This window comes from Rhodococcus sp. 15-725-2-2b (assembly GCF_002259075.1).
GTDB lineage: Bacteria > Actinomycetota > Actinomycetes > Mycobacteriales > Mycobacteriaceae > Rhodococcoides.
The window spans coordinates 343,956-459,298 of the sequence record NZ_NPFL01000017.1 but is presented as its reverse complement, the minus strand read 5'-3'; the positions used below and the strand labels follow the sequence as shown (position 1 = coordinate 459,298).

Sequence of the window (115,343 nt, the reverse complement as noted above, 5' to 3'; positions counted from 1 at the left end):
ACAACACATTCGGTTTCCTCGCCCCGCACGCGGAGTACTCCTCGCTGCAGTCCCCCGGTGCCGCGGTCACCGAGTTCAAGGCCATGGTCCGTTCGTTCCACGCCGCCGGCATCGAGGTGATCCTCGACGTGGTCTACAACCACACCGCCGAGGGCAACCACATGGGCCCGACCATCAGCTTCCGCGGCATCGACAATGCCGCGTACTACCGGCTCGTCGACGGCGACCTCGAGCATTACATGGACTACACCGGTACCGGCAACAGCCTCAACGCGCGACACCCGCACACGCTGCAGCTCATCATGGACTCGCTGCGCTACTGGGTCACCGAGATGCACGTGGACGGATTCCGATTCGACCTCGCGTCGACGCTGGCGCGCGAACTGCACGACGTCGATCGTCTGAGCGCGTTCTTCGATCTGGTGCAACAGGATCCGGTCGTCAGCCAGGTGAAGCTGATCGCCGAGCCCTGGGACGTGGGCGAGGGCGGCTACCAGGTCGGCAACTTCCCCGGCCTGTGGACGGAGTGGAACGGCAAGTACCGCGACACCGTGCGCGACTACTGGCGGGGCGAGCCGGCCACACTGGGTGAGTTCGCATCGAGACTGACCGGATCCTCGGATCTGTACGAGGCCACCGGCCGTCGCCCCGGTGCCAGCATCAACTTCGTCATCGCGCACGACGGGTTCACGCTCAACGATCTGGTGTCGTACAACGACAAGCACAACGACGCCAACGGCGAGGACAACAACGACGGCGAGAGTCACAACCGCTCGTGGAACTGCGGCGTGGAGGGCCCGACGGACGATCCGGAGATCCTGGACCTGCGTGCCCGCCAGATCCGCAACATCATGGCGACGTTGCTACTGAGCCAGGGCACGCCGATGATCGCGCACGGCGACGAGATGGCGCGCACCCAGCAGGGCAACAACAACGTCTACTGCCAGGACTCCGAACTGGCCTGGATGGACTGGTCGTTGGCCGAGAAGAACGCCGAACTGATCGAGTTCACCCGCAACGCGATCGCGCTGCGCGCCGAGCATCCGGTGTTCCGACGCCGACGGTTCTTCGAGGGCCGCCCCATTCGAACCGGCGAGCAGGCTCGAGACATCGCCTGGCTCACCCCCGCGGGCGAGGAGATGACCCCGGAGGACTGGGACAGCGGATTCGGCAAGTCGCTCACGGTGTTCCTCAACGGCGAGGGAATCCCGGAGCCGAACCAACGCGGTGAGCGCGTGGTGGACGACTCGTTCCTGTTGTGCTTCAACGCACATCACGAGACCATCGAGTTCGTGACCCCCGACGGAAACTACGCCAAGGAGTGGACGGTGGCGCTGAACACCGCGTCGCGAACCGGGACAAGTGAGAAATCGATCGAAGCGGGTACACCGGTGGAAGTCACCGCTCGTTCCTTGCTCGTTCTACGAAAGACTGCCTGACACATGCCGCTGCCCACCAGTACATACCGGTTACAACTGCGGGGCGATGCCTTCACCCTTGCCGACGCCTCGGACGTGGTCGATTACCTGCACGACCTCGGGGTCACCCACCTCTACCTCTCGCCGATCCTGACGGCGACGGACGGGTCGACACACGGTTACGACGTCACCGACACCTCGACGGTCTCGGCCGCACTGGGAGGCCGAGAAGCATTGACGCAGTTGCATTCTCGTGCCGCCGAAGTGGGCATGGGGATCATCGTCGACATCGTGCCCAACCACGTAGGAGTGGAGGACCCGCGGCAGAACGCATGGTGGTGGGACGTACTTCGTCGCGGTCGTGACTCCGAGTACGCGACGTACTTCGACATCGACTTCGGAGCCGACAACGGAGTCGACGGCAAGATCGCCATCCCCGTTCTCGGGAGCGCGAGCGACGTCGGCGAGTTGACCGTCGACCGCTCCGAGGACCCCCCTCTGCTCGCGTTCTACGAGCACCGCTTCCCCATCGCCGACGGCACCGACAGCGGCGATGCGCAGGCCGTACACGATCGCCAGTCGTACCGACTGGTGAGCTGGTCCGACGGGCTGATCGGGTACCGACGTTTCTTCTCGGTGAACGGTCTGGCGGGAATCCGGCAGGAAGACCTCGACGTCTTCACCGACTCCCATCGACAGGTGGCAAGTTGGATCGAGGACGGTCTGATCGACGGACTTCGCGTCGACCATCCCGACGGCCTGGCCGACCCCGCCGGCTACCTCACCGAGCTCCGCGGACTTCTCGGCCCCGACCGGTGGTTGGTCATCGAGAAGATCCTGGCCGACGGCGAACCGTTGGACGAATCGCTCCCCGTCGACGGGACGACCGGATACGACGCCTTGTCCGCGGTCGGCGGAGTGTTCGTCGACCCCGAGGGCGTGCATGCACTCACCGCGTTGTCCCAGGTGCGTTCGGGCATCGCCTACGACAGCGAGACGCTGCACGAGACCGAACTGGACCTCAAGACCGGGGTCGCCCGCGGCGATCTGTCCCCGGAGGTGCGACGCCTCGCGCGGGCCGTCGTGCGCGAATCCGGCACCACCGTCGATCTCGAGTCCGTCATCGACGCGATCGTCGCCGTCGTCGCGGCCGTCCCCGTCTACCGGACCGACTACGCGCCGCTCGCTCGCGTGCTGCCCGGCGTGATCGCGGAGATCGGCGAGGAGCAGCCCGAATTGGCAACCGGCCTCGGCGCGTTGACGACGGCTCTGATCAGCGGTGCCGAATCGCCGGTGCGCTTCGATCAGGTGTGCGGTGCCGTCACGGCCAAGGGTGTCGAGGACTGCCTGTTCTATCGTGCGAACCGGCTCATCTCGTTGCAGGAGGTCGGCGGTGATCCCAGCCGATTCGGTTGCAGCACCGAGTTCTTCCATCTCACCAATGCGGACCGCGCGAAGCGTTGGCCGGCGGCGATGACCACGCTGTCGACCCACGACACCAAGCGCGGCGAGGACGTGCGGGCACGCATCGGCGTGCTGTCGCAGACTCCCGAACTGTGGGCCCGCTGTATCACCGACTGGGAAGAACTGACCCCGAGTCCCGATGGCACCACCGGAATGTTCTTGTGGCAGAACCTGTTCGGAGTCTGGCCGACCGACGGGGTGGTCACGTCCTCGTTGCGTGACCGCGTCCACGCCTATGCGGAGAAGGCGATCCGCGAGGCCGCCCTTCGCACGACGTGGACCGACCCGGACGAGGAGTTCGAGTCCGCAGTACACAGCTGGCTCGACGCGATCTTCGACGGTGCCGTCGCGCGCTCGATGTCGATGCTCGTCGAGAAGCTCGCTCCACACGGCCATTCCGACGCACTGGGTCAGAAACTGCTCAACCTGGCCGGGCCAGGCATCCCCGATGTGTACCAGGGCACCGAGTTGTGGGAGGACTCGCTCGTCGACCCCGACAACCGAAGGCCCGTCGACTACTCGGTGCGTCGATCGATGCTCGCCGCGTCGAACACCGCTGCGCTCTCGATCGACACGGGTGCGGCCAAGCTCGCCGTCGTTCGCGCCGCACTGCACGTGCGACGCGAGCGGCCGAAGAGTTTCGTCGGCGGGACCTACACGCCCATCGTCGCGGACGGATCCGCAGCCGAGCACCTCGTCGGGTTCTCGCGTGGACCGGTTCCCGGAAACGCCGACGTGATCGCACTCGCCACGAGATTCTCCCTCGGCCTGTCCGAGCAGGGTTGGGGTGAGACATCCGTGGCCCTGCCCGACGGCCGTTGGCGCGACCGCATCACCGACGTCGAACACACCGGCACGGTGTCGGTGGCCGAGGTGTTCGCCTCACTCCCAGTCGCACTTCTGGTGCGCGACAACGAAGAAGCGGTGACACAGTGACATCGACAGCAGCGACATCGACAGCAGCGACCTCTTCGGCGACGACACGACGATTCCAGGTCTGGGCACCGACCCCCGAGACGGTCCGCCTCCAACTCGACGACACCGTGCACCCGATGCAGCGGTCCTCGAACGGATGGTGGCACGCCGACGTCGACGCCGCACCGAACTCTCGATACGGCTTCCTGCTCGACGACGCGGACAAGGCGCTCCCTGACCCGCGTTCGCCCCGGCAGCCCGACGGCGTACACGAGCTGTCGCAGGTCTTCGAAGTCGATCCGACGCTGTGGACCGACGCGGCCTGGACCGGACGGCAACTGCCCGGCTCGTCGATCTACGAGCTGCACATCGGCACGTTCACCGATGAGGGCACGTTCGACGCGGCCGTCGGCAAGCTCGATCATCTCGTCGATCTGGGCGTGACGTTCATCGAGATCATGCCGGTCAACGGGTTCAACGGCGTGCACAACTGGGGCTACGACGGCGTTCTCTGGTACACCGTGCACGAAGAGTACGGCGGCCCGGAAGGCTTGCAGCGCTTGGTCGATGCCTGCCATGGTCGCGGTATCGGTGTCGTTCTGGACGTGGTCTACAACCACCTCGGCCCGTCCGGAAACTACCTGGACCGCTTCGGCCCGTACATGACCGAGGGGGCCAACAGCTGGGGCCAGGCGATCAATTACGCCGAGGCCGATTCGGGCGAGGTGCGGCGCTATGCCCTCGACAACGCACTGCGTTGGTTCTCCGAGTTTCACATCGACGCACTGCGGCTCGACGCGGTGCACGCGATCGTCGACCACACTGCGGTGCACCTGCTCGAGCAGCTGTCGATCGAAACCCGAAGTCTCTCGGCACATCTGGGTCGGCCACTGACCCTGATAGCCGAGAGCGACCTCAACGATCCGATGCTGATCACAGCTCGGTCGGGCGGCGGGTACGGACTCGACGCCCAATGGGACGACGACATCCACCATGCCATCCACGCCGCGGTCTCCGGTGAGCGGCAGGGCTACTACGGCGATTTCGGTTCGCTGCAGGGGCTGGCGAACACGTTGCGGCAGGGGTTCTTCCACGCCGGAACGTACTCGAGTTTCCGTGGTCGCATCCACGGTCGACCACTGGACACCCGGCGCATCCCGGCCAGCTCCCTGGTGACCTACACGACCACACACGACCAGGTGGGCAACCGCGCGATCGGCGACCGTCCGGGCTTCTACCTCTCCCCCGGTCAGCTTGCGATCAAGGCCGCGCTCGTGCTGACCTCGCCCTACACCCCGATGCTGTTCATGGGCGAGGAATGGGGAGCGTCGACACCGTTCCAGTTCTTCACCTCGCACCCCGAGCCCGAGCTGGGCAAGGCCACGGCAGAGGGACGCAAGGCGGAGTTCGCCGAGCACGGGTGGGACAAGAGCGATATCCCGGATCCGCAGGATCCCGAGACGTTCACGCGGTCGAAGCTGAACTGGTCGGAGCTGGGCGACGGCGATCATGCGCGACTGTTGGGCGTCTATCGCGACTTGTTGCGGCTGCGGCGCGACCGGACAGAACTGACCGACCCGTGGCTCGACCACGTGAAGGTGGACTACGACGAGGCTGCGCAGTGGATCGTCGTTCGTCGCGGCCGCATCAGCGTGGTGTGCAACCTGGCCGAATCCGCTGCGACGGTGCCGGTCGGCGGCTCCGCACTACTCGAGTGGGAGCCGACTACCTCGAACGAGACCGGCTCTGCCACCACGGTTCCCGGTCACTCCGTCGTCGTACTGGAGTCCTGACGCCTGCGTAGGTTGACCAGGACGAACACGGCGGTGACGGCGAGAACAACCGCGGTGGCGACGGCCGCGACATGCATGCCCGCTACGAAGGCAGCATGTGCGGAATCGAGCAGAACCGTCGCCACCGAGTCCGGCAATTCACGAGCCACGGCATCCGCGCCGCCGAGTGTTTCGCCTGCCTTGGCTCCGAGCTCGGGGGTCAGCTGGGTGACGTCGATTCCACGACGGAAGATGGCCATGACCACCGTGCCGAGTACGGCGACACCCAACGCGATGCCCAGCTCGTATGCGGTCTCCGACACTGCCGAGGCAGCTCCCGCTCGTTCGGGTTCGACGGAGCTGACGACCAACTCGGAGGTCAGTGTGAGCGCAACACCGACGCCTGCGCCCACGAGCACGAATCCGGCGATGAAGAGTGTCGGACCACTGTCCGTGGCCAAGCCGACCAGGATGCCTGCGCCCGCAGCCGCGACGAACATCGCGACACCGAGAACCGTTCCCGCGCTGAAGTACCGAACCAGGACCGCGACCAGCAACGACGTGACGATACTGGCGGCGGTGCCGGGCAGCAGCAACAGTCCCGCCTCGAGCGGACTGTTGCCGAGGACGAGCTGCAGGTACTGCGAACCGAAGAACAGCACCCCGGCGAGGGCGAAGACCGACAGGAAATTCGTGGCCACACCCGTCGAGAACGCTCGGTTGGCGAACAGCCGCAGGTCGATCATCGGGGCCGCGAGAGTTCGCTGCCGCCGCACGAACACGAACCCGGCGATGATGCCGATCACTGCGGAGAGCAGGTAGACCACGTCGAATCCGTGTGCCGCGGTCTCTTTCACCGCGAACACCACGGGCACGATGGCGAGCATCGACAGTGCCGAGCTCGTCAGGTCGAAGCGCCCCGGGTTCGGATCCTTGGACTCGGGGATGACCAGCGGTCCGAGAGCGATCAGCACGATCATCACGGGGATGTTGATGAGGAACACCGATCCCCACCAGTAGTGTTCGAGCAGCCAGCCTCCGACGAGCGGTCCCGCGGCGGCACCGCCACCGGCCATCGCGCCCCACACTCCGATGGCGGCGACACGCTGACGCGGGTTCAGAAAGATGGTCCTGATCAAGCCGAGGGTCGCAGGCATCAGAGTTGCGCCGGAGATGCCCTGAAGCACCCGGGCCGCGATGAGCATCTCGGCGCTGGTCGACACGGCCGCTACGAGCGAGGCGATGCCGAAGCCCGCGGCACCGATCAGCAGCAATCGGCGACGGCCGATGCGATCGCCGAGTGTGCCCATGGTGATGAGCAGGCCGGCCAGGACGAACGAGTAGACGTCGATGATCCACAGCAGCTGGTTGCTGGTCGGTGCCAGGTCGGAGCTGATGAAGGGCAGAGCCAGATCGAGGACCGTGCCGTCGACGGCGATGAGCAACACGGCGAATGCCAGAACCACCAGACCCAGCCAGTCCTTCGGGGTGGCTCGGTGCTCGGATGCTCCGGTCGCCTCGTGCACCGAACCGGTGCGCATGTCACTCACTGCTGCTCCTACGTTCTGCGCTCGGTGACCGGAACTGGTCCCGAAGCGACGACGAGTACCGACCGTCCAGCCGGTACAGTGATCGAGCGTACCTCCAACCGTCCAGCCGGTAAAGTGACATTCATGTCATCGGACACTCGCGACCGGATACTCGACGCACTCGAAGCGATGCTGATCGAACACGGCTTGACCAAAGTGACCCTCGACAGCGTCGCCGCCGCCGCAGGCGTCTCCAAGGGCGGGCTGCTCTATCACTTCAAGACCAAGGACGCGCTGATTGCCGCTATGGTGCGACGACTCGGTGCCCAGGCCGATCAGCAGCGCGCCGACGCCGCAGCAGGCGGCACCTCGGTGGCCGAGTGGTATCTGCAACCACCCGACTCCATCTCCGAGAAGGAGATCGCCCTGTATCGATCGACCCTGGCCGCGTTGCGCAGCGTCGACGGCAATTCCGGCGAGGTGCAAGATGCCGTCACCGAGATGATGCGGTTGTGGGACGAGGGTCTTCGCACCGAAATCGACGATCCGGTTCAGGCCGAGATCATCCGACTCGTCGGTGACGGCATCTACCTCGGAGCCCTTCTCGATCTCCCGGGCGTCGACCCCGACCTGCACCGACAGGTGGTCGATCGCCTTCTCGGCCGGTGACTGCGCGCCGACAGGCCCGGCGCGCCGGATCAGGTCAGGTAGCGGTAGACCGGTGAACCCGGCTCCAACTGCTCGACGTGCAGGTGAGAATCCCGCATACGTTCGAGCAGCGGGCTCAATCCGCTCGCGAACCCGAGTTCGATGCCGACCAGAGCAGCACCGGTCTCGCGGTTGTTGCGCTTGACGTACTCGAACAGCGTGATGTCGTCCTCGGGGCCGAGCACCTCGTCGAGGAATCGGCGAAGCGCACCGGGTTCCTGGGGGAAGTCCACCAGGAAGTAGTGCTTGAGCCCCAGGTGAACCAGAGAACGCTCGAGGATCTCGCCGTAACGGGACACGTCGTTGTTGCCACCGGACACCAGGCAGACGACGGTACTTCCGGGGGCGATGTCGAGGTGCTCGAGCGCAGCAACCGCGAGTGCGCCCGCGGGCTCGGCGATGACACCCTCGTTCTGGTACAGAGCCAGCATCGCGGTGCAGATCGCACCCTCGTCGATCTGCGTGACCAAGAACGCACCGGGACCCGCACTGTCGAACACGGGCGCAGTGAGCAATGGCAACGACGCGTGCGAGACGACGGTGGCACCCAACGACCGGAGCGCCGCATACGGCACGTCCCCGATGCGGCGGACGGCGGCACCGTCGACGAACGGATCGATGTCGGCGAGCGTGACCGGACCACCGGCGATCAGTGCGGCGGTCATCGATGCGGCACCGGACGGCTCGACGCCCACCAGCGAGGTCTGCGGTGCGCGCTCGCGCAGGTAGCTCGAGATGCCCGCGATGCATCCGCCGCCGCCGACGGGCATGACGACGACGTCCGGCGCGCCACCGAGCTGGTCGACTATTTCGGCAGCGATGGTGCCCTGGCCGGCGACGGTACGGGGGTCGTCGAACGGAGGCACCATGGTGGCACCGGTACGAGCGACATCCTCGGCAGCAGCGGCAGCCGCGGCATCGAACGTGTCGCCGATGACGATGAGGTCGACGAACTCGCCGCCGTGCACCCGGATGCGGTCACGCTTCTGCTTGGGAGTGTTGGCCGGAACGTAGATGCGACCGCGGACCTGCATCGTGCGGCACGCGAATGCGACGCCCTGCGCGTGGTTACCCGCGCTCGCCGTCACCACGCCCACCGCACGCTCGGCCTCGGTCAGCTGGTCCATCAGGTTGTATGCGCCGCGAATCTTGTACGACCGCACGATCTGCAGGTCCTCGCGCTTGAGGTAGACCTTCGCGCCCGTCTCCGCGGACAGCCGTTCGCACAGCTGCAGGGGTGTCGCTGCAACCACCGAAGAAATACGCACCGCAGCGGCATCGATGTCGGCAGCGGTGACGGCTACCGAGGGTGAATGCTGGGAGGCGAGTTCAGGGGATGAAGACACCAGCACATGCTGCCACCAGCGTGGAACGGTTGCCCATCCGGGACCGCTCCACGACCGGACCGATGGCGTTTCAGACGCGGGAGAGTACGAGCACAGGTATCTCGCGGTCGGTCTTCTTTTGGTACTCCGCGTAGTCGGGGTACGCGGCAACCGAGCGTTCCCACCACACTGCCTTCTCGTCGCCGGTCACCTCGCGGGCGATGTAGTCGTGCTTGTCCGGACCGTCCTGAAGCTCGACGAGCGGCTCGGCCTTGACGTTGTGGTACCAGACCGGGTGCTTCGGGGCACCGCCGAGGGAGGCGACGATGGCGTACTCACCATCGTGTTCGACTTTCATAAGCGGTGACTTGCGCAGCTTTCCGCTCTTGTTGCCCTTCGTGGTCAGCAGCACCACCGGCATCCCGTTCATCGTCGTGCCTTCGGTTCCGCCGGAGTTCTCGTACAGCTCGGCCTGCTTGCGGGCCCAGTCGGATGAACTCGGTTCGTATTCTCCTGTCAATGGCATGGCTTTCAGTCAACACCTCGAGGCGTCGGCACGCCACGAGATCGTCGACATTGCCAGGTCCGGACCCCAAGTTCGGCCCACCGAATCTTTTGCGGGTATAGTCTGAACTTCCTGCAGCGGAGACCCGAACCTGCCGGTGGCACCAGAGGAGAACGCGATGACCTACACGAGCACCCAGGTGAGCCGTCGACCCGCTCCGGCCCTACGTACCGCGGACGTGGCGGGCATCGCGTGGCCCGTCTACAAGCTCGAGGCCCTCGCACTCGGGTTCATCGTGTTCACTGCGACGCTCGTCGTTGCCGGCTCCCTGCACGCAGCAGTGCTGGCCGGCGCAGCAGTCGCCGTACTCACCTGGTGGACGCTGCGCCTGACCGAGCTGGGTACGACCGGACCGGCGTCAGCCCGTCAGGCAGCCCGGGCCGAGTAGCGCTTTCAGGTCCCCCATCAACGCCGATGTCGGCGTGACGCGCAGACTGTCGTCCAGCTTCATCGTGGTGATCTTGTCGCCACTGACCAAGCGCAGGTGCACATCCGAGGTTCCCGGGTGGCTCGACAGCACCCGCTTGAGGGCACCGACCTTGTCCGCCGTGCACAACCGAGTCGGCAGACTCACCGCGAGGGGCTTGTCGATGCCGATCGCGGACAGATCGGGTACCGCAAGGTCGTTGGCGATCAACGAGATTCGATCGTCGCGCACCGACACGCGGCCCTTGACGAGTACCACCGAGTCCTCGGTGACATCGGCACCGAACACCGAGTACGCCTGCGGGAAGAACAGCACCTCGATACCGCCGGCGAGGTCCTCGAGCTGAGCCGACGCCCACGTCAGGCCGTTCTTGTTGATCCGACGATTCACCGAAGCCAGAATGCCGCCGACGGTGACCTGTGTGCCGTCCTTGATGTCACCCTCGAGGATGGTGGGGATGTTGCAGTCGGACTTCGCGGCGAGCATGTGCTCGACGCCCAGCAGCGGGTGTCCCGAGACGTACAGGCCGAGCATCTCGCGTTCGAGGGCGAGCCGATGCTTGGATTCCCACTCCTCGTCCGGCACCCGAACGTTGAACACGGCGGAGATGGACTCGTCGGCGTCCTCGCCGCCGAACAGGTCGAACTGACCGATCGCCTCGGCCTTCTTGGTGCCCATCACCGCGTCGATGGCGTCGGCGTGGATGAGCATCAGGCCCTTGCGGGGATGATCGAGTGAGTCGAAGGCACCTGCCTTGATGAGGGATTCGGTGACCTTCTTGCTGCACGCGATCGCATCGATCTTGCCGAGGTAGTCGGAGAAGTCGGTGTACTTGGACTTCTCCGATCGCGCCCTGATGATCGAGGCGACAACGTTGGTACCGACGTTGCGGACGGCACCGAGCCCGAACCGGATGTCCTTGCCCACCGACGCGAAGTTGAGTTCGGATTCGTTGACGTCCGGTGGCAGCACCGTGATGCCCAGCTTGCGGCAATCGGCGAGGTAGATCGCGGCCTTGTCCTTGTCGTCGCCGACGCTGGTGAGCAGTCCGGCCATGTACTCGGCCGGGTAGTTGGCCTTGAGATATGCCGTCCAGTACGACACCAGGCCGTAGCCCGCGGAGTGAGACTTGTTGAACGCGTAGCCCGCGAAGGGCAGCACGGTGTCCCACAGCGCCTTGATGGCCGCCTCGGAGAAGTCGTTGTCCAACATGCCCTGCCGGAACCCGGCGTAGGCCTTCTCCAGCTCGGAGAGCTTCTTCTTGCCCATGGCGCGACGCAGCAGGTCGGCCTGGCCGAGGGTGTAGCCGGCCACCTTCTGCGCCAGCTGCATGATCTGCTCCTGGTAGACCACCAGGCCGTACGTCTCGCCGAGAATCACCTTGAGCGGCTCTTCGAGCTCCGGGTGAATCGGCTTGACCTCTTGCCTACCGTTCTTGCGGTCGGCGTAATCGTTGTGCGAGTTCATGCCCATCGGACCCGGCCGATACAGGGCAAGGACGGCGACGATGTCCTCGAAGCCGGTGGGCTGCATCCGGCGGAGCAGATCGCGCATGGCGCTGCCGTCGAGCTGGAAGACGCCGAGAGTGTCTCCGCGAGAGAGCAAGTCGAAGGTCGCCGGATCGTCGAGCGGGAGCGCGTCGAGGTCGATGTCGATGCCGCGGTTGGCCTTGATGTTGTCGATGGCGTCACCGATGACGGTGAGGTTGCGCAGACCGAGGAAGTCCATCTTGAGCAGACCGATGGCCTCGCACGACGGGTAGTCCCAGCCGGTGATGATCGCGCCGTCCTGCGCGCGCTTCCACACCGGAATGGCATCGGTGAGCGGCTCGGACGACATGATGACCGCGCAGGCGTGCACGCCCGCGTTGCGGATCAGGCCCTCGAGCCCCTTGGCCGTCTTGTAGATGGTCGCGACGTCGGGGTTGGAGTCGATCAGGGCCCTGACCTCGACGGCTTCCTTGTAGCGCTCGTGCGCCGGGTCGGTGATGCCGGCCACGGAGATGTCCTTGGCCATGATGGGCGGCGGAAGTGCCTTGGTGATCTGATCGGCGATTCCGAAGCCGGGCTGGCCGAACTGCACGCGCGCGGAGTCCTTGATGGCGGCCTTGGTCTTGATGGTGCCGAACGTGATCACCTGGGCCACTCGATCGCTGCCCCACTTCTCGGTGGCGTAGCGGACCATCTCACCGCGGCGACGATCGTCGAAGTCGATATCGATATCGGGCATCGACACGCGCTCGGGGTTGAGGAATCGCTCGAACAGCAGACCGTGCGGCAATGGATCGATGTTGGTGATACCCATCGCGTACGCGACGAGAGAGCCCGCGGCCGAGCCTCGACCGGGCCCGACGCGGATGCCGACGGCCTTGGCGTGGTTGATCAGGTCGCCGACGACGAGGAAGTACGCCGGGAAGCCCATCTCGAGAATGACCTTGATCTCGTACTCCGCGCGCGCGAGGTAGTCCTCGCCCGGGCCGTCGGGGAACCGCCGCTCAAGCCCGGTCATGACCTCGTGGCGCAACCACGTTCCCTGCGTGTGTCCCTCGGGCACGGGGAAGATCGGCATCCGGTCGCGGTGCGCCCACACCTCGTCGTAGGGCTGCGCCCGCTCGGCGATGAGCAGGGTGCTGTCGCATGCACCGGGCACCTGATCGTCCCAGAGCTCGCGCATCTCGGCGGCGGACTTGAGGTAGTAGCCGTCACCGTCGAACTTGAAGCGAGTGGGGTCGCTGAGCGTCTTACCTGTCTGGATGCACAGCAGCGCCTCGTGGTTCTCGGCGGCGTCCTTGGTGACGTAGTGGCAGTCGTTGGTCGCCAGCGGCGGGATCGAGAGCTTCTTGCCGATGTCGAGCAGACCTTCGCGGACGCGTCGCTCGATGGACAGACCGTGATCCATCAGCTCCAGGAAGAAGTTGTCCGGCCCCCAGATCTCGCGCCACTTCGCGGCAGCCTCCAGCGCCTCACGATCCTGGCCCAGTCGCAGGCGAGTCTGCACCTCCCCCGACGGGCAGCCGGTGGTGGCGATGATGCCCTCGGCGTGCGAGGCGATGATCTCCTCGTCCATCCGGGCCCACTTGCCCAGCTGCCCTTCGATGGAGGCGAGGGAGGACAGCTTGAACAGGTTGCGAACTCCGGTGGCGTTCTCGGCGACCATCGTCATGTGCGTGTACGCACCGCTACCGGAGACGTCGTCGGACTTCTGGCTGCGGTCGCCCCACAGCACGCGCTTCTTGTTGAAGCGAGACTCCGGGGCGATGTAGGCCTCGATGCCGATGATCGGCTTGATTCCGGCCTTCTTGGCCTCGTTGTAGAACTCGCTGGCCCCGTACATGTTGCCGTGGTCGGTCATGCCGACTGCCGTCATCTCCAACCGCGCCGCCTCGGCGAACATCGCCCCGATCTTGGCGGCACCGTCGAGCATCGAATATTCGGTGTGGTTGTGCAGATGAACGAACGAATCGGCCACGAAGGTTCTCTCCTGAAGGTCGTGCGTTGTCGACAGTACGAGCCGCGAACGTACTCACTGTAAGCGGTCGAACCGACAGATTTTCCACGCTGCCGGTGTGTCCTGGGAGGACGTGACGGGTGTGACGGATGCGACGAGAAATCGCCTCATTCGGTCGGCACGAGACCGTCGTCGGGAAGCGGCCCGACGACGTCGACGTACTCCGGCAGAAGCGGCTCGACCGCGAACTTGCCGGACACCGCATCCGGCGGAAGAGCTTGCACCGCTCGCACATCGGGCCGGCCGGCCAGCTCGGTGAGCTCGGCAGGGGTCCCGCGCACCACCACTGTCACCACACAGGCGCACCCGTCGAGCAGACGTCGCTGCGACACTGCGGCGATCTGCGCCTGCCGGTCCCCCACACCGAACGACGCCGCCGCCAGGCTCGCTGCACGCGCGGTCGAATTCAGTACCGAGCGCTCACTGCCGGGTACACCCACGGTGAGTATCGGAGTCTGCACGCGGTCGAGCGGAACACGCACCAACACCTGCGAGATACGGACGCCGTCGGCGACAGTACGAACCTGTTCGGCGGTGAGTTCGCGATCGAACGACACCGAGCCCCATCGAGGTTCGGTGGTGTCGCTGCGCAGACTCTCCTCGGCGCGGGCCAGGTACTCGGCCACCTGCTCGCCACTGTCCGGGCCGAGGCGGTCGGTACTCACGATCGACTGTCGTACCGGATTCAGGTGCCCGATCACGGCGAGCGCCCCGATCACGAGTGCCGCGACAACGACGCCGCCGAGCACTCCGGAGACTCCCCTGCTGCGCATCACGCCTTCCGAAGCACCTCGAGTGCGTGCTCGAGGTCGGCCGGATACTTGCTCTCGATCTCGACCCAGCGGCCGTCGGACGGATGCGCGAAGCCGAGCGAGCGAGCGTGCAGCCACTGCCGTTCCAGGCCCAACCGTTCGGCCAGCCGTGGATCGGCTCCGTAGGTCAGATCGCCGCAGCACGGATGCCGCAGCGCCGAGAAGTGCACCCTGATCTGGTGCGTACGACCGGTTTCCAGGTGCACGTCCAGCAAGCTCGCGGCCTGGAACGCCTCGACCGTGTCGTAGTGGGTGACGCTGGGCTTGCCGTCGGCTCGGACGGCGAACTTCCAGTCGTTGCTGCCGTGTCGACCGATCGGGGCATCGATCGTTCCACTGCTCGGATCCGGGTGGCCCTGCACCAGTGCGTGGTAGCGCTTGTCGATGGTCCGCGCCTTGAACGCCCGCTTGAGCACGGTGTACGCCCGCTCGGACGTGGCGACCACCATGACCCCGGACGTGCCGACGTCGAGGCGATGGACGATGCCCTGCCGCTCGTGCGCACCGGAGGTCGAGATACGGAATCCGGCGGCCGCGAGACCACCGATGACGGTGGGGCCGGTCCAGCCGACACTGGCGTGTGCAGCGACCCCGACCGGCTTGTCCACGGCCACGATGTCGTCGTCGGCGTACAGGATTTCCATCCCCTCGACCGGCTCCGCCTCGATCGTCAACTCACGGGCGGGCTCGGGCAGCGTCACCTCGAGCCACGAACCGGCGGCCAGCCGGTCGGACTTGCCGACGGCACCGTGATCGACCAGAACCGAGCCCTCCTCGGCGAGGGTCGCGGCGACGGTACGCGAAAGCCCGAGCAGCCGAGCCAGACCGGCGTCCACCCGCATTCCGTCCAGGCCGTCGGGGACGGGCATCGAGCGCGATTCCCTCACTTGTCGGCCTCGCCTGCGGCGTCGGAACTCGACTTGCCGGCTCGTTCACCGTTCGGCTCGAACCCGAACAGGCTCAGGACGACGAGCAGGATGGCACCACAGACGATGGACGAGTCGGCCACGTTGAACACCGGCCACCAGCCCACCGACACGAAGTCGACGACGTGTCCCTGGAACGGGCCGGGTGCACGGAAGAAGCGGTCGATCAGGTTGCCGAGTGCGCCGCCGAGAACGAGACCCAATCCCAGTGCCCACCACGCCGATCGCAGCGTCCGACCGATCTTGATCACTCCGATGACGACCGCGACGGCCACGACCGTGAGCAACCAGGTCATTCCGGTGGCCATCGAGAACGCCGCACCGGGGTTGCGTACCAGCCGCAGCGTCACGACGTCTCCGACGATCTCGATCGGGTTGCCGGGCTCGACGTAGTGCACGACCAGAATCTTGGTCACGAGATCGAAGAGAAGAATCACGGCCGCGATCACGATCAGCAACCGCGTCTTGAGCGGCTTCGAAAGTCCAATCTCGGCGCTGTCGGCTTCGGTCACCTGCGAGTCCGCGGTCTCGTTCGGTGCCGGAACACTACTCGTCTCGGCTGGCGGATCGTCGGCGCGGTCTTCACTCACCTGTCCATCATGGCGTATGGACGGCGGTGGGTCCTCATCCGTGCCGCGCACCACCGGTCACCGCGGGCGGTGTCAGTAGCCTGGTGCGCGTGAAGACGACCGATCGAAACCGCACCGTCCGCTCCGGTTTTCTCGCTGCCTGCTGTGCAGTGGCACTCGTCGCCGGATGTTCGAGCACCGACGCCGACACCGATCCAGCTCCCGATCAGGCCGCGTCCTCGAACGAGGTGACGATCGCCGTGACACCGACGAACACGACGGTCGTCGACCCCGGTGCCGAGCCACGGCGCGTGCTGGCTTTCGACACCTCCGACTCCGACGAGCAGACCGTGGACCTGACCACCACATCCACCGTGTCGCAGCAGATCGACAACGGTGCTCCGCAGGACTTCTCGAGTCCCGATCTGACCGTGCCCCTGTCCGCGTCGACGTCCGAGACCGTGCCGGACGACGACGCTGCTACCGGCGCGACCAGATCCGTCGAGCTCACCATCGGAGCTGCGACGTCACCCGACGAGGGACTGACCGACGCACTCGCCGCCTCCGAGGGCTCGACGGCGCGGCTGGCGAGCACCGACTCCGGAGCGATCACCGCACTGCACATCACCCCCGCCGACGCCGCGCTCGATACCGCCCGCGCGGCGATCGAACGGTCGTTGAACGCCGCGGTGTACCGCTCCGTCGACTTCCCCGACGCAGAGGTGGGAGTGGGCGCGGTATGGACGGTCGATCAGCAGGTACTGAGCGGCATCACGTTGAACCAGCGCAGCACTGTCACGCTGCGGGCGCTCGACGGTGACCGAGCGACCCTGGACGTCGCGATCACCCAGACGCCCGAATCGTCGACATGGAACCTGCCGGACAACGCCGGCACGCTGAACATCGCGACGTACACCTTCACCGGCTCGGGAACGCTGGAGATCGATCTGACCCGTCCACTCCCCGTCGGCGGGTCGATCACTGCAGGTGGTGAGCAGATGTACACCGATCCCGACAGCACGACGGTGCTGCGCCAGACCGTCGGAGACTCCATCGGCTGGGCTGCCCGATGACGGCGCGGACCACGACGCAGCTGCTGGCGGCGCTGGCGCTGGTCGGCGTCGCCGCGGCCGGGTGCGGTGCAGACGAGCCTGCCCCGAGCCCTGCAGCCGCACCCAGCTCCGTCCCCGCGCCCGATCCTCTGCTCGGCACCCCCATCACCGACTCCGGCGTCCTGGCCGCGGCGATGTTGGGTCTCGGCGACCTCCCGGACGGGTTCTCCTCGATCCCCGACCCGGTCCAGGATCTGGGGCTCGACCCGGCTCCCGAGTACGACTCCCCCGACAGGTCCGGTACCGACCCGGCCGAATGCGCCGCTGTCCTGGCTCCGATCTCGGAGCAGCGGGGCGGGGCGACGTCTACCGCAGTCGCCCGCTTCTCGGGACCGAACTTCTCGTCGATCGACGAGGATGCGGCGAGCTACTCCGATACGGGCACGGCCGAGGCGTTCACGGCGATTCAGCAGGCGTGGGCAGGGTGCACGACGTTCAGTGGTACGGATGCGGACGGGGTGAGCGTCGACTACGTGCTGGCAGGCCGGGAGCAGTCGTCGGTCGGTGACGCATCGGCCTCGGTACGCCTGACCACCAGCAGTGAAGGGTTCACCTTGATCTCCGACGTGGTGGTGGCCGTGGTCGATTCGACGGTCGTCCAGATCGTCGTCTCCGATCGGAGTGGCCTGGAACCCGATACGGTCACCGCTGTCGCCGAGGCGGCCGTCGAGCGCATTCGATCGGTGACACCGAGCATGTGAACCGGGCGGTCGTCCCACGAAAAACTGCCGGTGACACATCCCCGAGGGGACATGTCACCGGCAGTTCTACTGTCGGTCAGAGACGATCGGCAGGACTCAGGGTGCGGGGCACGCCGGGCTGGTCAGCTGAGCGAGCGAGACGATGCCGCAGGCGTTCTCCTTGGAGAGCTTCCACACGCCGTCCTCGGGGACGAACTGGAAGGTGCCGGGGTTGGCCTGGCCGTTGAGCGTGATCGTGATGCCGGCATTGAGAACGCCGGTGCCGAGATCGTCGATGCTGGTGATCTCGATCTGGGCGTTGTTGGCCACTGCAGCGGCGGCGACCTGGTTGATCAGATCCGGATCGGCGGATGCACCCTGGATCAGGGCGGCCTTCTCCTCGACCGGAACGTTGGGATCGAGCCCGCGGGCGAGCTCGGCGTTCAGCTCTTCGACGGTCGGAACCGGGGGGTACGCACCGGCGTCGGGAGCGGCAACCGCAGAGGTGGTGACAGCCGTCGTGGTCGCGGTCGGCTCGTCACCGCCTTCCGAGCTGCAGGCGGTCATGGTGAGCGCTGCGGCGATGGCGATGCCGGCAACCATTGCCCGTCGGGTGTTGCGAAGCTTCAAGTGCTTGTCCTTTTCACTCTGAGTCACATCTCGATCGTTCTGTGACTCGTCGGTCGTCTGGAATGGGGTCGTCTCGGACCTGGTCCACTATGTCAGCTCGACACGCCCGAGTCACAACGCGATCGGCATACCTGTGAAACCTCACAGAGTTTCCTCAGCCAGGCCACAACTCACTCGAGGCTGTCGAGAACGTCGGCGACGACCAGGTTCTCGTCCGATTCCGCGAAGGTACGCGCGATTCCCGGCCCGGTGGTGCGAGTCTCGAATCTGACGGTCACCACCGAGTGACCGGCCCCCTGCACCCAGCCGTGGCCGAAGTCGGGATGCCGCACATCCATACCCGGCTGCCACCGAGGGCCTTCCGGGACGACGACATCGGCGGCGGCCTCGATCGGGGCGGGCGACTCTTCGGTCGCATCGGCGACCGGCTCGTACTCCAGTTCGGGAAACAGCGATCCCTGCCGAACGGCCGACAGCCCGGCCAATCCGACCCCGACCAGCCTGATCGGACCGACATCGACCGGATCGACGGCAAGTCGCTGCGCCGTTGCCACGATGGTCTGCTTGTCCACCGTGGCGTACGGCAACGTGGCCGATCGAGTGATGATGCTCATGTCGGACTTGCGTAGTTTGAGTACCACCGTCCTGGCACCCCGACCGTCCTTCAGCAATCGGCGATGCGTCGAGTCGACGATGGACTCGATGGCCGGGCGAAGCTGCGCGAGAGAGATCAGGTCCTGGGCGAACGTCGTCTCGGCGCTGACCTGTTTGGCCTCGGCACGCTCGGCCACGACTCGATTGTCGATTCCGCGTGCGAGCTGATGCAGGCTCGGTCCCATCGTCGCCCCGAGGATCGACGCCACCTCGGACTCGGGCGTGGCCACGAACTTGCCGATGGTGTCGATGCCCAAGCGCCGCAAACGCTCTCCCGCCACCGGTCCGATCCCCCACAGCTTCCGCACCGGAAGAGCCGCCATCAGCTCGGCCTGGATTCCCGGAGCGACGACGGTGATGCCGTCGGGCTTGGCCAGTCCCGACGCGATCTTGGCGATCTGTTTTCCGGATCCGGCACCGATCGAGGCGACCAGCCCGGTCTCGGCGAGAATCAGTGCGCGCAGGCCGGCGCAGAACTGCTCCACCTCGCGAACCGTCGCCCCGGCCAGTTCGAGCGGCTCACCGAACGCCTCGTCGATCGAGAGTTGCTCGAGGACGGGCATGGGTCCCCGCAGCGCCTCGAAGGCGCGTCGGCTCAGCTCCGAGTAGAGAACGAACCGCGGCGGCAACACCACGGCCCCGGCCCCCACCAGTCGGCGAGCCTGATGCATCGGCATGGCCGAGCGCGCTCCGAACGCGCGGGCCTGGTAGCTGCAACCGGCCACCACTCCCCGCCCGCCCGCGCCACCGACGAGAACCGGGCGGCCCCGCAACGTGGGTCGCGTCAACTGTTCGGCGGAGGCGAAGAACGCGTCCATGTCCAGATGCAGCACCCATCGACGACTCCGCAGGGTGTGGTCGGCGGTATCGGGCACGGTCGTCAACGACGGTCGTCGGTGGCGAATCCGAGAGCGTGCGCGGCGCGTTCGGGTGTGGGATCCGACCACAGTTCGCCGTACGTCTCGTTGGTGGTCAGCGATCGAGTGTGGGCGGTATCGAAGTACAGAGTGCCGTGGAGGTGATCGGTCTCGTGGGCCACGATCCTCGCCGGCCAGCCGCTGACCACCTCGTCGATCGCGCGCCCGGTCTCGTCGGTGCATTCGAGCCGGACTTCCGCCGCTCGGGTGACGACCGCCTGGTAGCCGGGAACACTGAGACATCCCTCGTAGAAGTCCGCCGTCCGCGGCCCGACCGGGGTGTACCGCGGATTGATCAGTACCCGGAACGGAAGCGGCGTGCGCTCTCGGACGCGGGCGACGTCCGCTCCCACCTCGTACAGATCCTCGATCACCGCGATCTGCAACGGAATACCGATCTGCGGGGCAGCCAGACCGACACCGGGCGCGTCGTGCATGGTTGCGCGCATCACCTCGATCAACTCCCCGAAAGTCTCGGAGTCGAGCTGCCCGGCGTACGGCACGGCCCTCGACCGCAGAACCGGGTGGCCCGCGGCGACGATGGCCACGACGCCGCCGTGAGCTTCGGCGAGAAGCTCACGAACGGCGTCGACCGAGACGTCGCCGTCGATCACGACGACTTGGTGATCGCTGCTCGCACTCCCTCGCCGAGATCGCTGCCATCGTCCCCCACGTGTCCGTCGACCAGCGAGAGCGCGAGCACCTCGCCCGCGATCAGATCACGATGAGTGTCGAGCCACGCCTGCCGATGTTCGGGGACGTCGATGACGATGTCGATTCGATCCGAGACGTCGAATCCGTGATTGCGACGGGCGTCCTGGAGTTCACGGATGCGGTCCTTGGCCCAGCCCTCCGCCTCGAGCTCCTCGGTGACGGCGGAATCGAGCACGACCAGTCCGGCGTTTCCTGGCAACGGTGCCGTCGATTCGGGCTCGGCGGCAACGAGTTTGCGCGTGTACTCCTCCGGTAGCAACGCGATGCCTGCCGCGCTGACGACTCCGTCGGCGTCCTCCGACCAATCACCTGCCTTGACGGCCTTGATGACCGTCTGGACGTCCTTGCCGATACGCGGGCCCGCGGCACGGGCATTGACAACGAGCTCGAACTTTCCGTGTACGGCGACGTCCTCGGTGAGATCGACCTTCTTCACGTTGACCTCGTCGGAGATGATGTCGACGAACGGACGCAGCCGCTCCGCATCGGCGGCTGCGACCGTCACCTCGGGCAGCGGCAACCGCACGCGCAGATTCTGGGCCTTGCGCAGACCCAGCACCGTGGAGCACACGGTGCGGACCTCGTCCATGCTCTCGACGAGTTCGGGATCCGACGGCAGTTCGCCTGCCTCGGGCCAGTCGGTCAGGTGCACCGAGCGGCCACCGGTCAGTCCACGCCACACCACCTCGCTGATCAGCGGCAACAGCGGGGCGGCGATGCGAGTGAGCACCTCGAGCACGGTGTGCAGGGTGTCGATGGCGTCGGCGTCCTCGCTCCAGAACCGCGAACGCGACCGGCGCACATACCAATTGGTCAGTGCATCGCAGAACGTGCGCAGCTCGTCGCAGGCACCGGCGATGTCGTTGCCCTCGAGCGCATCGGTGATCGCGTCGCGGGTGGCCGACAGCTTGGCCAACACGTAGCGATCGAGCACGTTCGGCGAATCGGTTCGCCACTGCCCGGGCTTCGACGCGTAGAGCTGCAGGAAGCTCCACGCATTCCAGATCGGCAGCAATGCCTGGCGAACGCCTTCGCGAATACCCTGCTCGGTGACGATGAGGTTGCCGCCACGCAGGATCGGTGAGGACATCAGGAACCACCGCATGGCGTCGGAGCCGTCGCGGTCGAAGACCTCCTTGACGTCGGGGTAGTTACCCTTGGACTTGCTCATCTTCAGTCCGTCGTCACCGAGCACGATGCCGTGTGCGGCAACGGTCTTGAACGCCGGGCGATCGAACAGCGCGGTCGCCAGTACGTGCAGGGTGTAGAACCAGCCTCGCGTCTGGCCGTTGTACTCGACGATGAAATCGCCCGGGTTGTGTGTGGAGAACCACTCCTCGTTCTCGAACGGGAAATGGACCTGCGCGTACGGCATCGAGCCCGACTCGAACCAGCAGTCCAACACCTCGGGGACGCGACGCATCGTCGACTTGCCGGTCGGATCGTCCGGGTTGGGCCGGGTCAACTCGTCGATGTACGGGCGGTGCAGATCGGTCGGTCGCACGCCGAAATCACGCTCGAGCTCGTCCAGGCTGCCGTACACGTCCAGACGCGGGTAGGCCGGGTCGTCGGAGGTCCACGCCGGGATCGGGCTGCCCCAGTAGCGGTTTCGGCTGATGTTCCAGTCGCGTGCACCTTCGAGCCACTTGCCGAACTGGCCGTCCTTGATGTGCTCGGGAACCCAGGTGATCTCCTGGTTCAGCTCGACCATCCGATCACGGAACTTGGTGACCGCGACGAACCACGACGGCACCGCCATGTAGATCAGGGGCTGACCACTGCGCCAGCTGTGCGGGTACGAGTGCTCGATGGTCTCGTGCCGCAGCAACCGACCCGAGGCCTTGAGATCCTTGATGATCACCGGGTTGGCGTCGAACACCATCAGACCCTCGTACGGCGGCACCAGCGAGGTGAACTTTCCGCCCGCGTCGAGCGGTTGCACCACCTCGATACCGTTCGCGGTGGCGACGTCCATGTCCTCCTCACCGAAAGCCGGTGCGAGGTGGACGATTCCGGTGCCCGAATCGGTGGTGACGTAGTCGGCCTCGAGCACACGGTGCGAGTTCTCGTGGCCGAGAAAGAAATCGTAGGGAGGTGTGTAGGACAGCCCGACCAACTCGGCACCGGTGTGCTCCGAGAGCACCTCCGGCTCCTCCCCCAGTTCCTTCGCGTAGTGCGAAAGACGTGCAGCGGCAAGCACGTAACGCTCACCGTCCGCGCCTCGCACCTGCAGGTACTGCACCTCCGGGTGCACCGCGATCGCCAAGTTCGACGGAAGGGTCCAGGGCGTGGTGGTCCAGATCAGCGCGTTCGCACCGTCCAGGGGCGAGCCGGGAGCCGTCAACGGCATCGTGACGGTGACCGCGGGATCCTGACGCATCTTGTAGGCGTCGTCCAGGCGGGTCTCCTGATTGGACAGCGGTGTCTGCTCGTACCAGCTGTACGGCAGCACCCGGTATCCCTGGTAGATCAGGCCCTTGTCGTGCAGCGTCTTGAACGCCCACATGACCGACTCCATGAAGTCGACGTCGAGGGTCTTGTAGTCGTTGTCGAAGTCGACCCATCGCGCCTGCCGGGTGACGTAGTCCCGCCACTCGTCGGTGTACTGGAGTACCGACTGCTTGCAGTAGGCGTTGAACTTCGCCAGGCCCATTTCGTCGATCTCGGACTTGTCCTTGATGCCGAGCTGCTTCTCCGCTTCGAGCTCTGCGGGCAGACCGTGGCAATCCCACCCGAAGCGACGCTCGACCTTCTTGCCCCGCATCGTCTGGAATCGCGGGACGAGGTCCTTGACGTAGCCGGTGAGCAGGTGACCGTAGTGCGGCAGGCCGTTCGCGAAGGGAGGGCCGTCGTAGAAGACGAACTCGTCCGCACCTGCTCGATTGTCGATGCTGGCACGAAAGGTGCCGTCCTCGGCCCACTCGTGCAGAACGATGCGCTCGAGATCCGGGAACGGGACGCTGCCCGAGCGGCCCTCGGCGAGGTCCACCAACGGGTAGGACCCCGAGTTCGGACGTTCGGTTGCATCTGTCATGTCAAGTCTCCTCCGTGCCGGCCACGTCTCAGACGCGACGCAAAGTTGGCACGGGGACGACATCCGGGCGATTCGTACGCCCGATACCGCGGTACCACCCCGCTTGCACGCTCTCGACGACCGTATCGTCGGAGTGCGCCACTCCAGACGAGCTGTGACGGGCTCACCCGTTCGGTTCTACTGAACACCGTTCCCAAGCACCTGGGTGCTTCGTACCGCCGTCGTTCTTCCGAAAGCTCCCCGGTGATGGCCGGATCGACGCCGTTGAATCTGACACCTGTGAATCTGACACCTGCGAATCGTGATGCTACCTGTCGAGCTCGGGGGGCGGTCGTCGGCCCGTGAGCGCGCCGACCAGAAGTAGAACAGCACCCACGATGCAGACGGCGATGCACGCCCAGGCCCAGACGACGGATCCCGTCATCAGGGCGAGAACCAGAAAGCCGAAACCGATCGCAGCCGCGCCGAGAGTCAGGACCAACACACCGATTCCTCGCTCACCACTCGACGCGACAACCTGATCCGACGCTGTCCACGATCGACAGCGTCGGAGGTCGGTGGTGCGTCAGTTGCCCTTGGCGTACGACTGGCTGTACCCCGAGGACTGATTGTCCTGGTTGAAATTGTCCTGCCCGTTGTCCACCGGCAGCGCCGAGGAACGGTTCTCGAGCTCTTCGAGCTGCGATTCGAGGTAGGACTTGAGCCGCACGCGGTACTCGCGCTCGAACGTCTTGAGCTGCTCGATTCGACCTTCCAGCACCGAACGCTGCTGGTTGATCGTCGCCATGATCTCGGTGTGCTTGCGCTCGGCGTCGGCCTGCAGTGCGTCGGCCTTCTCCTTGGCCTGACGCAGCTGGGTCTCGGACCGGGTCTGCGCGTCGGACAACAGCGACTCGGACTTCTGGCGAGCCTCGGCCATCATCGACTCGGAACGGGTCCGTGCATCCGACACCAGACGCTCGGCGTTGGTGCGCGCATTGCCGAGCAGCTGCTCGGACTCCGACTTGGCGTCACCGGTGAGACGATCGGCCATCTCCTGCGCGAGGCCGAGAATCTTGGCGGCCTGCATGTTGGAGTCGCCGCTCTGCTGCGGAGCTGCTGCAACGGGCGCGACCGGCGCGGGCTGCTGCACCACGGGCGGTGGCTTGGGGGGATCCACCGGGCGCTGCGGCTCGGCCTTCGGTGCCGCGGCCTGAGCCGGTTGCGGGCTCTGCCGCGCAGCGCTCTTGGCGTCCGCAAGCTCCTGATCGAGCTCACCGACCCGCTGGCGTAGGTCGGCGTTCTCTTCGATCAGTCGCGACAACTCTTGCTCGACGAGGTCGAGAAAAGCGTCGACCTCGTCTTCGTTGTAACCGCGCTTACCGATGGGCGGCTTGCTGAACGCGACATTGTGCACATCAGCTGGAGTCAGCGGCATGGAAGGATCCCTTCACGCGTCTTGGGGCGGTAGAGCAAGCATTCAGTTATATGCCATTCCGCGCGAGTGCAGAACAATCAAACTGTAACTGGCGTCCATTCTGTCACACAGGACACGCAGCATGCGCTGGGTCCCGCGTTCTAACATTTCATCTGCGGCCTCAGGCCGCGAGACCACTGGTCACATTCCACGCGATGAAGACCACGAACAGCAGGACCATGATGGACAGGTCCAGTCGCACTCCACCGAGGTTGAGCGGCGGAATTATCTTCCGGAGGAACTTCACCGGCGGGTCGGTGACGGTGAAGATCGCCTCGAGCACGATGACGACCAACCCGGTCGGTTGCCAATCTCTCGCGAAAGTCCTGATGAACTCGACGATGATTCGACCGATGAGAAGGAGCCAAAAAAGAAACAATACGATGTTGATCACCGTGAACACGATCACGGCTATACTCTGCCTGACTTCGCCGGGCTGAGCAAAGCGCGCTGGTCACAGCCCTGAACTACCGCTCCGAACAGCAAATGTCTCACTGCTGGCTGTAGAAACCGGTCTCGGCGATCCGCCTGCGCTCCTGCGGTGAGACGTCGACGTCGGCCGGCGAGAGCAGGAAGACCTTCGTCGCTACCTTGTCGAACGAACCGCGCAGAGCGAAGGCGAGCCCGGCAGCGAAATCGACCAGGCGCTTGGCGTCCGCGTTGCTCATCTCGACCAGGTCCATGATGACCGGAGTGCCGTCGCGGAAGCGCTCACCGATGGTGCGAGCCTCGCTGTAATCACGCGGTCGGAGCGTGGTGATCTTCGAGAGGGGGCCGCCGTCGTCGACGATCGGGCTGCGTCGGGTCTCCGCCCGCACATCCATCCGAGTGTCCATGGCGAGCGCTCCTCTGGTTGCCGCACCTCGCGTGGTCGGTGCCGCGCCACGGCCTCGTCCACCGATCGGTGCCAGCGTTGCCGCCGGACGGGGTGCCTCGTAATCGTCGTAGTCGTCCTCGACCTGCGCATGCCGCGATCCACCGAAGGACGGCTTCACGAACTCACGCTCGTCGATGTCGTCGTAGCTGTCGCGACCACCACGGGAGCTGCGTCGCGTGTCCGGATCGTCGAGGTAGTCGTCCTCGTAGTCGGCGAGCGGAACCATGCCGAAGTACGCCTTGAACTTGTGCAGGGTGCTCATCGTTCTGCCTTCCGTGGCGGTGTGTCTACTGTCCATCTCCAGGTTCGCAAGTGTCTGTTGTGACTGATGTGATCCATGGACTGTTATTGCGAGGCTATCGGCCGCGCGCCGAGTATTGCGGTACCGACACGCACGCACGTCGATCCGTGGCGCACAGCAGCTTCCAGGTCTCCGGTCATGCCCGCGGACAGCTCGAGCGCTCCGGGATGATCGGCCGACAGTCGACGATGCAGACTCTCGAGGTCGGCGAATGCGGCGTCCGGATCGGCGTCGAGCGGCGGCACCGCCATCAACCCCGCCAACCGCAACCCGGACGCGTCGGCCACCGCATCGGCGAGCGCGTGCAGTTCGTCGCGTTCGACGCCTCCGCGATGCACGTCCCCGTCGAGACTGACCTGGACGATCACGTCGAGTTCGGTCCGGCGCACACCCTCGTCCAGTGCCGCCGTTGTCGCCTTCGACAGCGCAGTCACCAACCGCGCACTGTCCACGGAATGGATGGAGTGCGCCCACGCGGCGACCGACTTGGCCTTGTTTCGCTGCAGGTGTCCGATCATGTGCCACCGCGGTGGATCGCCACTGAAGTCGTCGGCCGTCTCGGCGACCTTGGGAGACGCGTCCTGCTCCCGCGACTCTCCGAAATCGCGGCATCCGAGGTCGTACAGGATCCGCACATCCGACGCAGGGAAGAACTTCGTCACCGGGAGCAGAGCCACATCGGCAGGCGACCGGCCCGCGTCGACACACGCGCGATGCAACCGCTCGCGTACCGACGTCAACGCCGTCTCGATCTCCTGCGCCCTGCCAGTACCCGACGCAGTGCCGCTGAGTTCGCTCATGACAACCTTCCCTGCCCGTTCACCGATCGGCCGATTCGGGCCGATCACCTGGGGATGTGCTGTCCATCCAGACGACGCTGGCAATTCGGCCGGTCGATCCTTCGCGCCGGTGACTGAACAACGTCCGGTCCTCGATGGTGCAGCGCGGATCCTGGGCCACCGCGGACACGCCCGCGGCGAGCAGTTGAGCCCGGATACCGGCGGGAATGTCGAGCCCGGGCGTGTGGCGGACGGTTGTCGTCGCGCTGCCGGGCAGGTGCTTGTCGACGTCCGCTCGCATGGACGCGGGCACCTCGTACTGGCGACCGCTCGCGGCCGGACCCAGAAACGCGCCGATCCGCGCCGGAACCGCACCGAGCTCGACCATGGCGGCCAACACGCGCGGAACGATGCCGATGCGGGCTCCGACCCGTCCGGCATGCACGGCGGCGATCACTCCGGCCTCCTCGTCGGAGAGCAGCACCGGCACGCAGTCGGCAGTCAACACCACCAAGCCGAGATCGCGGTGCGTCGTCACCAACGCATCGGTCATCGGTAGCGGCTCGGTCACCGGACCGTCGACCACCGTGACGGTACGTCCGTGGACCTGCTCCATGAAGACGAGCCGTCCGAGCCCCATGCCCAATCGATCGCCGAGGCGTCGACGGTTGGCCTCCACCGCAGCGGGGTCGTCACCGACGTGGTCACCGAGGTTGAACGTGTCGAACGGCGGTGCCGAGACGCCACCCGCTCGCGTCGTCGAGACGCGTCGGACCCGAAACGGACCTGGGGATGAGGTGTCACTCACCGCCGCATGAAGGACGGCACATCGACGTCGTCTTCGCCCTCGTCCTCGGCGATGGGCACGCGACGGCCGGAACCGACGGACTCGCGGCCCTGGCCGGCCGAGTCACGGCCGTAACCGGCTGCGGATTCGCGGCTCGACGATTCACGATTGGACGAACTCGACGAGTTCAGTGGCGGCAGACTGCTACCGCTCGGAGCGCCGACCGGGTCGCGGAACACCGCACCGTCCGAACTGTCGCTCGACCGCGACGACACCTCGCCCGAGCGAGCCGATCCGATCGGACCGCGTGTGGAGGCGGCCGCTTCCACCGGACGCCGCGTCGGGGTTCCGCCGTCGAAGCCTGCGGCGATGACGGTCACGCGGACCTCGTCACCGAGCGAGTCGTCGATCACGGTGCCGAAGATGATGTTGGCGTCGATGTGCGCGGCTTCCTGCACCAGCGAGGCAGCCTCGTTGATCTCGAACAGACCCAGGTCGGATCCACCGGCGATCGAGAGCAGCACTCCGCGAGCGCCTTCCATCGAGGCTTCGAGCAGCGGCGAGTTGATCGCCGATTCGGCCGCCTTGATGGCTCGACCCTCGCCGCGTGAGGATCCGATGCCCATCAATGCACTGCCCGCGCCGGACATCACGCCCTTGACGTCCGCGAAGTCGACGTTGATCAGACCGGGAGTGGTGATCAGGTCGGTGATGCCCTGGACGCCGTTGAGCAGTACCTCGTCGGCGCTACGGAACGCGTCCATGAGGCTGACTGCGGCGTCGCCGAGCTGGAGCAGTCGATCGTTGGGGATGACGATGAGCGTGTCGCAGGACTCACGGAGCTGCTGGATGCCCGTGTCGGCCTGGCCACCGCGCCGCTTGCCCTCGAAGGAGAACGGCCGGGTGACGACACCGACGGTCAGCGCACCGAGCTTGCGAGCGATGTTGGCGACGACGGGAGCGCCACCGGTACCGGTTCCACCGCCCTCGCCTGCGGTGACGAACACCATGTCGGCACCCTTGAGCACCTCTTCGATCTCGTCCTTGTGGTCGTCCGCTGCGCGGCGGCCCACCTCGGGATCGGCACCAGCGCCGAGTCCGCGGGTCAGTTCGCGACCGACGTCGAGCTTGACGTCTGCGTCACTCATCAGCAAGGCCTGAGCGTCGGTGTTGACCGCGATGAACTCGACTCCCTTGAGTCCCTGTTCGATCATGCGGTTGACCGCGTTCACGCCGCCGCCGCCGATGCCGACGACCTTGATTACGGCGAGGTAGTTGTGCGGGGGCGTCATGGGCTCTCGCCTTCCGTGGATTGTTGCGTGAAATGTGGAAAACCCTCAACCTAAACCACAGGCTTAGAGTTATGTCAAGTACTGAACTGGTCGAAACGCTATTCATCGCCGACGACTATCGCCATTAGGCGCGCCGACGCCGCGCGAGAAAATCCCGTCGACGCGTCGAAACTATTTGGTGGTGGGCAGATCCGGACTCGACACGTCGAAGATCTGGCCGGGCTGGGACAGCAGGGCGATGGCCACCGCGGCCTTGCGTTCGGAGTCGTCCTTGCTGCCCCACACCACGGTGCGCCCGTCGAGCAGCAGGATGGAGATGTCGGACAACGTGCTCGCCCGCAGCTCTCCTGTCTGATCGCGCAGCAGCGGTGGCAACGTATCGAGAACCGCCAGTGCATCTTTCGTCACCGGATCACCGAACACCGGGTTGTCGGTCACCAGACGCACCACCCCGGGCGGTGGCGGCGCGATCGCGAAATCGACCCCGGCCGAATCGAGGAGATGGGTGCCGTCCGGAGAATCGAAGAACGCCACCGGAACCCGCTCCTCCACCGTCACCTGCACAGTGGACGGATACTTCCGTTGCACACGGACCGTGGCCAGCGCCGGAATCGTGGCCACCCGTTGCGCCGCAGCCGCCGTGTCCACCCGAACCAGCGGAAGGCCGACGGGTACGTCGAGCCGATCGAGGATCTCCTGCTCGGACACCGACGATGCTCCCGCGACCGCAATGGTGCGTACGGACAACAGCGGTGTGAAGTACACCAGCGCAGCCGATCCCACCACGACGACCACCAGTGCCAGGGCGATGGCCAAGGCCTTGCGCCGCGACCGCTTCACCCGTTCGCGCTCCTGCTCGCGCGCCAGCGCGCGTGCCTGCTTGTCGGTAACCGTGGCCGACGAATCACCTTCTCCCGCAGCTGTTCCCGACCTCGAAGAACGGACTCGATCGGAGCGACGACTCACGTCGACGGCCGATCCTTCGGTACCCCGCGGCCGGTCGCAGCACCGAAATCGGTCTTCGAGCGAAGCGCATCGAGAATCGGTCCGCCGAGCATGGTCACGTCACCCGCGCCCATCGTGATGACGACATCGCCGGGCAGACTCAGATGGGCGACCTGCTTGGCCACCAACGACAGATCCGGCTGATAGTTCACCGGCTTGGTCACCGAAGCGGCAACCAGTGCCCCCGTCACCCCCGGCAACGGTTCCTCACGTGCGCCGTAGACGTCGAGCACGACGATCTCGTCGGCCAGGGACAGCGCGGCACCGAATTCCTCGGCGAACGTCGCGGTCCGCGAGTACAGATGCGGCTGGAACACCACCACCACCCGTCCCTGCTCGTGACCCGAACGGTCCTGGCCTGCAACGAGAGCCTGCGCGGCCGTCAACACCGCGCGCACCTCGGTGGGGTGGTGCGCGTAATCGTCGAACACGCGCACGCCGTGCTCACGTCCGGTGAACTGGAAGCGCCGATGCACGCCGCCGAAACCGGTGAGTCCGGCCAGCAGTTCCTCGACTCCGGCACCGACCTGACGCGCCGCGACGAACGCCGCCAGCGCGTTGAGTGCGGTGTGCCGGCCGGGGACGCCGAGCCGTACGGTGCGGGCCGCGTCCTCGCCTGCGATCTGCAACTGCGCGACGCCGCCGATGTCCTCGGGCTCCCATGCCAGCAGTCGAACGGCCATCTCGACGGGACCGGCGTCGACATCCGAGGACCCGTAACCCAACACCTTCACGCCCGGAAGGTCGCGCTCGACCACACGTCGAGCGAGCGCCGCCGAACCCGGGTCGTCCATGCACGCCACGAGTACACCGCCGGGACCCAGGAGCGCAGCGAAGTCGTCGAACACCTGAACGTAGGCCTCGGTGGTGCCGAAGTGGTCCAGATGATCGGCCTCGATGTTGGTCACGATGATGACGTCGGCGCTGTACTGCAGCAGCGAGCCGTCGCTCTCGTCCGCCTCGGCCACGAACACGTCGCCGCTGCCGTGATGGGCGTTGGTGCCGGCCTCGTTCAGCTCTCCCCCGACGGCGAACGACGGATCGAACCCGCAGTGCTGGAGCGCGACCACCAGCATCGAGGTCGTCGACGTCTTTCCGTGCGTTCCCGAGACCAACAACGTGCGGTATCCCTGCATGAGCGAGGACAGCACGGCCGGCCGCAACACCACCGGGATTCCGCGTTCACGCGCTTCGACGAGTTCGGGATTGGTCTTGGGAATCGCGGCGTGGGTCGTCACCACCACGGTGGGTCCGCCCTCGATCATGTCAAGGGCACCGGCGTCGTGACCGATGCGGACCTGGGCACCGCGTGCGCGCAGTGCGAGCACGCCGCGCGATTCCTTGGCATCCGAACCCGACACCTGTCCCCCGCGCGCCAGCAGGATCCGCGCGATGCCGGACATTCCGGCACCACCGATGCCCACCATGTGTACTCGTTCGAGCTCTGTCGGCAGATTCGACATCGCACCCTCAGTTGTCACGCGGACGTCTCCCTCGTTCTCTTCTCATGCTCGCCGCCGCCGGGCTCAGCGCCGCGCCGCGTGCGCGGTATCGAGCACGATCTGCGCGACGGCAGCCGCTGCGCCCTTGTGCCCGGCACCGGCGGCGGCACGAGACATGGTGGCAATTCGTTCGGTGTCGGCCAGCAGCGAGACCACCGTCTCGCTCACGTACCGCTCGGTCAGTGTCGCATCGGATACCAGAATGCCACCTCCGGCGTCGACCACAGGACGGGCGTTGAGTTCCTGCTCGCCGTTGCCGTGCGGTAGGGGCACGTAGACGGCAGGCAGACCGGTCGCGGACACCTCGGCGACCGTCATGGCACCGGACCGGCAGATCGCCAGGTCCGCAGCCGCATACGCCAGATCCATCCGGTCGATGTACGGCACCGCGACGTACGGCGCGTCCGGATCACGTTGCTCGACGTCGAGCGAGTTCTTCGGACCGTGAGCATGCAGAACCGAAATGCCGGCTGCGGCCAGGGCCGCCGAGGCTCCGGACACCGCGTCGTTGAGCGATCGGGCCCCCTGCGAGCCGCCGAACACCAACAGCACCGGACCGCTGTCGGGCAGGCCGAAGTGGGCGCGAGCCTCCGCGCGGACGGCAGCCCGATCGAGGCCGGTGATGGTGGGACGCACGGGAATTCCGATCACATCGGCGTCGGCAGCACCGCGCGCGGCGATCCCCGAGCCCGCGACCGCGGCGAGCACCCGCTCGGCCGACCGGGCACCGACCTTGTTGGCGATGCCCGCTCGCGCGTTCGCCTCGTGGATGACCACAGGTATTCGGCCGCCACGGCCGAACAATCGACCACGGGCCGCGAGATAGGCCGGCAACGCGACATAGCCGCCGAATCCGACGAGCACGTCCGCCTCGACGGCCGCGAAGATCTCGCGGGTGCGTCGCACCGAGCGCACGACGCGAAGCGGCAACTTGAGCAGGTCGACGGTGGGTTTGCGGGGCAGCGGAACGGGCGGGATGAGTTCGAGTGCGTACCCGCGAGCCGGAACGAGAGTCGTCTCCAGACCACGGCTGCTACCGAGAGCGGTGACGGTGACGGTGGGGTCGAGGACGCGCAAGGCGTCGGCCACAGCGAGCGCGGGCTCGATGTGCCCGGCCGTTCCGCCCCCGGCGACCACGACGGAAATCGGTCGAGATGTCTGGTTCACCGTCGATATCCTCGCTCACCCGAGCGGACAGGCGGGCGGCCGGGTTGTGGTTCCGGCCGCGGACGGTATGCCGAACGCGATCCCGCGGCGGGTTCTCGCCGGACGGGCTCGCTCCGACGAGGGTTGCCGCGGGGTGACTCGCCCCGATGTGCGGTCGATCTGGGCGACATCGTGTCGGTCCGTGAACTGGAGACCCGCGTGCGAGCACGTCCGGGCTCGGCTGCTCTCGCTGCGCGCCCGTCCTTGCCCTGGCCCTTACGGGCCTCGATGCGTTTGCGATCCTGCGCCGCCAGCGTGGGGCGGGTGGACTTCGACCGCGCCATCGCGGCTCGCTTGGGCGAGAACACGGCGGGCAGCGGCAGCTTCAGAGCTCGCGCGATACGGCCCTCCTGCCCAGCGTGCAGGGCTGCGATCGCCTCCGGTTCGTGTCGGGCGGCGCTCGCGATGATGCCGAACATCAGCAGCGTGATCGCGGTCGAGGTACCACCGTAGGACACCAGCGGCAGCTGCAGGCCGGTCACAGGAAGCAGCCCGACGACGTAGCCGATGTTGATCATGGCCTGACCGAACACCCAGCACGTGGCACCTGCGGTCAGCAGACGCAGGAACGGATCCACCGAACGCATGGCGATGCGCAGGCCGGTGTAGACGAAGAGGCCGAACAAACCGATGACCGCCAGGCAGCCGATCATCCCGAGTTCCTCGCCGATGATGGCGAAGATGAAGTCGTTGTGCGCGTTGGGGAGGTAACTCCACTTCGCGCGGCTCTGTCCGAGCCCGCGACCGAACAGTCCGCCGTCGGCCAGCGAGTATTTCGCCTGGGTGGACTGATACGACAGGCCCTGGGTGTCCTCACCCGGATTCAGCCATGCCTTGACGCGATTGGAGCGGTAACCGGCGGTGAACGCGAGCACGGTTGCCAGCGCCAGACCGGTCATCAGCACCGCACCGAACAGCCGAGCGTTGAGGCCTGCGAACCACAGCAGAGCCACCAGGATGATGCCGAGGGCGATGGCGGTACTGAGGTTGGGCTGCAGCACGACGAGCAGACACATCAGCAGTCCGGCGGGCAGCAACGGCACCAACAGTGACTTGATGTTGCCGTGTTCGCTGCGGCGCGAGGCCAACAGGTGGGCACCCCACAGAACAAGTGCCACCTTGGCGAGCTCGGACGGCTGGAAGGACACGACGCCGAAGTCGAACCAGCGGCGTGCACCCTGGCGTTCGGCACCGATACCGGGAATGAGCACCAGCATCAGCATGGTGATCGAGACCAGGAACAGTGGAAACGACAGCTTTCTGAGGTACCGAACCGGCAGCCGGAGAGCGACGTAGAACGCGACGACTCCCAGCGCGACACCGATCAGCTGCTGGGTGAAGAGGGCGTACCCGGACTCGTCTGCTGCGAAGGATTCGGCGGACGACGCCGACAGGACCATGACCAGGCCCAGCACCGTGAGCAGCACTGCGATCGTGACGATGAGGTGGAAGGACGCGAGCGGCCTGCCGAACCACAGGCCGATTCGGGTACGTGGAGCGGCGGCGCGTCGAGCCGGACGAGGCGGTTGGCCTGCGGCGGTCACGATCGCGGCGATCCGATGTCGGTGGCTTCGAGGAGCTGGACCGACTCGGCGAAGCTACGGCCGCGGTGGCCGTAGTCGGCGAACATGTCCAGTGACGCGGCAGCCGGGGCCAGCAGGACCGTGTCCCCCGGAGCAGCGAGTTCGGCCGCGTGGGCCACGACCGCCCGCATTACCGCATCAGCATCTTCAGCACCATGAGTCACACCAGCATCGTCTCCCGAAGGGAGCCTGACGACCGGAACATCGGGCGCGTGTCGCGCCAAAGCATCTGCGATCTGCATCCCATCGCGTCCGAGAACGACCGCAGCCACGAGCCGATCGGCGATCTCGATCACCAGATCGTCGATCACCGCTCCCTTCAACAGCCCACCCGCGATCCACACGACGCGATCGTGCGCCGAGATGGAGGAGCGAGCGGCATGCGGGTTCGTCGCCTTCGAATCGTCGATGAACGTCACCCCACCCAGCTCGCGCACCACCGCTGCACGATGCGGTCCCACTCGATAGGTCTGCAGCCCCAGCCGAACAGCGCCTGCCTCAACCCCGATCGACCGTGCGAGCGCGCCTGCCGCGAGCGCATCGAGGACACCGGACGGACCGCTCGGCTCCACGTCGTCCGCAGCGAGAAGATCGACGTTCTCACCGAACGCGTTGTCGACGAGCACCCCGTCACGCACACCCAGCTCACCCGAGGCCGGCTCACCCAACCGGAAACCGACGACGGTCGACGCGGCAGACCCGGCCGACAGCCCCGCCGCCCGGGAGTCGTCCAGACCGACCACCGCGACGTCGCCGTTCAACGCACGAGCCTTGGCCTGAACGTAACCGTCCATACCGCCGTGCCAATCCAGATGATCCTCGGCGATGTTGAGCACCACCCCCGCAGCCGGACGCACCGAGGGAGCCCAGAACAGCTGGAACGACGACAACTCCACCGCGAGCACACTCGGATGCGGGGAACCGCGCAACGCGTCGGCGATGGGGAGTCCGATGTTGCCGCAGGCAACCGACTCGATGCCTGCGGCGTCGAGTATCGAGGCCAGCATCGAGGTGGTGGTCGTCTTTCCGTTGGTGCCGGTCACCACCAGCCACCGAGTTCGGGGTCCGTACAGCTCGACCCGGTCCACGTGCCAGGACAACTCGACATCGCCCCATACCGGAATGCCCAGCTTCGCGGCCGCTGCCAACACCGGAGAGTCGGGTCGAAACCCCGGGCTGGTGACGACGAGCGAGAACGCCGCGAGCGCCGCGGGATCGGCGAGCAGGTCGTCCTGCAGCACCACCGCAGCACCGGAGTTCGACGCCTCGTCCAGCGCGGCGCGATTCGAGTCGGTGACCGTGACGACGGCACCGAGATCGAGCAGTGGTCGCACGACGGCGAGTCCCGAGATGCGGGCTCCGGTCACCAGCACCGAACTGCCGCGCAACCAGGTCGGATCGGTCCGAGAGTCGGGCACAGATTCGTCCATGCCCTATCCGCCGACAGCAGCGAGATACTCGCTGTAGAACAGAGCGAGTCCGACGGCCGACGCGATGGCGGCCAACAACCAGAATCGGATGATCACCGTCGTCTCGGCCCATCCGGCCAACTCGAAGTGATGGTGGAACGGTGCCATGCGGAACACTCGTCGGCGACTGGATCGGAACACCGCGACCTGGATGACGACCGATGCGGCCTCGGCGACGAACAGTGCACCGATGACCACCATGACCAGCTCGGTCTTGGTCACCACCGACAGGCCTGCGATCAGACCGCCGAGGGCAAGGGATCCGGTGTCGCCCATGAAGATCTTGGCCGGCGCGGCGTTCCACCACAGGAAGCCGATGCAGGCACCGGCGGCCGAGGCGCAGACCAGGGCCAGGTCGAGGGGATCTCGAACGTCGTAACAGCCGGGGGCAGGCCCGGCGGGTCCTGCGCACGCCTGGCGGTACTGCCAGAACGTGATGACGGTGTAGGCGCCGAGTACCAACGTCATCGATCCGGCGGCGAGGCCATCGAGTCCGTCGGTGAGGTTGACCGAGTTGGACCACGCGATCACGAGCAGGCAGACGAAGAACACGAAGACCACCGCGGACATCGACCAGGTGGCGATGTCGCGCACGTACGACAGTTGAGTGCTGCCGGGAGTGAGCCCGCTCTCGCTCCGGAACTGCAACACCAGAATCGCGAACAGCACGGCCGCCGTTATCTGACCGACGTACTTGCCGGTGGCGTTCAGGCCCAGGTTGCGCTGTTTGCGGATCTTGATGAAGTCGTCGAGAAAGCCGACCAGACCGAGCACTGTGGTCAGGCCGAGAACGAGCAGGGCCGACGCCGACGGACCGTCCGCGTCGTAACCGATGCCGATCAGGTGCGAGCCCCAGTAGCCGGCCCAGATGCCGACCAGAATTGCGACGCCGCCCATTGTCGGTGTGCCCCGCTTGGACTGGTGACTCGCCGGGCCCTCCACTCGAATCTCCTGGCCGAAGCCCTGTTTCGAGAAGGTCTTGATCAGCACCGGGGTCAGCAGGATCGCGACCGCGAGTGCGATACCTCCGGCGAACAGGATCTGCCTCACTGCTCACCCTCCGCAGTGGTGCTCGGCGCGTCGGCCAGCAGGGCGTCCGCGACTGTCCACATCGCCCCGGACTGAGAGGCCTTCACCAGCACGATGTCGCCGGGACGCACCTCCTCGTGCAGTACGTCGATCGCCGTTTCACGGTCGGGCACCAACATCGATTCCTCGCCCCACGAACCCTCCATGACCGCACCCTGGTGCAATGCGCGAGTAGGACGGCCGGAATCGACGATGATCAGGCGATCGACGTCGAGGCGGACGGCGAGGCGGCCGATCGCGTCGTGCTCGACCACCGAGTCCGAACCCAGCTCGCCCATCTCCCCCAGCACCGCCCAGCTGCGGCGTTTGGGTCCGTCGTCGCGACGCGACATCGACACCAGTGCTTTGAGTGCCGCGCGCATCGAATCGGGGTTGGCGTTGTACGAATCGTTGACGACGGTGACGCCGTCGGCGCGGGTGCGGACGTCCATTCGCCTGATCGACGTCGGTGCGGCAGCCCCGAGCGCCTCGGCGACCTGCGTCAGCGTCGCGCCGCACTCGAGTGCGACAGCGGCGGCTGCGAGAGCGTTGCCGACCTGATGCTCGCCGTGCACCGCCAGGGTGATCGGTACCGAACCCGCTGCGCAGTCGAGCGTGAACGACGCTCTGGCGTCGGTATCGACCTGCACGTCGAGTGCTCTGATGTCCGCCTCCGCGTTGCGCCCCACTGTGACGACGGATGCCGTTGTGCGAGTTGCCATTTCGGCGACGAGCCGATCGTCGATGTTCAGGATCGCCACTCCCCCGTCGGCAGCACTCGGCAGAGCCTCGACCAGTTCGCCCTTCGCCAGTGCGATGGCCGCGCGCGACCCGAACTCGCCCAGGTGCGCGGTTCCGACGTTCAGGACCACCCCGATCCGGGGCGGTGCGAGCGTGGCCAGTTCGGCGATGTGGCCGATTCCTCGGGCGGACAACTCCAGACAGAGAAAGTCGGTCTCGGCATCGGCTCGCAGCGCCGTCCAGGGATGTCCCAGTTCGTTGTTGAACGATCCGGGCGGTGCCACCACCGAACCGAGGGGTTCGAGTACGGCAGAGATCAGATCCTTGGTCGAGGTCTTCCCCGAGGATCCCGTCACGCCGACGACGGTCAGGCCGTGCTCGGCCGTCAACTCGCGCACCGATGCGCGGGCCAGAGCGCCGAGAGCGGTCAACACTGCCGCACCGGAGCCGTCCGGGTCGTTCTCGAGTGCCATCGCGCGACTGTCGTGCGGAACGGGACGCACGACCACGGCCGGTACGCCCACCGGACGCGCAGCCAGCACCAGTGCCGCACCCGCGGCAACCGCGTCGGCGGCATGGTCGTGACCGTCCACCTTCGCTCCGGGAAGGGCGAGGAAGATACTGCCGGGAGTGACCTTGCGGGAGTCGAACTCCACCGGTCCCGACACCACGACCGTCGGATCCGGCACGTCGTGCACCGTGCCTCCGACGGTCTCGGCGATTCGGTCGATCGAGAGCGGGATCACCGTACGCCCGCGCTCGTGCCGACCCGGCGCGCATCGATGGCCGAGGCGAGTACGACTCGGTCGTCGAACGGATACTTCACGCCCGCTACTTCTTGGCCGGTTTCGTGCCCTTTACCTGCGATCAACACAACATCCCCTTCGCGTGCCCACGCCACGGCCTGTTCGATCGCCGCTGCGCGGCCTGCCACATTCCGTACTTCGCCGCGGGCCTCGTCCGGCACCGACAGCGCGCCGTCCTCGACGGCCGCCCTGATGGAGGCCGGATCCTCGCTGCGCGGGTTGTCGTCGGTCACCACCAACAGCTCGGCACCGCGCGCTCCGGCGGCACCCATCAGGGGACGCTTCGCGGTATCGCGGTCGCCGCCTGCTCCGAGAACAACCGCGATCCGTCCACGCGAGGATTCGCGCAACGTTGCCAGCACGGCCTCGACGGCCGCAGGTTTGTGTGCGTAGTCGACCACTGCCAGGAAGTTCTGCCCGCGATCGATCCGCTGCACGCGACCCGGCACGTCGACCGTCGCGACCCCGGTCACGGCGCTGCGCACATCGGCCCCGGCCACTGCGCAGGTCGCCAACGCCAGGACGGTGTTCGCGACGTTGTAGCGCCCCGGCAACCGGACCGAGACCGGCAGCGACGCACCCTGCGGATCGGCGACGGTGAACGACTGCGTTCCGTCGTCGTGCTTGGCCCAGTTCGAGACCGTCCACTGTGAATCGGCACCGGTCGACGCGGTCACCACGGTCGACCCGGCCGATCGAGCGATGTCTGCCATCCGCACGCCCCACGCGTCGTCGACACAGACGACGGCGGTCTCGGCACGAACCGCCGAGTCGGCCGCGAACAGGCGACTCTTGGCCGCGAAGTAGTCCTCGAGAGAATCGTGAAAATCGAGGTGATCCTGCGAAAGATTGGTGAACGCACCGATCGCGAAGCTAGTGCCGTCGACCCGGCCCAGGGACAACGCGTGCGAGGACACCTCCATCACCACCGTGTCGACGCCCTCCTCGACCATCACCGCGAACAGGGCATGCAGCTGCGGAGCCTCGGGCGTGGTGAGCGCGCTCGGCACGTGCCGGCCCAGCACACGTGTCTCGATGGTGCCGATCAGACCGCACCGACGACCGGCTGCGGTCAGGCCTGCTTCGAGCAGATAGGACGTCGTCGTCTTCCCCGACGTACCGGTGATACCGATGACGGTCATCTTCGACGACGGGTTGCCGTACACCAGAGCGGAGACCGTCCCCAACACCTGGCGCGGACGGTCGTGCACGAGCACCGGAACCTGTCGATCGGTACCTGCCAGAGCGCCCCGCACGATCTCGAGTCCGGCCGGGTCGGTGAACACCGCCACCGCACCACGCTCGACCGCGTCTGCGACGAACTCGGCACCGTGTCGCGACGATCCGGGCAGTGCCGCGAAGAGATCGCCGGGAACAACGGACTGTGCGCGCAGATCGATACCGGTCACGCTCACACCGGCGGGGTCGCCCTCGTCGATCGTTGCACCGACCGCAGACGCCACCTCCCGGACTTCGGTGTGCGGTGGATGCGCCGGACGTGAACCCGGAGCCGGTTGTGAATCCGATGACACAGTCACTCCTGCTCCCTTCCTCTCTACTGCCGGCCGCGCGCCTGCCGCGGCTCGATCACGCCGCGGCGGCAGCCGAACGAACACGCCCGAGCCGATGTGTCAGATTACCGGCGTCCGGGATCATGATGTCGCCGCCCCGACTCGCGGACCGGCGGGTTGGGATCTCAGTCCGCCTGCAGAACCAGCTTGGGTCCGGGGTCGGCGGACATCGGCACGCTGTCCCGCTGCAGCATCCAGCTGGCGATGTTGTGGAACAGCGGTGCTGCCGACTGGCCGCCGGAACCGTCGGCGCTGCGGGTCGGGGCGTCGAGCATGATCCCGATCACGTAGCGGGGATCGTCCGCGGGCGCGATGCCTGCGAACGTGATCCAGTAGTTCGAGTTCGAGTAGCACTTGCACTCGGGATCGACCTGCTGAGCCGTACCCGTCTTGCCACTGATCTGGTATCCCTCGACGCCCGCGGCAACTCCGGTACCGCGCTGGTTTCCGGTGTCGTCCTGGGTGACGGATCGGAACATGTTGCGGACGGTCTTCGCCGTATCGGGGCTGACCACGTACACACCGTCGGGCTGCTGGGTCTCTGTCCGCTGACCGTTCGCGTCCACCGTCGCCTCGACGATCCTCGGCGGGATGCGTACTCCGTCGTTGGCGATGGCCTGGTACATCCCCGTCATCTGCAGCAGCGTCATCGACAGTCCCTGGCCGATGGGGAGGTTGGCGAACGTGCCGCCCGACCACTGGTCACGGCTCGGAACGTTGCCCGCGCTCTCGCCCGGTAGCCCGACGTCGCTGCGCTGGCCCAGGCCGAACCTGGTCAACATGTCCGCGTAGCGGTCCTCGCCGACGCGTTGGGCAAGCATCAGCGTGCCGACGTTGGAGGACTTACCGAACACGCCGGTCGTCGTGTACGGCGCGACACCGTGGTCCCACGCATCCTTGACCGACACACCGGACATGAAAATGCTGCCCGGCACCTGCAGCACCTCGTCGGGCGTGGTGAGTCCGTACTCGATGGCCGCGGCCGCGGTGATGATCTTGTTCACCGAACCGGGCTCGAACGGCGTGGTGACGGGCAGGTTGCCCATTTCCTTGGTGCGCTCGTTGTTGCCGACTCCGATGCCGGGATTGAAGGTGTTGTCGTTGGACATGGCGAGCACCTCGCCGGTGTGCGAATCCTGCACGTACGCCGAGGCGTTCTTCGCTCCCGACAGGTCCTTGGCCAACTGCACCTGCTGCTGCACGTAGTACTGCAGATCTGCGTCGATGGTCAGTTCGACGGTCGAACCGTTGACGGCAGGCTGCTTGTCCCGCCAGCTGCCGGGGATGACGGCACCGTCGGATCCGCGGTCGTAGGTCTGCGAACCGTCGGTTCCGGCCAGGGTCGCGTCGAGCGCATCCTCTAGACCCAGCAGACCGTGTCCGTCCCAACCGGTGGCACCGACGATGTTCCCGGCCAGCGATCCGCCCGGGTACTCACGGATGTCCTGACGCTCTAGTCCGACCTGCTTGAAATCCTTGCTGATCTTCGACGCCACGGTGGCGTCCACTCCGCGTGCGAGGTAGGTGAATTCGTCGTTGCTCTTCAGCTTCGCGAGCAGATCCTTCTCGCTGATCACATCACCGAGGTCGCTGTGGATACGGGCGGCGATGTCCTCGAGGTACTGCTCGGTCTCCGGCTCGGTCGGGTCCTTCGCCCGGGCCTCGTCGAGTTCCTTGCGCACCCGAACCGGTTGGAACGTCAACGCTTTGGCTTCCATCGTGAAGGCGATCGGATTGCCGTTGCGGTCCAGGATGGATCCCCGTAGCGCCGGATCGACGAGAGTGGTGGTGCGTTGCGACGCCGACTCGGCCGACAACCTCGGCGCATCGAATCCCTGGATCCACAGCAACTGTGCCGCCGCAACGGCCAGCGCCAGATACATCAGAACGCGGCCGGTGCCGTGGCGAAACCGAAAGGTGGAGGAGTCGAGACGCTTTCGGCTCGGTGGCCGGCGGCGCGGAGCAGGCGAAGGCCTGGTCACTGCCCGTCACCCGATGCTTCGCCGGTGGGCTCGGGGGCCTCGACCGCAGGTGTTTCGAGCGAGGGGATGCTCATGGGAACCAATTGTTCAGCAAGCGCGGTGTTTCCAGCTCCATTGCTCGAATTCGGCGTGGCGGCGCGGGTGTCGATCGTGCCCGACGTCCGATTCGGCTGCGACGCGCTTCTCGGCGTCTGCGGCTGCGGCGACTGCGTGCTCGGATTCGCGACGGTGCCCTCGCCTGCGGCCGCCGGCGACACCGGATCCAGCGGTGCCACCGGTGCTCCGTCCGCCGGAGCCGGGGTACCGACGACCTGGACCCCGCCGTCCGGCGCGACGATCAGACGCGCGGAGTTCTTCGCCGGGACCATTCCGAGCTCGGCAGCCTTGCGCGCCAATTCCGGAGCCGACTCCGCCAACTCCACATCACGCTGCAGCGACGCCCGCTGCTGAGCCAGTTCGGCGTTGACGGCCTTGGCGGCGCTGAGATCGTAGGAGTCGCCGGCGGACCGAGTGGTCAGGAGCAACGTCAGACCGAGACCGATGGCGAGCAGGCCGATGATCAAGGCTACGAACGGAATTCGCGCGGCAATGGCGCTTCCGTTCAGCGAGGGCCGCGCACCGGCTCCGGAACCATGCGCAGAGTCCGAGGTGTGGATCGACGCGCGCTGCTGTCTGCGCTCGTATGCGCGCAGCGCAGCACCGGATCGTCCACCGCCCTTGCCCGTACGTTCAGGTCGCGAGAGTGGGGCCTGCGGAACGCCCCTGCGCCGCGGGGCCGGAACCCGATTGCGTTGTGTTCCAACGGTTGTGTCTGGAACCGTCATTCCGCTCTCCTTGCAATCCGTTCGGCGGCGCGCAATCTCACCGGAGCCGAACGTGGGTTGACGTCGATTTCTGCATCCGATGCACGCTCGGCACCTCTGGTCAGGAGCCGAAACTCCGGACCCATTCCGGGAAGCTCGACCGGCAGCCCTTCCGGACTGCGGGACTTGATCCGAGGTGCCAACTCCTGCTTGACAACTCGGTCTTCGAGCGACTGATACGACATGAAGACCACCCGGCCTCCGACAGCCAACGCGTCGAGCCCGGCAGGTACCGCCGCCTTCAACGACTCCAGTTCACCGTTGACCTCGATACGCAGGGCCTGGAAGGTGCGCTTGGCAGGGTGCCCTCCGGTGCGCCGCGTTGCGGCCGGAATTGCGGCATAGAGCAATTCGACCAACGGCCCGCTCGTGGTGAAGGGCGTGTGCTCTCGGTGACGCAGAACGGCGGAGGCGATCTTTCCGGCGAACCGCTCCTCGCCGTAGGTGCTCAGGACCCGTGCGATCTCGCCGTGCGAGTACGTGTTGAGGACGTCTGCGGCGGTGATACCCACGGTCGGATTCATTCGCATGTCCAATGGGGCGTCGACCGAGTAGGCGAATCCGCGATCGGATTCGTCCAACTGCATGGACGACACACCGAGATCGAACAGGATGGCGTGAACGGAGCCGACCGCAGGCAGGCCGGCCTCGTCGAGCGCTTCGGCGATGCCGTCGTAGGTCGTGTGCACCAACGTGATTCGATCGGCGAACGGAGCCAACCGGGCTCCGGCCAACTCGAGCGCATCGGGATCCCGGTCGAGCCCGATCAGGTGCAGGTGCGGATAGGTCCGCAAGAAGTGCTCGGAGTGACCGCCGAGTCCGAGAGTCGCGTCGATCATGACTCGGGTATCGCCGGTGGATTCGAGCGCGGGTCCGAGCAATTCGTCGGCTCGCTCGAGACGAACCGGAACGTGGACCGGGCCCGAGGATCGACGATGGGTTCGGTCGGCGGACGAGTCGCTCTCGTCCGGCCCGGTGCCCTCCGTCATGGTTCCTCCCGGTCGCGCGTACGTACTTCTCGCCCGGGTCCGGGCCGTGCAGGTCGCCCACCGAGGCCGATACGAATGCTTCGAGGTCCCTGTCCGATAGGGAACCTGGCGTTGGGGAAGAACGTCAGGGTCCTGATCTGCGAAACCTGGCGTTGGGGAAGAACGTCAGGGTTCTGATCGGGCAGAGGCCTCGCTGCACTCGCAGGCGACCTGGTCGGGCTACAAGATCCCTCCGAGGGACTCGTCGAAAGCGTCGGAGAAATCCTGCTCGTTCTCAGCGGAGTAGCGCGCCCACGCTTCGTCGTTCCAGATCTCGATGAAGTCCATCGAACCGATCACCACGCAGTTTCGTTCGAGCCCCGCATAGCGGCGATGCTCGGGACTGATGGTGATGCGTCCCTGTCCGTCCGGCCGCTGTTCGTCTGTTCCCGAGAAGAACTGGCGAACGTAGGCACGAGCTTTGGGGTTGGCACGAGAAGCCGCCGTCAACTTCCGAGAGCGCTCCGCGAAGTCGGCCGCGGTGTAGACAGCGAGGCTGAAATCCTGCCCCTTGCTCACCATGACCCCTCCTGCAAGCGCGTCCCGAAACTTGGCCGGCAACGTGAGTCGACCCTTGTCGTCGAGCTTCGGCGTGTAGGTACCGAGAAACACTCGCCACCTCCAGCCTCGACTCTCCGCTGCGGACCACTTTACCCCACTCTCCCCCACTTCGAACCATTCATGGCCGGAAAACTTTGGAGAAGTCACTGTCTGCGCTGGTCAAGACGTAGAAGATCGGCGCTGCCGTCAGCGATACCGCGGGCGATTCCGAGGGCTCGAACCGGACGCCATGGCGCACGAGTCCAGCATCGAAGCAGCCTGACCAGGCACGCAGCACCTACGGTGGTGGACGACGGTCGATCTCGGCCCCTCGGTGGGGCCTCGGTGGGGAAAAGTGGGGAGCGTGGGTGACAGTGGGGGACGTGTCCCACAACTCCCGCGCGCGAACACGCGAACCGGCCCTCGACGCGGAGCGGAGGGCTGCAGTCGATCGGGCGGCGTCCGTTCGAGGGCAGAAACGACAACAGCACCTCACCCGAGGGTGAGATGCTGTTCTACGTTGACGCGTGAAGTTGTGGAGACGAGCCGATAAGGGTCGGTTCGGCGAAACCCGGTCGACTCAGTCCTGCTCGAACCTCTTACGGAACCGATCTTCCATGCGAGAGGTGAAGCTGCCGCCCTTGCGACCACCCTTCGATTTCTGTCCGGTACCACGCCCGGACGTCTCGGCAGCATCGTTGGATGCGCTGCCCTCGTCCTGCGACGCTGCGGCTCCCTTGCTGGAACCGCCGAACAGGAACAGTGCCCCGGCACCGAACATGAACAAAAAGCCGATGAGACTGACGACGAGAAAAGCCAGGCTGTTCGTCGACAATGCAACACCGGCGACGAGCAACACGAGTCCCACTACGAACAGCGCGGCAGCCTGAAAGCGCCTCCTGCTCGACGCCGCACGTACGCGACCGCCCCTCACATGAGACGCGAATTTGGGATCCTCGGCGTAGAGAGCGCTCTCGATCTGGTCGAGCATGCGCTGCTCGTGCTCGGAGAGTGGCACGGTACCTCCCCCTGCACAGATATTGAAGGTCATTTCGGTTCCGAAACGACGGGAAGCTGACCTTGGCGGCTACCTGCTGTCGATGATACGAGCTGAATCGGCCGCTTACCACCTACTCGGTCGATGTGTTCCTGAGAAACACCGAAGTTTTCGAGACGCACGTCCCGAAAACCTTGGGCGAACAGCCGATGACGTGGCGATTGTCACCTGACGTCCAGCTCGGTGCGCTACGCAGACAGGGGCGCCGTCATGGGGTCGACGGACGCGAATCGAGCCTGCCCGCCGAGTCGGTCCTCGATCGAGTTCAGAAAACGACCGACGTGTCGATGGAAATCGTCGGCATCGAGATCGGCGATCGTGCTCGACGCGCCGGCCTCGACCGCCGCCCTGGTGGCGGAGAAAGACGCGAAATAGTCGGCCCAGACGGCGAGATCCGGTGCCGCCTTTGCCATCAACACCCACGCACTGCGCGAACGAGGACGCGCGCCGATCGAATTCGGCAACGACGCCAGCACAGCTGCCGCGCCTTTCAGTGCAGCGGCGTAGCTACCGAGAAATCGATCTCCGGCATCGCTCTCCCCGATGGACTCGGACAGCAAAGCATCGGCCCGGCCCAGCAGAATCTGAGCCTGACGCGACACCGGCGACCGCACTCCGGCATCGAATGCCTTCGTGATCGTCATACTCGAACACCTCCAGTTCGAATCTCCGGCGCGCACCTGGCGCGGCCGGAACCGTGGCGAAGCCTTACAGTCGAACTCCGGAAGAATCCGACTCGACATACGAGCCGAAGCCACCGGCGCACTCGGCCCCGATTGTCGAACACCCGTTCGACACATTCAATATAGCCGTGCCCACCGACAAGTTGCCGAAGAAAGGTTGAGAACAGTCGTCACCGATGCGCGGACAACGCCGTACCTGGTCGATCTGACGCCCCCGGAATTCCGCCAGCGGCTGTTCGAGGCACTGTCCATCTACGTCGAGGCCATGGGCTATCCGCGTGGAACCGAACAGAGCCGAGCCCCGATGTGGAGTGAACACCTGCACCGCCCGGGCTGGCGAGCCGTCGGCGCACTGCTCCCGAACGCCGATCCGACACAGCCCGATTCGCTGGTGGCCGTCGCGTACGGCTACCACGGTGCCGCGCACCAGTGGTGGCATCAACAGGTTCGCGACGGATTACGGCGCACGGGGCATTCCCCGCAGACCGTCGAAGCCACGCTCGCGGACTACTTCGAGCTGACCGAGTTGCACGTTCTCCCGAGCGCCCAGGGGCACGGTCTCGGTGGACGACTGTGCAGCCGACTGCTGCGCGGCGTCTCGGCGGCCAACGTGATGTTGTCCACACCCGAAGTAGCCGAGGAGGACAACCGAGCCTGGCGGCTCTACCGCAGGCTCGGCTTCGCGGACGTACTGCGCGACTTCACCTTCAGCGGGGACCGACGACCCTTCGCGGTCCTGGGCCGCCGGTTGCCCCTCGACGGGCCAGTAGCCTGAGGGTGTGATCGATGCTGTGGTGGTGGGCTCCGGCCACAATGCCCTGACCTCCGCCTGTTACCTGACCGATGCCGGCATGTCGGTCGAGGTTCTCGAGCGCGACTCCGTCGCCGGCGGCGCGGTCTCGACGGTGGAACGCTTTCCCGGCCACCGAGTGGACCGTGGTTCGTCGGCACACATCATGATTCGGCACACAGGCATCATCGAGGAGCTCGGCCTCGCCGAGTTCGGACTGCGCTACATCGACTGCGACCCCTGGGCGTTCGCGCCGGGAGCCGTCGGCACCGACGAACGCGGAATCGTCTTCCACCGAAGCCTGGAACGAACCTGCGAGTCCATCGCCGCCGCCTGCGGCGCAGCCGACGCGCGCGCCTACCGAACGTTCGTCTCCGTCTGGGGTCCCCGCAGCGAACGCACCATGCGTGCGTTCGGTGGGCCGCCCACCGGTCCGAAACTGCTCCGATCCTTCTGGGGCCTCGGTGCCCCCGACGGCGGAAGCATGCTCTCGCGTGAGTTCCTCGCCACCGGCGATTCCATGTTGGACGAGATGTTCTCGAGCGAACGACTCAAGGCTGCGCTCGCGTGGTTCGGCGCTCAGTCGGGTCCGCCGATGTCCGAGCCCGGTACCGCACCGATGGTCGGCTTCGCTGCCCTCATGCACACCCTTCCGCCGGGCCGCGCCGTCGGCGGCAGCGGAGCATTGACCGAGGCGATGATCGCTCGGCTGCAACGCGACGGTGCCGAACTGACACTCGGCGACGCGGTCACCTCGCTCGTACGCCGCCCGCACGGCTGGACCACCAGGACCGCGTCGGGACGGGAGATCGACAGCCGCATCGTCGTGGCCGGCTGCCACATCCTGACCACCCTCGACCTTCTCGAAGCCGGTGGACACGACTCGGCGCAGATCGCCCCGTGGCGCAGCACGATTCGGGTAGGACCGGGGATCGGTACTGCGGTCAGACTGGCCACCGACGCTCTTCCGACGTACCCGAGTGCCGACCGCATCGAGGACGGCACCCACGGTCTGGCGCTGCTGGTACGCGACCGCAGCCAGTTGCGGTTGGCGCACGGGCACGCCCTGGCCGGCGACCTGCCGCCCACCCCGGCCGTGCTGGGAATGTCCTTCAGCGCACTCGATCCCACCATCGCACCGCCGGGACAGCACCAGATCTCACTGTGGTCGCAGTGGCATCCCCATACCCTCGCCGACGGCAGGCAGTGGCGATCGGACGTTCCGGGCGAGCGCTCGTTGGCCGAGTTCGAGGCAGATCGAATCGTGGCCGAACTGGACCGGTACGCACCCGGTTTCGCCGAGTCCGTGTTGGATCGGTTCGTTCAATCGCCGCCGGACATCGAGCGTGAGCTCGGTCTGATCGGAGGCAACATCATGCACCTGGACATGTCGTTGGACCAGATGATGATGTGGCGGCCGCATCCTCGACTGGCCGGGCATCGGGTCCCCGGTGCCGACGGGCTCTATCTCACCGGCGCATCGACCCACCCCGGCGGAGGGGTCACCGCGGCCAGTGGTCGGTCGGCGGCCCGAATCGCGATCGCCGACGCCCGCGCAGCCCGCCGTCGCACGTTCTTCGGAAGGAAACGGGAATGAAGGTCGTTCCGATCGTCGTGGCGGCCGCTGCCGTGGGCTGCCAGATCCTCTACCCACTGGTGTCGGGATCGACCAGGGACGCAGTGACGGTGGCGGTGGTGGCCCTGCTCGCGCTCGCGTCGATCCTGCACGCGGCGCTGAACCGCGGTGTCGTGTGGGCTACCGTTCTCGTCGTCGTGACCGCAGGAACCGGGTTCGCGTCCGAACTCGTCGGCACGGCCACCGGGATCCCGTTCGGCGAATACTTCTACGCGCAGAATCGCTTGGGCCCGAGCCTGTTCGAGGTACCCGTCGTGGTCCCTCTGGCGTGGACGGCCGGGTTTTACCCGATCTGGTGTGCAGTGACCTTCGTCGTCGGCCGTCTCGACACGACGCAGGCGCGCGCCACCGCACTGCGAATCGTGGCCGTGGCGGTGGGGATGGTCGGCTGGGACCTCTATCTGGATCCACAGATGGTCACCGACGGACAGTGGACCTGGACCGCCGGTTCGGTCGGGCTGCCGGGTGTGCCGTCGATTCCGCTGACCAACTACATCGGCTGGCTGGTGGTGGCGACGCTGATGGCTGCGGTGATGGAATCGCTCGACCGCGCCGTCGGTCGCCCCCGGTCGTCCGACGACGCAGTGCCCATCGGATTGTTCCTGTGGACGTGGCTCGGGTCGGCGCTCGCGCACGCGGTGTTCCTCGACGGTCCGGAGCTTCGCTTCTCGGCGGTGTACGGATTCGTCGTCATGGGCGTCGTCGGCATACCACTGCTGTGGAATGCCCGTCTGCCCAGGAACACCCGACACGCCTCGCTGACAACCCCTGCCGACTGACATCACCTCGATGCCCTGGCACGATGTCGCTGTGCAGTCGACATCGCGAACACCTCATCGAACCCACCGCCGCCGCGTTCTCTCGGTGGTCGCACTGGCCCTGCTGGTCGCGCCGATGCTGGCCGGTTGCCTGCGCGTGCAGGTCACGATGGGCGTGTCGGCGAACGACCGTGTCGCAGGTCAGATCGTGGCGGCCAGCGTGCCGACATCGGACTCCGACACCGGCCCGGAACTGGTGGTTCCCTCCTCGATCGAGGACAAGGTTCGCGTCGAGCCGTACGACCAGGACGGATACGTCGGATCGCAGGCCATCTTCGACGATCTCTCGTTCGGCGACGTGCAGACCCTCGGCTCGATCTTCCAGAACGCGGCCGGATCGTTCCAGCTGACACTGCAGCGATCGGGTGACACCGTCACTCTTGCCGGCAACGCCGATCTGTCCTCCGTTCCGGTTCAGGGCACGGACGTACAGTTCACCATCGCGTTCCCGGCCCGCATCGGCACCACCAACGGCACCCGCGAGAGCGACAACTCGATCTCCTGGAAGTTGCCGGCAGGCGAGGTCACCTCGGTGCGCGCCGAGGTCAACTATCCCGATCCCAACACCAGAAGCTTCGCCGGCTGGGCCGGCATCGTGGGCGGGGTGACGGTCGGTGTCGCGGCCATCGTCGGAGCCATGGCCTGGGTGTCGCGCAATCCACCGCTGCGGGGCCGCGGCTCGCGCGGTACCGAGCCGGGAAGCTCGACCGAGAGAACATCTGTGTGAAAGACCGCGTGCTCGCGCGAACGACGGCGACCGCTGCCGTCCTCGCGGCTGCGTCGGCCGCGGTGTCGGAGTTCAACTCTCGGTTCATGCCGAGCCTGCACTCCCCGGAGCAGGACGTCACCGAAAGCGTCGTCGTCTGTGTACCCGCCCGCAACGAGGCCGCGACGCTTCCCGCGCTGATCGGCGATCTCGCGAAGCAACGATCGTGCACGGATCTGCGAGTGATCGTCCTCGACGACGACTCGACCGACGGAACGGCCTCCGCTGCCCGCGCGGCTGCAGGCGGTGATCCGAGGATTCACGTCGTGACCTCCGGTGTCGCTCCCCCGGCCGGCTGGACCGGTAAGGCCGCCGCGTGCGCCGAGCTCGCGAGACTGGCCGACGAGGACGACCCGACGACGTCGTTGATCGTGTTCGTCGATGCCGATGTGCGCCTGGAACCGGAGGCCGTGGCGGCAGCGGCCCGCATGCTGCGAAGGCGCGGTGCCTCCCTGCTGTGCCCGTGGCCGGAGCAACTGGCCGAGAGCACCGTCGAGCGACTGGTCCAGCCCCTGCTCGCATGGTCGTGGATGTCCACGCTTCCCGTCCCTCTCGGCAACGCGACGCTCGCACCGTCGATGACGGTCGCCTGCGGGCAGTTCATGGCTTTCGACGCCGCCGCCTACCGGGCCGTGGGGGGCCACGGCTGCGTCGCCGCGAGCGCAACCGAGGACCTGGATCTGGCACGCGCTCTGCGTCGGCGGGGGTTCTCGACCGCGGTGGCGTCGGGTGCGGGGTTCGTTCGATGCCGGATGTACCGATCGGCAGCGGAGTTGCGGTCCGGCTACAGCAGGTGGTTGTGGAACGAGTTCGGTGGACCGGCCGGTTCGGTAGCGGCGGCCCTGGCACTGACCGTCGTGTACGTGCTGCCCCCGATCACTGCGCTCACCTCCTCGGGTGTCGCGCGTCGCCTCGGCTGCGCCGGCTATCTCGCAGGCACGGTGTCACGGATGTCCGTGCGGCGGCGCGAGACGGGATCGCGGTTCGGGGTGGGCGACGTAGTCGACGCCGCGCTGCACCCGGTCTCGATTCTCGCCTTCGTCGGACTCGTCGCAGAGTCCCACGTGCGCAGGCGTCGCGGCTCGCTGTCGTGGAAGTCGCGCCCGATGCCTGCGCCGCACACCTGACCGTCTCACACTCTCGCGGCTGCAAGCCCCAGGTTGCTGAGCACCTCACGCGTCGCGCGCGCGAAGTTGAGAGTGATGAAGTGCAGTCCGGGTGCGCCCTCGGAGATCAGGCGCTCACCGATGTTCGTCGCGAGTTCGATGCCCACTTCTCGCACCGCGGCGCGGTCCTCCTCGGGGCCGGATCCCGCTGCGCGCGTGAACTTCTCGTCCAGGTGCGACGGAAGCGTCGTGCCCGAGAGCTCGAGCATCCGGCGAACCGACCGAAGCGAGGTGATGGGCATGATCTCGGGAATGATCGGCTTGGCACCCTGCTCGGCGTCGAACGCCGACACACGATCACGTAGACGCAGGTAGTCGTCCACATCGAAGAACATCTGAGTGATCGAGTACTCCGCTCCCGCCCGCAACTTCCCGACCAGGCATCGGGTGTCCTGTTCGAGATCGCCTGCGCGGTGGTGCCCTTCGGGGAACGACGCCACGCCGACGTGGAAGTCGCCGAGATCGCGAACCAGCCGGACGAGCTCCTCGGCGTACTCGACACCGTCCGGATGCTTCTCCCAGTCGCCGAGCGGATCTCCGGGGGGATCTCCGCGAAGTACGAGGATGTTGGTGATACCGCGGTCCGCGTACGACCCCACCATGGATCGCAGCTCGTCCACACTGTGCGAGACAGCAGTGAGATGCGCCACAGGCAGAAGGGTGGTCTCCTCGGCGATCTGCCCGGTGACACGCACCGTCCGATCACGGGTGGAGCCCCCCGCGCCGTAGGTCATCGACACGAATGCGGGCTGAAGTTGTTCGAACTCACGGACCGCCCGCCACAGCCTGGCCTCGGCGGCCGCGTCTCGCGGAGGCGAGAACTCCACCGAGAACGGGATCCTGGCCTCGGGTTCTGTCCGTAGTCGGTCGACGATGGACGGTGTTCTCGTCACGAATCCTCGACTCGACCGCCCCCTGACGGAATCTTCGCTCACCCGAAGATCATAGGTTGCGGCCCACCGAAGCCCGTCGGGCATCCCTGACGACAGATGTTCGCTGCAGGTCGGTCCAGGGTTTCCACGGCCATTACTGTGGAATGAGAATTCACGCAATCCACAGCAACCTTGGAGGATCGTCCTGTCCGGAGACTTTTCTTCACCCGTAGTCGACACTCCCGCCGCCGCGCACGACCCGAAGGCGATGCGCACGGCCGTCGACGCGACGCTCGCCGAGTTCTTCACCTCACGCCGAGATGTCGTCGACACCGTCGGTGGCGGCTATCCCGCTGCGGTGGCCGACCTCGAGGCCTTCGTACTTCGCGGTGGCAAGCGCATGCGCCCTGCATTCGCCTGGACCGCATGGCTCGGTGCAGGCGGTGAATCCACCGGTGCCCGAGCGAACGCAGTGCTGCGGGCGTGCTCGGCGCTCGAACTGATCCAGGCCTGCGCCCTCATCCACGACGACATCATCGATTCCTCCAGTACCCGACGCGGTTTCCCGACCGTGCACGTCGGGTTCGCCCAACGGCACCGAGACGCGGGGTGGTCCGGCGGCGCGGACCATTTCGGTGAATCGGCAGCGATCCTCGTCGGCGATCTCGCCCTGTGTTGGGCAGACGATCTCCTGCGCGAGTCCGGCATCGACGCCGATGCCGCACGACGGGTCCAACCGGTGTGGTCGGCGATGCGCACGGAGGTTCTCGGCGGCCAGTTGCTCGACATCGAAGCCGAGGCAGGCACCGACGAGAGTGTCGCGGCTGCCATGCGAGTCAACCGATACAAGACCGCTGCCTACACCGTCGAGCGGCCGCTGCATCTCGGCGCAGTGCTCGCCGATGCCGACGAGAACCTGATCTCGGCCTACCGCAACTTCGGTGCGGACATCGGAATCGCGTTCCAGCTGCGCGACGACCTCCTCGGGGTGTTCGGCGATCCCGAGGTCACCGGCAAACCGTCGGGCGACGACATCACCGAGGGCAAACGCACCGTGCTGATCGCGCTGGCGCTGGAGAAAGCCGACCGGACCCGGCCGGATCGTGCAGCCACGATCAGGGCCAGCCTCGGAACCGAACTCGACGCGAACGAAGTGGCCGACATCCGTTCCATCCTCGTCGAACTCGGCGCAGTGGACGCGGTCGAGAAACAGATCGACGAGCTCGGGACCCGGGCCGTTGCCGCCCTCGACAACAGTTCGATCGAACCGGTCGCTGCCGCGCACCTGCGCGCCATGGCAACCGCCGCCATCCAACGGCAGTACTGAAAGAGAGCGTCATGTCTTCGATCCGCACGGTCTCCGGCACCACCGACACCGTGGTCGTCGTGGGAGCCGGTTTGGCCGGCCTGGCCGCCGGTCTGCATCTGCTGGGAGCAGGCAGGAAAGTCACCATCGTCGAGCGCGAAGAGACCGTGGGCGGCCGCGTCGGGGTGTACCCGGTATCGGACGCCGACGGAACGCACCTGTACGACATCGACAACGGCGCGAGCGTGCTCACGATGCCGAACCTGGTGCTCGAGGCGCTCGCCGCCGTGGGTGCCGACTTCGAGTCGACCACGCCGCCGATTCGGCTGACCGCTCTGTCGCCGTCCTATCACACGCGTTATGCCGACGGCACGTCCATCGACGTCTACTCCGATCCCGAGGCCATGGCGGCCGAGGTCGAGCGAACCTGCGGCCCGGCCGAGGCGCAGGGATATCGAGAACTGCGACGCTGGCTCGCCGACATCTTCGACGCCGAGTTCGACCGCTTCATCGACTCGAACTTCGATTCACCGCTCGATCTCGTGGGATCGAAAGCTGCGATCTCCGACACCGCGACGCTGACCAGACTGGGCGGCTTCGGCCGGCTCGGGCCACGCGTCGACAAGTTCCTGAAGGACACTCGCCTGCGCCGCGTGTTCACGTTCCAGGCGCTCTACGCCGGCATGGCACCTCAGAAGGCGCTCGCGGTCTACGGAGCCATCGCACACATGGACACCTCGCTCGGGGTGTTCTTCCCCGAAGGCGGCATGGCGGCCATCGCACGGGCCATGGCCGACGCGTTCGTCACCGCGGGTGGCACGCTCGACCTCGGCACCGAGATCGTCGACATCACCGTCGACCGAGGTCGTGCGGACTCCGTGATCACCGCAGCCGGCGGTCGAATCGCGTGCGACGCACTCGTTCTCACCGCGGACCTGCCCGTCGTCGACCGACTGCTCGACCGGGCGTCGGTGTCGAAGAAGGGCCGCCGGAACGGATACGGCGTCGTCTCGCCGTCGGCGGTCGTCGCGCACGGAACCGTTCCCGCCGACGTGACGGCGACGTGGCCCGCCCGCGCACATCACACCATCGACTTCGGTGACGAGTGGGCCGAGACCTTCCGCCGGATCACCGCAAAGGCGGGCAAGGGGTCCTTGATGGCCGATCCGTCGCTGCTGATCACCCGACCGTCGGTCAGCGATACCCAACTCGAGATGGTGCGTGACGGTGTTCGATGCGAGCCGGTGTCGATCCTCGCACCGTGCCCCAATCTCGACAGCGCGCCCCTTCCCTGGAACGAATTGGCGCAGCCGTACCTTCGCGAGATCCTGACGACCATGGAAGGTCGGGGGTACAAGGGTCTACTCGACGGATTCACACTCGACCACATCGACACTCCCGAGACCTGGGCGCAGAAAGGCATGATCTCCGGTTCGCCGTTCTCGTCGGCGCACGTGTTTCGGCAGACCGGGCCGTTCCGACGCAAGAACATGGTCGCCGGGCTCGACAACGTGGTTCTCGCCGGCTCGGGCACGACGCCCGGAGTGGGCGTTCCCACGGTTCTGGTGTCGGGAAAGCTCGCCGCAGAGCGGGTGACGGGGCGCACGGGACGGTAGGTTCGTTCGATTGACTGCGTCGACCAACTAAGCTGAGCGCGATCGTTTGCCGGTCGCGCTCATTGCTGCGACCATGATCGTTCGGTGGTCGGCGTGAACCATCGGCCGGCGTACGGATCTCGACCCACAACTCGTTGCAGAGGAGGAGCAGGCGGCAATGTCTTCGATCTCGTCGCACTCCACCTCCGAGGATCGATCGTCGGGCGGCCCCCTTCCCTCGGATTCGCGACGACCGTCCAGACTGACCGCAACGGGCAACTTCCTTCGCAGTCCCGAGGGCAAGGCCGCGATACTCGGTGTGGTCGGCGCCGTGTGCATCGTGTTCGGCGGGTTCGGGGCCGGCAGTGTGCGCAGGCGCGATCCGTTGCTCGAGGAGATGCACCTGTCGTGGCTGCGATTCGGCCACGGATTCGTCCTGTCGACCATCATCGTCTGGGTCGGCGTACTGCTGATGATCACCGCCTGGGTTCGGCTCGGGCGTGCGACTCTGCACGGCCGCACCACGGTGGGTGAACTGCGCTGGATCGTCCCGGCATGGACCGCACCGCTACTGCTGTCGGTGCCGATGTTCAGCCGCGACGCGTACTCGTACCTGGCGCAGGGCGCTCTGCTCCGCGACGGATTCGATCCGTATGCCGTTGGCCCCGTTGCCAATCCGGGAGTTCTGCTCGACAACGTCAGCAATGTCTGGACCACCACCACTGCGCCGTACGGCCCGTTGTTCCTGCTGCTCGGCCGCGGAATCACCAGCCTGACCGGCGACAACGTGATCGCTGGAACCATGTTGCTGCGCCTGACGATGTTGCCGGGTCTGGCATTGATGATGTGGGCGGTTCCGCGGCTGGCGAAGCACCTCGGCGGCCGAGCGACCACCGCGGTGTGGCTCGCCGTCCTCAACCCTCTGGTCCTGATCCACCTGATCGGCGGGGTGCACAACGAGTTGCTCATGGTGGGCCTGATGACCGCGGGAATCGTGCTGACGCTCGAGCATCGACACGTGGGCGGCATCGCGCTGGTCGCCATCGCGGTGGCGATCAAGGCCACAGCAGGCCTCGCGCTGCCTTTCCTGGTGTGGATCTGGATGCTCCATCTGCGGGAGAAGGCACAGGCGGAGGGACGAAAGCCGATGTCGCCCGTCCTGGCGTTCGTCAAGACCGCCGGCATCGGAGCCTCCGTCTTCGTTGCCGTGTTCGCCGTGGCGTCGGTGATCGCCGGAGTCGGAATCGGTTGGCTGACCGCTCTTTCCGGATCGGCCAAGATCATCAACTGGCTCTCGCTGCCCACGATCCTGGCGCACCTGGTAACCGTCGGCACGTCGTGGTTCCTCGATCTCCGCCTCGGACCCGTTCTCGATGTGACTCGTCTGCTGTGCGCGATAGCGCTGGTGGTCGTTCTGGCGGTGGCCTGGTGGTTGGGCCGCAGATCCGAACGCGATGCGGTCAAGGGCATCCTGATCGCCCTGGTCGCCACCGTCGTGCTCTCCCCCGCAGCCCTGCCCTGGTACTACTCGTGGCCACTGGCGATCGCCGCAGGCTTCGCCCTCTCGCGCACGACCCTGATGATCCTGACGGGTCTGTCGACGTGGCTCATGCTCGTCTTCCAACCCGACGGATCGATCGGCCTGTACACCTTCGGACACGTCGCACTGGCGATCTTCGCCGCGGTCGTCGCAGCTCTGGCGCTGACACGCGTCGATCCGCTGCGTTTACGATCGGACCGATCCAGGGAACACCGTGCCGTGCCGAACGCGCCCAAGACCCCAGCAACGGAACCGACCGGAGACGAATCCACGTCATGAGGGCCGCATGATGAAAGAACTCGACGGTATCGATCCTGAACTGCACGCGGCGTACCGCATCTGCCGCGAACTCAACGCCCAACACGGCAAGACGTATTTCCTCGCCACTCGCCTGCTCCCCACCGACAAGCGCGCAGGCGTACACGCGCTGTACGGGTTCGCCCGGATGGTCGACGACATCGTCGACCTCGAAGGCACCGACATCGCCGTGGGATCGGACGAGCTCAACGCCCGTCGCATCGTCGAACTCGACGTGATCGAATCCAGGGTGCGCGACGCATTGGCGGGAAAACCCCTGTCCGACAGCGTGTCCGATCAGGTGTTGAGCGCGTTGTGCGACACCGTGGCGCGCTACGACATTCCGCACGACTACTTCTTCGCGTTCATGCACTCGATGCGTATGGACATTCCGGGGAGTCCGATGTTCGTCTCGCGCTACCGCACGATGGAGCAGTTGCGCGAGTACATGTACGGCTCCGCCGCCGTGATCGGACTGCAGATGTTGCCGATCCTGGGAACCGTCGTCGAGCGGTCCGTGGCCGAGCCCCCGGCCGCAGCCCTGGGCGAGGCGTTCCAGCTGACCAACTTCATCCGCGACATGGGTGAGGACCTCGATCGCGACCGCATCTACCTGCCCACCGACGAGCTCGCGGCGTTCGGCGTCGACGAAAAACTACTCCGGTGGTGCCGCACCACGGGCAGTGTCGACGCCAGGGTCACCCGCGCCCTCGCACACCTGATCGCCGTCACCCGCTCGATCTACCGCACGTCCGATGCAGGCATCGAGATGCTGGATCCGCGAGTGCGGCCGTCGATGCGCACGGCGTCGATTCTGTACGGCCGCATACTCGACGAGGTCGAGTCACAGGGCTACCGTGTGCTCTCCCAACGCGCGACGGTGCCGCAGTGGACCAGAGCGCGCATAGCGCTGCCGCAGTTCGCCGTCACCGGCTTCAAGCGCGCGACGGTTCGCTAGAAGGCCATGGCCTGTGCGCGCCTGATCACTTCGCGCATCAGGTCGCCGTGCAGAGCAGCGACGGGTGCACCCGGCAGGCTGTCGTCCTCGGTGAACAGCCACCGCAGGATTTCCTCGTCCTCGTAGCCGCCGTCGTGCAGCACGGCCAGGAGACCGGGCAGCCCCTTGACGATGGTGCCCTTGCTCGAATCGAGGAACTGTTCCGGCACGACGGGCACGCGTGAACGCTTCAGGGCGAGCAACTGGCGATCTCGGACGAGCTGTTCGACGCGGGTCTTGGGGACGTCGAGGATCTTCGCGACATCGGCGAACTGCAGCACGGACTCCGACGGATCGAGCACGTCGTCGGCATAGGGAATGGCACTCACGCAGGTAACGTTAACGGGTCCGGCATCGAGACTTCAAAAGCGTCACAGCCGGGTCGTTCCGCAGGCTCCACTCCTGTGCAGCCGACCCAGCCGGTCCGAGACACAAGCCACGATCGTCGGTCGGCATCCCCGGCACCGATACGATCGTCTTCAGTGTCCGGCGACCGAGCCGGAAGACGAGTGGACGACGAGGGGAGGTTCGGTGATACCGGGTTCGATGCTCGATCGTCGATACCGAATAGACGCACCGATCGCGCGCGGCGGTATGTCGACGGTCTACCGCGGACTCGACACCAGGCTCGACCGCCCAGTGGCGGTGAAGATCATGGACCCGAAGTTCGCCGAGGACCCCCAGTTCGTGCAGCGCTTCGAGTTCGAGGCACGGGCCGTGGCCAGGCTCAGCCACCCGGGCCTCGTTGCCGTCTACGACCATGGGCGCGACGGCGAACACGCCTTCCTCGTCATGGAACTCGTCGAGGGCGGAACTTTGCGTGAACTGCTGCGCGAGCGCGGTCCGATGCCCCCGCACGCTGCAGCGGCCGTCGTTCGCCCGGTCCTCGACGCACTCGCCGTCGCCCACCGAGCCGGCCTCGTGCACCGCGACATCAAACCCGAGAACATCCTGATCAGCGACGACGGCGACGTGAAGATCGCCGACTTCGGTCTCGTCCGGGCCATCGCTGCCTCCACCGTGACGTCGAGCAGTGTGATTCTGGGCACCGCCGCGTACCTGTCTCCCGAGCAGGTCACCACCGGCTCCGCGTCCGCGAGCAGCGACGTGTACGGCGTCGGTGTCGTGTTGTTCGAGCTTCTGACCGGACGCACACCGTTCACGGGCGACACCTCACTGTCCATCGCCTACCAGCGCATCGACAACGACGTACCGCGCCCCTCCACCCTCATCGCCGGCGTTCCCCCGCAGTTCGACGAGGTGGTCCAACGGGCCACCGTCCGCGACCCGGAGCACCGGTACCGCAATGCCGACGACATGGCCCGTGCCCTGCGCGCTGCCGCGTCGGCGCTCGCACTGCCCGAGTATCGCGTGCCCGCACCCAAACGCTCGGCCGAGCACCTGAGCTCGGCCGCGGCCGGAGCACCGACGACGGTGGCAGGCAACCGTCCGCCGTCGGCTCACACCCAGGTCGTGGACAATTCTCCGCCCCCGCCCCAGCAACACGGGGTGCAGCACACCCGGGTGGTCACCTCGCCCACGTCCCGAGGCGTCGATGACAGCCAGGAACCGTTCGACGGGCCGCCGCCAGGGCCACTCCCGACCGGCCGACGACACTACGAGTTCCCCGACTTCGACGCCGATCGCCAACGATCGCGCCGCGCGATCGTCATCTGGCTCCTCGTCGTCGCCCTGCTCGCCGTCTTGGTCGGCTTCGGCGGTTGGTGGATGGGCTCCGGGCGATACACAGCTGTCCCTATGGTGGACGGGCTCGACACCACCGGTGCGACCAGCGCCGTGGAGGCGGCCGGCCTCGAAGCCGCGGTGCGCGGAACCTACTCCGACTCGGTGGACACCGATCTTCTCATCGGCACCGACCCCACCGGCGGATCGCGAATTGCCAAGGGCGACACAGTGTTTCTCCTGGTGTCCTTGGGTAGCCCCACGGTTCCGTCCATCGACGCGGACGCATCCGTCGAAGACATGGAACAGCAATTGCGAGACCGGACCTTCACACCCGTCGACGGCGGCGAGGCCTTCAGTACCTCCGCACCGATCGGCGGAGTCGCGGCACTGGACCCACCTCCGGGCACGGTCCTGACCACCGGCAGCTCGGTCACGGTCCTACGCAGCAAAGGCGCGCCGCCGGTCGAGGTACCCGACGTACGTGGGCAGAGCGTGGACCAGGCCCGAACGACGCTGGAATCGGTCGGCATCACCGTCGGCGAGGTTCGAGAGGCCTTCGACGAGGACACCGACGGCGGAAAGGCGATCGGGACGACGCCGGAAGCCGGCGAGACGGTGAGATCCGGGTCGACCGCGGTACTCGAGGTGTCCAACGCGGTCACCGTGCCGTCGCTGCTCGGCCGGTCGGTGGGCTCGGCCCGGACCACCCTCGAAACGTTGGGCCTGCCCATCGACGTCCGTCAGGTGGTGGACACCGACGGATCTCTGGTCATCAGCCAGAGCCCCGGAGCCGGTTCTCGCGTGGAACCGGGCTCCGAGGTCAAGGTCGTCTCGCTGCCCTGATCAGTCGCGAAGCATCTCGGCGACGAGGAATGCCAGTTCGATGCTCTGCTGCGTGTTGAGCCTCGGGTCGCAGGCCGTCTCGTATCGACCGGCGAGGTCGAGATCCGAGATGTCCTGGGCACCGCCGAGGCACTCGGTGACGTTGTCGCCGGTCAGTTCGACGTGAATTCCGCCCGGATGCGTTCCGAGGCCGTTGTGGACCTCGAAGAACCCCTGCACCTCGTCGACGATGCGGTCGAAGTGCCGCGTCTTGTAGCCGGTCGACGCCTCGTGGGTGTTGCCGTGCATCGGGTCGCACTGCCAGATGACCTGGTGGCCGGTGGCCTGAACCTTCTCGATGATCGCGGGCAGGATGTCGCGCACCTTGCCGTTGCCCATGCGTGAGATCAGCGTCAGACGGCCCGGCTTGTTGGTGGGGTCGAGACGCTCGACGTACTCGACGGCCATCTCGGGCGTGGTCGTGGGCCCTATCTTGAGACCGATCGGGTTGGAGATCAGCTCGGCCAGCGCGATATGCGCCCCGTCGAGCTGGCGGGTGCGGTCGCCGATCCACAGGAAGTGCGCGGACAGGTCGTACAGCTTGGGGTGATCGTCGGTGTTGTCCAGGCGCAGCATCGCACGCTCGTAATCGAGAACGAGCGCTTCGTGGCTGGCGAAGATCTGCGCGGTGTGCAGATTGGGGTCCGAGACGCCGCAGGCATCCATGAACCGCAGTCCGCGGTCGATCTCCCCCGCGAGCGCCTCGTAGCGCGCACCGGCGGGCGACTGAGCGACGAACTCGCGGTTCCAGTCGTGCACCTTGTGCAGGTCGGCCATGCCGGCACCGGTGAGCGCACGGACCAGATTCATCGCCGCGCTCGCATTGGCGTACGCGCGCACCAGTCGCGACGGATCGTGGCCGCGGACGCTCTCGTCGGCGACGAGGGAGTTGATCATGTCGCCGCGGTAGGACTGCAGACCGAGAGCGTCGATGTTCGACGAACGCGGCTTGGCGTACTGCCCGGCGATACGGGCGACCTTGACCACCGGCATGCTCGCGCCGTAGGTGAGCACCACCGCCATCTGCAGCAGCGTGCGGATGTTGCCCTTGATGTGCGGCTCGGTGTTGTCGACGAACGTCTCGGCGCAGTCGCCTCCCTGGAGCAGGAACGCCTCACCGCGAGCGACGGCAGCGAGCTTGTCCGACAACGCCTCCACCTCACCGGCGACGGTGATCGGAGGAACGCTCTCGAGCACCTTGCGCATGTCGGCAGCATGCTCGGGATCCCACTGCGGCTGCTGCGCAGCCGGCTTGGCCAACGCATCGTCCAATCGAGAGCGCAGCGTCGGCGACAACGGCGGCAGGTCGGGCAAGCGATCGATGGGTACGTCGACAGTCCAGTTCACCGCTACAGGATATTCGCACCGCAGAAGCCGCAGGACAACGGGTGTTCACCCGCGGTAGGAGTGCTCCTCGATCGCCTGGAACTTCGCCAGATTGTGCCGCGCGTCGGCGAGGGCGTCATGAGCGTCGTCCGGCACCGACGGCAGCTCGGGACTGCCGCGATCCTCCCAGTGCTGGCGCAGCTCACGAGTGAACCGCGGCAGCGAACGCGGCAACTCGGTCATCGAGCCCCACAGCTGGCAGAGCGCCACATGGTCGTACGCCGCAACCCACGCCCACAGTTCGACCTCGGCACCGTAGTGCGGAACGAGAAATTCGAGCAGTTCGTCCCGGATTCGCGACCGGCTCATCCACAGCGGCGACGAGTACGGTGGCAACTTGGGAAGTACGTTGCGTCGAACCCAGCGGCCGGCGCGCTCGGGGTCGAACTCGGAGGACACCGCATAGAACTCGCGACCGTCCTCCGACACCACACCGATCGAGACCAACTCGATTGTGCGACCATCCTCGATGAACTCTGTGTCGTAGAAGTAGCGCACGCGGCTCACCCTAGCGCGTCCTGGACACGCCCCCCACGTACCGGTAGCCCCGATCCGAACAGCCCTGAAAGGGAACGTTGTGACCTCGCCCGACACCAACCGTCCGGTCGCCGAAGCACCGGAGCCCGCCGCGCCGACGCGACGCCGGTGGCCGAGTTGGGCGGTGGCGTCGAGCAGGGTCCTCGTGCTGATCGGTGCCGTCGTGGGCGTGCTGTTCCATCTCAACGGCTTCCCGGGTCTGCGTCCGATCGGTGAGCACTACCGACTGGATCTGGACGTGTATCGACTCGGCGGCCAGGTGTTCGCCGAGGGCGGGGATCTCTACGGTCAACTGCCTCCGATCGCGACCGGTACCACGTTGCCGTTCACCTATCCCCCGATCGCCGCGGCGATCTTCAGCCCGCTGTCGTCGGTGTCGCTGTACGCCGCCTCGATCGCGGTCACCGTGCTGTCCATGCTCTTGCTACTGGTGACGATCGTGGTCACTCTCACCTCGCTCGGGGTACGCCCTCGCGCACTGATGTGGTGGTCTGCCGGTGCCGCGTTCGCGGTGGCCGTGCTCGTACTGGAGCCGGTCACCTCGACGCTGAACTACGGGCAGATCAACATCGTGCTGATGGCGTTCGTTGCACTGGACTGCCTACCGAAGAAGACGCCGTGGCCCCGAGGTGTGCTGATCGGTCTCGTGGCCGCCGTCAAACTCACGCCCGCGGTGTTCGTACTGTTCTTCCTGTTGCGCAAGGACTTTCGAGCAGCGGTGGTGTCGGCACTGAGTTTTGCGGTCTTCACCGCGATCGGTTTCGCGCTCACGTGGTCCGACTCGGTGAGGTACTGGACCGAGACGATCGTCGATTCCGACCGAATCGGCGGCCCGGCCTACCCACCCAACCAGTCGATCACAGGAGTGCTCGCACGGCTCGGGTTGGACGAAGTTCCCCGATCGATCCTGTGGCTCGCGTTGTCGGTGGTGGTGCTCGCCATCGCGGCGGTGGCGATGCGGAAAGCTTTTGCCGCAGGCGAGACTGCGCTGGCGCTGACGATCAACGCCATGTTCGGTCTGCTGGTGTCGCCGGTCTCGTGGTCACATCACTGGGTGTGGGCCGTCCCGTTCACCGTTGTGCTCGCCGTTCTCGGTTATCGCCGCCGCAGTGCGCTGCTGGCGACCCTGGTGGCCGTCGGGGTGGCGTTGATGCTCTACCCGCCGCACTGGAAGCTCGGCGAGGGCCGATGGAGCGGCCTCGGCTGGCCGCTCGTGGATCAGTTCGCGGCCTCGGGCTACGTGTGGTGGGCTCTCGCGTCGATCGTCGCGCTTGCTGCGATCGGAAGGACCGACCGAACCGATACGAAGGCCGACACTCGTCCCGCGCTCTGACCGCGGAGCGAGCCGGCAGCTTCAGCTGGCCTTGGAATCCGGAATACGCTGCGCGGTCGGAGCCGACTCCGCCTCGGGTGCAGCCTTCTTCAGAGACGCGGCGTACACGTCCACGTACTCCTGACCGGAGAGCAACATCAGGTCGTACATCACCTCGTCGGTGACGGCACGCTCGACGAAACGGTTGCCGGCCATACCTTCGAAGCGAGAGAAGTCGATGGGCTTTCCGATTCGGATGGTGACCTTCGCCGGACGCCACACTCGCGAACCGATCGGGTTCATTTTCTCGGTACCGATCATCGCAACCGGGATCACCTGGACCCCGGTCTGCAGTGCCAGACGCGCCATCCCGGTCTTGCCCTTGTACAGCCGCGCGTCGGGCGACCGCGTGCCCTCGGGGTAGATACCCAGAACCTTGCCTGCTTCGATCACGCGCACACCTGCGTTGAGAGCGTCCTGTGCCGCGTCGGCTCCGGTGCGATCGATCGGCACCTGACCGACCGCGGTGAAGAACCACTTCTGGAACGCACCCTTGAGACCCGGTCCGGTGAAGTACTCGCTCTTGGCGAGGAAGGTGATGCGCCTGGGCGTCTTGAGTGGGAGATAGAAGGAATCGAGAACGGCCTTGTGGTTGCTGGCCAGAATGACCGGACCCTCCGTCGGGATGTTCTCCGCACCCTCGATCGTGGGCCGACCCAGGGCGATGAGAAGGGGGCCGACGAAAATGTACTTAACCAGCCAGTACCACATTGACATGCTCCCTGAAGATGGTCGGGAAATCGTTTGGTGCCGCCTCGCCCTGGAGCGAATCGACTGCGGCCGTGCATCCTCGAACCGTGCCGCGTAGTGAACTGTACCCACGGTTTATGACACCAGCCACATCATCTCCGAACCCGGGACAGAGGTCACAGGAAGCGGGCGAAGAACAGTCACCGAACCCCGGTGACGAACTGCGCACGGGCCAACTCCGCGGCCCCGATCATGCCCGCTGCCTCACCGAGTTGAGTACTGCAAATCCGCGCGAGAGGCCGATGCCCCGCACCGGTCACCAGCTCGGCGTACTTGTCGGTCGCGCGGGCCAGGAACTGACTCGACGACGTCGCCACTCCACCGGCCAACACGATCAGATCGGGGTCGTACACGTCGCTGACCATCGAGAGCCCGACGCCGAGCCATTGCGCGAAGTCTTCCATCGTGCGGCGGGCGATGGAGTCGCCCTCGTGCGCAGCGCCGGCGATGCGGCGGCCGGTCAGAGACCCCGGGTCGAGGAACACCTCGCGTGCCAGGGTTGTCGACGACGCCGGGTCCGCCGCCAGTAACTCGACTGCCGTGTCCACCAGAGCGGTGCCGCTGCAGTACCGCTCCCAGCAGCCGCGCTTGCCGCAGGGGCATGCCCGGCCGTCCGGCACGACCTGGATGTGACCGAGTTCCGGTGCCACCCCGTGGCTGCCCCGATAGATCCTGCCGTCGATCAGCAGCGCAGCACCGATGCCGGTACCGATGGCCACCATCACCACGTTGCGACCACCGGACGCGGCACCGAAGCGATACTCGGCCCAAGCCGCAGAATTGGCGTCGTGCTCGAGCAGGACCGGCAGACCGATGCGCATGCTCATCTCCGTCGCCACGGGGGTGTTCACCCACGGCAGATGCGGGGCGAAGAGAACCGTCGTGCGATCGGAGTCGATGAACCCGGCGACGGCGAGCCCAACGGCCGCGATGTCGTGTCGCCCGGCCAGTTCCTGCACGGCGCGGTCGAGACCGCGTTCGAGGGCGCGAGCAGTGTGCGGGGTAGGAGCGGCAGTCGAGTCGAGTACCTGACCGTCCTCGTCGACGACGGACGCGCGCAGGCTCGTCCCGCCCACGTCGATGCCGACCGTCAATCGCTGGTGGTGCCGCTTCATTCGTTCATGCCTTCCTCGGCCGTCCCCCACCCGGCCTGCACCCGAGTCGTACCGCTCACGGACGCTCCCGCTCGTCCGACTGCGAATTCTTCACTCGAACGGTAATGGGAACGAACGACGCGGGGCGGGCATCCTGCAGTTTCGTGTCGATCGACACGTCCGCGACCTCTGCCGGGTCCGAGGGGATGCCGGCACTGCCGGGTCCGGATTCGGCCGCGGCCTCGGGTGACGGCGACTCGGTGGGTGCCTGCGTCGCAGAATGTGGAGCCCCGGAGGTCGTGTGATCTGCGAGCAACCGACGCAACAGCGCGATCGCCACGGCGCTCTCGGAGGCCACGAGCTCGACCAGATCGTGGCGCTCACCGCGCACCAGGGCCGCGAGCGCGCAGACCGGGCACCAACTGCATCCCTGTTGGTCACGATCCTGCTGCGTCTCGGCGACCCGGCGCAGGATCGGCTCGAGTCGCGTCAGCACGGTGTCCGCCAGGGCCAGCAGGTCCGCCCCCAGCTCGGAATGGTCCGAGGTCATCGAATCACCCCGGCCGTCGGGGTCGTGGAGGTCGTCGAAGTCACAGTGGCCACACGTCGGGGTTCGGGCGAAAACGCACAACGAGGAACGGTCCTTCGAGTTCGGCGGAGTCGGCGATGCACCGACGCAGCACCGACGCCAATGTGATGCGCCGTCGCCTCCCGTCGGCACTGACTATCAAGTCGTCCTCCACTCGCCCCAAGCCCAAGGTCGTCGAATCCGCCACCGGCAGCAGCATTCTCATCGCGTACACGGATTCGAGTCCGGTACCCGACTCGAGCACCACCGAAGGCTGCTCACCCCAGCCCGGCGCGCGCCGTTCGAGGGAGTCCGGTTCGAGGCGATCGGCCACATCTTGCAAGGGCCCCAACCCTACCGGTTCACCGGGAGCGTGCTCCACCTCCACGATCGGTACCGTACCGACGCGTCGACGCAGCTCGGCGACCGCGTCGAGCTGCGTCGCCCGCCACCTCTCGAACCAGAACACCGCCGGGTGAGCGCCCACGAGACCGATCGACGACGCGGTGAGCTTCGGCAGGATTCTGTTGACCAGAACACGATCGATTCTGATGCCGAGCAGAGCAGCCGCCGACAGTGTTCTTTCCGCGTCGACGACCGACAGCTGTTCGGCGGTGACGACGACGGTCGCCCCGGTACGAGCGGAGTCGGTGATCAGGGACCGGACGGAGCCGACCTGAGCGAGGATTCGCTCGATCATCGCCACCACGAGGGTCAGACGTACATCGGAGCCGGTGCCCGAGACCATCCGAGCATGCAGGGGCCAGATCCGCTCGACGTACGCGGCGACGGTATCGGGCAGCTGCAGCGTCCGCAGGGCATCCGCGGATGCGGGAAGATCGACTATCACTGTGTCCCAGCGATTCTCGTCGGCGAGACGGACGATCTCGTGCATGCCGAGCAGCTCTTCGACTCCGGGAAGACCGAGCAGCTCCTCCGGTTCGATCGCCCCGAAACTCACCCCGTGCTCGTGTCCCGCGGACGCCACGGCCATCAGCGAGCCCAGCCCCCGGTACCGCGCTTCGAGCAACGCCAACGTATCGATCTCGACGATGTCGAGACCAGGAGCGATCGAACGAACACCGGACGAATCCTCGGCCTCTGCGTCCCCCGCGAATGCGTCGGCGAGCGAGTGCGCCTGGTCGACGGAGGCGATCAGCACCCGTTCACCGGCCTGAGCCAGTCGCAGACCCGACGCAGCCGCCAACGTCGTCTTACCCGCGCCACCTTTGCCGAGGAACAGCAACACCGTGGTGCGGGCTTCGGTGCGAGCGTCGGTCAGCCTTCGACCCGCTTCTTCAATTCCTTGAGCGCGGTGTCGGTGATGACCTTTTCTGCTTTGCGCTTGAACAGACCGATCATCGGAATGTTCAGATCGACGGTGAGCTCGTACGTCACGTCGGTGCCGCCGCCGGTCTCCTTCAACGTGTACGAGCCGTTCTGAGACTTCTGCATCTCACCGGACACGAGATTCCACGAGACCGAACTGCCGTCCGCCGCCCAGTCGTACTCGAGTTCGTAGGTGTCCTTGACCATTCCCGCATCGAGCACGAACTTGACGCGCTTACCACGGCCGTCCTCGTCGACCTCGAGGACCTCGACGGATTTCGCGGCCGACACCCACGTGGGGTACGCGTCGAAATCGGCGATGACGTCCATGACCCGACTCGGTGGGGCTTCGACGACGATCGACCTCTGGGTTTTCTCCGCCATGACTACTGGTCCGCTTCCTCTCGGGTACTTCGATCAGCTCGGGTACTTCGATCAGCTCGGTTCGCTTCGGTGCCGTCGAACTCGCGCAGGCCTATCTCACACGATCGATCCGCCGCCGCACAACGCGAACCGGCCGACCGTACCGCGCGGTTCATTCACGAGCCGAAGTCGACGCTACGTGGTGGGGTGCCTCACCTGCAGACCGACCGGCCTCGAGCTCTCGTTTGAGCTCGAACGTCATCGCGCGTCCGGCCACCCGACGGGCATGCTGGTGCGCCGCGACGTCGGTGCCTGCGGCAGGTTCGGCATGCAGGAAGTAATGCACGATCACACCGTCGAGCGCAGGCTCGAGCCACAGTTCCATCGTTCCGACCACACCACCACGCACCGCCCAGCGGATCCCCTTCTCGCCCCGGTCCTCGGTGATGGTCAGGTTCAGATCCGGCCACCATCGACGCCACCGAGCGGGCGATGCGAACGCATGCGCAACCCGCTCGCCCGAGGCGGCCACGAACGTCTGATCCGCAACTTGAATACTGCTCATCGACAGAGCTTCACACATCGGTTCCCCGGCCGTGCGCGTCCCCTCTTCCCTGGTCGTTCCTGCAGGCTCCACTCCCCTCTTTCCGGGTCGTTCCTGCGGGCTCCACTCCCCTGTTCTCGGGACGTTCCTGCAGGCTCCACTCCCCTGTTCCCGGGTCGTTCCTGCAGGCTCCACTCCGGGCGCATTTCGATGCCGCGAGCCCGGGTCTAGAGTATCTGTGAAGCCGAGCTATCGACTTTCGTTCTCCCCGTTCTATCCGGAGGTAATCCCGTGCGCGAGTTCACCGTCGCCGCAAAATACGACATCGCGGACACCGACTCGGCTGTCGACACCGTCTTCGTCCGCGCCCGTAACTCACCGGACGCGACAGTGTTCCGCCGCCAGGTCGATGGGCAGTGGCTCGACGTCACCGCCGCCGAGTTCGAACAACTGGTGGTCGGAGTGGCACAGGGCCTCATCGCCGCCGGCATCGAGCAGGGCGATCGCGTCGCCCTGATGTCGTCGACGCGATTCGAGTGGTCGGTTCTCGACTACGCGATCTGGGCCGCAGGCGGTGTCACGGTGCCGATCTACGAGACCTCCTCCGCCGGGCAGGTGGAATGGATCCTCGAAGACGCCGAGCCCGTCCTGCTGATACTCGAGAACGACGCACACGTGCGGGAAACGAAAACCGTTGTGGCAGCTGCGCCGTCGGTGCGGCAGACGTTCGTGATCGAGAACTCCGCCGGGTCCGACGCCGTGCAGGCCCTGACCGACGGCGGATCCGAGTTCACCGAAGATCAGGTACATCAACGTGTTTCGACTCTCGCCTCGTCCGACCCGGCCACATTGATCTACACCTCCGGAACCACCGGTCGTCCCAAGGGCGTCCAACTGACCCATGCCAATCTGCTCGCCGAATCACTCGGCATTCGCGAGACCTCGCTGAAATCACTGATGAGGCAGGGCCGCAGCACCCTGATGTTCCTGCCGCTCGCGCATGTCCTCGCCCGCGCAGTGAGCATCGCGTCGTTCGATGCCGGAGTCACGCTCGGCCACACCAACGACATCCCGAACCTCGTCGCGACGTTCGGCACGTTCCAACCGGACTTCATCCTCTCGGTGCCTCGAGTGTTCGAGAAGGTGTTCAACACCGCCAAACAGAAGGCGCACGCCGACGGCAAAGGCAAGATCTTCGACCTCGCCACCGAATGCGCAGTGGCGTGGAGTGAGGCGCAGGACACCGGTGGACCGGGAATCGTGTTGCGCGCCAAGCACACCGTGTTCGACAAGTTGGTCTACGGCAAACTGCGGGCAGCGCTCGGCGGTAAGTGCGAGCTCGCGATCTCCGGCGGAGCGCCTCTCGGTTCCCGTCTCGGCCACTTCTACCGGGGCATCGGCGTGACGATCTACGAGGGCTACGGCCTGACCGAAACCACCGCGGCGTTCGCGGTCAACACCATCGGCTTCCAACGCGTCGGCAGCGTCGGGCGTCCACTGCCCGGCAACACCGTGCGCATCGCCGAGGACGGCGAGATCCAACTCCGCGGACCGGTCGTGTTCGACGGCTACTGGCGCAACGAGGTCGCGACCGCCGACTCGCTGGACGACGGCTGGTTCCGCACCGGAGACCTCGGTTCGGTCGACGAAGACGGGTACATCACGATCTCGGGTCGCAAGAAGGAACTGATCGTCACCGCCGGAGGCAAGAACGTCTCACCGGCCGGACTGGAAGACCAATTGCGGGCGGGTGCGCTGATCAGCCAGGCCGTCGTCGTCGGCGATCAGAAGCCCTTCATCGGTGCGCTCATCACCCTCGATCCGGATGCGTTCGATCGCTGGAAGTCCTCCCACGGCAAGGCCGCCGACGCCACCGCAGCCGATCTGCAGACCGACCCCGAACTCGTCGCGGAGATCGACGCCGCCGTTGCCGACGCGAACAAGTCCGTCTCACATGCGGAGTCGATCAAGAAGTATCGACTCCTCCCCCACGACTTCTCGGAGGAGAGCGGTGAGCTGACTCCCACCATGAAGCTCAAGCGCAACGTCATCACCGCCGCCTACGCCGACGAGATCGAATCGATCTACGCCCGGTAGGTGCACCGCATCGCGATGACGCGCGTCAGATCAGTGACCGCAGCTTCTCGGTCAGCACGTCCCAGCGCCATTCCGCGTCCACCCACGCGCGGCCGGCATTGCCCATCTGCGTTGCCAGCGTGCGATCGGACAGGATTCGCACGATCGCGTCCGTGATCTCCGAGACCGACGTCCCGTCGACGACGACACCGGTCTTGTTGTGCTGCACCGCTTCCGGCGCACCCCCGGACATGCCCGCGACGACCGGTACGCCGCAGGACGACGCTTCGAGGTAGACGATGCCGAGACCTTCGACATCGAGACCGGCACCTCGGGTGCGGCTCGGCATCGCGAACACGTCGGCGATGGTGTGGTGGGCGGCGAGCTCCGCCGACGGCACGGTGCCGGTGAACACCACGTGTTGCTCCATTCCGGTGGATCGAACGAGCTCGCGCAGGGTCTTCTCGTAGGGTCCGCCGCCGACGATGACCAGGACCGCTCCGTCGACGGCCCGGCGGATCCCCGGAAGCGCACGGATCAGGAAATCCTGCCCTTTGCGCGGAACGAGCCGGGACAGGCACAGAACGGTGGGGCGATCACCGAGGCCGTAGCGCGCGCGAAGGTCCGTTCGCGCCGCGTCGTCGGGCACGAAGCGATCGGTGTCGACACCGGGCGGTAGGTGTTCGAGGGCGGCAGTCCGCCCGAACGCCGAGCTGAAGCGCCCCCGGGTGTACTTGCTGACGTAGGTCACCACGTCGGTGTTCTCGCCGATCGTGCGCAGGGTCGCACGCCCGCCCGGCACCATCGACCAACCGACCTCGTGACCGTGCGTACTGGCCACGATGCGATCGGCCCCGGCCTTGCGCAGGTACGACGACATCACCGCCAACGGAGCCGACGCACCGAACCACACGGAATCGCAGCCTCGGGACTTCAGGATTCGAGCTGCGCGACGCGCGACGAGCGGAGTCGGCAACATCAGGGTCGTCGGATGCCTGATCACCTCGAAAGGCTGCGCGGCATCGAACTTCTCGTGCGAGTCGCCCCGCCACCGCGGTGCGTACACCACCAGCTCGTCGGCCGGCAGTTGCGAGGCGAAGCTGTGGAGATAGGACTGAATACCACCCGGGCGAGGAGGAAAGTCGTTCGTCACGAGCAGAGTACGACGCATGGCGACAACCGTAGCGCCCCGTCTCAACCGGCCTGGCGAGCCACCCAGTCGCCCCACGAGGCGACGAACTGTGCGCGGCTCGTTCCCAACACCGACGCGAAGACAGAATCGGTGGAGCTGTCGGAGGCGAGCGACTCGTACAGGGTGCGCAGCCTCGACTCCCCGAATCTGTCGGCCACGAATGCGAACACCGACCACGCCGATTCGTAGGCCACACTCGATCTGGCCCCGCCTGCACCGAAGTCCTCGTTCTTCGGCAGCACCGTCGGCGGCCCGCCCGCCGCCACGATTGCCGCGAGAGTGGGGGCGACTTGCACGAACTCGGCACCGGAATTTCGATACCCGGAATAGTCGGCGAACCCTTCCGACACCCACAACTCGGTACCGTCGGACGTCTTCGCCCTCGCCGCCACGTGGGTCAACTCGTGGCGCAGAACCGAGCGCACGGTGAAGGGCGTCAACCGCGTCGCGGCGTCGGGACCGAACACCACCCGCTGACCCGTCGGACGGGAGCCGTCGCCCACCACCGCGTCGGACACCGTCACTGCGGCCACCTCGGTGGACGGCGCGGACCCCGTCAGTTCGGCGAACTCCTCCGCGGAGGACGCGACGAACACCAGCCCGTCGCGCGCCCAATCGTCCCCCCAGAAGTCGGTGACGGCCGCGGTTGCCGACGGAAGTTCGGCGGCCACGCTTTCGACGAACTGCTCGCGGTCCGGATGCCCCATGACCACCGATGTCCCGGCCGCGGTGGGCACCGAGCGCACCTTCAAGGGCCCGAAATCCCACGGCCCACGCCAGGTGTGGCGTCGGTATTCGGTCAGGTCCGCGTCGTCGACCAGCCGCCAGCGACCGTCCCGCTCGGCTACCACCAATGAGACCGGCCGACGCGTCGGCGACGCGTCCGGCCCGGCGACCGCGTACTTCAGATACACCGCCGGTGCCCAGACGTCGGTCGAATCCAGCGCCTCGGCGATCTGCGGCGGCACCGGAGTTTCGGGCTCGTCACCCAACTCGTAGTCGAACTCGGAGAAGGGCACGCCCGGCACCACTGCGGCCCGGCGCACCTGCGCCTCCACGAAGTCGGGGGCGGCCAGAGGATCCACCGACTCCCGCAGTGCATCGAGATCGCCGGAGCGAACCGCACGGGCCCACTGGTCCAGGAGAACGGTCACCTCGGCGCGACGCTGCTGATCGTAGGTCGGTGGGTTTCCCTCGACTGTCGAGTCGGCAGTACCTGCGCTGGACGTGCTGTCGAATCGGTGAACAAGACCGACCGAGACAGCCACCGCGGCCACGAGCACGACGGCGAGCAACCGCACTCGTAGCGATCGGGCGAGAACACGCAATCCGGAGCGCCGGTTCGAGCCACTCATGCAGGCGTTCGTCGATCGTCGAGGCGCACCTCAGTATCGACGCGCCCCGTAGTACGGGAACGATGCCATCGACTGAACCTTCACAGGAACACCGAAGGTGGAGGCATGCAGCACGTTGCCGTTCCCGGCATAGATCCCGACGTGAGAGATGTCCGGGTAGAACAGGACGACGTCACCCGGCTGCAGATCTTTCTGATCCACCGGCGTTCCGCCCGCTGCCTGCGCCTGACTCGACCGCGGCAATGTCTTGCCCACCTGCTTGTAGGCCCACACGACCAAACCGGAGCAGTCGAAGCCGTCCGGACCGGTGCCGCCCCAGACATACGGCTTGCCGATCTGCGTCAGGCCGGCCTGCAACGCACTGGCACCCGATCCCGGCGTCAGATTCTGCAGAATGGTGGTGGGATCGAATCCTTCGGGCAGGGCCGATCCGGCCAGAGCCAACTGCTCCGAGGACGAGAGCGCACTGTAGGCAGCCATGACCTCGGCTATCTGACCCTGCAGCTCACTCTGCTTGGCCTGAAGGTCGTCGCTGACGGCCTTGGCCTGTTCGGCCGCGACACGTGCCTGGTCGGCGGCCGTCGTTGCGGCCTGCTCGGCCGTCACGGCATCCGAGCTCGCCTGCTTGAATCGAGCGACCTGGTCGGCGGTATCGGCAGAGATCACGTCCAGTGCAGACATCTGGTCGAGCAACTGTTGCGGCGAATCGCTGACCATCACGGCGAACAGTCGATTGGTCCGCGCACCCTGGTAATTGACGTTGGCGACCTTGTCCATGGCCGGTTTGAGCTGCGCCAACTGCGCCTGCGCTGCGTCCAGAGCGGCACGACTCCGGTCGACGGCGACCTGTGCATCGAGTTGCTGCTGGTTCTTGGCGTCGAGATCGATCTGCGCGTTGTGCAGAGCTTCGTTGGTTTGCTCGGACTGGCGAGAGAGCTCGGCGAGTTCGGTCTGCGCGTCGGACGCCGAGTCGAATCCCGGCTGCGCGGTCGCCGTCGTCATCGGGACCACGACCATGCACGCGGTCAGTGCGACAGCAACCACCGAGTTGCGGGCCAGCCGCAACGCTCGGGTAGATCTCGATAGGGCCACGGAAAGCGACTCTCCGTCCTCACACGTGTTGCCTCGAGCGAGGCAACGGTTGGAAAAGTGGACCGAAACCGAACCATACCCATGCTCTTGCGGGCGCGGACGTGAACACGGCCCGAAATCGATGGGGATTCGAGGTGACAGGTCACAAAGTAAACATCGACCAGGTCTCGATCAGATTACGAACTAGGGGCTTCCCTGTCCACCGGACCGGCGTGTCGCGCGGCCGGTGTCCGGATACGACGACAGGGCCGAGCCGATGGACGGCTCGACCCTGTCGGTCGATCACAGCGGACGTCGCTCGCTCGAATCAGTAACGGCGAGCACCGTCGAACGGCATCGAGGCAAGCGGAGCAACCTTGACCGGCACGCCGGAGGTGGATGCATGCACGACATTGCCGTTGCCGACGTAGATACCCGAGTGCGAGCCGCCGTAGAACGACACGACGTCGCCGGGAACCAGGCTGTCGCGCGAGACCGGAGTGCCCGCGGCCGCCTGGTCGTAGCTGGTACGGGGCAGGCTGATGCCGGCCTGCTTGTACGCCCACTGGACGAGGCCCGAGCAGTCGAACGAATCCGGACCCGAAGCGCCGTACACGTACGGTGCTCCGATCTTGGACTCAGCGGCCTGAACGGCCTTTGCTGCCGGGGTGACCTGGGGTGCCAACGGCGCACCCGGTGCAGGCACACCCGGGATGTTGAGGGGAGGGAGGCCCGGGATGTCAGGAATCTCGAAGGTTCCGACGCCGGGAATGGTGAGGGGGGCCGCCATTGCGGGTGCAGCGGGAAGGATGACCACGCCTGCAGTGAGCGCTCCGGCTACGAGGACTCGCCGCAATGATCGGTTGGAAAGTTGTGACGCCACGAAAGATGGTGCTCCGTTTCTTCCTATCGTCCGCCGACCGAGTTAGCTGACGGGTTCGGGCTGGGAAGAGCAGCCCTACCCACCGGCCACCGTGTGGTGGCTCAGCGGGATTCACCCCAGTAGATATCGGGTTCCCGGTACGAACACTCTCGCGAGTGAACGATTAGGCGGTGACTTGCGACGCCACTCCGGTTTGGACTGGCGAGACTCCGCAAGGTCTCAGGAAGGTTACGAAATGGCATACCCCCGTGTCGACCCCAACTCGCCGAGGCGAGCGGATTCGGCTCGATTCTCACTAGCCGGCGCGCTGATCCCCCGGTGTATCACGAGTCGATAACAACGGAACCTCGGCGGTGTCGTCATCGTTCACAACGAGCTTGAGTGCGGGCACGAGGCCGACATCGGCGAGCACACCCATGGCACCGAGTTCTTCCTGCTCGAGAGTGATACGAGACGGCGGCCCGACCCACCGGCCGTCCGATCTCGACGGCATCCCCGGAGCCCCCAGAAGCACCGTCACGACGCAGTCCTCGCAGGCGATGTCACGGACCAGGCAGTCACTGCAGTCGATGATCATTGTGATCCTTGTCTCTTTGCGGTTTCCGGCGGCCGAATCGGCCGACGAAGCGAAAGATAGCGACGGGCACCGACAGGTTTCGTGACGCGGCGACGTTCGACGGCACCATGAACGTTCTTGTCGGGGGTCGGCCCTAACGTCGTCGCGGTGAGCCTGCCCATCCAGCTGACGTTCGACGAACTCGATACCCCGCTGCACGAGACCACGTTCGTCGTCGTCGACCTCGAGACCACCGGCGGGAGCGCGGACACCGAGGCCATCACCGAAATCGGCGCGGTCAAGGTAAGAGGCGGCGAAATTCTCGGCGAATTCGCCACCCTGATCGATCCGGGCAGATCCATCCCGCCGTACATCGTGGAACTGACCGGCATCACATCGGCGATGCTCATCGGCGCGCCGCGCATCGAACGGGTTCTTCCCGGTTTCCTCGAGTTCGCACGCGGTTCGGTGCTGGTGGCGCACAACGCCGGCTTCGACACGGGATTCCTCAGAGCCGCCGCCAGTCGTCTCGACATCGCATGGCCGCGGTTCCAGGTGCTGTGCACGGTCAAGCTGGCTCGACGAGTTCTGACGCGCGACGAGGCACCTTCGGTGAAGCTGTCGGCGCTCTCCACACTGTTCCGATCCGGTACCAGGCCCACCCACCGCGCGCTCGACGACGCCCGAGCGACCGTCGACGTTCTGCACGGACTCATCGAACGGGTGGGCAATCAGGGGGTTCACAGCTACGCCGAGTTGGTCGACTACCTACCCGCGGTGTCGGCCGGCCAGCGCGCCAAACGCGGGCTGGCTGCTCACCTTCCCGGTACGCCCGGCGTCTATCTGTTCCGCGGCCCGTCCGACGAGGTGCTGTACGTCGGTACGTCCAACAACCTCAAGCGGCGTGTGCGCAACTACTTCACCGGTTCGGAGACGAGAGGCCGGATGAAGGAGATGGTCGCACTGGCGACTCGCGTCGACCACGTCGAGTGTGCGCACGCGCTCGAAGCCGGGGTCCGCGAGTTACGTCTGCTCTCGGCGCACGTCCCGCCGTACAACCGCCGCTCGAAGTTCCCCAGGAAGGGGTGGTGGATCACCCTGACCGACGAGGCGTTCCCCCGCCTGTCGATCGTCCGCACACCGACACCGAACAGTCTCGGACCGTTCTCGGTTCGCGGCGACGCCGCAGAGGCCGCTGCGCTCGTCGCCGAGTTCTGCCGCCTGCGAACCTGCACTCGCCGACTCGCGCGCTCGGTTCGACACGGCGACCAGTGCCCGGCAACAGACGTCGGAGGCTGCCCTGCGGCACTGTGCGGCCCGTTGACGGCCGACGAGTACTCGGATGCCCCGAGGCAGTTTCTGGCGCTCGTGTGCGGTCAGGACGATGCCGTGCTGTACTCCATGCGCCGCCGCGTCGCCGAGCTCGCGGACAAGGAGCTGTTCGAGACGGCCGCTCGTCTGCGTGATCGAATCGCGATCACCGTCGATGCACTACGCAGGATGCACCGATCGGCGGCGGTGGCCGCCATTGCCGAACTCGTTGCGGCGAAACGAACGGCCGACGGCGGGTGGGAGTTGATCGTGGTGCGCTTCGGCCGTCTGGCCGGCGCTGCCGTCGCACCGCGCGGAGTGCATCCGATGCCTGTCGTCGATGCCATCACCGCGTCGGCCGAAACGGTCCTGCCCGATACGACGCCGCTTCGCGGTGCGCCGCCGGAAGAAGTGGGACTGATCGCGGCGTGGTTGCGCACGGACGGAGTCCGGATCGTGCGCACGAGCAGTGGGTACTGCAGCCCGGCACGGTCGGCGGGTTCGTGGGAGTCGTGGTGTCGGACGGCGAGAGAAGCATCGAGGGCAGGAGTGGAGCCTGCGGAACGACCGTTAGGGGCAGGAGTGGAGCCTGCGCAACGGCAAGTGTGGGCAGGAGTGGAGCCTGCGGAACCGCTCTCGGGATATGGCAGCCATTAGGGTTTGGGGGTAGCTCGCGTCGGACACCGAGCTCGAGATGCTGGAGGAGCACAGATGATCAATGCCATCGTCTTGATCGACGCCGAGGCCGATCTGATTCCGGAGGCGGCGCAGGCCGTCGCCGATGTCGACGGGGTGTCGGAGGTCTATTCGTGTGCTGGGGATGTCGATTTGATCGCCATCGTCAAGGTTCGCGATCATGCTTCGATCGCAGAGGTCATCACCAAGCACATCAATCGAGTGAGGGGTGTGCGCAGCACCACCACTCACATTGCGTTCCAGTCCTATTCGAGTGCCGATGTCGATGCGGGGTTCTCGATAGGCGAATAGGCGCGTTCGGTGTCAGTCGGCGAGTTCGGTGGTGCATCGACCCCAGTCGGCGAGCAGCTGTGCTGCCGCGCCTGAATCGACTGTCTTTGCGGCAGTGACCAATCCGGCTTCGATCCGGGCGTGGAGGTCGTCGGACACGCCGTGGTGCGCTGCCATTGCTGCGGCAGCGTTGAGCAGTACTGCGTCGCGGACGGGGCCGTGTTCACCGGCGAACACTCGGTGCGCCACGGCCGCGTTGAATTCTGCGTCTCCGCCTCTGAGTGCGTCGATGGGCGCTCGGGCGATTCCGTAGTCGACCGGGTCGATCGTCTCGACCGTGACGGCCCCGTCGGACACCACGTGCACGGTGGTCGTGGTGGACAGGGTGATCTCGTCGAGGCCGTCGTCACCGCGCACGACGAGCACCGAACTGCCGCGTTGGGCGAATACGCCCGCGACGACGGGGACAAGATTCTCGAAGGCGCAGCCGATGAGTCCGGCGCGGGGGCGGCCGGGGTTGGTCAGCGGGCCCAGCACATTGAACGCCGTCGGGATCCCGATCTCCTTGCGGGCGGGACCGGAGAAACGCAGCGCGGGGTGATGGATCGGGGCGAAGCAGAACCCGATACCGACCTGCTCGACGCTCGACGCGACTCCGGCAGCGCCCAGGTTCACGTGCACTCCCAGCGCTTCGAGCACATCGGTCGTTCCGCTCTTGGACGACGCTGCGCGGTTGCCGTGTTTGACCACTCGTACACCACTGGCGGCGACGACGATGGCGGCCATCGTGGAGATGTTCACGGTGTCGGCTCCGTCACCGCCGGTTCCGACGACGTCGACGGCGTCACGGTCGGTCTCGACGAGAAGGGCGTGCGAGAGCATCGACTCGGCGAGACCTTCCAGTTCCGCAGGTGTCGGGCCCTTCATCTTCAGCGCCACCCCGAAGGCGGCGATCTGCGCGGCTGTGGCGTTGTCGGACATGATCTCGTCCATCACCCAACCGGTGTCGGCGCTCGACAGGTCGGAGTACGTGGTCAACGCTCCGAGAATTCGACGCCACGTTCGCGGCTGCTCGTCACTGGTCGGTGCGGTCATGGTGGTTGTGCCGTGCCCTTCTGCCGTCGATGCCCGTACGGTGCGGTGGAAGCTTAGCCAGACGCTGCGCCGGGCTGCGCAGGCTGCAGTGCGTCCCACCCGAGTACCGCTCCCCCTCGTCGCTGGGCGAGCCCGGCCATGCGAGAACGCTCCTGTGAGCAGTGCAAGGCGTCGAGCACCTGAACACGTTGCAGTACCAGAGGCACGCCGTCGTCGACCCGAGGGCGGTAACCGGGGCTCTCAGGTAGATCGACGACGGGTCCCACCTCGTAGCCGTCCTGAGCCGCGACCGCCGCAGCGTCCTCGACTTGGTCCGAGGGCAACACCAGATGATGCCGGAGCACCACGTCCGCCGACTCCGTCCACACCGGCTGGGTCCTCGCTGCTTCGTCGAGCACGGCCGAACACGCCTGTGCATCGTCGAAGCAACTCGCCACTGTCACGAGGTCGTCACGGGTGGGGTCCAGAGGTTCTGCCGTCGATCGCGAGAACAGTCTCCGAAACCATCCACCCTCGGTGCGCTTTGCCATGAGGCCAGCCTTGCACGACTGGACCCTACCGGCCCGTACAGGGGCTCTCACCAGCACGGGAACAAGGACGGACCCGGATTCGTTCCGACACGACGCGCCAAGAGCGGACCCGGATATGCCTTCCGTACTACGACGGGTCATACTTCTCTTTGTGACGAGCGCTGTAGGGACTCAAGGATCGGCAATCACCCAACGCGTGCACTCGCTGAACCGTCCCAATATGGTCAGCGTCGGCACGATCGTGTGGCTGTCGAGTGAACTCATGTTCTTCGCCGGACTGTTTGCGATGTACTTCGTCGCACGCGCCCAGGCGAATGGAATCTGGCCGCCCGAGCCGACGGAGCTGAACCTCGCTCTCGCTGTGCCGGTGACCGCGGTGCTGATCGCATCGTCGTTCACCTGTCAGCTGGGTGTGTTCGCCGCCGAGCGAGGTGACGTCTTCGGACTCCGCCGCTGGTACATCATCACTCTGATGATGGGCACGTTCTTCGTGGCCGGCCAGGCGTACGAGTACTACCACCTGGTGCACGAGGGTACGACGATCTCGAGCAGCGTGTACGGCTCGGTCTTCTACATCACGACCGGCTTCCACGGACTGCACGTGATCGGCGGACTCATCGCCTTCGTCTTCCTGATCACCAGAACGTTGGTCAGCAAGTTCACGCCAGCACAGGCCACCGCCGCCATCGTCGTTTCGTACTACTGGCACTTCGTCGACATCGTCTGGATTGCCCTCTTCGCAACGATCTACTTCATCCGCTAGTGACAGTCAGCACGCCAAAGATAACGAGCGAACGGATTCAGCCCCCGACGTTCGGTCCGTCCCGACACGACAAGGGATAGAAGATGAGTTCATCTCCCCCAGCAGCATCCGACGACAACGCCGCCTCCAAGACGAGACGGCAGCGTAAGACGCGCCGACGCATCACCGGTGCGCTCGTTCTGATGATGGGCCTTCTGAGCGCAGGATTCCTCGCCTCGGCTCTGACGCCGGCTCCGCAGGTCGCGACCGCCGATACCGATTCGGCAGCGCTGATCCGCGAGGGCAAGCAGCTCTACGACACGTCCTGCGTCACGTGCCACGGAGCCAACCTGCAGGGTGTTCAGGATCGCGGACCGAGCCTCATCGGCGTCGGCGAAGCGGCTGTCTACTTCCAGGTGTCGAGCGGCCGCATGCCTGCCGTCCGCAACGAGGCGCAGGCGCTGCGCAAGCCGCCGAAGTTCAACGACAAGCAGATCGACGCGCTCGGTGCCTACATCCAGGCCAACGGTGGCGGACCGACGGTCATCCTCGACGAGAACGGCGAGATCGCTCAGGAGTCACTGCGCGGCGACGACATCGGACGCGGAAGCGAGTTGTTCCGACTCAACTGCGCCTCCTGCCACAACTTCACGGGCCTCGGCGGAGCTCTCTCCTCGGGTAAGTTCGCACCCCCGCTCGGACCCGCGAACGAGCAGGAGATCTACACCGCGATGGTCACGGGTCCTCAGAACATGCCGAAGTTCTCCGATCGCCAGCTGACGCTGGAAGAGAAGTCCGACATCATCGCCTACATCAAGTCGTCCACCGAGACGCTGCCTGCAGGCGGATGGAGCATCGGCGGCTTCGGTCCCGGTACCGAGATGATCGCTATCTGGACGGTCGGCATCATCGCCGTCGTCGGAGCAACTTTGTGGATCGGAGCTAGATCATGACCGACGGCGATTCCGGCCGTAAGGACGCGAACAACGACGAATCCGGACGCAAGGATGCGCCCGGTGCCGAAGGCGTGAACGCGGACAAGAAGTACACCGACGAGGAACTCGCCGCGCTCAGCCGCGACGACCTGGTCAAACTGGGCACCAACCTCGACGGTGTCGACGTCGCTTTCCGCCGCAACCGTTGGGCAGTGGAAGGTACCCGCGCCGAGAAGCGCGCCGAGCGCAGCGTCGCCATCTGGTTCTCGATCGCCGGTCTCGCTGCGGTCGCGTTCATCGGTATCTACCTGTTCTGGCCGTGGCAGTACGCCGGTATCGGCGAAGAGAACTACATTGCCTACTCGCTCTACACCCCGCTCATCGGCGCAACGATGGGTCTGGCGATCCTCGCGGTCGGTGTCGGCGCGGTGCAGTTCACCAAGAAGTTCATCCCCGAAGAGGTCTCCATCCAGGACCGTCACGACGGCGGTTCGTCGGAGACGGATCGCAAGACGCTCGTGGCGGAGCTGGGCGACTCCCTCGACACGTCGACCATCGGTCGTCGCAAGGTGATCAAGCGGTCGCTGGTCTTCGGTGGTGGCGCACTCGGTGTGATGGCGCTTCTCCCCCTGGGCGGCCTGATCAAGAACCCGTGGGCGAAGGGCGAAGATTCGCCGTTGTGGGTATCCGGCTGGACTCCTCGCTACGATGGAGAGACCATCTACCTCCGACGAGACACCGGGCGACCGGAAGATGTCGTTCTCGTTCGGCCCGAGGACTTGGACGCTGGTGCCATGGAGACCGTCTTCCCGTTCCGCGAAGCGGATCGCGAGAGCGAGCACGACCTGCTCGTATCCCTGCGTGGTGTTCGCAACTCGGTCATGCTCATCCGCCTTCGCCCGGACGCCGCCAGCAACGTCGTCAAGCGCAAGGGTCAAGAAAGCTTCAACTACGGCGATTACTTCGCCTACTCCAAGATCTGCACGCACCTGGGTTGCCCGACATCGTTGTACGAGCAGCAGACCAACCGAATTCTCTGCCCTTGCCACCAGTCGCAGTTCAACGCGCTCGAGTACGGCAAGCCGATCTTCGGACCGGCTGCGCGTGCGCTGCCCCAACTTCCCATCACTGTCAACGAAGAGGGATTCCTCGTCGCTTCGGGAGACTTCACCGAAGCACTGGGACCCGCCTTCTGGGAACGTCGTCCGGAGCGTGACTCATGAGTACATTGCAAAACCTCGCCGCCAAGCAGGCCGACGGCGTAGACAGTCGCTATCACCTGGCACCTGGGCTACGGCGCCAGATCAACAAGGTGTTCCCCACCCACTGGTCCTTCCTGCTCGGTGAGATCGCGCTGTACAGCTTCGTGATCTTGCTGATCTCGGGCGTGTTCCTCACCCTGTTCTTCGACCCCTCGCTCAGCGAGGTCGTGTACGACGGTGCGTACACCCCGCTCAACGGTGTGACGATGTCCAGGGCGTACGCAACGGCTCTCGACATCACGTTCGAGGTTCGCGGCGGTCTGTTCATGCGACAGATTCACCACTGGGCGGCTCTGATGTTCGCCGCCTCGATCATCGTGCACATGATGCGCATCTTCTTCACCGGCGCGTTCCGTCGCCCGCGTGAGGCCAACTGGGTCATCGGCTGCTTGTTGCTCATCCTCGCGATGTTCGAGGGCTTCTTCGGCTACTCGCTGCCCGACGATCTGCTCTCCGGCACCGGCCTCCGCGCCGCACTGGGTGGCATCACGATGAGCATCCCGATCATCGGTACGTGGATGCACTGGCTCATCTTCGACGGCGACTTCCCCGGCACGATCATCATCCCGCGCCTGTACGTCGCTCACGTTCTTCTGCTGCCGGCAATCATCCTGGCCCTGATCGCGGCCCACTTGGCTCTGGTCTGGTACCAGAAGCACACCCAGTTCCCCGGACCGGGCCGCACGGAACAGAACGTCGTCGGCGTTCGTATTCTCCCGGTCTTCGCAGTCAAGTCCGGTGCCTTCTTCGCCGTCACCTTCGGCATCCTGGCAGCAATGGGCGGACTGCTCCAGATCAACCCGATCTGGAATCTCGGACCGTACAACCCGTCGCAAGTGTCGGCCGGTGTGCAGCCCGACTTCTACCTGATGTGGACCGACGGCATGGCCCGACTGTGGCCTGCGTGGGAGATATACATCGCTGGGCGCTACACCATCCCGGCAGTGTTCTGGGTGGCAGTGATCATGGGTCTCGTCTTCACCGTGATGATCGCCTACCCCTGGATCGAGAAGCGTCTCACCGGAGACACTGCGCATCACAACCTGTTGCAGCGTCCCCGCGACGTTCCGGTGCGTACCGCGATCGGCGCGATGGCTCTCACCTTCTACGTGATCCTCACGCTCTCGTGCATCAACGACCTCATCGCGTACAAGTTCGACATCTCGCTCAACGCGATGACGTGGATCGGTCGTATCGGAATTCTGACCATGCCTCCGCTCGCCTACTTCATCGCGTACCGATTCTGCATCGGATTGCAGCGCAGTGACCGGGCAGTTCTCGAGCACGGCATCGAAACCGGAATCATCAAGCGCCTCCCGCACGGCCAGTACGTGGAAATCCACCAGCCGCTCGGACCGGTCGACGATCACGGACACCCGATCCCCCTCGACTACCAGGGCGCACCCGTACCGAAGAAGATGAACAAGCTCGGCTCGGCCGGAAAGCCTGGCTCGGGATCGCTGTTCAGTCCGGACCCGGTGGCACAGAGCAAGGCTCTCGAAGATGCCCTCCACAAGGGTGAACACGAGCAGCTCACGATGCTCCGCAACTACCAGGCGGGCATTCACGGCAACGGCCACTCGAACGGGAACGGTCACTCGAACGGCAACGGCCACTCGAACGGCCATGCCAATGGCAATGGCCACGCGAACGGCAACGGCAATGGACTCCATGCGGACGAGGACGCTGCTATTGCTTCGGGTCGAAGTGACAACGACAGAGAACACTGACATCTGACAGAGTCCGAAAGAGGGCGACACCGGCAACGGTGTCGCCCTCTTTTCTTGTCTGCCGACACCATCCGGACCCACAGCCGGGGCTCGCTGTCCTGAGCACGACGGCTGAGGATCCGCGAGAGTCCCGAGCGGCCCTCCCCTCCCCCACCGGCGGACGACCCACTCGCTGTATCGGCCGATCTCGGCTCGCGGGTTCTCGTCGAACCGGTATTACTATCGGTCTCATGGTCCGCATTCCCCTCACCCCCGGCGAACTCGCCCGCGGTGCCAGGCTCGGCTCTGCGCTCCGTCTTGCCCGTGGTGGCCGAACCATGACCGAGGTTGCCGACAAGGCCGGCATCTCGGTCGAAACTCTGAGGAAGATCGAGACCGGCCGGATTCCGACGCCGGCGTTCTTCACCGTCGCCGCATTGTGCGGTGCGCTGGACATCTCCCTCGACTCGCTTGCCGATTCGACGTCCTGTTCCGGTCGGACCCACTCGGAGGCCGACGTCTCCTGACTGTCCCCCGTGGTGCGCCTCCCGCTTACACCTCCCGAGTTCATAGCTCCGTCGACGTCACAGCCGCCGTGAGCCGAGCATCCGGACCGGCCTGTGCGTGTACAACAGACAAGGGCCCTGGTCGTTCGTGAGAACGACCAGGGCCCTGGTCGTTCGTGAGAACGACCAGGGCCCTTGTCGGGTGGAGCTGGTGGAGTCAGTGGCGCTCGGCACCTACGTGGTACTCGAAGACCAAACCTGCGGCCGCGGCGATGACACAGAAGACGCCCAGAGCGATGAGCCACGGCTGGAAGAAGGCGAAGCCGATGGCAGTGACGGCTGCAAAGGCTGCCAGCACGATCGGCCAGAAGCTGCCGGGGCTGAAGAAGCCCAGGTCGCCTGCACCGTCGCTCACCTCGGCGTCGTCGAAGTCTTCCGGGCGCGTATCGAGGCGTCGGGCGACGAACCTGAAGTAGGTACCGATGATCAGGGTCAGACCCACCGACAGGAAGATCGCGGTGACTCCGGCCCACTCCACTCCTGTGCGGCTCAGGCCCGTGAACAACGTGTACACGATTCCGACCAGGAGGAAGAAGACAGTGAGGATTTCGAAGATCTTGGCTTCGATTTTCATATCAGCATGCTTCCTTGGTCAGTTGCCTTCAGCGACAGCGGCTGTTCGGAGGGTGCGGTCGGTAGAGAACGGCGAGGTGCTCGTTGCGAGGGGGCTTTCGCCGATGGCTTCGAGTGCCTGCGCATTGGTCAGCGCATCTCCGCCCTCGGACAGGGGCTTGCGCAGCTCGATGTACTGCTCGAACCGCTCCGGAGACACTGCACGAACCTCGAAGTTCATCATCGAGTGGAAGGTGCCGCACATCTCGGTGCACCGTCCGACGAAGGAGCCTTCGCGTTCGATCTCGCTGATCTGGAAGACGTTGTCGGAGTGGTTCTCCTCGGGGTTCGGGAGGACGTCGCGCTTGAACAGGAATTCCGGAACCCAGAATCCGTGGATGACGTCCGAGGACGCGAGCACGAACTCGATGCGCTTGCCGGTCGGCAGAACCAGAACCGGGATCTCGTCGCTGGATCCGACCGTTTCGATCTTGTTGTAGTGCAGGTACGACAGATCCTGCGTGGAAGCTCCGTTGATCGGTCCCGGAACGAATTCGCCGTCCTCGCTGCCCTCGGCACCTTCGCCCGGGGTTGCCGCGGCCTCGGCTGCAGCCTGCTCTTCCTCGTCGGTGCCCTCGTACTTGGCGGCACCGTCCTTGAGGTCGATGGTCCGGTATCCGAACTTCCAGTTCCACTGGTACGCCGTGACATCCACCTGGACATCGGGATCTGCCTGCTTCTCGTCGACGTAGTTCTGCACCACGACCGTGAAGTAGAACAGCACCGCGATGATCACGAACGGAACCGCCGTGTAGAACAGCTCGAGCGGAACGTTGTACGCCGTCTGGCGAGGGAACTCCGGTGAGCTCTTCTTCTTACGGTGGAACAGCACCACCCAGAAGATGAGAACCCACACGATGATGCCCATGACCAGGGCTGCAATGACCGACCACGTCCACAGGTCGCCGATGCGTCGCCCCTGAGGGGTGACGCCCGAGGCGAAACCGAAATTGAGTACGTTGTCGCTGCTGATGGAACAGCCCGACAGCATCAACGCGGCTACACCGAGAAATGCTGTCAGCCCCGCTCGCCGAAGGATCCGACTCTGCGCCACGTTCACGCCTTCCTGATTGCCCACCACTGAAGAATAAGGGCTTCCACATGGAGATGCCCGAGTACTACGCAGCGTAGACCAAAGCCGGAGGAGAACCACCCTTGGGTCGTTACCTACGTCCGAGCGTGTCTGCGGCATACTCGGATCCTGATCTACAGTCCCGCTGACGACGCTCGCGGAGACCAGGACCCCTGCACTGTCCCCAACTGCGAGAAGAGGTAGCAGACGCCGTGTGTGGACTGCTCGGAGTACTCACGTCTCACGGAACGACCGCCGCCGGAGTCGAACTCGTCGCTTCGGCGACCCATTGCATGCGACACCGCGGCCCGGACGAGCCCGGTGGCACCTGGCACGACGACGACGTCGTCTACGGCTTCAATCGGTTGTCCTTCATCGACATCGAACACTCGCATCAGCCGATGCGTTGGGGTCCGCCGGAGTCGCCGAACCGGTATGCGCTCGTCTTCAACGGCGAGATCTACAACTATCTGGAACTGCGCGCAGAACTGGCACGCGACCACGGTGCCGAGTTCAGCACCGAGGGTGACAGCGAGTCCATCGTCGCAGCGTTTCACTACTGGGGTGCTGCCGCTGTGGAGCGGCTTCGGGGCATGTTCGCATTCGCCGTCTGGGACACCGAGACCCGTGAGATGTTCGTCGCTCGCGATCCCTTCGGCATCAAGCCGCTGTTCCTGGCCACCGGTCCGGGTGGCACCGCGTTCGGTAGTGAGAAGAAGAGCGTGCTCGAGCTGATGGAGTTGCTCGGTGTCGACACCGGTCTCGACCCGCGCGCCATCGAGCACTACACCGTTCTGCAGTACGTCCCCGAGCCCGAGACCCTGCACGCAGGCGTTCGGCGGCTCGAGTCCGGTTGCTACGCCACCCTGTCCCCCGGTACGACGCCGAAGATCACCCGCTACTTCACACCGAAGTTCCCGGTGCAGCCGTTCGCGCCGGGCACCGAGAAGGCGCGGTACCAGGAAATCGCCGAGGCACTCGAAGATTCGGTGGCCAAACACATGCGCGCCGACGTCACCGTCGGCTCGTTCCTCTCCGGCGGCATCGATTCGACGGCCATCGCAGCTCTGGCGATTCGCCACAATCCCGACCTGATCACGTTCACCACCGGATTCGAGCGCGAGGGCTACTCCGAGGTCGACGTGGCGGCGGAGTCCGCGGCCGCCATCGGAGCGAAGCACATCGTGAAGGTCGTGGGGCCCGAAGAATTCGCGGCATCCATTCCCGAGATCGTCTGGTATCTGGACGATCCTGTGGCCGACCCCGCCTTGGTGCCGCTGTACTTCGTCGCCAAGGAAGCACGCAAGCACGTGAAGGTCGTGCTGTCCGGTGAAGGTGCGGACGAATTGTTCGGCGGATACACCATCTACCGCGAACCGCTGTCGTTGAAGCCGTTCGAGTCGCTGCCCGCCTTCCTTCGACGAGCGGCCGGCTCGTTGAGCGAGCGAATCCCCGAGGGCACGCGCGGCAAGAGCCTGCTCAACCGCGGATCGATGACCCTCGAAGAGCGGTACTACGGTAACGCTCGCAGTTTCAACGACGCGCAGTTGCGCTCGGTGTTGCGCGAGTTCCGGTCCGAATGGACCCATCAGGACGTCACCGCCCCGATCTACGCGCAGTCGCAGGGATGGGATCCGGTGGCTCGCATGCAGCATCTGGATCTGTTCACCTGGTTGCGTGGCGACATTCTGGTCAAGGCCGACAAGATCACCATGGCGAACTCACTCGAGTTGCGAGTCCCGTTCCTGGACTCCGAGGTCTACAAGGTTGCCGAGAAGCTCCCACTCGAGCAGAAGATCACCAAGAGCACCACCAAGTACGCTCTGCGTCAGGCACTGGAGGGAATCGTTCCCGGTCATGTCCTGCACCGCGCCAAGCTGGGATTCCCGGTGCCACTGCGCCATTGGCTCCGCGGCACGGAACTCTTCGACTGGGCGCACCAGCAGATCGCCGATTCGCAGACCGATCACCTGCTGAACAAGGCAGCCGTCGTCGCAATGCTCGACGACCACCGCGCCGGCCGGTCCGATCACAGCCGTCGACTGTGGACCCTGCTGATCTTCATGGTGTGGCACGGAATCTTCGTGGAGAAACGCATCGTGCCGCAGATCGCCGAACCGGAGTACCCGGTCAACATCTGATCGAGGTCACCTCGCCGCCCCGATGGCTCGGGGCGGCGAGATCGGCATCAGACGGGGAGCAATGCCCCGATCTCCTCGCCCGCGTCGGCACCGTACGCCGCGGTCAGACGTTTGATCGCGTCGTCGCGATTGAGCTCCCACTCCTGAGTGCCGGTGGTCTCCAGCACCAGCACGGCCACGAGCGAACCGAGTTGCGCTGCGCGTTCGATACTGGCTCCGGCCATGTGTGCCGTGAGAAAACCTGCCCGGAAGCCATCGCCGACGCCGGTCGGGTCGACCTTGCTCGTCTCGGGCACGACGCCGATGTGGGTGTGTTCGCCGCCCTTGGCCACGATGTCGACGCCGCGCTTACCCAGGGTGGTGACACGTAGCTCCACCTTCGCAGCGATGTCCGCGTCGGACATGCCAGTCTTCTGCTTCAGCAGTGCCCATTCGTACTCGTTGGTGAACAGGTACGCGGCACCGTCGATCAAGTCGGTCGCCTGCGCTGCGTCGAGCCGGGCGAGCTGCTGCGACGGGTCGGCCGCGAACGGGATACCCGCAGCGCGGCACTGGGCCGTATGCGCTGTCATGGCGTCGGGGTCGTTCGCGCCGATCAGAACCAGGTCCATCTCGTGCTGCGCCGCGAGCGTCTCGATGGAAATATCACGGGCCTCGCTCATCGCTCCGGGGTAGAAGGACGCGATCTGCGCCATGTCCTCGTCCGTGGTGCAGACGAAGCGGGCGGTGTGCGCGGTAGCGGACACGCTCACACCACTGCAGTCGACGCCGTGCTCCTCCAGCCAGGTCCGGTATTCGGCGAAGTCCGGTCCCACGGCCCCGACGAGAAGAGGCGCACCGCCGAGAACTCCGAGTGCGTACGCGATGTTTCCGCCGACGCCTCCCTTGCGAATCACCAGATCGTCGACCAGGAAGCTCAGCGAGATGTTCGAGAGCTGGTCGGCGACTATCTGCTCGGCGAACCGTCCGGAGAATCGCATCAGATGGTCGGTCGCTATCGAGCCGGATACCGCGAGAGTCACGAAGGAGGGCCTTTCGGTTCTTGAGTGCTGGAGAGCTGCTGGGCAGACACGACTGTGACCGATACACGCACGCGTGTACCGGTCACAGTCGAGTACGAGTCAGCTCAGTTGAACGAGTCGCCGCACGCGCACGATCCCGTGGCGTTCGGGTTGTCGATCGTGAAGCCCTGCTTCTCGATCGTGTCCACGAAGTCGATGGATGCACCCTCCACGTACGGGGCGCTCATCCGGTCCACTGCGAGCGTGACGCCGTTGAAGTCGACCGCGAGGTCGCCGTCGAGGCTTCGGTCGTCGAAGAAGAGCTGGTAGCGCAGTCCTGCGCAACCACCTGGCTGCACCGCGATGCGCAGCGCGAGGTCGTCGCGGCCTTCTTGGTCCAGCAACGCCTTGGCCTTGGTCGACGCGGTCTCCGTCATGGTGACCTTGTGCGCTGTGGTTTCGGTCGTTGTGGCCTCGTTCGAGACGGTCATGGGCTCTCCCTATCAGTCGTACAAACCCGTGAACTACTCAACCGTACTCCCGGTGGCTCTATTCCTCACGCTCGCCGCCTCGGTTGTACGGCAGTGTCGTCCACGTCGGCCGCTACGCGCGCGGCCAGCTGTTCGAGCTGGTTCGCCGCGTCGGACATCGCCAGCTCCACCGATCCTGCGAACTCACTGATCGAGTGCGCAGCGGAGATACCCGCCGATTCCAGTTCGTCCTCGGACAATGTGACCTGTCCCGCGAGCACGATCGTGTCGATACCGGTCGCGCCGCCCGCGGCAGCCATTCTCGTCACCAGCTTGCCCCGCAGCGATTGCGAGTCGAATTTGCCCTCACCGGTGAGCACCAGGTCGACGGAGTCCAACAGTTCTTGCTGGCCGGTCCGCTCGGCCACGACAGCCGCCCCGGGCTGCTGCCTGCCGCCCAGTGCGAACAACGCCGCCCCGAGACCACCGGCGGCCCCGGCACCCGGCCGGCCCGCCACGTCGTGACCCGCGGCGGACAGGACCGCCGCCCAGTCGGCGTTCAGCTCCTCGAGCCGAGCAACGGTCTCTGCGTCGGCACCCTTCTGTGGACCGAAGACTCGGGCTGCACCGGCGTCGCCCAGCAGCGGATTCTCCACGTCCGACGCGGCGACGAGGTCGATGTCGGACAACCGGGCGACTGCCGATCCGAGTCCGCCCAGCGCACGAATCATCGCGCGGCCACCGTCGCTGCAGCTACTTCCGCCGAGTCCGACGAATATCGTTTCGGCTCCGCTGTCCAGTGCCGCGCCGAGCAACTGGCCGACGCCGTAGCTGCTCGCCTTCGATGCGGACAGTGGGGTGGGCGGCCCGTCGAGCAGATGCAGTCCGCAGGCCTGAGCCGATTCGATGTATGCCGCCGTGCCGTCGAGCAGCCATTCGGCTCGGACCGGGTTGCCGAGCGGCCCGTCCACATCCGCGAACTGCACGGTGCCGATGCGCGAAGCCAGTACTTCGACGAAGCCGGGGCCACCGTCGGATTGAGGGGCGAGTTCGAGCTCGTCGGTCTCCCGAACCGACGCCCATCCCCTGGCGATGGCGTCGGCCGCGGCCGCGGCAGTCAGGGTGTCTCCGAACGAATCCGGCGCAATCATCACTCGCATCGTCGGAAGTCTAGGGCTGCAGCGACGGAACGGCATCCGCTGTTTCGTCGCTGACCTGGCCGGTGTTCGAATCCGACGAGCCATCCCATACTCTGAGTGCGTGAAGCTGCTACGCCGTGGAAACTCTGACAATTCGGACGGAAACGACTCGAACGAATCCGAGTCGACGACGGCCGGGAGCGACGCGACCTCTTCGGTGTCTCTCGGTAAGGGCCGACCGACCCCCAAGCGTCGTGACGCCGAGGCGCGGCGTCGTGGACCGGTCGCTCCTGCTCCGCTGACGAGCAAAGAGGCACGCGAGCGCCGCAAGGCGAACAAGGGCAGCAAGGAAGACCGCAAGGCCGCCTCCAACGAGCGACGCGCCGCCGCAGCCGAGCGTCGCGCACGCATGCTCGCGGGCGACGACAAGTACCTGCTCCCCCGCGACAAGGGTCCGGTCCGCGCATACGTGCGAGACATCGTCGACGCGCGGCGCAACCTCGTCGGACTGTTCATGCCGCTCGCGTTGATCTTGATCTTCGCGTTGTTCCTGCAGCCTCAGGTGCAGCAGTACGTCACTCTCGGCATGTTCGTGATGATGCTCTTCATGGTCGGTGAGGGCATCTACCTCGGCAAGATGATCAACAACAAGATCCGGGTGCGGTTCCCCGAGACCACCGACGGTGGTTTCAAGATCGGGTGGTACGCATTCGTCCGCGCGTCCCAGATCCGCAAGATGCGCGCCCCCAAGCCGCGAGTCAGCGCCGGCGAGGCCGTCTGACGTCGGTGGGCGTACCGACTCGAACTCTCGTGCTCGGTGGGGCCAGATCCGGCAAGTCCGGGCACGCCGAATCGCTTGCCGTTCTCGAGCCGGTTCGCTATCTCGCCACCGGTAGGCGGGACACCACCGACGAGGACTGGCAACGCCGTATCGACCTTCATCGCGCGTCGAGACCCAATCACTGGTCCACCGTCGAAACCGTCACGTCACTGGCCGGTGTCATCTCGCAGCCGTGGGACGGCACCACCGTCGTCGACGACCTCGGAACGTGGCTGACGGGAATGCTCGACGACGCGCAGGCCTGGGAGCTCCCCCGCGGCACCGTCGCACCGGCAGTCGACGACCTGGTCGGGGCAGTCACGCGATGCACGTCGCCTCTCGTGCTCGTCAGCCCCGAGGTCGGCCTGTCCGTGGTGCCCGAATCCCGTTCCGGTCGCCTCTTCCGAGACGAGCTGGGCTCGCTCAATTCTCGGCTCGCGACAGTGTGTGACAGGGTTCTGCTGGTCGTTGCGGGACTCGCGCTGACCCTCAAGGAACCTCCGGCGGACTTCACAACCGCGAAAGGCACAGTGTGACAATTCTTTCGGAAGAGGATTCGGCGACGCCGTTTCGTCCGGTGACGGCTCCGTCGGACTCGGCCAGATCGGCTGCGGCGGACCGGCAACGGGAATTGACCAAGCCCGCCGGCAGCCTCGGTCGCCTCGAGACGCTCGGTGAGTGGATCGCGGCCTGCCAGGACGCCTGCCCGCCGCGGTCCCTCGAACGAGTGCGTGTCGTCGTCTTCGCCGGCGATCACGGCGTCGCTGCGCACGGGGTCTCCGCCTACCCTCCCGAGGTCACGGCCCAGATGGTCGCGAACATCCGCGCCGGCGGTGCCGCGGTCAACGTGCTCGCCGATATCGCCGGTGCGGCGGTTCGGGTCGTCGACATCGCAGTCGACGCCGATACCGATTCTTCCGTGTCCGCGTTCAAGATTCGACGGTCCAGCGGATCCATCGACCGCGAGGACGCACTGACCGAGGACGAGGTTCGGGCCGCCGTCGCTGCCGGAGCCGCCATCGCCGACGAGGAAGTCGACGCCGGCGCGGATCTTCTCATCGCAGGCGACATGGGCATCGGAAACACCACTCCTGCAACGGTATTGATCGCCACCCTGACCGATACAGAACCGGTTGCCGCTGTCGGCCGCGGCACCGGAATCGACGATGCGGGGTGGATCAGGAAGACTGCGGCGATCCGGGATGCGATGCGTAGGGCTCGTCCGGTCGCGAAGAACCCCACCGACCTGCTCCGGGTCGCGGGCGGTGCCGACATCGCGGCTCTCGCCGGGTTTCTCGCCCAGGCCGCACACCGGCGAACCCCGGTGATTCTGGACGGCCTCGTGGTGACCGCGGCCGCTCTGGTGGCCGAGGATGCAGCGGCCGGAGCGCGCAACTGGTGGGTGGCCGGACATCGTTCGGCCGAGCCTGCCCATTCACTTGCGTTGCGGCACTTGCGTCTCGAACCGCTCGTGGAGCTCGAGATGCGTCTCGGCGAGGGCTCGGGTGCGCTGGCGGCGTTGTCTCTGGTTCGTGCGGGTGTCGGCACTCTGAATTCGATGGCGACCTTCGCCGACGCCGGGGTCAGCACCGGCGACAGCGAAGCTCACAGCAGTACCGAAAATCCCTGACCGTGAGCAGGCGCGCCGATGGAGTGTTGCTCGCGTTCTCCTGGCTGACGGTACTGCCCGTGCGCGGCCCGGAGGACGTCGACAGACACTCCGCGGGACGCGCGATCGCGTTCGCGCCGCTCGTCGGCCTCGCCCTCGGTGGCATCTCCGCCGCGCTGCTGTGGGTGTCGATCGCGGCCGGACTGTCACCACTGCTCGGCGGACTGATCGCCGTCGGCGCCTCGGCATTGCTCACCCGGGGTATGCATCTCGACGGCTTGGCCGACACCGCAGACGGACTCGGCTGCTACGGGCCTCCCGAGCGCGCGCGAGAAGTCATGAAATCCGGCAGTGCAGGCCCGTTCGGTGTGGCAGCACTCGTTCTGGTGTTGGGGATACAGGCCGCAAGCCTGGGCCAGCTCGCGCAGTTGCACATGTGGTGGGCCATCGTGTGCGTCTCGGTGATCGCACGGGTGTCGGCAGTGGTCGCGTGCCGCCGAGGGATCGACGCGGCGACACCGAGCGGCTTCGGCGCGCTGGTGGCAGGCACTCAGTCGACCGCGGTGGTGGCGTTGTGGACAGGCGTGGCAACGGCCATGTTCACGTACATTTTGCCCGACCGACCGTGGCAGGGAGCGCTGGTGGTGATCGCCGCACTCGCCGTCGCGGTGATTCTCACTCGTCACTGCGTCCGACGCTTCGGCGGGCTCTCCGGCGACGTGCTCGGAGCCGGAATCGAGACCACCACCGCACTGGCCGCGGTCGGCCTGCTCCTGGGGAGCTAGCGGAGCGTGGTCATCCAGCCGTGAGTATCGGCGAACGTTCCGCGCTGAATGCCGGTGAGCGTGTCACGTAGTGCGAGAGTGATCTCGCCGGGCTCACCGCCTGCGATCTCGAACGTGCCCTCGGTGGACTTGACGCTGCCCACCGGTGTGATGACGGCTGCTGTGCCGCAGGCGAACACCTCGGTGATCTCGCCGGAGTCGGCACCCTTGCGCCACTCCTCGGTGGAGATCCGCCGCTCTTCGACGGGGATGCCTGCGTCGGTCGCCAGGGCCAGCAGCGAGTCGCGGGTGATGCCGGGCAGAAGCGATCCGGACAGCGACGGGGTCACCAGTCGTGCATCGGAGCCCGAGCCGAAGACGAAGAACAGGTTCATACCGCCCATTTCCTCGACGTAGCGGCGCTCGGTGGCGTCGAGCCAGACCACCTGATCGCATCCCTCGTCGCTGGCCTGTGCTTGCGCCAGAAGCGATGCGGCGTAGTTGCCGGCGAATTTCGCCGCACCGGTCCCGCCCGGTGCCGCCCGGACATATTCGGTGGACAGCCAGACGCTCACCGGTTTGACCCCTCGAGGGAAGTACGCGCCCGCGGGCGAGGCGATCAACATGTAGCGGTACGAGTCGGCGGGGCGCACGCCCAGCCCGGCCTCGGTGGAGAACATGTACGGCCGGACGTACAGCGCGTCTTCGCCGCCTGCTGCGGGGACCCACTCGTGGTCGAATTCGAGAAGCTTCTCGATCGATCCGATGAACAGATCGTCCGGCAACTCCGGCATCGCCAGGCGACGGGCGGACGAGCGGAAGCGCTCGGCGTTGGAGTGCACCCGGAAGGTCGAGAGGTCGCCGTTCGGCTGACGGTAGATCTTGAGTCCCTCGAAGATGGCCTGGCCGTAGTGCAGCACCATCGCGGCCGGGTCGAGCTCGATCGGTCCGTAGGGCGCGATCGTCGCATCGTGCCATCCGCCGTCACGGGTGTAGTCGATGTACACCATGTGGTCGGTGAAGTGCTTTCCGAAACCGGGTGCAGCGAGCACCGCGTCGCGCTCCACCGGAGTGGCGGGAGAAGGATGCTGCACGTACGCGAACTCGGAAACACCTGTCATGCCGGAGATACTATCGTCAAGGTCGCTGCGCTCTCGCGCGGTCACCTGGTCTTCGCTGCGACGAACGGCGGCGCGACCACTTCGCAGCGCAACGCTCGCCCACGAACGTCGACCTCGACCTCCGTGCCCACCTCCGGAGCGGCTTGCGCGTCGAGCAGGGCGAGGGCGATTCCGATCTTCAGCGACGGCGAGAACGTTCCGGAGGTCGTCGTCCCGATGTCCTGCCCCGACACACGCACGGTGAGACCGGGGCGCAGAACACCGCGGTCGAGGGCCTTCAGTCCGCGCAGTACGCGCGCCGGCCCGCTCGCCTTCTCGGCGGACAGTGCTTCCTTGCCCCAGAACGCATCCTTCTTCCACCCGATCGCCCAGCCGCAGCGCGCCTCGAGCGGCGAGATGTCCAGTGCCAGTTCGTGTCCGTGCAGCGGGTACCCCATCTCGGTGCGCAACGTATCGCGTGCGCCGAGCCCGCACACCTGCCCTCCGCGCGATCGCACTGCAGCAACGAGTGCCCGAAAGAGAGGTTCCACATCTCCGGCGGGGGGAACGAGCTCGTAGCCGTGTTCGCCGGTGTATCCGGTCCGGCAGACCCGCACCGCCACCGAATTCCAGGTGGCGTCCTCGAACGCCATGTAGTCCATGTCGGTCGGCAGGCCCAGCTGCTGCAGGACCTCGCTCGATTTCGGTCCCTGCACGGCCAGCACTCCGAAGTCTCGGTGCTGGTTCACCACCGACACGCCTTCGGGTGCCTGCTCGGCCATCGCCGCGACGACGGCCGCAGTGTTGGCTGCGTTCGGCACCAGAAAGACGTTCTCGTCCGAGACGTAGTACGCGATCAGGTCGTCGACGACACCGCCGGATTCGGTGCAGCACAACGTGTACTGCGCCTTGCCCGGTTCGATTCGGTCCAGATCGTTGGTGAGCACGGAGTTCACGAACGCGGCGGCTCCGGGCCCGGTCACCGACGCCTTGCCGAGATGCCCCACATCGAACAGGCCGACGGCTTCTCGCACCGCCGTGTGCTCGACGACGACTCCGGCGTACGACACCGGCATCGTCCAGCCGCCGAAAGGTGCGAACGTCGCGCCCAATTCGGTGTGCACGGCGTGAAGTGGTCCCTCGATCAGCTCGGTGTCGGTCATGGCGGTCACGCTAGCTCACATCGCGGCCGTAGCGGGCCCGGCAGACCGACTGCGTCCCTCGACGCGTCGTCACTAGGATCGAGGTACGTACACGTCAACCCCTACAGGAGCAGCCACGTGCCTTCACCCTCGACGCCTTCCCGCACTCTCGGACCCGACCTGGTCCTCGCGGGCAAGCTCGGCAAGAAAGTCGACGTTCTCGTAGTCGCGCTGAGCACCAGTGACGACGGCCTCGAACTCGCCATCACCGACGACATTTCCGACGACGCCGTCGCCGCTGCGCTACTCGACGCCTTCGAATCCGTCGGTGCCACCGGAAAGGCCGACGAGCTGGTGCGCATTCCGGCACCGTCCGGCCTGTCGGTGGACAGCGTGCTGGCGGTCGGCCTCGGCAGCGCCGCCGACATCGACAGCGAGCGGATTCGGCAGTCGGCCGGTACCGCGGCACGCTCGCTCAAGGGGGTCGACACTGCGGCGACCACGTTGTCGGCGCTCGATCTCGGTGCCGCCGCAGAAGGGTTCTTTCTCGGCGCATATCAGTTCACCGAGTTCAAATCGGCACTCTCGGCACCGAAGTCCGACGCGCTCCCACTCGCGCGCGTCGAGTTGCTCGTTCCCGACACCCGCTCCAAGGACGCCAAGAACGAGCTGGCACGATCGCTCGCCATCGCCGAATCCGTCGCCGTGGCACGCGATTTCGTCAACACCCCGCCGAGCCACCTCTACCCCGAGGAGTTCGCCGCACAGGCCAAGGCCCTCGGCACGGCAGCGGGCCTGAAGGTCGAGGTCATGGACGACAAGGCACTGGAGAAGGACGGCTACGGCGGCATTCACGGCGTCGGCAAGGGTTCTTCGCGCCTGCCGCGGCTGGTTCGCCTGACGCACTCGGGTGGGAAGCGGGGCGCGAAGAAGGTCGCCCTGGTGGGCAAGGGAATCACGTTCGACACCGGCGGCATCTCCATCAAACCCGCTGCGGGCATGGAGAACATGACCTCGGACATGGGCGGTGCCGCTGCGGTCATCGCGACGGTGATCCTGGCCGCGAAGGTCGATCTGCCACTGGACGTCATCGCGACGGTGCCGATGGCCGAGAACATGCCGTCGGGCACTGCGCAGCGTCCGGGCGATGTACTGACCCAGTACGGCGGCATCACCGTCGAGGTCATCAACACCGACGCCGAAGGCCGCCTGGTACTCGCCGACGCGATCGTGCGAGCCTGTGAGGACGATCCGGATTACCTCATCGACACCGCGACTCTGACCGGAGCTCAGGTGGTCGCGCTCGGCAATCGAACGCCGGGAGTCATGGGCACCGAGGACTTCCGCGACCGCGTCGCGGAGATCTCCCAAGCCATCGGCGAAAACGCGTGGGCGATGCCGTTGCCGAAGGAGATTCGACGCGAACTCGATTCCAAGGTGGCCGATTTGGCGAACGTCACCAACGGCCGGGCCGGTGGAATGCTCGCTGCCGCTCTGTTCTTGAAAGAATTCGTCGCCGACGGCGTCGAATGGGCTCACATCGACGTCGCGGGCCCGGCGTACAACACCGGTGGCCCCTTCGGGTACACCGGCAAGGGTGGCACCGGCGTTCCCGTACGGACGATGTTCGCGGTCCTGGAGGACATCGTCGAGAACGGCTGATCACGAGAGTCCGTGCGTGCGGATTCGGCGTCCGCACGCACGGGCCAGGTCAGAGATCGCGTTGCTGCTGTTCGCGCTTCCTGATGACCTTCTGGCGGGCGTCGTGATCGCGCATGCGCTGGGGGTAGCCGGTCTTGCGCACGTCGTACACCGGGATCTTCAGGTCGGATCCGATCTTTCGTACATATTTTTCATCGAGCGGCCGACGGGTCCATTCGCCGTCGTTCGCGACCAGTACGACGGTCAGCGGGGTCACGGTCGTCTTCGGCTCGACGTAGGCCTCGACACCGATTCGCGCGTCGGTCCAATCGGCCAGGTACTGGGCAACCGACCCTTCCGGAGCCCGTTTCGCGCCCCCACCGCTTCGCTTGAGTCGATCGAACAATCCCACGAGAACATCCTTTTCGTACGGCCGATGGGTCACCGGTTCTGGTACCGGAATTTTGTTACCCGCCAGTTTGCCAGGCGTGTTGCACGCCCTAGGGGAACGGCGAGGCGATAACAATGGAAGGATGACATTAGAGGGTTCAGCTCTCTTGATAGTGAACCAAGGCTCGTGAAGTGAGTAAGTGAATTGCCGAGAGGGAGTGTCTACGTGGGCGCTGTGTCGAGCCGAGCACGCTCGATCGGTGCCGTGTGCACCGGCGCCCCCGTCGAACCGAATCACGCAACTCTCGTCCATGAACCCTGTTCCGCCAGCACAATGGTCTGCGACCACGAGTCGTCGAACTACATCACCCGCACACAACTGTCGAGGAGTCAACAGACATGGCCTTCTCCGTCCAGATGCCAGCTCTTGGTGAGAGCGTCACCGAGGGAACTGTCACGAGGTGGCTCAAACAAGAAGGCGACACCGTCGAAGTCGACGAGCCATTGCTCGAAGTCTCCACGGACAAGGTCGATACCGAGATCCCGTCGCCTGCAGCCGGTGTTCTGACCAAGATCGTCGCTCAGGAAGACGACACCGTCGAGATCGGTGGCGAGCTCGCCCAGATCGGTGACGCAGGCGAGGCCCCCTCGTCCGACGCACCGGCCGAGGACTCCGCGCCCGCCGAGGAATCTGCGCCCGAGGAAGCTGCCGAGGAGCCCACTCCCGCTGCCGAACCCGAGCCGCAGGCCGAGGAGGAGGCACCCGCAGCGAGTGCATCGTCCGACTCGTCCGGATCCGGCACGCCGGTCACGATGCCCGAGCTGGGCGAGTCCGTCACCGAAGGCACCGTGACTCGATGGCTCAAGGCCGTCGGTGACGAGGTTGCTGTCGACGAGCCGCTGCTCGAGGTCTCCACCGACAAGGTCGACACCGAGATCCCGTCTCCGGTCGCCGGAACTCTGCTCGAGATCTCCGCAGAGGAGGACGACACGGTCGCCGTCGGTGGCCAGCTCGCCGTCATCGGTTCGGGATCGCCCGCCGAGAAGGCCCCCGAGCCCGAGGCCACCCCGGAGCCCGAGGCCCCGAAGGCCGAGGAGCCGAAGAAGGAAGAGCCGAAGAAGGAGGCTCCCAAGCAGGAAGCCCCGAAGGCCGAGCCGAAGCCGGAGCCCAAGCAGGAAGCGCCCAAGGCTGCTCCCGCCAAGGAGTCGGCACCGTCGGGTGATTCCAGCCCGTACGTCACTCCCCTGGTGCGCAAGCTGGCGTCGGACAACGACGTCGATCTGTCGACCGAGAAGGGCACCGGTGTCGGTGGCCGCATCCGCAAGCAGGACGTGCTCGCCGCAGCCGAGGCCAAGAAGGCTCCGGCAGCTCCGGCCGCCGCTGCTGCGCCCGCCGCCGAATCGAAGCCCGCTGCCCCGGCGACCGCTGGTGTTCGCCCCGAGCTCGCGCATCTTCGCGGAACCACGCAGAAGATCAACCGGATTCGTCAGATCACCGCGAAGAAGACGCGTGAGTCCCTGCAGACTTCCGCACAGCTGACGCAGACCTTCGAGGTCGACGTGACGAAGATCGCCGGTCTGCGTACCAAGGCGAAGGCGAAGTTCGCCGAGAACGAGGGCGTCAACCTGACTTACCTGCCGTTCTTCGCCAAGGCCGTCGTCGAGGCTCTCAAGGCACACCCCAACGTCAACGCGAGCATCAACGAGGACGCCAAGGAGATCACCTACCACGCCGACGTCCACCTCGGTATCGCCGTGGACACCGAGCAGGGTCTGCTCTCCCCCGTCATCCACAATGCGGGCGACCTGTCGCTCGCCGGACTGGCTCGGGCGATCAACGACATCGCCACTCGTGCACGCTCGGGTGGACTCAAGCCCGACGAGCTGTCCGGTGGAACGTTCACCATCACCAACATCGGCAGCCAGGGCGCGTTGTTCGACACCCCGATCCTGGTTCCGCCACAGGCGGCCATGCTGGGCACCGGAGCGATCGTCAAGCGTCCGGTCGTCGTCAAGGACGACTCGGGCAACGAGTCGATCGGTGTTCGCTCGATGTGCTACCTGCCGTTGACGTACGACCACCGTCTGGTGGACGGGGCCGATGCGGGTCGCTTCCTCACGACGATCAAGCAGCGTCTCGAAGTTGCGTCGTTCGAGGCCGATCTCGGCCTGTAGGCAACCGGCGAATCGCGCCGCTCACGTATTCTGGTGAGAGCGCGAAACATTCGCATCGGAGTCTCGAAAAGAGGGGCACGAACCGTGCATCCGGGGCATCATTCGTTCGCGAATGATGCCCCGTTTGCGTCAAGGAGGCTTTCGTTCACATGCGCGTAGTCATTGCAGGTTCATCAGGATTGATCGGCACCGCTCTCGTCGCAGCACTGCGGGGTCGTAGCCACGACGTCACCCGGCTCGTTCGACGCACGCCTGCCGGACCGGACGAGTCCCAGTGGGATCCGTCGCGCGGGAGCATCGACGCGGCCACGCTCGACGGTGCCGACGCCATCGTCAACCTCTGCGGCGTCGGTATCGGCGACAAGAGATGGTCCGGTGCATACAAGCAGTTGGTACGAGACAGTCGCATCGCCCCGACCGAGGTACTCGCTGCGGCTGCGGCCGACGCCGGGGTCCCCACCTTGATCAATGCCAGCGGCGTCAATTTCTACGGCGACACCGGCGACCGGGTGGTCGACGAGAGCGCACCGGTCGGTGAGGGATTTCTGGCCGAGGTCTGTCGCGACTGGGAGAACGCAACGTCGAAGGCGTCGGAGGCCGGTGTCCGAACCATCCTTCTGCGCAGCGGTGTGGTGCTGTCGCAGCGCGGCGGCATGCTGGGCAAGCTTCGACCGCTGTACCTGTTCGCCCTCGGCGGGCGGTTGGGCAGCGGCCGTCAGTATTTCCCGTGGATTTCGTTGGAGGACGAGATCGGGGCCATCGTGCACGGCATCGAAAACGACGCACTCCGGGGGCCGGTCAACATGGTCGGCCCCACTCCGGTGACCAACGCCCAGTTCAACAGTGCGATGTCGCGAGCGGTACATCGACCGGCCCCATGGGTTGTGCCCGGCTTCGCGTTGAAGGCCGTGATCGGAGAGTTCGCCGAGGAGGCGATCCTGACCGGGCCGAGGGCGATCCCGAAGGCATTGGAGGACGCCGGGTACGCCTTCGAGCACAACACGATCGGGGAGGCACTGCGGGTAGCTGTCGGTAAGTGACTCGGCGTACCGTTTCGATTCATGAGTGACGCGAACTCTCCCACGGTCCAGGTTCCGGTATCGGCGCGCGCGAGCACCGAGCCGGTCGTGGTGCGCGAGTTGGGCACCGTCGAGTACACCGAGGCCTGGGCACTGCAGCGCGAACTGGCCGGTGCCCGGGCGGACGACATCGGGTCCGACACCCTGTTGCTGCTCGAACATCCGTCGGTCTACACCGCGGGTCGACGCACGTCCGAGGAGGACATGCCGCGAGACGGTACGCCCGTCGTCGAGGTGGACCGTGGCGGCAAGATCACCTGGCACGGCCCCGGTCAATTGGTGGGCTATCCCATCGTCAAATTGGCGCAGCCCATCGACGTCGTCAGATACGTACGTCGCATCGAAGAGGCGCTGATCTCCGTGGTGTCTGCCTACGGTATTTCCTGCGGACGCGTGGACGGTAGATCCGGGGTATGGCTCGCCGCCGAGACCCGCGACGGAACGTGGCTGCCCGAACGCAAGATCGCTGCGATCGGGGTCCGCGTGCAACGCGGGGTCACCCTGCACGGCTTCTCACTGAACTGCAACGCGGCCATGACCGGTTTCGACGCGATCGTGCCGTGTGGCATCGCCGATGCCGGTGTGACGTCGCTGTCGCTGGAACTCGGCCGAGAGGTCGGCACAGGCGAGGTCATCGCTGCGGTCACCGAGGCCGTCCTTGCCGCGCTGGACGGATTGTTGTCCGTACAGGATCACGAGATCGAGCATCCGTCGCCGAACGGCGCGTCTGTCAACCCGCAGTTCACCACGGTTCGCTTCGGCGCGTAGCATCGTTTCTGTGACTGTGGCCCCAGAAGGACGCAAGCTGCTCCGCCTCGAGATCCGAAACGCGGAGACCCCCATCGAACGCAAACCCAATTGGATCAAGACCAAAGCCAAGATGGGCCCGGAATACACCGAGCTCAAAGGTCTTGTGAAGCGTGAAGGTCTGCACACGGTGTGCGAGGAAGCCGGCTGCCCCAATATCTACGAGTGCTGGGAGGATCGCGAAGCGACCTTCCTCATCGGCGGTGAGCAATGCACCCGCCGGTGCGATTTCTGTCAGATCGACACCGGCAAGCCGGAGGATCTCGATCGTGACGAGCCCCGCCGGGTCGCCGAGAGCGTGCAGGCCATGGGTCTGCGCTACTCCACGATCACCGGCGTGGCTCGGGACGATCTCGAGGACGGCGGCGCGTGGCTGTACGCCGAAACGGTTCGATACATCAAGAAGCTCAATCCGAACACCGGCGTCGAACTTCTGATCCCGGATTTCAACGCCAAGCCCGATCAGTTGGCCGAGGTGTTCTCGTCACGTCCCGAGGTGCTGGCCCACAACGTCGAGACGGTGCCGCGCATCTTCAAGCGCATCCGTCCCGCGTTCCGATACCAGCGGTCGATGGACGTCATCACCGCGGCCCGCGACGACGGTCTTGTCACCAAGTCCAACCTGATCCTCGGCATGGGTGAGACGCCCGAAGAGGTGCAGGAAGCCATTCGCGACCTGCACGAGGCCGGTTGCGACATCCTGACCATCACCCAGTACCTGCGCCCGTCGCCGCGCCACCATCCGGTCGAGCGTTGGGTCAAGCCGGAGGAGTTCGTCGAGCACTCCGATTACGCAACCGAAATCGGTTTCGCGGGTGTGCTGGCCGGGCCGTTGGTCCGCTCCTCCTACCGCGCCGGACGCCTCTACGCGCAGGCCATGGCTCATCACGGCCGTGAACTTCCCGAGAGCATGAGTCACCTGACCGACGGTGGCGAAGCCTCTCAGGAGGCCAGTTCGCTGATGGCGCGTCTGGCGGCTCGCTGATCCTTTCTGCCAACCCGGCGCGGTGCACGTGAGCGTCGGCACAGCACGTATCCTGTGAGGTATGGCGAACGGCAGTAAGGCTGGCAAAGCAGCAAAGCCCAGCAAGGAAGCAAAGGCGGCTGCGAAAGCGGCGCGCAAGCAGGCATCGAGGGAACGGCGCAAGCAGCTCTGGCAGGCGTTTCAGATGCAGCGCAAGGACGACAAGGCACTCCTTCCGCTGATGATCGGGTCGGTGGTCGGGCTCGGACTCCTCGGGTTCCTCATCGGCCTGGCCTTCGGTTTCCAGTGGTTCCTGCTCCCCATCGGACTGCTCCTGGGCGTCCTGGTTGCGTTCATCATCTTCGGTCGCCGTGTGCAGAAGTCGGTGTACAAGAAGGCAGACGGGCAGGCAGGCGCGGCTGCATGGGCGCTGGACAACCTGCAGGGGTCGTGGCGGGTGACCAATGCGATCGCCGGAACCACCCACCTCGACGCCGTGCATCGTGTCATCGGCAAGCCCGGTGTCATTCTCGTTGCCGAGGGTGCACCGCATCGCGTGAAGTCACTGTTGGCTCAGGAGAAGAAGAAAACCGCCCGCCTGGTGGGCGACACTCCGATCTACGACATCATCGTCGGAAACGAAGAGAACCAGATTCCGCTCTCGGGTCTGCAGAAGTACCTGTCGAAGTTGCCGAAGAACATCGACGGCAAGCGCATGGACACCATCGAGTCGCGACTCTCGGCTCTGGGCACCAAGGGTGGACCTGCCATGCCGAAGGGACCCATTCCCGGCGGAGCCAAGATGAAGGGCGTTCAGCGGACCATGAAGCGCCGCTGACAACTCACGACCGCTCGAACAGCCCTGGTGCGCAAACCCTCAGCGGGTTCGCAGCAGGGCTGTTCCCGTTGCACGATCATGCATTCCCCGGCCGTCCATGTCGGTGACGACGGCCGGCACCACGAACAGCAGGATGAGCTGCCGAACGAGCGCGCGCACGAAGCCGACCCGCGCGGGTGCGTCGATGCGTGCCACCTGGATACCGGCGATGAATTGCCCCGGGGTGAACGAGAACAGCGAGACGCTCACCAGTCCGACGCCGAACCACACGGCCAGCACGATCGTCGAGATCAGTCCGCTCGTGGTGTATCCACCGAGAACGAGCGATGCCACGCCGGTGGCCATCGTCCAATCGAGCACCAACGCGAGAACCCGGCGTCCGGTACCTGCCAACGCGCCGACACCCTGCTGCGGTAGGCCCAACTCCTCCCCGCGGAAGTTCTGGGGTTCACGTGGGTTCGCGGAGGCCGGTCCGGACAACCAGGACCCTGTCATTCGTGCCATGATTTCCAGGATAGGCGCGGTCGGGCACACGGGAAAACACCTGGACGTACTGTTGTCCGTGCCAGTCGTGAGCCAGGACGCGTAACACGGGCGAAACACGAGCTTGACGGGCGGGCAACACCAAGTCCATACCGTCAGGTTGACGGACTCAACAAAGGAGCAAAAGCGTGGCGTTTTCCACGGCCCAAGAGGTCATCAAGTTCATCGCAGATGAAGGAATCGAATACGTCGACATCCGGTTCACGGATTTGCCGGGTGCACAGCAGCACTTCTCGATCGCCGCCAAGGCGTTCACGGCAGACACGCTCGAGGACGGCCTCGCGTTCGACGGTTCGTCGGTCCGCGGCTTCCAGTCGATCCACGAGTCCGACATGATTCTGCTTCCGGACTACGCCACCGCTCAGGTCGATCCCTTCCGCAATGCCAAGACGCTGAACATCGACTTCTTCGTTCACGATCCGTTCACGCGTGAGGCCTACAGCCGCGACCCGCGCAACGTTGCCCGTAAGGCCGAGGAGTACCTGGCCAGCACCGGCATCGCAGACACCGCGTACTTCGGTGCCGAGGCAGAGTTCTACATCTTCGATTCCGTGCGCTTCGATTCGCAGGCGAACGGTGCGTTCTACGAGGTCGATTCGTCCTCGGGTTGGTGGAACACCGGAGCCGAGACCGAGGCCGACGGCAGCCCGAACCTCGGGTACAAGGTGCGTTTCAAGGGTGGCTACTTCCCCGTCGCTCCGTACGACCACTACGTCGACCTGCGCGACCAGATCTCCACCAACCTGCAGAACGCCGGCTTCGAGCTCGAGCGTGCGCACCACGAGGTGGGCACCGGCGGCCAGCAGGAGATCAACTACAAGTTCAACACGCTGCTTCGTGCGGCAGACGACCTGCAGCTGTTCAAGTACATCGTCAAGAACACCGCATGGCAGAACGGCAAGTCGGCAACGTTCATGCCGAAGCCGCTCTTCGGCGACAACGGCTCGGGTATGCACGTGCACCAGTCGCTGTGGAAGGACGGCAAGCCTCTCTTCCACGACGAGGCCGGATACGCCGGACTGTCGGATCTCGCGCGCCACTACATCGGCGGCATCCTGCACCACGCACCGTCACTGTTGGCGTTCACCAACCCGACGATCAACTCGTACCACCGTCTGGTGCCGGGCTACGAAGCCCCCATCAACTTGGTCTACAGCCAGCGCAACCGCTCCGCCGCGGTTCGTATCCCGATCACCGGCAACAACCCGAAGGCCAAGCGCCTCGAGTTCCGTGCGCCGGACTCCTCGGGTAACCCGTACCTGAACTTCGCCGCTCAGATGATGGCCGGTCTGGACGGAATCAAGAACAAGATCGAGCCGATGGCACCGGTCGACAAGGATCTCTACGAGTTGCCGCCCGAGGAAGCCAAGAACATTCCTCAGGCACCGACCTCGCTGAACGCGGTCATCGACCGTCTCGAGGCCGATCACGACTACCTCACCGAGGGTGGCGTGTTCACGACCGACCTGATCGAGACCTGGATCTCGCTCAAGCGTGAGCAGGAAATCGCTCCGGTGAACCTGCGTCCGCACCCGTACGAGTTCTCGCTGTACTACGACGTGTGATCGTCTGATTTCTCATCGACAACGCCCGGCCGAATCTTTTCGGCCGGGCGTTTCGCGTTCTTCGCCGCCGAATTCTCGTGCAGATCGGCAAAAAATCCGGACCGGTCGGCGTTTGATAGTTGGCACGGAGGGTAAAGGTATTTATCCGCTCACGGCGAACAGAGGACGACAACTGCATGGATGCACTGTGGGAATTCATCGTCGGACGGCGAAGACAGTTGGCGATCGACTCCTATCTGCATGTCTCGGCCGTCGTGCAGTGCGTCGTCATAGCGACGGTCATCGGCGTCGCGATAGGAGTTCTCGTCTACCGCAGCCCCGCTGGATCGGCGATCGCGACGGCTCTCGCGAGCACGATCCTGACCATCCCCTCGTTCGCGCTGCTGGGTGTCCTCATCCCCATCATGGGATTGGGCGTTCGACCCACGGTGACCGCGTTGGTCCTTTATTCCCTGCTGCCGATCATCCGCAACACCGTGGTGGGCCTGGCGGCCGTCGATCCCGCCGTCTCCGACGCCGCCCGCGGAATCGGCATGAGCCGCACCCTGGTGCTTCGGCGCATCGAGATCCCACTCGCCTGGCCGTCCATTCTCACCGGAATGCGCATCAGCACTCAGATGGCCATGGGCATTCTCGCCATCGCCGCATACGCCAAAGGACCGGGTCTGGGCAATCTGCTCTTCTCCGGTCTCGCTCGAGTCGGTAGCCCCACTGCGCTACCGCAGGCCCTCACCGGCACTGTCCTGATCGTCCTGCTGGCGTTGATCCTGGACGGGATCTACGTGTTGATCGGCAAACTGACCACCTCGAGGGGTATTCGTGAGTGACTCGACCCGTACATCGAACGTCTCCGGCGCGGAAATCGTGCTCGAGAACGTCACCAAGAGCTACCCGGGGCAGAAGCTCGCGGCCGTGGACAACGTGTCCATGACGATTCCGGCCGGCGAGGTCGTCGTGTTGGTCGGGCCCTCGGGCTGCGGCAAGACGACGACGATGCGCATGATCAACCGGCTCATCGAGCCGACATCGGGCCGCATCACCATCGGCGGCAAGGACGCGCTCTCGATCGACCCCAACGAGCTGCGCCGCACCATCGGCTACTCCATCCAGCAGGCGGGCCTGTTTCCCCACATGACGATCGCGCAGAACGTCGGCATGGTGCCCGGCCTGATCGGGTGGGACAAGAAACGCATCAACGATCGCACCGACGAGATGCTCGATCTCGTCGGGCTCGATCCGGCGGTCTACCGCGAGCGCTATCCGCGTCAGCTCTCGGGTGGCCAGCAGCAGCGTGTCGGCGTCGCCCGCGCACTTGCCGCCGATCCCCCGGTGCTGTTGATGGACGAGCCCTTCGGCGCGGTCGATCCGATCACCCGAGGACTGCTGCAGGACGAATTGATGCGCCTGCAAGCCGAGCTGGGTAAGACCATCGTCTTCGTGACCCACGACTTCGACGAGGCCGTCAAGCTCGGTGACCGAATCGCAGTACTCGGGAACCAGTCCACGATCCTCCAGTACGACACTCCCGAGGCCGTCCTCGCCAACCCCGCGGACGACACCGTGGCGGGATTCGTCGGGGCCGGAGCCGCGTTGAAGCAGCTGACGCTGATGCGAGTTCGCGACATCGAGTTGTCCGATGTGCCGGTGTTCGGCGAGGACGACTCGGTGGAGTCGATGAACTCGGCACTCGGCTCCGATCCCGAGGCGTGGGGAATCATCCTCGACTCGCGCAAGCGCCCGCTTCGGTGGACCGATCGACGCCACCTCGTCGGAGTCGGGAGCCTGCGCGACGTCGGTGTGCCGATGGGCGAGATGGTCTCGACGCAATCGACCCTCCAGGACGCACTCGAAGCTCTGCTCTCCGAGGGCAACGCGACGGCCACCGTCACCGGTAATCGCGGCGAATACGTCGGCACCGTGACAATCGACGTACTGATCGACACCATCAAATCTCTGCGATCGCAGCACGCCAACGATCACGACGAGGCGCGCACAGACGTCGGGACTCCGTCGTGACGACCCTCGCCGATACCGGCGACGAGACCAAGGACGTTGCGCGCGCAGCCAAACGCGCAGAGCGAATTCGTCTGCTCATCCAACCGGCCGTCGTGCTGCTCATCGTGGCAATTCTGTTGGTCTATGCGTTGACCCGAGATCTCACCGCGACACAGGCCGAGACGATCAACATCAACACGATCTCCACCCGGGTTCTCGAGCACGTACTGATCACCTTCGTGGTTACGACGCTGGTACTCGTCATCGCCGTACCGCTGGGAATTCTGTTGACTCGCAACGGGTATCGCAAGGCCGCGCCGCTGTTCATCGGTATCGCGAACATCGGGCAGGCCGCGCCCGCCGTCGGACTTCTGGTGTTGTTGTTCCTCTGGACGGGCGCAACGGGCTTCTGGACCGGCGTGCTCCCTATCGCGTTCTATTCGCTGCTCCCGGTTCTGCGCAATACGATGTTGGGCTTCCAGACCGTCGAACCGACCTACATCGATGCAGCTCGTGGTCAGGGCATGTCGAACATGGGCATTCTGCGCCGCATCGAGTTTCCGCTTGCGGTGCCGTTCATACTGGCAGGCCTGCGTACCTCTCTGGTTCTCGCCGTCGGCACGGCGACGCTGAGCTTCCTTGTCGGTGCGGGTGGCCTCGGCGTCCTGATCGACACCGGCTACAAGCTCAACCAGCCACTCATTCTCGTGGTGGGTGCCGTTCTCGCGGTCGCACTCGCGCTGCTGGTGGATTGGCTGGGCGCACTCGCCGAGGCTTACCTCGGACCGAAAGGACTCCGCTGATGCGACGCACCACTCGACGACTCGCTGCGCTGTGCGCCACCACTGCTCTCGCGCTGACGGGGTGCGGGTTGCAGTCCGGCGGCGCTATGCCGCTGTCGGTCGAGGCCGGCAGCATCACTCCGCTCCCCGGGCTGGAGGGTGCCGAGTTCACCGTCGGATCGAAGGACTTCACCGAGCAGATCATCCTCGGCTACATCCTCGAATTCGCTCTCAGTGCAGCCGGTGCCGACGTCCGGGACCTCACCAATATCGTCGGCTCGCAGAGCGTCCGGCTGGCCATGCAGAGCGGCCAGGTCGACCTTGCCTACGAGTACACCGGAACCGGGTGGATCAACTACCTGGGCAACGAGACTCCCATTCCCGATGCCACCGAACAGTTCGAAGCAGTGCGTGACGCCGACAAGGCCAACGGTATCGACTGGGTCAATCCTGCGCCGATGGACAACACGTACGCCCTGGCCATGAATCAGCAGGTAGCACAGGAGACCGGCGTACGCACGCTCTCGGATTACGCCGCTCTGGTGAACCGCGATCCAGCCGCTGCCGCTCTGTGCGTCGAAACCGAGTTCAACAGTCGCCAGGACGGGCTCCCCGGCCTCGCCGCCACCTACGGTTTCGACGCCAACGCCATCCCGGTGCAGATCCTGCAGACCGGCGTCATCTATCAGGCGACCGCGGACGGTTCGCAGTGCCGATTCGGCGAGGTGTTCACCACCGACGGCCGAATCAAGGGGCTGAATCTGACCGTGCTCGAAGACGACAAGTCGTTCTTCCCGCGCTACAACGCGACGGTCATCATCCGTCAGGAGGTCGCCGATCAGTACCCCGAGATCGCCGAGGTGACCGCACCGATCTCGGCGGCGCTGACCAACGAGGCCATTTCCGAGTTGAACAAGCAGGTGGACATCGACGGCCGCGAGCCCGCGGACGTCGCACGGGACTGGATGGTTCAGCAGGGGTTCGTCACCGTCGGCAGTGACTAGCGACTAGCTTCCGCCGAAGGTCCGCTCCACCACTGCCTTCGCTCGACGTGTCACGCGCAGGTAGTTGTCGAGGAACGCTCCGGCGTCGCCGTTCTCCCAGCCCGCCACCTGCGCGACTGCGGAGAGCACAGCTCCCGGTCGCGGCAGCTGATCGGTGGGCTTGCCGCGGACCAGCACCAGCGCGTTGCGTGCCTTCGTCGCCAGGATCCAGGCTTCCCTGAGCAGTTCGACGTCGGTTTCGCTCATGAGCTCGGCCGCACCGATGGCGTCGAGTGACTGCAGGGTCGAGGTGTTGTGCAACGTCAGGACCTTGTGCGCGTACCTGAGCTGAATCAGCTGAACGGTCCACTCGATGTCTGCCAGTCCCCCACGTCCGAGCTTGGTGTGGGTGGAGGGGTCGGCTCCCTTGGGCAGACGCTCGGAATCGATACGCGCCTTGATGCGTCGAATCTCGCGGACCGCATCGGCGGACACACCGCCCTCGGGGTAGCGCACCTTGTCGGCCATCAGCAGGAACCGGATGCCGAGATCCTGGTCGCCGGCCACCTGGTGTGCGCGCAGGAGAGCCTGCACCTCCCAGGCCTGAGCCCACTGCGAGTAGTACGCGGCATAGGACGCCAGGGTGCGCACCACCGGGCCGTTGCGGCCTTCCGGCCGCAGACCGGTGTCGACCTCGAGCGGCGGATCGGTGCTGGGCGCGCCGAGCAGTTTGCGGATGCGGTCGGCAATCGTGTTGGCCCACTTGACCGCAACGGTCTCGTCGACGCCGTCCACCGGTTCGCAGACGAACAGCACGTCTGCGTCGCTGCCGTAGCCGAGCTCACCGCCGCCCAGGCGTCCCATACCGATGACGGCGAGAGTTGCCGGTGCAGGTTCTCCGCGTTCCTTCTCGCTGGCTCGCACTGCAGCGGCGAGCGCTGCGTTGATCACTGCGGCCCAGACCGAGGACAGCGCGCGGCACACCTGAGGTACGTCGAGCATGCCGAGAATGTCTGCCGAGGCCACCCGGGCCAGTTCGTGGCGTCGTAAAGCCCTGGCGGCGTTGATCGCTCGAACCGGGTCCTCGTACCTGGCCGAGGACGACAGGATCGCGCGGTACGTCTCCTCCGGCTCGACGTCGAGCAGCCGAGGGCCGGTGGGTCCGTCCGCGAACAACCGAATGACCTCGGGGGCCTTGATCAGCAGGTCCGGCACGTACGCCGAGGATCCGAGCACGATCATGAGCCGCTGAGCCACTGCGCCTTCGTCGCGCAGCACCCGCAGGAACCACGTCTGCTCCCCCGCCGATTCCGACAGCCTGCGGTAGTTGAGCAGTCCGGCGTCGGGATCGGGTGTGTCGGCAAGCCACTCCAGCAGCGTCGGCAGCAACACGGCCTGAATCTGACCGCGGCGGGTACCCGAGCCGACGAGCGCACGAAGGTGGCCCAATGCGTTCTGGGGAGTCGCGTAGCCGAGCGCTGCGAGCTGACGCGTCGCGGCGTCCGGCGTCAACCGCACTGTCTCCGAGTCGAACTTGACCACCGAGTCCAACAGCGGCCGGTAGAAGAGCTTGGCGTGCAACCGTCTGATGCGTTGTGCGTTGCGCTTGATCTCGGCGTTCAGCACCCCGAGGGAGTCGCGGTTGCCGTCCGGTCGCATGTGCGCCGAACGAGCCAGCCACCGCAGGGCTTCCTCGTCGTCCTGTGGAGGCAGGGTGTGCGTGCGTCGCATTCGCTGCAGCTGCAGGCGGTGCTCGATCAGCCGAAGAAACTCGTAGGAGGCCGTCAGATTCGCGGCGTCGTCGCGGCCGACGTAGCCGCCCTCGGTGAGTGCGGTCAGTGCGTCGGTCGTGCCGAGTACGCGCAGCGACTCGTCGGTTCGACCGTGCACCAATTGCAGGAGCTGGACCGCGAATTCGACATCCCGCAGGCTTCCGCGGCCGAGTTTGATCTCGCGCTCGCGGAGCTCCGGCGGCACCATCTCCTCGACTCGACGCCGCATCGCGCGCACCTCGGGCACGAAGTCCTCGCGCTGGCTGGCCAACCACACCATCGGGTTGACCGCGTCGACGTAATCGTTGCCGAGCGCGATGTCGCCGGTCATCGGGCGTGCTTTGAGCAACGCCTGGAACTCCCAGGTCTTGGCCCAGCGCTTGTAGTAGGCCACGTGCGAGTCGAGGGTGCGGACCAACTCGCCGCGCTTGCCCTCGGGACGCAGCGCCGCGTCGACCTCGAAGAAGGCCGAGGATCCGATGCGCATCATCTCGCCGGCGATGCGACTCGCCTGCGAGTCGGCAGGCTCGGCGACGAACACGACATCGACGTCGGAGACGTAATTGAGTTCGCGCGCACCGCATTTGCCCATCGCGACGACGGCCAAGCGCGTGGGGCACGGGGCGTCGGGGCACACGGTGGCGACGGCGACGGCGAGTGCCGCAGTGAGCGCTGCATCGGCCATGTCGGACAGTTGCGATCCGACCACCGTGTACGGCAGGACGGGTTCGTTCTCGACGGTTGCGGCGAGGTCGTACGCCGCCAGGACCATGATCTGGTCGCGGTACTTCTTGCGCAGGGCGATCACGGCTGGCGGTCCGGTGATCGACGCCCGGTACAGGTCGGGCGCGGCATTGGGTCCGGTCTCGGGCTCTGCCCCGACCACCTGGAGGAGTTCCGCGACCAGTGTCGCCTTGCTGGGGAGTTCGATCTTCGCCGAGACCCCGGTGCCCTGACCTTCCTTGGTCAGCAGCAGACGCCACGTGCTGTCGTCGGCCACGAGGTGATCGGCGAGGGCACTCGATGCGCCGACGAGTCCGAGGATGCGCCCGCGGAATCCCTTGTCCGTGCGCAGCGCCGTGTCGAACTCCGACCAACCGGAACCGAGCAACTCGTACAACCGCACGAGGGTGCGGAGCGCGAGATCGGCATTGGGCGCTCGCGAGAGCGACCAGAGCAGCTCGAGACTGTCCTCGTCCGTCCAACCGAGAGTGCGCAGATCGGACGGCGCAGTTTCTTCGACCAGCCCGAGTCGACCCGGTCCGGGAACGACGGATCTGGAAGTAGGAGGACGCACCATCTAGAATCCACCTCGGCGTGCCACAGTTTTACCCCGTCGTCAGTAATGCGACGCGAGGGTGCCCGCGCCGGCATCGGAACTACCATTCACGATCGACTAGAACGTAGCCCATGACGACGCCGTGCTGTTAAAGACCCAGGTAGGCCTTCAACTCGTACGGCGTGACGTGACTGCGGTATTCCTCCCATTCGCGACGCTTGTTGCGGAGGAAGAAGTCGAAGACGTGCTCGCCCAGTGCCTCGGCGACCAGTTCGGAGCCTTCCATCGCGTTCAGTGCCTGATCGAGATTGCCCGGCAGTTCCTTGTATCCCATGGCGCGACGTTCCGCGGAGGTCAGTGCCCATACGTCTTCCTCGGCCTCGGGCGGCAGGGTGTAGCCCTTCTCGATTCCACGCAGACCGGCGGCCAGCAGAACCGCGAAGGCGAGGTACGGGTTGCAGGCCGAATCAGGGCTGCGGATCTCGACTCGGCGTGAGGATGCCTTGTTCGGGGTGTACATCGGCACGCGGATCAGTGCCGAGCGGTTCGCCGGTCCCCACGACGCCGCCGTCGGTGCCTCGCCGCCGCGCACGAGCCGCTTGTAGGAGTTGACCCACTGGTTGGTCACGGCGCTGATCTCGTTGGCGTGTTCGAGGATGCCTGCGATGAAGGACTTGCCGGTCTCCGAGAGCTGCATCGGGTCGTCCGGGTTGTGGAAGGCGTTGGCGTCGCCCTCGAACAGGCTCATGTGCGTGTGCATCGCCGAGCCGGCCTGATCGCTGAACGGCTTGGGCATGAACGTCGCGCGCACGCCTTCTTCGATCGCGACTTCCTTGACCACGTAGCGGAAGGTCATGATGTTGTCGGCCATCGACAGTGCGTCGGCGTAGCGGAGGTCGATCTCCTGCTGGCCCGGTGCGGCCTCGTGGTGGCTGAACTCGACCGAGATTCCCATCGACTCGAGCGCGTCGATGGCGTGCCTGCGGAAGTTCGGGGCCGAGTCGTGTACGGCCTGATCGAAGTAGCCGCCGTTGTCGGCCGGGGTCGGCGGTGAGCCGTCCTGCGGAGCGTCCTTGAGCAGGAAGAATTCGATCTCGGGGTGCACATAGCAGCTGAATCCCAGGTCCGCGGCCTTGCTGAGCTGGCGACGCAGCACGTGGCGTGAGTCGGCCCAGGACGGCGAGCCGTCGGGCATGGCGATGTCGCAGAACATCCGCGCCGAGTGCTGGTGCCCCTTGCTGGTGGACCACGGCAGAATCTGAAACGTCGACGGATCGGGCTTGGCCACGGTGTCGGCCTCGGACACGCGGGCGAATCCTTCGATGGCGCTACCGTCGAAACCGATCCCCTCGTCGAAAGCCCCTTCGAGCTCGGCGGGGGCGATGGCCACCGACTTGAGGTACCCGAGAACGTCGGTGAACCAGAGGCGGACGAAACGAATGTCGCGCTCTTCGAGGGTCCGGAGCACGAATTCCTTTTGACGATCCATGAACGCGAGAGTAAGCAAACGGAGTTAAATCTGTGTTACATCGTGAATTCGGTCTCACTTCGTGAAACTCTCTGCGCACTTCGCGGGACGTGAGCTAGCACGTCAACACCGCAGTCCGTCCTCCGGCGGCACCAGCTCGACGAGGTAGTTCACCAAAGGCTCGTCGATGCAGTCGACGCCGGAGAAGGCGACCGTGTGCTGCGTACCGTCGTACGTCACCAGATCCGCGCGCAGCTGCGCCGCCAGCTCGACACCTGCCTGGTAGGGCGTGGCCGGATCGTTGGTCGTCGAGACGACCACCAGCGTCGGCAGTCCCTCGACGTCGACGATGTGCGGATCACTCGTGTTCGGCAC

103 protein-coding genes and 1 riboswitch (2 of these 104 cut by a window edge) are annotated in these 115,343 nt (G+C 65.8%); of the genes, 42 read left to right on the top strand and 61 right to left on the bottom strand.

What is annotated here, in order from left to right; translation table 11 throughout:
* The 3 genes in view from glgX to treZ are tightly spaced (at most 3 nt apart) and all read left to right on the top strand, a layout consistent with a single transcriptional unit that may run on beyond the window.
* A protein-coding gene (gene glgX / locus CH306_RS20240; RefSeq protein ID WP_094647731.1) for a glycogen debranching protein GlgX crosses the window boundary here: on the top strand, window positions 1-1,439 show its 3' portion. The gene continues 859 nt to the left of window position 1, outside the view; the window shows 1,439 of its 2,298 coding nt (coding positions 860-2,298); the start codon falls outside the window, past its left edge; its stop codon occupies window positions 1,437-1,439.
* 3 nt (window positions 1,440-1,442) lie between these two features.
* A complete protein-coding gene (treY, locus tag CH306_RS20235) occupies window positions 1,443-3,818 on the top strand; it encodes a malto-oligosyltrehalose synthase (RefSeq protein ID WP_094647729.1) in 2,376 nt (791 codons plus the stop codon).
* Complete coding sequence (gene treZ / locus CH306_RS20230) at window positions 3,815-5,590, top strand: malto-oligosyltrehalose trehalohydrolase (protein ID WP_094647727.1); 1,776 nt, start codon at window positions 3,815-3,817, stop codon at window positions 5,588-5,590. Before treY ends, treZ begins: the two co-directional genes overlap by 4 nt.
* Here treZ and CH306_RS20225 read toward each other — a convergent pair.
* Window positions 5,563-7,110 (bottom strand): MFS transporter, encoded by a 1,548-nt coding sequence (locus tag CH306_RS20225; RefSeq protein WP_094631693.1) that lies wholly within the window; start codon window positions 7,108-7,110, stop codon window positions 5,563-5,565. The genes treZ and CH306_RS20225 overlap by 28 nt on opposite strands.
* Window positions 7,111-7,242: 132 nt before the next feature.
* Here CH306_RS20225 and CH306_RS20220 point away from each other — a divergent pair, with 132 nt between their 5' ends.
* Window positions 7,243-7,767: a TetR/AcrR family transcriptional regulator gene (locus CH306_RS20220; protein WP_032394688.1), complete on the top strand. Its 525-nt coding sequence runs from the start codon at window positions 7,243-7,245 to the stop codon at window positions 7,765-7,767.
* A 29-nt stretch (window positions 7,768-7,796) separates the two neighbouring features.
* On the opposite strand, the gene ilvA is transcribed toward CH306_RS20220, so the two are convergent.
* Both ilvA and CH306_RS20210 read right to left on the bottom strand, forming a co-directional pair.
* Complete coding sequence (ilvA, locus tag CH306_RS20215) at window positions 7,797-9,152, bottom strand: threonine ammonia-lyase IlvA (protein ID WP_032394689.1); 1,356 nt, start codon at window positions 9,150-9,152, stop codon at window positions 7,797-7,799.
* A gap of 70 nt (window positions 9,153-9,222) precedes the next feature.
* Complete coding sequence (locus CH306_RS20210) at window positions 9,223-9,657, bottom strand: nitroreductase family deazaflavin-dependent oxidoreductase (protein WP_032394369.1); 435 nt, start codon at window positions 9,655-9,657, stop codon at window positions 9,223-9,225.
* A 157-nt stretch (window positions 9,658-9,814) separates the two neighbouring features.
* Here CH306_RS20210 and CH306_RS20205 point away from each other — a divergent pair, with 157 nt between their 5' ends.
* Window positions 9,815-10,084 carry a hypothetical protein gene (locus CH306_RS20205; protein ID WP_094647725.1) on the top strand — a complete coding sequence of 90 codons (270 nt, stop codon included), beginning with the start codon at window positions 9,815-9,817 and terminating at the stop codon, window positions 10,082-10,084.
* On the opposite strand, the gene dnaE is transcribed toward CH306_RS20205, so the two are convergent.
* The 4 genes from dnaE to lspA form a co-directional block, all read right to left on the bottom strand.
* Complete coding sequence (gene dnaE, locus CH306_RS20200) at window positions 10,055-13,591, bottom strand: DNA polymerase III subunit alpha (protein WP_094647723.1); 3,537 nt, start codon at window positions 13,589-13,591, stop codon at window positions 10,055-10,057. The two genes, CH306_RS20205 and dnaE, sit on opposite strands and share 30 nt — an antisense overlap.
* Window positions 13,592-13,737: 146 nt before the next feature.
* Window positions 13,738-14,403 (bottom strand): hypothetical protein, encoded by a 666-nt coding sequence (locus tag CH306_RS20195; RefSeq protein ID WP_094647721.1) that lies wholly within the window; start codon window positions 14,401-14,403, stop codon window positions 13,738-13,740.
* Window positions 14,403-15,329: an RluA family pseudouridine synthase gene (locus CH306_RS20190; protein ID WP_032394372.1), complete on the bottom strand. Its 927-nt coding sequence runs from the start codon at window positions 15,327-15,329 to the stop codon at window positions 14,403-14,405. Before CH306_RS20190 ends, CH306_RS20195 begins: the two co-directional genes overlap by 1 nt.
* Window positions 15,326-15,958, bottom strand: a complete 633-nt coding sequence (gene lspA, locus CH306_RS20185; RefSeq protein ID WP_094647719.1) for a signal peptidase II — start codon at window positions 15,956-15,958, stop codon at window positions 15,326-15,328. The genes CH306_RS20190 and lspA overlap by 4 nt, the downstream gene beginning before the upstream one ends.
* Window positions 15,959-16,047: 89 nt before the next feature.
* On the opposite strand from lspA, the gene CH306_RS20180 reads away from it, so the two are divergent.
* Together CH306_RS20180 and CH306_RS20175 are read left to right on the top strand one after the other, a co-directional pair.
* Window positions 16,048-17,010 (top strand): hypothetical protein, encoded by a 963-nt coding sequence (locus CH306_RS20180; RefSeq protein WP_256981217.1) that lies wholly within the window; start codon window positions 16,048-16,050, stop codon window positions 17,008-17,010.
* Complete coding sequence (locus CH306_RS20175) at window positions 17,007-17,750, top strand: hypothetical protein (RefSeq protein ID WP_094647717.1); 744 nt, start codon at window positions 17,007-17,009, stop codon at window positions 17,748-17,750. Before CH306_RS20180 ends, CH306_RS20175 begins: the two co-directional genes overlap by 4 nt.
* 96 nt (window positions 17,751-17,846) lie before the next feature.
* Here the strand turns inward: CH306_RS20175 and CH306_RS20170 are convergent, their stop codons facing one another.
* The 25 genes from CH306_RS20170 to CH306_RS20055 form a co-directional block, all read right to left on the bottom strand.
* Window positions 17,847-18,332 carry a hypothetical protein gene (locus tag CH306_RS20170; protein ID WP_176459229.1) on the bottom strand — a complete coding sequence of 162 codons (486 nt, stop codon included), beginning with the start codon at window positions 18,330-18,332 and terminating at the stop codon, window positions 17,847-17,849.
* 197 nt (window positions 18,333-18,529) lie between these two features.
* Window positions 18,530-19,831 carry a DNA polymerase IV gene (locus CH306_RS20165; protein ID WP_441347021.1) on the bottom strand — a complete coding sequence of 434 codons (1,302 nt, stop codon included), beginning with the start codon at window positions 19,829-19,831 and terminating at the stop codon, window positions 18,530-18,532.
* 62 nt (window positions 19,832-19,893) lie between these two features.
* Window positions 19,894-20,544, bottom strand: a complete 651-nt coding sequence (locus CH306_RS20160) for a peptide deformylase (RefSeq protein WP_094647715.1) — start codon at window positions 20,542-20,544, stop codon at window positions 19,894-19,896.
* Window positions 20,541-23,678: an isoleucine--tRNA ligase gene (gene ileS, locus CH306_RS20155; RefSeq protein ID WP_094647713.1), complete on the bottom strand. Its 3,138-nt coding sequence runs from the start codon at window positions 23,676-23,678 to the stop codon at window positions 20,541-20,543. Before ileS ends, CH306_RS20160 begins: the two co-directional genes overlap by 4 nt.
* Window positions 23,679-23,985: 307 nt before the next feature.
* Window positions 23,986-24,162 carry a hypothetical protein gene (locus tag CH306_RS29155; RefSeq protein WP_032394377.1) on the bottom strand — a complete coding sequence of 59 codons (177 nt, stop codon included), beginning with the start codon at window positions 24,160-24,162 and terminating at the stop codon, window positions 23,986-23,988.
* Window positions 24,163-24,243: 81 nt separating this feature from the next.
* Window positions 24,244-25,095, bottom strand: a complete 852-nt coding sequence (gene wag31 / locus CH306_RS20150; protein ID WP_032394378.1) for a DivIVA-like cell division protein Wag31 — start codon at window positions 25,093-25,095, stop codon at window positions 24,244-24,246.
* A 160-nt stretch (window positions 25,096-25,255) separates the two neighbouring features.
* The gene (locus CH306_RS20145) at window positions 25,256-25,543 is read right to left on the bottom strand and encodes a YggT family protein (protein WP_032394379.1); all 288 of its coding nucleotides are present in this window, start codon (window positions 25,541-25,543) and stop codon (window positions 25,256-25,258) included.
* 82 nt (window positions 25,544-25,625) lie between these two features.
* Window positions 25,626-26,273, bottom strand: a complete 648-nt coding sequence (locus CH306_RS20140) for a cell division protein SepF (protein WP_032394380.1) — start codon at window positions 26,271-26,273, stop codon at window positions 25,626-25,628.
* A gap of 83 nt (window positions 26,274-26,356) precedes the next feature.
* A complete protein-coding gene (locus CH306_RS20135; protein ID WP_094647822.1) occupies window positions 26,357-27,112 on the bottom strand; it encodes a YggS family pyridoxal phosphate-dependent enzyme in 756 nt (251 codons plus the stop codon).
* Window positions 27,113-27,131: 19 nt separating this feature from the next.
* Window positions 27,132-27,899, bottom strand: a complete 768-nt coding sequence (pgeF, locus tag CH306_RS20130; RefSeq protein ID WP_094647711.1) for a peptidoglycan editing factor PgeF — start codon at window positions 27,897-27,899, stop codon at window positions 27,132-27,134.
* Window positions 27,896-29,170 (bottom strand): cell division protein FtsZ, encoded by a 1,275-nt coding sequence (gene ftsZ, locus CH306_RS20125; RefSeq protein ID WP_045194914.1) that lies wholly within the window; start codon window positions 29,168-29,170, stop codon window positions 27,896-27,898. The genes pgeF and ftsZ overlap by 4 nt, the downstream gene beginning before the upstream one ends.
* Window positions 29,171-29,341: 171 nt before the next feature.
* Window positions 29,342-30,136 (bottom strand): cell division protein FtsQ/DivIB, encoded by a 795-nt coding sequence (locus CH306_RS20120; protein WP_256981216.1) that lies wholly within the window; start codon window positions 30,134-30,136, stop codon window positions 29,342-29,344.
* The gene (murC, locus tag CH306_RS20115; protein ID WP_045194912.1) at window positions 30,133-31,638 is read right to left on the bottom strand and encodes a UDP-N-acetylmuramate--L-alanine ligase; all 1,506 of its coding nucleotides are present in this window, start codon (window positions 31,636-31,638) and stop codon (window positions 30,133-30,135) included. The genes CH306_RS20120 and murC overlap by 4 nt, the downstream gene beginning before the upstream one ends.
* Window positions 31,639-31,701: 63 nt before the next feature.
* A complete protein-coding gene (gene murG, locus CH306_RS20110; RefSeq protein WP_218829685.1) occupies window positions 31,702-32,844 on the bottom strand; it encodes an undecaprenyldiphospho-muramoylpentapeptide beta-N-acetylglucosaminyltransferase in 1,143 nt (380 codons plus the stop codon).
* Window positions 32,841-34,427, bottom strand: coding sequence for a putative lipid II flippase FtsW (ftsW, locus tag CH306_RS20105; RefSeq protein WP_094647710.1), 1,587 nt, complete (start codon window positions 34,425-34,427; stop codon window positions 32,841-32,843). Before ftsW ends, murG begins: the two co-directional genes overlap by 4 nt.
* Window positions 34,424-35,896 (bottom strand): UDP-N-acetylmuramoyl-L-alanine--D-glutamate ligase, encoded by a 1,473-nt coding sequence (gene murD / locus CH306_RS20100; RefSeq protein ID WP_094647708.1) that lies wholly within the window; start codon window positions 35,894-35,896, stop codon window positions 34,424-34,426. Before murD ends, ftsW begins: the two co-directional genes overlap by 4 nt.
* Before the next feature lie 3 nt (window positions 35,897-35,899).
* The gene (gene mraY / locus CH306_RS20095) at window positions 35,900-36,985 is read right to left on the bottom strand and encodes a phospho-N-acetylmuramoyl-pentapeptide-transferase (RefSeq protein ID WP_094647706.1); all 1,086 of its coding nucleotides are present in this window, start codon (window positions 36,983-36,985) and stop codon (window positions 35,900-35,902) included.
* Window positions 36,982-38,490 carry a UDP-N-acetylmuramoyl-tripeptide--D-alanyl-D-alanine ligase gene (locus CH306_RS20090; RefSeq protein ID WP_094647704.1) on the bottom strand — a complete coding sequence of 503 codons (1,509 nt, stop codon included), beginning with the start codon at window positions 38,488-38,490 and terminating at the stop codon, window positions 36,982-36,984. The genes mraY and CH306_RS20090 overlap by 4 nt, the downstream gene beginning before the upstream one ends.
* Window positions 38,487-40,088, bottom strand: coding sequence for a UDP-N-acetylmuramoyl-L-alanyl-D-glutamate--2,6-diaminopimelate ligase (locus CH306_RS20085; protein WP_094647702.1), 1,602 nt, complete (start codon window positions 40,086-40,088; stop codon window positions 38,487-38,489). The genes CH306_RS20090 and CH306_RS20085 overlap by 4 nt, the downstream gene beginning before the upstream one ends.
* 158 nt (window positions 40,089-40,246) lie before the next feature.
* Window positions 40,247-42,103, bottom strand: a complete 1,857-nt coding sequence (locus tag CH306_RS20080) for a peptidoglycan D,D-transpeptidase FtsI family protein (protein WP_094647700.1) — start codon at window positions 42,101-42,103, stop codon at window positions 40,247-40,249.
* Window positions 42,100-42,927: a hypothetical protein gene (locus tag CH306_RS20075; RefSeq protein ID WP_256981215.1), complete on the bottom strand. Its 828-nt coding sequence runs from the start codon at window positions 42,925-42,927 to the stop codon at window positions 42,100-42,102. The genes CH306_RS20080 and CH306_RS20075 overlap by 4 nt, the downstream gene beginning before the upstream one ends.
* On the bottom strand, window positions 42,924-43,955 hold the full coding sequence (gene rsmH, locus CH306_RS20070; protein ID WP_094647698.1) for a 16S rRNA (cytosine(1402)-N(4))-methyltransferase RsmH: 1,032 nt from the start codon (window positions 43,953-43,955) through the stop codon (window positions 42,924-42,926). The genes CH306_RS20075 and rsmH overlap by 4 nt, the downstream gene beginning before the upstream one ends.
* Before the next feature lie 219 nt (window positions 43,956-44,174).
* Complete coding sequence (gene mraZ / locus CH306_RS20065; RefSeq protein WP_027497352.1) at window positions 44,175-44,606, bottom strand: division/cell wall cluster transcriptional repressor MraZ; 432 nt, start codon at window positions 44,604-44,606, stop codon at window positions 44,175-44,177.
* A gap of 508 nt (window positions 44,607-45,114) precedes the next feature.
* A complete protein-coding gene (locus CH306_RS20060; protein WP_094647816.1) occupies window positions 45,115-45,552 on the bottom strand; it encodes a DUF3040 domain-containing protein in 438 nt (145 codons plus the stop codon).
* Between the two features lie 227 nt (window positions 45,553-45,779).
* A complete protein-coding gene (locus CH306_RS20055) occupies window positions 45,780-46,235 on the bottom strand; it encodes an SAV_6107 family HEPN domain-containing protein (RefSeq protein WP_045194895.1) in 456 nt (151 codons plus the stop codon).
* A gap of 196 nt (window positions 46,236-46,431) precedes the next feature.
* Here CH306_RS20055 and CH306_RS20050 point away from each other — a divergent pair, with 196 nt between their 5' ends.
* From CH306_RS20050 to CH306_RS20030, 5 genes are read left to right on the top strand one after another with little or no spacing between them, the layout of a single operon-like run.
* Window positions 46,432-47,049, top strand: coding sequence for a GNAT family N-acetyltransferase (locus tag CH306_RS20050; RefSeq protein WP_045199645.1), 618 nt, complete (start codon window positions 46,432-46,434; stop codon window positions 47,047-47,049).
* A gap of 4 nt (window positions 47,050-47,053) precedes the next feature.
* The gene (locus CH306_RS20045; RefSeq protein WP_094647696.1) at window positions 47,054-48,661 is read left to right on the top strand and encodes a phytoene desaturase family protein; all 1,608 of its coding nucleotides are present in this window, start codon (window positions 47,054-47,056) and stop codon (window positions 48,659-48,661) included.
* Complete coding sequence (locus tag CH306_RS20040; RefSeq protein ID WP_094647694.1) at window positions 48,658-49,479, top strand: carotenoid biosynthesis protein; 822 nt, start codon at window positions 48,658-48,660, stop codon at window positions 49,477-49,479. The genes CH306_RS20045 and CH306_RS20040 overlap by 4 nt, the downstream gene beginning before the upstream one ends.
* Before the next feature lie 10 nt (window positions 49,480-49,489).
* A complete protein-coding gene (locus CH306_RS20035) occupies window positions 49,490-50,245 on the top strand; it encodes an LppM family (lipo)protein (protein ID WP_179272919.1) in 756 nt (251 codons plus the stop codon).
* The gene (locus CH306_RS20030) at window positions 50,242-51,411 is read left to right on the top strand and encodes a glycosyltransferase (protein WP_256981214.1); all 1,170 of its coding nucleotides are present in this window, start codon (window positions 50,242-50,244) and stop codon (window positions 51,409-51,411) included. The genes CH306_RS20035 and CH306_RS20030 overlap by 4 nt, the downstream gene beginning before the upstream one ends.
* A gap of 5 nt (window positions 51,412-51,416) precedes the next feature.
* Here the strand turns inward: CH306_RS20030 and metF are convergent, their stop codons facing one another.
* Window positions 51,417-52,343 (bottom strand): methylenetetrahydrofolate reductase [NAD(P)H], encoded by a 927-nt coding sequence (metF, locus tag CH306_RS20025; RefSeq protein WP_032394703.1) that lies wholly within the window; start codon window positions 52,341-52,343, stop codon window positions 51,417-51,419.
* Window positions 52,344-52,590: 247 nt separating this feature from the next.
* Between metF and CH306_RS20020 the strand changes: the two genes are divergently transcribed.
* The 4 genes from CH306_RS20020 to CH306_RS20005 all read left to right on the top strand — a co-directional run bounded on the left by CH306_RS20020 (window position 52,591) and on the right by CH306_RS20005 (window position 58,018).
* Window positions 52,591-53,649, top strand: a complete 1,059-nt coding sequence (locus CH306_RS20020) for a polyprenyl synthetase family protein (protein ID WP_094647692.1) — start codon at window positions 52,591-52,593, stop codon at window positions 53,647-53,649.
* Between the two features lie 11 nt (window positions 53,650-53,660).
* Window positions 53,661-55,244, top strand: a complete 1,584-nt coding sequence (gene crtI / locus CH306_RS20015; protein WP_256981213.1) for a phytoene desaturase family protein — start codon at window positions 53,661-53,663, stop codon at window positions 55,242-55,244.
* Between the two features lie 157 nt (window positions 55,245-55,401).
* On the top strand, window positions 55,402-57,042 hold the full coding sequence (locus CH306_RS20010; RefSeq protein WP_094647691.1) for an alpha-(1->6)-mannopyranosyltransferase A: 1,641 nt from the start codon (window positions 55,402-55,404) through the stop codon (window positions 57,040-57,042).
* A 10-nt stretch (window positions 57,043-57,052) separates the two neighbouring features.
* Window positions 57,053-58,018 (top strand): phytoene/squalene synthase family protein, encoded by a 966-nt coding sequence (locus CH306_RS20005; RefSeq protein WP_094647810.1) that lies wholly within the window; start codon window positions 57,053-57,055, stop codon window positions 58,016-58,018.
* Here the strand turns inward: CH306_RS20005 and CH306_RS20000 are convergent.
* Complete coding sequence (locus CH306_RS20000) at window positions 58,015-58,386, bottom strand: Rv2175c family DNA-binding protein (protein ID WP_094647690.1); 372 nt, start codon at window positions 58,384-58,386, stop codon at window positions 58,015-58,017. The genes CH306_RS20005 and CH306_RS20000 overlap by 4 nt on opposite strands.
* 217 nt (window positions 58,387-58,603) lie before the next feature.
* On the opposite strand from CH306_RS20000, the gene pknB reads away from it, so the two are divergent.
* Window positions 58,604-60,586: a Stk1 family PASTA domain-containing Ser/Thr kinase gene (gene pknB, locus CH306_RS19995; protein WP_094647689.1), complete on the top strand. Its 1,983-nt coding sequence runs from the start codon at window positions 58,604-58,606 to the stop codon at window positions 60,584-60,586.
* On the opposite strand, the gene CH306_RS19990 is transcribed toward pknB, so the two are convergent.
* Window positions 60,587-61,972, bottom strand: a complete 1,386-nt coding sequence (locus CH306_RS19990) for a class II 3-deoxy-7-phosphoheptulonate synthase (RefSeq protein ID WP_032394396.1) — start codon at window positions 61,970-61,972, stop codon at window positions 60,587-60,589. It abuts the gene before it with no gap.
* A gap of 45 nt (window positions 61,973-62,017) precedes the next feature.
* Window positions 62,018-62,509: a polyadenylate-specific 3'-exoribonuclease AS gene (locus CH306_RS19985; protein WP_032394707.1), complete on the bottom strand. Its 492-nt coding sequence runs from the start codon at window positions 62,507-62,509 to the stop codon at window positions 62,018-62,020.
* Window positions 62,510-62,588: 79 nt separating this feature from the next.
* On the opposite strand from CH306_RS19985, the gene CH306_RS19980 reads away from it, so the two are divergent.
* Window positions 62,589-63,881: a glycosyltransferase 87 family protein gene (locus tag CH306_RS19980; protein WP_094647687.1), complete on the top strand. Its 1,293-nt coding sequence runs from the start codon at window positions 62,589-62,591 to the stop codon at window positions 63,879-63,881.
* Window positions 63,882-63,902: 21 nt separating this feature from the next.
* Here CH306_RS19980 and CH306_RS19975 read toward each other — a convergent pair whose 3' ends face one another.
* From CH306_RS19975 to CH306_RS19950, 6 genes are all read right to left on the bottom strand, one after another.
* Window positions 63,903-64,631 carry a lysophospholipid acyltransferase family protein gene (locus CH306_RS19975; protein ID WP_037192839.1) on the bottom strand — a complete coding sequence of 243 codons (729 nt, stop codon included), beginning with the start codon at window positions 64,629-64,631 and terminating at the stop codon, window positions 63,903-63,905.
* 179 nt (window positions 64,632-64,810) lie between these two features.
* Entirely contained in the window at window positions 64,811-65,785 is a 975-nt protein-coding gene (locus CH306_RS19970; RefSeq protein ID WP_094647685.1) for an ROK family protein, read from the bottom strand.
* A gap of 55 nt (window positions 65,786-65,840) precedes the next feature.
* Window positions 65,841-66,314: a hypothetical protein gene (locus CH306_RS19965; RefSeq protein ID WP_094647683.1), complete on the bottom strand. Its 474-nt coding sequence runs from the start codon at window positions 66,312-66,314 to the stop codon at window positions 65,841-65,843.
* A 40-nt stretch (window positions 66,315-66,354) separates the two neighbouring features.
* Window positions 66,355-67,581: an ArsA family ATPase gene (locus tag CH306_RS19960; protein WP_094631672.1), complete on the bottom strand. Its 1,227-nt coding sequence runs from the start codon at window positions 67,579-67,581 to the stop codon at window positions 66,355-66,357.
* Window positions 67,582-67,610: 29 nt separating this feature from the next.
* Complete coding sequence (locus tag CH306_RS19955; protein WP_032394401.1) at window positions 67,611-68,045, bottom strand: SRPBCC family protein; 435 nt, start codon at window positions 68,043-68,045, stop codon at window positions 67,611-67,613.
* 151 nt (window positions 68,046-68,196) lie between these two features.
* The gene (locus CH306_RS19950) at window positions 68,197-68,589 is read right to left on the bottom strand and encodes a polyketide cyclase / dehydrase and lipid transport (RefSeq protein ID WP_082073966.1); all 393 of its coding nucleotides are present in this window, start codon (window positions 68,587-68,589) and stop codon (window positions 68,197-68,199) included.
* Window positions 68,590-68,859: 270 nt separating this feature from the next.
* On the opposite strand from CH306_RS19950, the gene CH306_RS19945 reads away from it, so the two are divergent.
* The gene (locus CH306_RS19945; protein WP_094647681.1) at window positions 68,860-70,665 is read left to right on the top strand and encodes an AMP-dependent synthetase/ligase; all 1,806 of its coding nucleotides are present in this window, start codon (window positions 68,860-68,862) and stop codon (window positions 70,663-70,665) included.
* Between the two features lie 25 nt (window positions 70,666-70,690).
* Here CH306_RS19945 and CH306_RS19940 read toward each other — a convergent pair whose 3' ends face one another.
* The 5 genes from CH306_RS19940 to CH306_RS19920 all read right to left on the bottom strand — a co-directional run bounded on the left by CH306_RS19940 (window position 70,691) and on the right by CH306_RS19920 (window position 75,665).
* On the bottom strand, window positions 70,691-71,815 hold the full coding sequence (locus CH306_RS19940; RefSeq protein WP_094631670.1) for a glycosyltransferase family 4 protein: 1,125 nt from the start codon (window positions 71,813-71,815) through the stop codon (window positions 70,691-70,693).
* A 23-nt stretch (window positions 71,816-71,838) separates the two neighbouring features.
* Complete coding sequence (locus CH306_RS19935; RefSeq protein ID WP_094647679.1) at window positions 71,839-73,191, bottom strand: hypothetical protein; 1,353 nt, start codon at window positions 73,189-73,191, stop codon at window positions 71,839-71,841.
* Between the two features lie 30 nt (window positions 73,192-73,221).
* Window positions 73,222-74,208: an NlpC/P60 family protein gene (locus tag CH306_RS19930; protein ID WP_218828422.1), complete on the bottom strand. Its 987-nt coding sequence runs from the start codon at window positions 74,206-74,208 to the stop codon at window positions 73,222-73,224.
* A gap of 382 nt (window positions 74,209-74,590) precedes the next feature.
* The gene (locus CH306_RS19925) at window positions 74,591-75,145 is read right to left on the bottom strand and encodes a C40 family peptidase (RefSeq protein WP_032394406.1); all 555 of its coding nucleotides are present in this window, start codon (window positions 75,143-75,145) and stop codon (window positions 74,591-74,593) included.
* A gap of 16 nt (window positions 75,146-75,161) precedes the next feature.
* A riboswitch (cyclic di-AMP (ydaO/yuaA leader) is annotated at window positions 75,162-75,325 on the bottom strand.
* 115 nt (window positions 75,326-75,440) lie between these two features.
* The gene (locus tag CH306_RS19920; RefSeq protein ID WP_256981212.1) at window positions 75,441-75,665 is read right to left on the bottom strand and encodes a hypothetical protein; all 225 of its coding nucleotides are present in this window, start codon (window positions 75,663-75,665) and stop codon (window positions 75,441-75,443) included.
* Window positions 75,666-75,869: 204 nt separating this feature from the next.
* On the opposite strand from CH306_RS19920, the gene CH306_RS19915 reads away from it, so the two are divergent.
* Both CH306_RS19915 and CH306_RS19910 read left to right on the top strand, forming a co-directional pair.
* Window positions 75,870-77,669, top strand: coding sequence for a DEDD exonuclease domain-containing protein (locus CH306_RS19915; RefSeq protein ID WP_094647808.1), 1,800 nt, complete (start codon window positions 75,870-75,872; stop codon window positions 77,667-77,669).
* A 54-nt stretch (window positions 77,670-77,723) separates the two neighbouring features.
* On the top strand, window positions 77,724-77,999 hold the full coding sequence (locus CH306_RS19910) for an Lrp/AsnC family transcriptional regulator (RefSeq protein WP_027497377.1): 276 nt from the start codon (window positions 77,724-77,726) through the stop codon (window positions 77,997-77,999).
* Window positions 78,000-78,011: 12 nt separating this feature from the next.
* On the opposite strand, the gene trpD is transcribed toward CH306_RS19910, so the two are convergent.
* Both trpD and CH306_RS19900 read right to left on the bottom strand, forming a co-directional pair.
* A complete protein-coding gene (gene trpD / locus CH306_RS19905; protein ID WP_094647675.1) occupies window positions 78,012-79,073 on the bottom strand; it encodes an anthranilate phosphoribosyltransferase in 1,062 nt (353 codons plus the stop codon).
* A 53-nt stretch (window positions 79,074-79,126) separates the two neighbouring features.
* The gene (locus tag CH306_RS19900; protein ID WP_094647673.1) at window positions 79,127-79,603 is read right to left on the bottom strand and encodes a hypothetical protein; all 477 of its coding nucleotides are present in this window, start codon (window positions 79,601-79,603) and stop codon (window positions 79,127-79,129) included.
* Window positions 79,604-79,754: 151 nt separating this feature from the next.
* On the opposite strand from CH306_RS19900, the gene ctaE reads away from it, so the two are divergent.
* From ctaE to CH306_RS19875, 5 genes are all read left to right on the top strand, one after another.
* Window positions 79,755-80,366, top strand: coding sequence for an aa3-type cytochrome oxidase subunit III (gene ctaE / locus CH306_RS19895; RefSeq protein WP_032394410.1), 612 nt, complete (start codon window positions 79,755-79,757; stop codon window positions 80,364-80,366).
* Window positions 80,367-80,449: 83 nt separating this feature from the next.
* Window positions 80,450-81,298, top strand: a complete 849-nt coding sequence (gene qcrC / locus CH306_RS19890) for a cytochrome bc1 complex diheme cytochrome c subunit (RefSeq protein ID WP_032394411.1) — start codon at window positions 80,450-80,452, stop codon at window positions 81,296-81,298.
* Window positions 81,295-82,503, top strand: a complete 1,209-nt coding sequence (gene qcrA / locus CH306_RS19885) for a cytochrome bc1 complex Rieske iron-sulfur subunit (RefSeq protein WP_230596647.1) — start codon at window positions 81,295-81,297, stop codon at window positions 82,501-82,503. Before qcrC ends, qcrA begins: the two co-directional genes overlap by 4 nt.
* Window positions 82,500-84,272: a cytochrome bc1 complex cytochrome b subunit gene (gene qcrB, locus CH306_RS19880; protein WP_094647671.1), complete on the top strand. Its 1,773-nt coding sequence runs from the start codon at window positions 82,500-82,502 to the stop codon at window positions 84,270-84,272. The genes qcrA and qcrB overlap by 4 nt, the downstream gene beginning before the upstream one ends.
* Window positions 84,273-84,502: 230 nt before the next feature.
* Complete coding sequence (locus CH306_RS19875; protein WP_032394413.1) at window positions 84,503-84,778, top strand: helix-turn-helix domain-containing protein; 276 nt, start codon at window positions 84,503-84,505, stop codon at window positions 84,776-84,778.
* A gap of 196 nt (window positions 84,779-84,974) precedes the next feature.
* Here the strand turns inward: CH306_RS19875 and CH306_RS19870 are convergent, their stop codons facing one another.
* Complete coding sequence (locus CH306_RS19870; protein ID WP_032394414.1) at window positions 84,975-85,391, bottom strand: cytochrome c oxidase subunit 4; 417 nt, start codon at window positions 85,389-85,391, stop codon at window positions 84,975-84,977.
* A gap of 18 nt (window positions 85,392-85,409) precedes the next feature.
* Window positions 85,410-86,489 (bottom strand): aa3-type cytochrome oxidase subunit II, encoded by a 1,080-nt coding sequence (gene ctaC, locus CH306_RS19865; protein ID WP_032394712.1) that lies wholly within the window; start codon window positions 86,487-86,489, stop codon window positions 85,410-85,412.
* Between the two features lie 224 nt (window positions 86,490-86,713).
* Here ctaC and asnB point away from each other — a divergent pair, with 224 nt between their 5' ends.
* Complete coding sequence (gene asnB / locus CH306_RS19860) at window positions 86,714-88,642, top strand: asparagine synthase (glutamine-hydrolyzing) (RefSeq protein WP_094647669.1); 1,929 nt, start codon at window positions 86,714-86,716, stop codon at window positions 88,640-88,642.
* A gap of 47 nt (window positions 88,643-88,689) precedes the next feature.
* Here the strand turns inward: asnB and CH306_RS19855 are convergent, their stop codons facing one another.
* The 3 genes from CH306_RS19855 to CH306_RS19845 all read right to left on the bottom strand — a co-directional run bounded on the left by CH306_RS19855 (window position 88,690) and on the right by CH306_RS19845 (window position 91,273).
* Window positions 88,690-89,664: a carbohydrate kinase family protein gene (locus CH306_RS19855; protein ID WP_032394416.1), complete on the bottom strand. Its 975-nt coding sequence runs from the start codon at window positions 89,662-89,664 to the stop codon at window positions 88,690-88,692.
* 104 nt (window positions 89,665-89,768) lie between these two features.
* Entirely contained in the window at window positions 89,769-90,134 is a 366-nt protein-coding gene (locus tag CH306_RS19850) for a HesB/IscA family protein (RefSeq protein ID WP_032394417.1), read from the bottom strand.
* Window positions 90,135-90,199: 65 nt separating this feature from the next.
* A complete protein-coding gene (locus CH306_RS19845) occupies window positions 90,200-91,273 on the bottom strand; it encodes a glycerate kinase family protein (protein ID WP_094647667.1) in 1,074 nt (357 codons plus the stop codon).
* A 100-nt stretch (window positions 91,274-91,373) separates the two neighbouring features.
* Here CH306_RS19845 and CH306_RS19840 point away from each other — a divergent pair, with 100 nt between their 5' ends.
* The 4 genes from CH306_RS19840 to CH306_RS19825 are packed head-to-tail and all read left to right on the top strand — an operon-like array spanning window position 91,374 to window position 94,466.
* Window positions 91,374-92,033: a DUF3043 domain-containing protein gene (locus CH306_RS19840; protein ID WP_032394419.1), complete on the top strand. Its 660-nt coding sequence runs from the start codon at window positions 91,374-91,376 to the stop codon at window positions 92,031-92,033.
* 5 nt (window positions 92,034-92,038) lie between these two features.
* Window positions 92,039-92,608, top strand: a complete 570-nt coding sequence (gene cobU, locus CH306_RS19835; RefSeq protein WP_094647665.1) for a bifunctional adenosylcobinamide kinase/adenosylcobinamide-phosphate guanylyltransferase — start codon at window positions 92,039-92,041, stop codon at window positions 92,606-92,608.
* A 2-nt stretch (window positions 92,609-92,610) separates the two neighbouring features.
* Entirely contained in the window at window positions 92,611-93,702 is a 1,092-nt protein-coding gene (gene cobT / locus CH306_RS19830; RefSeq protein WP_373453983.1) for a nicotinate-nucleotide--dimethylbenzimidazole phosphoribosyltransferase, read from the top strand.
* 2 nt (window positions 93,703-93,704) lie between these two features.
* Window positions 93,705-94,466 carry an adenosylcobinamide-GDP ribazoletransferase gene (locus CH306_RS19825; protein ID WP_094631660.1) on the top strand — a complete coding sequence of 254 codons (762 nt, stop codon included), beginning with the start codon at window positions 93,705-93,707 and terminating at the stop codon, window positions 94,464-94,466.
* On the opposite strand, the gene CH306_RS19820 is transcribed toward CH306_RS19825, so the two are convergent.
* Together CH306_RS19820 and gcvT are read right to left on the bottom strand one after the other, a co-directional pair.
* Complete coding sequence (locus CH306_RS19820) at window positions 94,463-95,566, bottom strand: branched-chain amino acid aminotransferase (protein ID WP_094647662.1); 1,104 nt, start codon at window positions 95,564-95,566, stop codon at window positions 94,463-94,465. The two genes, CH306_RS19825 and CH306_RS19820, sit on opposite strands and share 4 nt — an antisense overlap.
* 41 nt (window positions 95,567-95,607) lie before the next feature.
* A complete protein-coding gene (gene gcvT / locus CH306_RS19815) occupies window positions 95,608-96,708 on the bottom strand; it encodes a glycine cleavage system aminomethyltransferase GcvT (protein WP_094647661.1) in 1,101 nt (366 codons plus the stop codon).
* Between the two features lie 117 nt (window positions 96,709-96,825).
* Here gcvT and CH306_RS19810 point away from each other — a divergent pair, with 117 nt between their 5' ends.
* Window positions 96,826-98,349 (top strand): leucyl aminopeptidase, encoded by a 1,524-nt coding sequence (locus CH306_RS19810; protein ID WP_094647659.1) that lies wholly within the window; start codon window positions 96,826-96,828, stop codon window positions 98,347-98,349.
* Window positions 98,350-98,398: 49 nt separating this feature from the next.
* On the opposite strand, the gene CH306_RS19805 is transcribed toward CH306_RS19810, so the two are convergent.
* Window positions 98,399-98,740: a hypothetical protein gene (locus tag CH306_RS19805; RefSeq protein ID WP_032394423.1), complete on the bottom strand. Its 342-nt coding sequence runs from the start codon at window positions 98,738-98,740 to the stop codon at window positions 98,399-98,401.
* Between the two features lie 377 nt (window positions 98,741-99,117).
* On the opposite strand from CH306_RS19805, the gene sucB reads away from it, so the two are divergent.
* The 5 genes from sucB to CH306_RS19780 all read left to right on the top strand — a co-directional run bounded on the left by sucB (window position 99,118) and on the right by CH306_RS19780 (window position 104,581).
* Window positions 99,118-100,893 (top strand): 2-oxoglutarate dehydrogenase, E2 component, dihydrolipoamide succinyltransferase, encoded by a 1,776-nt coding sequence (gene sucB / locus CH306_RS19800; protein WP_094647657.1) that lies wholly within the window; start codon window positions 99,118-99,120, stop codon window positions 100,891-100,893.
* Between the two features lie 149 nt (window positions 100,894-101,042).
* Window positions 101,043-101,933 (top strand): TIGR01777 family oxidoreductase, encoded by an 891-nt coding sequence (locus CH306_RS19795; protein ID WP_032394425.1) that lies wholly within the window; start codon window positions 101,043-101,045, stop codon window positions 101,931-101,933.
* Window positions 101,934-101,954: 21 nt separating this feature from the next.
* Window positions 101,955-102,740: a lipoyl(octanoyl) transferase LipB gene (gene lipB / locus CH306_RS19790; protein ID WP_094647655.1), complete on the top strand. Its 786-nt coding sequence runs from the start codon at window positions 101,955-101,957 to the stop codon at window positions 102,738-102,740.
* A 10-nt stretch (window positions 102,741-102,750) separates the two neighbouring features.
* A complete protein-coding gene (gene lipA, locus CH306_RS19785) occupies window positions 102,751-103,764 on the top strand; it encodes a lipoyl synthase (RefSeq protein ID WP_176459221.1) in 1,014 nt (337 codons plus the stop codon).
* A 61-nt stretch (window positions 103,765-103,825) separates the two neighbouring features.
* Window positions 103,826-104,581: a DUF4191 domain-containing protein gene (locus CH306_RS19780; protein WP_032394428.1), complete on the top strand. Its 756-nt coding sequence runs from the start codon at window positions 103,826-103,828 to the stop codon at window positions 104,579-104,581.
* A 39-nt stretch (window positions 104,582-104,620) separates the two neighbouring features.
* Here CH306_RS19780 and CH306_RS19775 read toward each other — a convergent pair whose 3' ends face one another.
* Complete coding sequence (locus tag CH306_RS19775; protein WP_032394429.1) at window positions 104,621-105,085, bottom strand: RDD family protein; 465 nt, start codon at window positions 105,083-105,085, stop codon at window positions 104,621-104,623.
* A gap of 167 nt (window positions 105,086-105,252) precedes the next feature.
* Here CH306_RS19775 and glnA (CH306_RS19770) point away from each other — a divergent pair, with 167 nt between their 5' ends.
* The 5 genes from glnA (CH306_RS19770) (at window position 105,253) to CH306_RS19750 (ending at window position 110,470) form a co-directional block, all read left to right on the top strand.
* On the top strand, window positions 105,253-106,689 hold the full coding sequence (gene glnA, locus CH306_RS19770; protein WP_032368128.1) for a type I glutamate--ammonia ligase: 1,437 nt from the start codon (window positions 105,253-105,255) through the stop codon (window positions 106,687-106,689).
* Between the two features lie 176 nt (window positions 106,690-106,865).
* Window positions 106,866-107,516: an ABC transporter permease gene (locus CH306_RS19765; protein ID WP_032394430.1), complete on the top strand. Its 651-nt coding sequence runs from the start codon at window positions 106,866-106,868 to the stop codon at window positions 107,514-107,516.
* Window positions 107,509-108,705: an ABC transporter ATP-binding protein gene (locus CH306_RS19760; protein ID WP_032394431.1), complete on the top strand. Its 1,197-nt coding sequence runs from the start codon at window positions 107,509-107,511 to the stop codon at window positions 108,703-108,705. Before CH306_RS19765 ends, CH306_RS19760 begins: the two co-directional genes overlap by 8 nt.
* On the top strand, window positions 108,702-109,487 hold the full coding sequence (locus CH306_RS19755) for an ABC transporter permease (RefSeq protein WP_032394432.1): 786 nt from the start codon (window positions 108,702-108,704) through the stop codon (window positions 109,485-109,487). Before CH306_RS19760 ends, CH306_RS19755 begins: the two co-directional genes overlap by 4 nt.
* Window positions 109,487-110,470 (top strand): glycine betaine ABC transporter substrate-binding protein, encoded by a 984-nt coding sequence (locus tag CH306_RS19750; RefSeq protein ID WP_045194853.1) that lies wholly within the window; start codon window positions 109,487-109,489, stop codon window positions 110,468-110,470. The genes CH306_RS19755 and CH306_RS19750 overlap by 1 nt, the downstream gene beginning before the upstream one ends.
* A gap of 3 nt (window positions 110,471-110,473) precedes the next feature.
* On the opposite strand, the gene CH306_RS19745 is transcribed toward CH306_RS19750, so the two are convergent.
* The 3 genes from CH306_RS19745 to CH306_RS19735 form a co-directional block, all read right to left on the bottom strand.
* Window positions 110,474-113,521: a bifunctional [glutamine synthetase] adenylyltransferase/[glutamine synthetase]-adenylyl-L-tyrosine phosphorylase gene (locus tag CH306_RS19745; protein WP_094647653.1), complete on the bottom strand. Its 3,048-nt coding sequence runs from the start codon at window positions 113,519-113,521 to the stop codon at window positions 110,474-110,476.
* Window positions 113,522-113,648: 127 nt separating this feature from the next.
* A complete protein-coding gene (gene glnA / locus CH306_RS19740) occupies window positions 113,649-114,989 on the bottom strand; it encodes a type I glutamate--ammonia ligase (RefSeq protein WP_032379097.1) in 1,341 nt (446 codons plus the stop codon).
* A gap of 102 nt (window positions 114,990-115,091) precedes the next feature.
* Window positions 115,092-115,343 carry the 3' portion of an alpha/beta hydrolase gene (locus CH306_RS19735; RefSeq protein ID WP_094647651.1) on the bottom strand. It continues 1,317 nt past the right edge of the window, so only the last 252 of its 1,569 coding nucleotides appear in the window; the start codon falls outside the window, past its right edge — the gene reads right to left on this strand; its stop codon occupies window positions 115,092-115,094.

Excerpts from the sequence above, each read along its gene's own strand:
- CH306_RS19845 (WP_094647667.1), bottom strand. The coding sequence starts at position 91,273 with ATGCGAGTGATGATTGCGCCGGATTCGTTCGGAGACACCCTGACTGCC.
- sucB (WP_094647657.1), top strand. The coding sequence starts at position 99,118 with ATGGCCTTCTCCGTCCAGATGCCAGCTCTTGGTGAGAGCGTCACCGAG.
- ftsZ (WP_045194914.1), bottom strand. The coding sequence starts at position 29,170 with ATGACGCCCCCGCACAACTACCTCGCCGTAATCAAGGTCGTCGGCATC.
- qcrA (WP_230596647.1), top strand. The coding sequence starts at position 81,295 with ATGACCGACGGCGATTCCGGCCGTAAGGACGCGAACAACGACGAATCC.
- qcrC (WP_032394411.1), top strand. The coding sequence starts at position 80,450 with ATGAGTTCATCTCCCCCAGCAGCATCCGACGACAACGCCGCCTCCAAG.
- treY (WP_094647729.1), top strand. The coding sequence starts at position 1,443 with ATGCCGCTGCCCACCAGTACATACCGGTTACAACTGCGGGGCGATGCC.
- CH306_RS19780 (WP_032394428.1), top strand. The coding sequence starts at position 103,826 with ATGGCGAACGGCAGTAAGGCTGGCAAAGCAGCAAAGCCCAGCAAGGAA.
- CH306_RS20035 (WP_179272919.1), top strand. The coding sequence starts at position 49,490 with ATGCCCTGGCACGATGTCGCTGTGCAGTCGACATCGCGAACACCTCAT.
- CH306_RS20225 (WP_094631693.1), bottom strand. The coding sequence starts at position 7,110 with ATGCGCACCGGTTCGGTGCACGAGGCGACCGGAGCATCCGAGCACCGA.
- glnA (WP_032379097.1), bottom strand. The coding sequence starts at position 114,989 with ATGGATCGTCAAAAGGAATTCGTGCTCCGGACCCTCGAAGAGCGCGAC.
- CH306_RS19970 (WP_094647685.1), bottom strand. The coding sequence starts at position 65,785 with ATGAAGCGGCACCACCAGCGATTGACGGTCGGCATCGACGTGGGCGGG.
- CH306_RS19935 (WP_094647679.1), bottom strand. The coding sequence starts at position 73,191 with ATGAGTGGCTCGAACCGGCGCTCCGGATTGCGTGTTCTCGCCCGATCG.
- CH306_RS19775 (WP_032394429.1), bottom strand. The coding sequence starts at position 105,085 with ATGGCACGAATGACAGGGTCCTGGTTGTCCGGACCGGCCTCCGCGAAC.
- CH306_RS20135 (WP_094647822.1), bottom strand. The coding sequence starts at position 27,112 with ATGAGCGAACTCAGCGGCACTGCGTCGGGTACTGGCAGGGCGCAGGAG.
- CH306_RS19820 (WP_094647662.1), bottom strand. The coding sequence starts at position 95,566 with ATGACAGGTGTTTCCGAGTTCGCGTACGTGCAGCATCCTTCTCCCGCC.
- CH306_RS20175 (WP_094647717.1), top strand. The coding sequence starts at position 17,007 with ATGACGGCGCGGACCACGACGCAGCTGCTGGCGGCGCTGGCGCTGGTC.
- CH306_RS20055 (WP_045194895.1), bottom strand. The coding sequence starts at position 46,235 with ATGACGATCACGAAGGCATTCGATGCCGGAGTGCGGTCGCCGGTGTCG.
- CH306_RS19965 (WP_094647683.1), bottom strand. The coding sequence starts at position 66,314 with ATGACCTCGGACCATTCCGAGCTGGGGGCGGACCTGCTGGCCCTGGCG.
- CH306_RS19795 (WP_032394425.1), top strand. The coding sequence starts at position 101,043 with ATGCGCGTAGTCATTGCAGGTTCATCAGGATTGATCGGCACCGCTCTC.
- CH306_RS19850 (WP_032394417.1), bottom strand. The coding sequence starts at position 90,134 with ATGACCGTCTCGAACGAGGCCACAACGACCGAAACCACAGCGCACAAG.
- CH306_RS19900 (WP_094647673.1), bottom strand. The coding sequence starts at position 79,603 with ATGGCAAAGCGCACCGAGGGTGGATGGTTTCGGAGACTGTTCTCGCGA.
- crtI (WP_256981213.1), top strand. The coding sequence starts at position 53,661 with ATGTCTTCGATCCGCACGGTCTCCGGCACCACCGACACCGTGGTCGTC.
- CH306_RS20040 (WP_094647694.1), top strand. The coding sequence starts at position 48,658 with ATGAAGGTCGTTCCGATCGTCGTGGCGGCCGCTGCCGTGGGCTGCCAG.
- CH306_RS20010 (WP_094647691.1), top strand. The coding sequence starts at position 55,402 with ATGTCTTCGATCTCGTCGCACTCCACCTCCGAGGATCGATCGTCGGGC.
- ileS (WP_094647713.1), bottom strand. The coding sequence starts at position 23,678 with ATGACAGATGCAACCGAACGTCCGAACTCGGGGTCCTACCCGTTGGTG.
- qcrB (WP_094647671.1), top strand. The coding sequence starts at position 82,500 with ATGAGTACATTGCAAAACCTCGCCGCCAAGCAGGCCGACGGCGTAGAC.
- murD (WP_094647708.1), bottom strand. The coding sequence starts at position 35,896 with ATGGACGAATCTGTGCCCGACTCTCGGACCGATCCGACCTGGTTGCGC.
- CH306_RS19955 (WP_032394401.1), bottom strand. The coding sequence starts at position 68,045 with ATGGCGGAGAAAACCCAGAGGTCGATCGTCGTCGAAGCCCCACCGAGT.
- CH306_RS20165 (WP_441347021.1), bottom strand. The coding sequence starts at position 19,831 with ATGGACGCGTTCTTCGCCTCCGCCGAACAGTTGACGCGACCCACGTTG.
- CH306_RS20075 (WP_256981215.1), bottom strand. The coding sequence starts at position 42,927 with ATGACGGTTCCAGACACAACCGTTGGAACACAACGCAATCGGGTTCCG.
- CH306_RS19910 (WP_027497377.1), top strand. The coding sequence starts at position 77,724 with ATGATCAATGCCATCGTCTTGATCGACGCCGAGGCCGATCTGATTCCG.
- CH306_RS19975 (WP_037192839.1), bottom strand. The coding sequence starts at position 64,631 with ATGTGGTACTGGCTGGTTAAGTACATTTTCGTCGGCCCCCTTCTCATC.
- CH306_RS19745 (WP_094647653.1), bottom strand. The coding sequence starts at position 113,521 with ATGGTGCGTCCTCCTACTTCCAGATCCGTCGTTCCCGGACCGGGTCGA.
- pknB (WP_094647689.1), top strand. The coding sequence starts at position 58,604 with ATGCTCGATCGTCGATACCGAATAGACGCACCGATCGCGCGCGGCGGT.
- CH306_RS20140 (WP_032394380.1), bottom strand. The coding sequence starts at position 26,273 with ATGAGCACCCTGCACAAGTTCAAGGCGTACTTCGGCATGGTTCCGCTC.
- CH306_RS20205 (WP_094647725.1), top strand. The coding sequence starts at position 9,815 with ATGACCTACACGAGCACCCAGGTGAGCCGTCGACCCGCTCCGGCCCTA.
- CH306_RS19930 (WP_218828422.1), bottom strand. The coding sequence starts at position 74,208 with ATGGTCGTGGTCCCGATGACGACGGCGACCGCGCAGCCGGGATTCGAC.
- CH306_RS19870 (WP_032394414.1), bottom strand. The coding sequence starts at position 85,391 with ATGAAAATCGAAGCCAAGATCTTCGAAATCCTCACTGTCTTCTTCCTC.
- CH306_RS20220 (WP_032394688.1), top strand. The coding sequence starts at position 7,243 with ATGTCATCGGACACTCGCGACCGGATACTCGACGCACTCGAAGCGATG.
- wag31 (WP_032394378.1), bottom strand. The coding sequence starts at position 25,095 with ATGCCGCTGACTCCAGCTGATGTGCACAATGTCGCGTTCAGCAAGCCG.
- rsmH (WP_094647698.1), bottom strand. The coding sequence starts at position 43,955 with ATGACGGAGGGCACCGGGCCGGACGAGAGCGACTCGTCCGCCGACCGA.
- murC (WP_045194912.1), bottom strand. The coding sequence starts at position 31,638 with ATGTCGAATCTGCCGACAGAGCTCGAACGAGTACACATGGTGGGCATC.
- CH306_RS19750 (WP_045194853.1), top strand. The coding sequence starts at position 109,487 with ATGCGACGCACCACTCGACGACTCGCTGCGCTGTGCGCCACCACTGCT.
- CH306_RS20170 (WP_176459229.1), bottom strand. The coding sequence starts at position 18,332 with ATGGTTGCCGGCATCGCCATCGCCGCAGCGCTCACCATGACCGCCTGC.
- CH306_RS19950 (WP_082073966.1), bottom strand. The coding sequence starts at position 68,589 with ATGAGCAGTATTCAAGTTGCGGATCAGACGTTCGTGGCCGCCTCGGGC.
- lipB (WP_094647655.1), top strand. The coding sequence starts at position 101,955 with ATGAGTGACGCGAACTCTCCCACGGTCCAGGTTCCGGTATCGGCGCGC.
- CH306_RS19765 (WP_032394430.1), top strand. The coding sequence starts at position 106,866 with ATGGATGCACTGTGGGAATTCATCGTCGGACGGCGAAGACAGTTGGCG.
- CH306_RS20020 (WP_094647692.1), top strand. The coding sequence starts at position 52,591 with ATGCGCACGGCCGTCGACGCGACGCTCGCCGAGTTCTTCACCTCACGC.
- CH306_RS19875 (WP_032394413.1), top strand. The coding sequence starts at position 84,503 with ATGGTCCGCATTCCCCTCACCCCCGGCGAACTCGCCCGCGGTGCCAGG.
- CH306_RS20195 (WP_094647721.1), bottom strand. The coding sequence starts at position 14,403 with ATGCGCAGCAGGGGAGTCTCCGGAGTGCTCGGCGGCGTCGTTGTCGCG.
- CH306_RS20005 (WP_094647810.1), top strand. The coding sequence starts at position 57,053 with ATGAAAGAACTCGACGGTATCGATCCTGAACTGCACGCGGCGTACCGC.
- trpD (WP_094647675.1), bottom strand. The coding sequence starts at position 79,073 with ATGACCGCACCGACCAGTGACGAGCAGCCGCGAACGTGGCGTCGAATT.
- CH306_RS20210 (WP_032394369.1), bottom strand. The coding sequence starts at position 9,657 with ATGCCATTGACAGGAGAATACGAACCGAGTTCATCCGACTGGGCCCGC.
- CH306_RS19940 (WP_094631670.1), bottom strand. The coding sequence starts at position 71,815 with ATGCGTCGTACTCTGCTCGTGACGAACGACTTTCCTCCTCGCCCGGGT.
- gcvT (WP_094647661.1), bottom strand. The coding sequence starts at position 96,708 with ATGACCGACACCGAGCTGATCGAGGGACCACTTCACGCCGTGCACACC.